The sequence below is a fragment of the Pseudarthrobacter sp. RHLT3-21 genome, assembly GCF_059383495.1.
Genome location: NZ_JBWZCI010000016.1, coordinates 1 through 97,712, shown reverse-complemented (window position 1 = coordinate 97,712; position 97,712 = coordinate 1). Strand labels below are relative to the sequence as shown.

Here is a 97,712-nt window from a genome sequence, read left to right as displayed (position 1 = left end):
CGCTCGGTTACCGACGGCCTAACGAAGTCCACTATGGTTATCAACAGCCAGCACTGGCAGCGTAGAAGAATTCACCAATTCCGCTGTCCGAAATCCTCGCGGCAGCTCAAACCTGTTTTTGCTCGAATCGGCCGCGGCAGTGCTGGCTGCGCTTTGGGTGCTGTTCCGCGGCAGCAGAGCCTCCTTTGCCCTGGCCCTGATGGTGGCCCTGAGCGCATTTGTGGCCGTGGTGTTGTACCGGTACGTGGATATTCCGGCCTTCGGACCCCTCCCTGCCATGTATGAGCCGGTGTGGTTTTTTGAGAAGTCCCTCAGCGCCGTGGCTGAAGGAGCCGGAGCGCTACTGGCCGCTGCGGGCCTGGTGCGGATCGCCCCCAAGCGCCGCTGACGGGTGGCAGGATCTCAGAGCGCGTATCGTCCGATGCGAAGGCCGTTGTTGCAGCAGGCGCCGCCGCATCCATTCTTCGCCGCGCACCCCGCTTCTAAACCCTGGCGGACCGGAAGACTCTGCTGCGGGCCGTCCTCATGGGCCTTTGTTGCCCGGCGGACCCTCTCCTGGTCGTCGTGGGTTGCGCTGCCCTCATTCTCGACGCCGTCGACGGTCCGGTCGCCCGGCGTGCCGCCCCAGTTGACCCTTATGCGGCGGGGGAGGCGGAATCTACCGGAACGGGACGAAGCACTTTCAGGGCCCCTGCCCAGGCGATGACCTGGTCGAACACTGCCAGCAATCTTTTCTCTGCCGCCTCCGAGGGCTTGAACGTACGGTAATTCTCAAACTCCGTTGCCAGGTTCAAGGCCACTTGCGCCCGTACATCGGCCAGTTGCAGCTCACCTGCCACCGCACGTAGATGCTCCACAGCCCGGGTGCCACCGGCATTGCCATAACTGACGAAGGCGGCTGACTTGTTGTTCCACTCAAGGTAGAGATAGTCGAGGGCGTTCTTCAAGGCCGCCGGAATGGAATGGTTGTACTCGCCCGTGACAAAGATGTAACCGTCAAAGCGGCCCACAGCCTGGGACCAGGACTTTGTGTGCGCGTGGTTGTATTGGCCCCGCGACGGCGGTCTGGGCTCATCCAGCAGGGGGAGGTCGAAGTCAGCGACGTCCAGGAAACCGAAGCTCGCATCGGTACGTTCCAGGGCTCGCGCGTACACCCAGTCCGCCACCGCCTTCCCCAGCCGTGAGGGCCTAGTGCTCCCCAGCACAATTGCAATCCGGATCATGGCAGAAACCCTTTCGTCAACGAAACTGCCCCTATCCAGACAACGCTCCAGGTGCCGGGAAGCTTCCGATGAGGACGTTTGCACCGGTGATCATTGCGGCGACGTCGCTGGCGAGGTAGGCGAGAAGCGATGCCACTTCCTCGGACTTCATGCGATCAGGGCATCGGTGCGGGTGGGAGGTTCTTGGCGGCGGGCCCTTGGATGACGGTGCCCTCGGTGGTGAATCGGGAGCCGTGGCAGGGGCAGTCCCAGGTGGCGTCGGCTGTGTTGAAGCCGACGGTGCAGCCCAGGTGTGTGCAGGTGGCGGAGACGGCGTGTACCTGCCCGTGTGCGTCTTTGTAGACGGCCGTGTTTTCGCCGTTGACCGTGATGACTTTCCCCTCTCCCGGCGACACCTCCGTTTGGCCGGGCTGGCCGCGGAGTTTGCTGGCCAGGACAGCTGCTACGGTCTTGATGTTCTCCTTCACGAACCGCCTCGCGCTGGCTGCCGGGGTAATCCGGTTGCTGTTGAACACCGAGGCCCAGGGGTTCTCCCGGCCGTTGATGGTGTCCGTGAGGATGAGTGCGGCCGCGGTTCCGTTGGACAGGCCCCATTTGCGCAGACCGGTGATCACGTACACGTGTTTGGCGGTGGGGGACATCAGTCCGGCGTAGGGCAGCCCGTCGAGCGGGATGCCGTCCTGGGTTGACCAGCGGTCGGCGACCTTGTCTACGCCGAGGCGATCGTGGGCGAAGGCTGCGAGTCTGCGGTACCGCGCGGCAGTGTCGCCGGACTCTGATATGCGGTGGCCCTCGCCGCCGGTCAGCATATAGCTTGTGCCGTTGACGCTGGCGGCCAGAATGGACCGCATCGGTTCGTCGACGCTGATGAACGTTGCGTCCGGCGGTGGAGTTTCCACGCGTCCGGCGACAATGTAGGAGCGGTGCGGATGACACCGCAGGTAGAACAGGCCCTGGCCGCCGAACGGCACATTCGAGGCGACGATGATGTCGCGGGCCCGGACGGTGCCCTGGCCAGTATCGACGACGGCCGGGGCGCCGTCGTGGATTCGCTGCGCCCGGGTCTGCTCGAAGACGAAGCTGCCCTCACCATCAACCACGCGGGCCAGACCCTGAAGGTATTTCACGGCATGGATTTGCGCCTGCCCATCGAATCGGACCGCACCCTTGACCGGGAAGGGCAGCGGCACCTCGGTGGTGAAGGTGGCGGGCAGGCCGAGCCGGGCCGCAAGCTGGGCTTCCCCGCGCACGAGGTCGAGCGCGTCATCGGACTCGGCGTAGGTGTAGTTGGCGACGCGGCGGAAGTCGCAGTCGATGGCTTCCTCCGCCACCAGTAGAGCGACGTGTTCGACCGCGGCCTGGTTGGCCTCCCCGTAGGTGCGCGCGATGTCGTTGCCGTGTCGGCGTGCCAGTTCCGTATAGGCAAGGCGGTGAAGGGAGGTGACTTTGCCGGTGGTGTGGCCGGTGACGCCGGTTCCGACGCGGGCGGTCTCGATGACCGCGACGGTCCGGCCGGTGCGTTTGAGCGCCAACGCGGCGGTCAGCCCGGCGATGCCCGCCCCGATGACCGCGACGTCCACCTCCAGATCCCCGCGCTGGACCGGATAATCGGTGGTTCCGGCGGTGGCGACCCAGAGGGAGCGTGGTTCACCTTCCGGCCGTCCACTGTTCGATGCGTCATTCACTGCGTCACCTCAGGATCACCCGGTACTGCTCGGCTGTGTTAAGGCTGCGTCAGCGGCCGCCGACGCCGAGGGACTGACGCCCGCCGTCGTCGGTTTCCACGAACCATGGCGTTATGTGCCGCTGCCCTTCATCTTCTCCATGGCATCCCTTCCGAGCCAGAGGCCCAAACCGACCATGCCGACGCCCAGAACCCGGTGCAACCAGTTGTCAGCCGTGTTGAACGGGACGAAGTTGGCGGCCGCGTTCATGTCGATGACCAGGCCGTAAATCCACAGGAGCAGGTAGACGATGCCGCCGCCGAGCAGGAACCAGCGGGCCATCGGGTTTGTCCGGGCCATTGCAATGCCAGCCACGCCGAACAGCAAATGCACGATGTTGTGCAGCACCGACACTTGGAAGACGCCAAGGAGCATGGCCCCGGACTCATGTCCGGTGAAGGTCATGGCGCCGTAATTGGTGGTGATTCCCGGGATGAACCCGAGGACTCCAACCAGCAGGAAAACCGCACCAATACCCCCTTTCACGCTGTTTGCCGGCTCTTCAGGTGGAGAGCCGGCCTCGCGGCAAGGAGTCGCAGGAATCCTGCCGACGCCCACATCGTACTCCTGAAAACCGCGTGTGGGCAGGGGAAACAGTGCCTTGGGCGCCTCGGCCAGGCGTGACCGGCCGCGGCCATCTTTTCCAGAAGTCACCGTCGCTGACATGCTTGTGTTGTGACCTTAGCCTCGACGCAGCCACCCCGCACCGCACTCAGCTGGAAGCTGCTGCCTGCGGCGCTGCTCTCGCTGTCCGGAGTGCTGCTATTCGGCGTCGAGAATGACGCCGTGGGCTACAGTGTGCTCGCGTTGAGCCTGGTCACGGCCGCGCTGATCGACCGTGAATTCGTGCGGCACCTCGCGCTGATTGCGGCGGGAATGGTGATCATCAGCGCGGTACCGCTGAACGCGGATTTGAGCATCTCGCACATGACCCTGATGGGTGGTGCCCTCGCGTTGGCCGTGCTGGTGCCGTGGCTGGTGTCGCGGTTCGTCTACCGCGAGAAGATCATCAAATTTCCGGTCAACACGGGCCGCAAATGGCCTCTGTCAGCGAAGCTGTACCTGCTTGCCGTTGTAGCACTCGGCTACTGCATTCTGCCCGTCTACCTGATCCGCACGGGGGTGTATCAGAACTGGCCGGACGCCTCCGACCCCACCATCTTCTGGCGGCTGTTTCTCGGCGTGAACGCAGTTGGAATTTGGGACGAGCTGTTCTTCATCTGTACCACCTTCACGCTCCTGCGGCGGCACTTCCCGGACTGGCTCGCCAACATCTTGCAGGCAGTGGTCTTCTCGTCATTCCTGTGGGAGATCGGCTACATGGCCTGGGGTCCGCTCCTGACGTTCCCGTTCGCGCTACTGCAGGGCTACACCTTCAAACTGACAAAGTCGTTCACCTACGTCGTGACAGTGCACCTAGTCTTCGACTTCGTGCTGTTCCTCGCGCTGGTGCACGCGCACAACCGCGACTGGCTGCCGATCTTCTTGTACTGAGGCCGCTCAGACAGCGGTCCCGCGGAATTGCGAGAAGGCCTGGGTATTCTCGCCGTCCTCGAAAATGCGTGAGGCAGACCCGACGATCAGGCTGTCGGGTTCATTTACGAGGTCGGTGTCCTTGTCCTCGTAATCGAACATGTGCAGGACGTGGCGCATGGCTTCCACCCTGGCCCGCTTCTTGACCACTGTCCATGGCGCCCAGTCCGTGTCCGTGGCCAGGAACATGGATTCCTTGGCTGCGGTGTAGGAGTCCCACTTGTCCAGGGGGAGCGAGGTCCATGGGGGAGAGCTTCCATTGCCGGACGGGGTCCACCTGGCGGATCGCGACCCGGGTCAGCTGTTCGGTACGGGAGACGGAGAACCAGAACTTCACGACGTCGATGCCATCGTTGGTGAGGACCTGTTCGAAGGCAGGGGCTTGGCTGAGGAAGCTGTGGTATTGATCCTCCGTGCAGAATCCCATGACGCGTTCGACGCCGGAACGGTTGTACCAAGAGCGGTCGTACATGGTGATTTCGCCCGCGGCCGGCAGATGGGCGACGTAGCGCTGGAAGTACCATTGTGACTGCTCACGCTCGCTGGGCTTTTCCAGTGCCACCACGTGGGCTCCGCGAGGATTGAGGTGCTCGGTGAAGCGCTTGATGGCCCCGCCTTTGCCGGCTGCGTCCCGTCCCTCGAAGACCATCACCAGGCGGCGGCCTGTGGCTTTGATCCATTTTTGGAGTTTGAGCAGCTCGATCTGCAGCAGCCGCTTCTCCAGTTCGTACTGATCCCGGGTCATTCTCTCGGCATAGGGATAGCCCTCGCGCCAGGTGTCAACCGGGGTGCCGTCAGGCGAGATGAGGACGGGATCGTCGTCATCAGTATCGAGCACAGTAAAGCCATGGCGGGAAAGGTCGAGTACGTTCACGACGTCGAGGCTACGTCCCAGCGATGAATGGACGGTTAACAACCCGCTGGGAGCGCTTGGAGGCGGACGATTTCCAGCCCTGCGATCTCCAGCCACCCCTACAGGCGCAACGTCACGGCATCCCGGCCAAGTGCGCGCAAGCGTCCCACAAGCGCTTCCGGGCTTCGGGGTCCGATCCCATACCTGGCGTCGGGAGCTCCTTGCGTTTGGCCCACAGCTTTCCGGAGACTCCCGCTGTTTCGCGTGACGTGGCGAGCCAGAGCGGTGTATCTGCTGCTTTGTCGGCCGGTGCGCCGAACGTGTTTGTGATCCAGCGGAAAGGCCCTCCGACGTCCTGCAGCAGCGAAGTGTTCTTGACCAATCCCGGATGGACGGCATTGGCCACAACGTCCGAGCCGCGCAGGCGCTCAGCGAACTCCTGCGTGAGCAGAACACGGGCGAGCATTGTGGGCGGCGTCGAACGAAGGTAGCTGTACTTGCCCGTCGCAGTCTGGAGGTCGTCGAAGTTCAGCTTGGCATTGCCATACCGGGACGCGATGTTGACAATGCGGGAAACTCGCGGCGAAGTGTCAGGGCGATCCGCAGTTCCGGCGTCGCCGCCTGTATCGGCGGGGTGCGTGAGCGCGTCCAGCAGCAGGTTGGTCAGCAGGAAGTAGGCCATGACGTTGGTGGCGAAGGTCAGTTCGAGTCCGTCGACAGTCACGTGGCGCTCCTTTCGGAACACGCCGGCTGCGTTGACCAGCACGTCGAGCCGTTCGTGGCGGGACAGGAAGTCAGCAGCCGCCGTATGGATCGAGGACTGGTCTGAGAGGTCACAGACCAGTGTCTCAAGTTTGGCGCCCGGAACGAGCCGTCGGATGCCCTTCATCGCCTTGTTGGCACGGGCTGTTGAGCGCCCCACCACGACCACTACGGCACCCTCGCGCGCAAGGCCGGTAGCCACAGCGCCTCCCAAGCCGCCGGCCGCGCCCGTCACCAGTGCCACGGTCCCATCCATGGAAGCCATCGCCTCGCCTCCTGACGCCTTGCCTATTGTCGTGCCGATGAGGTTGCCATAGAGCCGGGGGATTCCAGCGCTATTCCTCACCTCGTCAACAGCACACCACATGTGAATCGGATTGACCATACTCGTGGATAAGTTCAGCGGGAGGTAACGCTCGCCCAGCTCCGGGCTGTTTATGAGGCTGTCTGGGGCACCCGCCTCGACCCCAGGAACTTTCACCGAAAGGCCACGGGAACCCCTGGTTTTCTGGAGGGCGCCGGGCTCATGCGACCGCTTGACTGACGCCCCTTAGTGACGGGGAAGAGTGGGATCCCGCAGTAGCCTGGGCTTCACCAGCCGGCCGATGGTACCGATCGCGGCGTTCCGGGTTCCTGAGCCGGCATCCATCATGGCGAATTGGCCCATCAGGCGTGAGGCCAACACCAGCCGTTGAGTTCGCGCCCTGCGTTCCTTGTCGAACGCGGCAAGACCGGCGTCGACAGAGGAAGCCTGCGCCACGCACCGCCCCAGCGTGGCCCCATCAACGATAGCCTCGCAGGCGCCACGTCCAAGGAAGGGCGCCATTGCGTGGGCGGCGTCGCCCACCAACGCTGTCCTTCCGGTGGTGTACGACGGCAACTTCGGCGCCTCGAAGAGTCCATGATGCAGGATGGCGTTTTCTTCGATTGTGTCAATCAACTCCCGCACGCCGCGGTGCCAGGTCCCGAAATGGTTCATCACGTGCGGCAGGTGTGGTCCATCAAACGTCTGATCGGCGCGGATGCATGCGTACCAGTTGGTCGCTTGAGGACCTGCCGGTGTGATGCCGAACAGTGCACCGGGAGCCCAGGTCTCGCCGTATTCGGTTACGGCGCCCTTGACCGTGCCCCGCCATGCGATACCTCCAAGCGAACGGGCGCGGAACCGATCACCGAAGATCCGCTGCCGGGTGCGGCTGAACGTGCCGTCTGCACCGACAACCAGCCCTGCATCGTCTAGCTGTCCGGCGTCGACGACCTGCGTGTTGAAGCTGACGTCGATGTCCCGGGCAAGCGCGGCGAGCAACGCGGGCCGGGAGACCAGGTTCAGATCGGCGCCGCCGGGGGCTGTGAGCAACGTCCGCCCGGCCGGCGTCCAGAGTCGGGTTCCTGCGTCGGCAGCAATATGGGCCCAGCCATCTGTGCGGCGTGAGGCGTCAACGCCAATGTCGTCGAGGGCTTTCATCGCCGCCGGCCACATACCCAGCATGGTGCCCGACGTCGGCAGGGCCGCGGCCTGCTCCACAACTGTCACTGACCAGCCGTGACGCTTCAGGGCACGTGCCGTGCTCAGGCCGCCGATTCCCGCCCCGATGATGACCGCTGAATGTCCCACGCCTTAAGGCTACAGACTCCACCGATGCGGTCCTTCCTCGCGTGCGGGGTTTGGGTAGGCTGGGGCGACCGTTTGGCAGTGTGCGGTCAGCATCCGTGACTTGGCGGCCGAGATTGTCGCCGGTGCCGACGAGCCCCACCCGGTCCGCATCCACTTCGATCACTGACAATTGCATCGGCCGTTCTCCCCGCCAGGAGGCGTACGGCAGCCGAACCGTGGTGCAGTGCCGCCGCCGTCGCGTCAATATCCGTACCCAGGGCATCCCACCCGGCTCACGCCGTGTGCGCTAGAATTATGTACATGACAACACTCCCGGTGGCAGAAGCTCGGTCAAATTTCTCGCGCCTTGTGGAGCGGGCGTCCACGACGCACGAGCGGTTCGAGATTACCCGGAATGGACTGCGGGCGGCTGTGCTCCTGGGTGCCGATGACTACGATGCAATGTTGGAGACTGTGGCCATTCTCTCTGACGCCAGGCTTGTCAAAGAGATCGGCCAAGGACTCCATGATCTCGAGCGTGGTGACACCTTCAACGCAGAGCAGGTAAAGGCTGCCATGCGGCCTGCAGCCGGAACGGAATGAGCACCGGTTATGACGTCCGGTTCTCGAAATCTGCACGGCGCGCACTGACGCATGGCCTGCCGGAAAAAGTGGCGGCGGCAGCGTTCGAGTTCATAACGGGTGCGCTCCGCGAGAATCCTCGTCGGCTGGGGAAGCAGCTGCAGGAGCCCCTGTATCCGCTCTATTCAGCCAGGCGCGGCGAATACAGGGTCATCTACCGGATCATTGACGACGTCCTTCTGATCGAGGTGATATCAATTGCTCACCGTCGTGACGCCTACAGATGAGAAGCGCCCTGGCGTGGAATGACAAAACCGGTACTCAACTATCAGGTACGCTGTGCCCATGTCATCAGAGACGCTGGCCAGCCACCTCACCGCCCCCACCGAAACTTTCGCCGTGGATCCGGCCCGTGTGCGGATCCTTGTCGCCCACGCCCGGCATTCTGCGGACGCCCATCTCGAGCTGATTCACACGCCCCTTACAGGTGGTCCGCTCGCCTCGCTGCCGCTGTCCACCGAGGCTGATGTCAGCGAGGCCTACACCCGGGCGGGAGCCGCCCAGGTCGAATGGGCCCGCACGTCGTTCAAGGATCGCCAGCGGATAATGGAGCGCTTCCACGACCTCGTCCTAGCCCGCCAGGACGAGGTCCTTGACTTCATCCAGCTCGAGTCGGGCAAGTCCCGGGGCCACGCCTTCGAGGAGGTTGCCGACGTCGCCGTCACGGCACGCCACTATGGCCGCGCCGCCTCCGGCTACCTCAAAACCCGCCGCCGCTCCGGCGCCTACCCGGTGTTGTCCCAGGCGCGGGAGCTGCGCCATCCCAGGGTGTGGTGGGCATCGTCTCGCCGTGGAACTACCCCTTCAGCCTCGCCGTCACGGGCGCGATCGCCGCCCTGATGGCGGGCAACGCCGTCGTCCTGCGGCCCGACCGTCAGGCGAGTTTATCGGCCCTGCTCGTGTCGAGATGCTGCGTGATGCCGGGCTTCCTGAGGGGGTCCTCGAGGTGGTCCTTGGTGACCGCGGCATCGGCCAGGCCGTCCTGGACCGGGCCGACTACGCCTGCTTCACCGGTTCGACGCCGGTGGGCCGCAAGGTTGCGGAATCCCTTGCCGGCCGGCTGATTGGCTACTCCCTCGAGCTCGGCGGGAAGAACGGCGTCTACATCGCCGACGACGCCGACCTCGACAAGGCCGTGACCGGAACCATCCGCACATGTTTCGCATCGGCAGGCCAGCTGTGCATGTCGGCAGAGCGGGTCATCGTGCACGAGACGGTGGCGGATGCCTTCACCGCAAAGCTCGTCGCCGCGGTGGAGGCCATGAAGGTCGGCACGGCGCTCGAATACGGCAATGACATGGGCTCCTCGCTTCTGCTTCCCAGCTTGAGATAGTCACGGCACACGTTGAGGATGCGAGGAGGCGCGGCGCAACCGTACTCACCGGCGGCCGGCACCGCCCGGACCTCGGTCCATATGTCTACGAGCCCACCCTGCTGGCCGGCGTCACCACGTCGATGCTCTGCCGCAATGCGGAGACGTTCGGCCCCGTCGTGGCGATCTACCGCGTAGCGGACGACGCCGAGGCCATCCGGCTCATCAACGACACCGAGTTCGGCCTGCACGGCAACGTATTCACCGGCAGTGTCCGCCGCGGCCGGGAGCTGGCCGCCAGGGTCCGAACGGGCACCGTAAGCATCAATGACTCATACACCGTCGCGTGGGGCAGCATCGGCTCGCCCATGGGCGGCATGAAGGCCTCCGGCGTGGGCCGTCGGCACGGCGCCGAAGGCATCTTGCGCTTCACCGAGAGCCAGACTGTGACGGCCCAGCACCTGCTGCCGTTCGGTCCCGCGTTCGGAATGTCCGACGGCGACCACTCCAGGCTGCTGACCTCCCTCCTGCGCGCGCTCAAGACAACGGGAAAGAAGTGAACGCCCACAACGACGGCCCGGCCGTTGACCACGATGTCGTTGTCATCGGCTCCGGTTTCGGCGGCTCGGTCGCAGCGCTGCGGCTCGCCGAGAAGGGCTACGACGTCCACGTGGTTGAGGCGGGGCGCAGGTTCGAGGACGGAGACTTTGCCAAGACTTCATGGAACCTCCGCGAGTACCTCTGGGCCCCGAAGTTTGGCTGTTTCGGCGTCCAGCGCGTCCACAAGCTCCCGGACGCACTGATTCTGGCGGGTGCCGGCGTCGGCGGTGGCTCCCTCAACTATGCGAACACGCTCTACATCCCGCCGCCACCGTTCTTCCAGGACAAGCAGTGGGGCCACATCACCGACTGGCAGGACGAGCTTGCGCCGCATTACCGGATGGGCCAGTCGATGCTGGGGGTGGTGACTAACCCGTGCGAGGGCCCGGTTGAGCAGCTGATGCGTGCCGCCGCGGACGAACTCGGCGTCGGCCACACGTTCAAGAAGGCGCCCACCGGCGTGTTTTTCGGCATGCCTGGTGTCCGCGTCCCGGACCCCTACTTCGGCGGCGCCGGGCCTGAGCGCACCGGCTGCACGGAGTGCGGCAACTGCATGGTTGGCTGCCGCGTGGGCGCGAAGAACACCCTGACGAAGAACTACCTGGGCCTGGCCGAAAAGAGGCGCCTGAATGCGCCCTGCTCTTCTTAGATTGGGGAGCTTTCACGCAGGCAGCGGTCCTCTGGGTCGATGACGCCCATGATGCGTTTGCCGATGCTCCCCAGCTGGCGCGACTGTGCCTTCGTGAGGGGATCGAACACGAGTGCCCGCACGGCTTCCACATGCCCGGGGGCTGACTCCACGATCTTCTCCAACCCCTCGTCTGTGAGCGTGGCCAGGGTGATGCGTCCGTCGGATGGATCCGTGCAGCGGCTCACCCAGCCCCGCTTCTCAAGCCTGCCCACCACCTGGGACAGGCGGGGGAGACCTGACTCGGTAAAGCCCGCCAGGTCACTCATCCGGCGGGTTCGTTCCGGAGCTTCGGACAGGCCGGCCAGGACCATGTACTCAAAGTGGGTTATGCCGGCGTCCTGCTGCAGCTGGGAGTCCAGGGCGGCGGGCAGCTTCATCATCACGCCCACGAGGGTGAGCCACACCTCACGTTCATCGGGGCTCAGCCAGCGCGGCTCCACGGGATTTTCCATAGGGCAAGTCTAGGGCATTTACTTCATGAATGAAGTTTTATGTCCGGCAAATCACTTGCGTCGTGAATTAATGTTCAGTACTGTTTACTTCAACATTCAAGTACTTCCAGACTTCCTGAGGAGCCCAGATGACCGCCATGTCCGAGACCGTCGCACGGCCATTCGAACAACCGGCCGCCGTCCGCAGCCAGGTCACCGTCCCGCTGCGCTTCCCGGATGGCTTCGCGGCCACCGCCGAGATCATGACGTTCCATGGACTGGCCGACGGTAAGGAGCACCTGCTGCTCGCGCTCGGCGAATGGGAGCAGGCCCTCCTGGACCAGGGCCCGGAACGCATAGCGCCGCTGGTCCGGCTGCACAGTGAATGCCTCACGGGCGACGTGTTCGGCAGCGAGCGCTGCGACTGCGGACCCCAGCTGCGCGAGGCCGTCGAGGAGATCGCCGCCGTCGGGGGTTTCCTGCTGTACCTCCGGCAGGAGGGGCGAGGCATCGGCCTGTACTCAAAGCTTGACGCGTACGCCCTGCAGGACACCGGCCTGGATACCTACGAAGCCAACGTGGCCCTTGGCCGGGGCGAGGACGAGCGGGACTACGGCGCCGCCGCCCAGATGCTTGGCGCGCTTGGCGCCGGCCCGATCCGCCTCCTCACCAACAACCCGGACAAAGTGGGGCAGCTGACCGCCCTCGGCGTTGACGTCTCGGAGCAGGTCCCCACCGGTGTGCACCTCTCGGGGGCAAATCGCCGCTACCTGGCGGCGAAGCGAAGCCACACCGCGCACACCATCGAGCTGCCGGCAGAGACCCTGCCAGGGGAGATCCTTCCGGCCGAGATCATTCCTTCCCATGACGAGCTGCTGGCCCGGGTGGATGCCCTCGTTCCCCGGCTGCGGGAGCGCGCGGCGGAAACCGAGGAGATCCGCCGCATCCCGGAAGCCACCATGGCTGAACTGAAGGCAGCAGGCGTGTTCCAGATGCTCGCGCCGAAGGCTGTGGGCGGTTTCGGCATGGGGCTGGAAACGTACGTGGAGGTGGTTCGCCGCCTTGCCCAGGGATGCGTCTCCACGGCCTGGAGCGTCGGGCACCTGGCGGAACATGTGTGGATGCTGGCCCGCTGGCCGCAGCAAGCCCAGGATGAAGTCTTCGCCAACGGGCCGGCCCCCTTGGCTGCCGCCACGGGCGCCCCTCCCGGTAAAGCAGAGGATGTTCCCGGCGGTTTCGCCATCTCGGGCCGCTGGAGCTTCGCCTCCGGCATCATGCACTCCGAATGGGCGCTCCTGGCCGTGCAGCACGGCGAGGTCCGCCTGCAATGCCTGGTCCCGGTGTCCGATCTTGAACTCCTGGACGTCTGGCACACGGCCGGCCTGCGGGGGACCGGAAGCAATGATCTCCGCGCGGAAAACCTGTTTGTTCCGGCGCACCGCGCCCTGGAGTGGAACCTCCTGGCGGCCGCGGACAATCCCGGCAGCCTCATCCACGCGGATCCGAACATTCACATTCCCATGGCCACGTTCCTGAACATGGTTGCTCCCGCCTCCGCTCTGGGGGCCGCTGAGCACGCCCTGGAGGTGTTCGGGGACCTGATGATGGTGCGCAAGGTCAAGCAGACAACGCAGGCGCGGCAGGCGGATTCGCCGCTCGCACAGGCCCGGTTCTCGCAGGCCTACGGGCAGGTGGCCACTGCGCGGCTGCACTGGCAGGAAGCTGTCCGGGTGGTTTCCGCGGCCTACGATCGCCGGCCTGTCGCTTTCACCGATGACGAGCGGGCTCGGTACCGGCTTTCGCTGGGTCTCAGCGGCGCGGCGTCGGCGGAGGCTGTCCGCCTCATCCTGACGGGCTCCGGCGGGAGTGTGCATCGGCTGACGCACCCGCTGCAGCGGATCCAGCGCGATGTCAATGTCCTGCTCAACCACCCATCGCTGACCATGGATCCGATTCTGGAGCAGGCAGGCCGCGGACTTCTGGACCTCGGGTTTTCCATCCCGGCGGAGCAGTTCTAGACGGCGCGGATACGACTTACTGGATATCGGCCAGCCAGAGGTCCGGGCCAAACACTTCGTACTGGATGTCTTTGGGCGAAACCCCTTTGGCGATCAGGTCACTCCTCACTGCCTGCAGGAATGGCAGCGGGCCGCAGAGGTAGTACTCGGCGTCCATGGGCAGGTTCACCGCGTTGACGTCCATGAACCCTGAGAACGTCGAGCCGGCTGGACCCTGGTCCTCGGCCGGATTCAGGAACCAGCTGTGGAGGGATCCCTCGGCCAGCCGGCTGATGTCCTCACTGACCTGCTGGCGGAGCGGAAACGAGTCCGGACTGTCATCGGCATGCAGGAGCATCACTTGGCGCTGCGAGCCGGACTTCACCAGGTGCGAAAGCATCCCGGCCATGGGTGTGATGCCGATGCCGGCGCTGGCCAGTACCACCGGCCGGTCGGTGTACTCCAGCACCACGTCGCCGAAAGGTACAGAGAGCACCACTTCGTCACCAACGCTGACGTCCTGGTGCAGCAGGTTGGACATCTCGCCGTCAGGCGTGGCGAGCCCGTGGACCCTTTTGACAGCGAAATGCCGGTGCTGCCCGTCATCGGCCCGGGTCAGGCTGTACTGCCGCGGCTGGTGTACGCCGTCCTTCATGGGCATCTTGAGAGTCACGTACTGCCCGGGCAGGGACGGCTTCACGTCCCGGTCGTCGGTCCGTTCCACAACGAACGTGACCACATCGGCTGTCTCCTGGATGCGCTGGGCCACCCGCCAGGTCCGCCAGATGGTGTCAGGTGAGAGGTGCACCGCGCCATAGAGCCCGCGTTCCTTGTTAATCAGCATGTTTCCCATCAGCCAGTACACCTCGTCCCAGGCCGCCGCGACCTCCGGCGTGACAGCATCACCCAGCACGTCCACGATGGCCCACATCAGGTGCTCATGCACGATCTGGTACTGGTCCGGACTCAGGCCCAGTGAGGCGTGTTTGTGGGCTACCCGCGACAACAGATGATCGGGCAGCTGATCCGGCTTTTCCACCAGGTAGGTGGCGAAAGCGGCGATTGATCCGGCCAGTGCCTGTTGCTGGCGGCCGTCCGCCTGGTTCCCCCGGTTGAACAGGCCATCGAGCAGGTCCGGCCTCGCGTCGAACATGTGTTTGTAGAACCGTTTGGCAATCTCTTCAATATGTTCACCGACCACAGGCAGTGTTGCCTTGATGATGGGGAGGGAGGTGTCAGAGAGCATGGTGCGTCCTTCCGTGATGACCGGCTGAACCCAGCGGTCAGTCGCCTTGGCCGTGCCAATGTAGCAGTCCGGGCCGGCTGGGAGAAGGGCTACCGGCAGGCAACCCAGGCAGTACCGTCACCTGACCGCCGGGCAGACGGGGGAGCTGGCGGCCAGCGCCATGCCGATGACCCCTTGCAGGACGGCCGGCTTCGGAGAAGGATATGTGCCCTCACTCGAGGAGGCCAACCATGCTCCAGCTTGGAAAGTTTGAACGGTACCTGATCGAGGAATTCTTCGACGACTACCGCGCCGGCGCAATGACGCACCGCACCTTCACCCGCAGGGTCGCATTCATCATGGGAAGCATGACGGCGGCATCTACCGCGATGCTGCTCGTCGGATGCACACCCGAGGAAGTCCCGCGCAGCACCGACCCCATGCCCACGCCCACCCCATCATCGTCGACGGCGGGCACCGGCACCGCTTCTGCCGGTGCTGTTCCGGGGGCCAAGAGCCCGCTCTCTGTCCCGGAAGGCGCCGCGGGGCTTACGACGGCGACCGTCCGGTTCTCTGCCGACGGAACCGATATCAACGGTTACCTCGCCCGGCCTGAATCCGGCGCAGCCGGCCCGGCGGTGCTGGTCTGCCACGAGAACCGAGGCCTGACCCCTCACATCCAGGACGTTGCCCGCCGCTTTGCCAAGGCCGGGTACGCGGCGTTGGCCCTTGACCTGCTGAGCAGGGAAGGCGGCACCGCCAGCCTTGACTCCGACGCCGTGTCAGGCGCACTGACCAGCGCCGGCGCCCAACGCCATGTTGCTGACTTCGCCGCCGCCTTTGACTATCTTCAGGCCCAGGACTTCGTGGACTCCGGACGCATCGCCATGAACGGGTACTGTTTCGGCGGCGGCATCACCTGGCAGGCGGCAACCGAGCTGGCCGGGCTGAAGGCCACCGCCGCGTTCTATGGGCCGGCGCCGGACCTGAACAAGGTGCCGGCCATCAAGGCAGCGGCGTTCGGGATCTATGCCGAACTCGACCAGCGGATCACCGGCGCGATGCCGGGCCTCCGCGACGCCTTGGACGCCACCACCGTGACGCATCAGCTCACCGTCTACCCCGGCGTCGACCATGCCTTCCACAACGACACCGGCGAGCGCTATAGCGAAACCCAGGCCACGGCTGCCTGGAACGACACCCTCGCCTGGTTCGGACAACACGTCTGAGGCTGCACAGCTGATCAGCCGCGGCATGGCGGTCCTGCCGCGGGTAGTCTTGAAGGATGAGCACCGCAATCCCACTAACGCTCACCTTCGACGGGCAATTCGCCCGGGAACTTGAGGAGCTGGCGGTTCCGTGGCAGGCGGAGGAAGCGCCTGACCCGCAGCTGCTGGTCCTGAACGAGCCGTTGGCAAGCGAGCTGGGCTTGGACCCGTCCTCGCTGCGGACGCCTGACGGAACACGGCTGCTCATCGGCAACCGGGTCCCCGAAGGTGCCACACCCGTGGCCCAGGCCTATGCCGGCCACCAGTTCGGCGGCTACTCACCCCTGCTCGGCGATGGTCGGGCCCTCCTGCTGGGTGAGGTCACGGACAGCCATGGGCGGCTTCGGGACATCCACCTTAAGGGCTCCGGCCGGACACCGTTCGCCCGCGCGGGTGACGGTCTCGCCGTCGTCGGTCCCATGCTGCGCGAGTACGTCGTCAGTGAAGCCATGCACGCCATGGGCATCCCCACCACGAGGTCCCTCGCCGTGGTGGCCACGGGCCGGCCCGTCCGCCGCGAAACCATACTGCCCGGGGCGGTGCTTACCCGGGTGGCGAGCAGCCACCTGCGAGTTGGCAGCTTCCAGTTCGCCCGCGTCAATGGCGACACGGACCTCCTGCGCCGCCTGGCCGATCATGCCATCAGCCGCCATTACCCGGACGCCGCGCTCGCCGACAAGCCCTATCTCGCGTTCCTCGATGCGGTCATAGCCGCCCAGGCGTCCCTGGTGGCGCAATGGATGCTGGTGGGCTTCGTCCACGGCGTGATGAACACCGACAACATGACCATCTCCGGCGAGACCATCGACTACGGTCCGTGTGCGTTTATGGACGCCTTTAACCCCGGCGCGGTCTACAGCTCCATCGACGCGGACGGACGCTACGCCTACGCCAACCAGCCGGTCATTGCCGAGTGGAACCTCACCCGGCTTGCCGAAGCACTCCTGCCCCTGCTCCATGAAGACCAGGATCAGGCTGTGGCGCTCGCCGTGGAGTCCCTCGGCGCCTTCCGTACGCTGTACAGCGCGGCCTGGTCAGCCGGCATGAAATCCAAGCTTGGGCTGCGCGCGGACACGCACGACGACGTCGCGTCGCCTCTGGTGAACGGTGTGCTGGCCCTGCTCCAGGAAGGTCAGGTGGATTACACGTCCTTCTTCCGGAGCCTTGGTTCGGCGGCCCGCGGCACCCCGGAAACTGCCCGGGCCATGTTCGCGGACCCGGGAGCCTTCGACGCCTGGGCCGCACCGTGGCTGGCCCTGGTGCCGGATGCGGACCTGATGGACCGGACCAACCCCGTCTACATCCCTAGGAACCACCTGGTGGAGGAGGCCCTTGACGCTGCTATTGCAGGCGACCTGGACCCCTTCAACGTCCTGGTGGACGTCCTTGCGGATCCGTACACGCCGCGGCCCGGCCTGGAACGCTACGCAGGCCCCGCCCCTGAAGCCTTCGGGAGCTACCGGACCTTCTGCGGGACCTAAGCGAACACAAGGGGTGGACGACGGCGGCACGCGGCTGGGTGCCGCCCGCCGCCGTCGTGCACGCCCGGATCACGCTACGCGGACGAAGGACGCTCCGGCGAGCCAGCTGATGGAGTGGACTTCGGTTTTGTAACCGTCCACCCCGCCACTGACAACCTGGCCGTTGCCGGCGTAGACGCCCACATGGCCGGCCGTGATGACCAGGTCACCGGCGGCAGGCGTGCCCACCGCCGTGCCGTACTGGTAGAACTGGCCCGGCGCCAGGTCTCCCACGCTCTTACCGACCGAGCGCAGCGCTTTCTCCACCATGGCAGTGCAGTCCTGCTGGAGGCCGAGCTGAGAATTGGCGGAAGCCAGGATGGCCGCGCCGACTGAGCCGGCGGGCGCCTGGGCCGCCGGTGCGGACGTTGACGCCAGCTGGATGCCGGTGTTGGTGGGGGCGGCCGGGGCCGCCGCGGCCTTCGCCACCGGGGCCGGTGCGGTGTAGCCGGCGCCGGGGATCCGGATCTGGTCGCCGGGGTAGATGATGCTGCTCAGCGAGAGTCCATTGGCGGCAAGGACGTCGTTGAGCGGGACGCCATTGGTGGCGGAAATCTGGCCCAGTGTTTCACCCGAAACGACGGTGTGGACGTTGGCCGCGGCGGGGGCCGCCGCAGCGGTGGCCTGAGCAGTAGCGGCCGGAGCCGCTGCACTGGTTTGGCCCTGGACCTGGGCAGTCCCGGAATTATCAGGGCCATGGACACCGGCCTGAGCCGGGACGCCGACGCTGAAAAGGATGCCGGACGCTGCAACAGCCACAAGGGCCGGGCGGCCGAACGTCAGGGCGCGCGCTTTGGCCGTGGAAGACAGGCCGACAAGCACGGTTGAGCGGTTAGAAACCGCACGATGGCGTGCGGAAGTGAAATTCTTGGACACGGTTGATCGCCTCTCCCATGCCTGCGGGGTGAGCTGTCGGGTTCGGGTCGGAGACACCCGGCCGGTAACGCCACCGCACGGGACGGAGCGACACCGACTTAACCCCAAGGCTTTGAAAAAGCCGTGGAAACGTGGTTCCCCCGTCCCTGCCAGTTGGAAAGTGACTGGATCCCGGTCAGCGGCAGGGCTCGGCATGCTGGCGGGAATGTCCCGGCTTGAGCCAGGCCACCGCTCGACCATAACTTCTGCTCGGCGGCAATGTCACATTCCGGTAACGGAATGTACGCGTGAAATTCACCTGTGGTTCTGCCCGGATTCCCTGCTCCTCGCTAACGATGTTGCAGGTCAGCCCCCGTAATCCGTATATGCCCGGTAAGCTCACCAACTATGTCCCGGATTGTTCAAAAAATGCGGCTGCCCGCCCTCGCAGGCGTGCTGGCGGTCGCCCTGGTGGGGTCGGCTGCGCCGCTTCCCTCACATGCCGCCGACGACGCGCCGCCGGGCGGCTATCCCTCGTGGCAGGACGTGCAGAACGCCAAGCAAAGCGAGGCCGGAAAAGCGGCAGAGGTCACCAGGATCAACGGGTTGCTGGGCGGGCTCCAGACCGAAGCGGAGGCGCTGGGCAATGCGGCCGTAACGTCCGCCGCGGAGTACGCCTTGGCCGAAGCGGCGCTTCAGGCCGCCACCTCCACCGTGGACGCCCTGACCGCCCAGACCGCACGCGCCGCGGCCGACCTGGGAAAGTACAAGAAAGAAATCGGTGCCCTGGCGGCCCAGTCGTACAAGACCGGTGGCACCAACATGGGCTTCTTCGTTGCCCTCGACGCCGTGCAGAACAACAGCATCCAAGGCCTGAATATCGTCCAGATCGTCAGCGACAAGACTGCTGCCCTGGTAAACAAATCCGCAGCCGCCGAACGCATTTCCCGCGCCCTCGCTGATCAGGAACAGGCCGCCAGGGCCGAGCGCGAGCGCCTGTCCGGCGAAGCCAGAACCAAGCTCGACGCCGCCCAGTCCGCCCAGCAGGCCATGTCCCGGCAGATCGCGGAGCAGCAGGAACACGGCCAGGAACTGACAGCGCAGTTGGCCTCCCTCAAGGGCACCACCGCTGCGGTGGAGGGGGAATTCCGGCAGGGCCAGGCGGCGTTGGCCGCGTACGAAACGGCGCAGGCCGCCAAGCGGGCCGCGGCGCAGGAACAGGCACGCCAACAGGCGGAGGCGGCAGCCAAGGCAGCTGCCCTCGCCGCTGCGCAGAAGCCGGCTCCGGCCCCACCGGCTGTACCGGGAGTGCCCGCCCCCGCTCCTGTCCCGAGCCCGACGCCGGCCCCGCCGCCCGTCGTCGTCGTGCCTTCCGTGCCGGGCGGCGCCGTGAACGATCCCGTCGGCGCAAAAAACTACGCGGCCGGGCAGCTGGCTGCCTACGGCTGGGGCCAGGACCAGTTCCAGTGCCTGGCATCACTGTGGACCAAGGAGTCCAACTGGCTGACCACCGCCACCAACCCCTACTCGGGCGCATACGGGATCGCCCAGGCGCTGCCGGCCAGTAAGTATGGGACGGCCGGCGGCGACTGGCTCACCAGTTACCGGACCCAGGTCAATTGGGGACTGTCGTACATCGCGGACCGCTACGGGTCACCATGCGGCGCGTGGAGCCATTCCGTGGCCAATAACTGGTACTGACCTGTAGGGACCGCAGCCGGGTTACGTTCCGGAGGCTTTGGCGAATTCCGCGGCGCTGAAGAATTCAATGCCGACGAAGGCTTCATCCCCGTCCACCCAGGCGTCATGCCCTGGTGGAATGGTGTAGGAATCGCCGGCGCTGATGTTGATCCGGTTGCCATCGGTGGTCTCGACGTTGAGGGCACCGGAAACGCAGTATCCGACGTGGTTGTTCTGGCAGGACTCGGTTTGGACCACCGGCTTGATGCAGTCCGACCAGCGCCAGCCGGGACTGAACGTCAACCGGCCAACCGTGTAGTCGCCCAGGTTGACGACGTCCACTTCCGTTTTCTCCGGCCGGCGCTTCTCATCCGGTGTGTTGTGGGACTTGACTGCCAGCTCGGTGACGATGTTTGTAGGCATGGCACGCAGACTTTCTCTGTGGAGTTTGTGTCTATCAGCTGTCTGTCCTTGGCGGCCAGACGGCATCTGAGGCGCTTACGATTGCCAGCATCCTCCCGCCGGCGGCGCTTGTCGAGACCTAAACCACTAGGCTTTTCCCATGCCCGATTTTGAACGGTTCCGGGTCCTGCTGGAGGAAGAGCGCACCCGGAAACTCGCGCTCCTCCCCGCCCTCCGCGCCGACATCTCATCAGCCAACGCCGCCCGCCAGGATTCCAACGTGGACGACGAACACGACCCCGAGGGCGCCACCATTGCGTTTGAGCTGTCGCAGGCATCGGCGCTCCTGCAGCAGAGCAGCTCGGGCCTTGACCAGGCGGACGCGGCCCTGGCTCGGATTGCGGCTGGTACCTACGGCATATGCGCCGTGTGCGGGGACTCCATTGCGGAGGGACGGCTCGAAGCCCGGCCGTCGACGCCGTTTTGCATCCTCCACGCCGCTGCCGGCCGGCAGGGACGGTAGCGGGCGCCATGAACCAAAGCACCGTGAACGAGAGGGTGCAGGAGGCTGCCGGCTTCATCGACGCCACCCTGCAGAACGAGGGCACCTGGTACCGGGCGGAAGATGTGGAGTCCCGGGTGGGCGGGGCACTGGGGTCCTACGGATCGTCCGTCGGAGCCGTACGCGGCACTGTCCGCGACGCCGGGAGGAAGTTCCAGGAGCTTGACCACGATGAGGTGACCCATTTGGCATCGCTCCTCTGGGGCCGGCCGGGTCCCGGCAGGCGGCCGATCTATGAGCGCCGGCTCGCCGCCGTTGTGCTGCTGCAGTCCCGGGTGGCGCTCCTCCGCCATTCTGACCTGACCAGGCTGGAGGGCTTCATCAGATCCGCGCATACGGCCGAGTTGGTGGACCCCCTGATTGGCGACGTTGTGGTGCCGCTGCTCCGGGGGCTGGGTGGCAGCGACCGCCAGCGCGCCGTCGTCGTCATCACCCGCTGGCACCAGGACCCCGACGACGCGCTCCGCCATGCTGCTCAGCTCCTCGCTCAGGGAACCGACCTGCAGCGCATTTCCGGGAACCGCGACCAGGGAAGAGTTTGACCCCTGTTCCAGGGGCGCTGTCAGCCGTACTCTGGGGCTGGAGGTGATTGCCATGGAGGCAATGCAGGGCGACAGGATCATCGTCCGGGGAAGGACCGTCGGATCCTCAGACCGGCACGGGATAATCGTCGAGGTACGTGGTCAGGAAGGCCATCCGCCCTACCTGGTCCGCTTCGACGACGGACACGAAACCGTCATGTACCCCGGCGGTGATTTCGCCGTCGAACGCGGTCACGGGGCCCAAACAGGCTAACGCGCGGCCGACGCCTGCGCGTCAGGGCCACCGGGCACCTGTCAGACTGAAGGAATGGATCACTCCTTGGCTGCCACGTCCCCTGATGCGAACCTCACGTTTCCGCCGGTCCGGACCGGTCCGCGGGACCCCGGTGACGCGTGGGTGGATGGCGGCCGCGGCAAGTTCTGGGGCAGGTTCGGTGCCGCCGGCGTCCTGGCCTATGACCCCGGCAAGGGCGTTCTCCTGCAGCACCGCGCCCTGTGGAGCCACAACGGTGGTACCTGGGGACTGCCCGGCGGAGCATTGCACCAGGGCGAGGACGCCGTCACCGGGGCCCTGCGCGAGGCGCACGAAGAAGCCGCTGTGCCGGCCGCGGATGTGAGCGTCCTCTTCACGTCTGTGCTGGACTTTGGCTACTGGTCCTACACCACCGTTATTGTGCTGGTGACCGCGCCTTTTGAGCCCGTGATCAGCGATCCGGAGAGTCTCGAACTCCAGTGGGTTCCATTGGACGACGTGGACCTGAAGGAGCTCCATCCCGGTTTTGCGGCATCGTGGCCTGACCTGCGGACGCGCATGCTGGAACTTTCTGCCCAGCGGAGTCAATAGACCCCGGAGGTCATTTCGTGCGATTGCGGCCACGCGGCGCCTGCTGAATTTTGCCGACAGACCGTCAGTATATTAGGTTAGTCTTACCTAAGTGCGGTGCGCCATGATGGTGTTCCGAACCCCTGCTGCGCGTGAGGAAGAATATGACCGCCCCGCTCTCCGTGTTGCTCAAACAGTCCACCAGCGCGGCCCACGAAGAGGCCGAGTCGTCCCCGTTTATGGGCGACCTGCTCGAGGGCAGGCTGGATGTGACCTCCGTTGCGTCCCTCACTGCCCAGCTGTACACGGTGTACGGTGCCATGGAGTCGGTGGCGCGGTCCGAGTACGGTGCTGATCCGCTGCTGGCAGGGTTCCTGGACCCCGCCCTGGAACGGACGGCGGCCCTCGAGGCGGACATGGCGTTCCACTATGGCACCGGCTGGCGGGAGCAATTGGCGGACGGCCGCATTGTCACCGTCCCCGCCACGACGGCTTACGCCACGCTGATCCACGAACACCACAGTGCCGAGTTTATGCTCGCCAACCACTACGTCCGCCTCCTCGGGGACCTGTCCGGCGGACAGATCATCCACCGCCTGGTCCAGCGGCACTACGGCATCCCCGACGACGGCCTGAACTTCTACCTTTTCCCCGGCATCGGGAAGATGAAGCAGTACAAGGACGGCTACCGGCTCCGTCTGGACGCCCTGGCGCTGCGCACGGACCGGACCGAGGCGTTGCTCGCCCACGCAGCGCACGCCTTCCGGCTCAACGGCGACATCTTCGCGGACCTGCAGTCCGCCGTCGGGGCCCGTCCGCAGCCTGCGGCCTGACCCATGGACCAGTTCCTGGATCTGCCCTTCGGCGTGGCTGCGGCCAGCCTGTTCGCCATTGTTATGCTGCGCGTCAACGCGACGTACTGGATCGGCCGGGGAGCCGCAGCAGGTGTGGAGCACACACGGTTCGCGTCCTCGTGGAACGGCCGGCGCGCCGGCCAGGCGAAAGAGCTGGTCCGCCGCTGGGGGCCGTTCGCCGTGACGCTGTCGTTCCTGACCATCGGCCTGCAGACGGCCGTCAACCTCGCCGCCGGTGCTGCGAAGATGCCGTTGCGGCGCTACCTTCCTGCCGCCGTCGCCGGTTCCATCCTGTGGGCACTGATCTACGCCACCATCGGGCTCGCCGCCGTCGAAGCATGGCTGGCGTTGGCGGCCGGCTCCCCGTGGGGGATTGTTGTGCTGGCCGCCGCGGCGGCCGGGCTTATCGCGTGGCTGCTGGTACGACGGCGGCTCAGGTCGCGGGGGAGCGCTGCCGAGCAGGCGGCGGCAGGCAATGCGGATAGGGTGGGCTGAGCCCCACAAAGACAAGCGAAAGGGTCAATGTTGACTGCTGCACTCCCGGAACTGGCCGATGGCGATTTCTACTACCAGGCGCAGGGCGGTGGCCGATTCCGCTCCACCATCCACGCCCAGGGGGCCTGGAACGAGCACGAACAGCACATGGCGCCGGCCTCCGGCCTGATGGCGGACAGCCTGGAGCGCCACGAACCCCGCGATGACATGCGCATGGCCCGGCTGAGCTACGAGATCCTGGGCCTGATCCCCGGTGGCGGCTTCCACATCGAAACCACCACCCTCCGCCCCGGCCGGACCATCGAGCTCCTGCAGGCAGAACTGGTTGCCAACGGCCGCGTGGCCATCCGTGCCACCGCGTGGCGGATGATCACCAGCGACACGTCCGCGGTTGCCGCCGTCGAGGACACCGCCATTCCTGCGCCCGATGACTGCAAACCGCTCGACGGTCCTGCCATCTGGCCAGGCGGCTACATCCGGTCCCTGGAGATGCGCGTGGCCGAGGGCCATAGGCCCGGCGCGGGCATCGTCTGGCTCCGCACCCAGCACCCCCTGACCGATAAAGCCGACGGCGGCGACCTGGCCCGCCTGATGGGGCTCATTGACACAGCCAACGGGATCGCGGCCAGGGTCCCGCCGGGCAAAGACAGCTATGCCTTCCCCAACCTGGACCTGCAGATCCACATGTACCGCAGGCCCGAGGGCGAATGGCTGGGCCTGGACAACGCCGTCTCCTTCGGAACCGACGGGATTGGCCTCACCTCCACCGTCCTGCACGATCTGCTGGGCCCCTTCGGCCGCGCCGAACAGATCCTGACGCTGCGCCGTACCTGACGGCCTCTGGCCCGTGACTACCCGACTTCCGTGACTGCCCCGCCTCTGTGACTATTTGGCGCCGGTGACATTTTTGTAGCTGTGCACCGCATTGTCCAGGGTGGGGAAGAAATGGTCGGCAGTGAACCGTGCGCTCGCCCCGAAGCGGATCAGGCGGTCCTTGACCGGTCCCTTCATTTCCGCGAAGACCAGGCTGATGCCGTCCTGCGCCAGTTCATCGTCGAGCTGGACGAGCTCATCCAGCGCTGTTGTATCCAGGCCAGTGATCGGCTCCGCCGCCACAATGACCCACTGCACCGGCCAGGGCGCGGCGTCCACCAGACTGTGGATGTGATCGGCGAAAACTTCCCCGTTGGCAAAAAACAGAGGTGCATCGAAGCGCGCGATCACCAGGCCCTCCACCCGCCGGCCTTCAGGATGCCGGTCCAGGTCATGGAAGCCCGGAACGTCCGCGAGGCTCGCCAACTCGGTGCGGTACGGATCCCAGGCGCGCTGGACGAAGGCCAGAAGGGAGAGTCCAATGGCCACGGCAATTCCCGGCAGGACCCCTACAAAGGCGACGCCGAGGAACGTGACCACCAGGAGGAGGGCCTCCATCCGGCTCATCCTGACCAGGCGCACCAGCGTCCCCACATCAACCAGCGAAGACGCCGCCACGATCACCACGGCGGCGAGCGTGGCGGTGGGAAGGAAAGCCGTCACCCCCGGTGCGAGGACCATAAAAAGGACCACAAGCAAGGCGGCCACCAGGCCGCTGAGCTGCGTCTTCGCCCCGGCGTCGAGCACAATCGGGGTGCGGGAGGAACTTGCGGACACCGGAAAGCCGCCCAGGACTCCGGTTGCCACATTCGCGATGCCCAGCGCCCCCATTTCCTCGTTGCCGTTGACCCTCGCTCCGCGGCTTGCTGCGAGGCTCTTGGACAGGGTGGAGGTGTCCGCAAATGCGATCAGCGCGATGCCTGCGGCGGGGCCCACGAGCGCCAGGACATCGTCCACGCCAATGCCGCCCAGCGCGGGGGCCGGGAGTCCCTGCGGCAGGGCGCCGACCATGGGCAGCTGTCCGGCCAGGCCCAGTACGGCCACTGCGGCGATGGAGCCGGCCACCGCGAACAGGACGCTGGGCACGTTCCACGGAAGAAAACGGCCCGCCACAATGACGGCAAGGCTCCCGCCACCCACAGCCAGGGCAATGGGATTGATGCCGCCGTTGGAGACAGCCCCGACCAGGGAGGTGAGGCGTTCCAATAGGCCATCGGCCGGGACGTCGATCCCCAGCAGCCGCGGAAGCTGGCTGACCGTGACGGCAAGTGCGATGCCGTTGAGGTATCCAACGCGAATGGGCCGGGACAGCAATCCCGTCACAAACCCCAGCTTGAGGATCCGGCCGGTGCTCAGGAAGACGCCGATCAGGATGGCCAGCACTCCGGCCATGGCCACCGCCTGGTCCGGATCCCGCCCGGCCAGCGGAAGAATGGCGGCCGCGATCATGGGTGCCAGCGCCGAGTCCGGTCCCACAATGACAACCCGGGATGGCCCGAACAAGGCATAGAAGATCATCGGCACTACGGAGGCGTACAGCCCGTTCACTGCAGGAAGCCCGCTGGCCTCGGCGTACGCCATCCCTGCCGGTACCAGGGCTGCGCTCAGGGCTGCCCCGGCCACCAGGTCCGGCTTTAGCCAGGACCGTTCATAACCCCGCGCAACACCAACGCCCGGTAGTGCCTTGCTGATCCAGTCGTGCCGCACTCGGGCCTCCAGATTGGTGAAGTCAGGACGCCGGGGGCTCTTGGAACGGCGTCGATTCCTGGCCGTATTCGGCGGTCACCAGGATAGGCAGGTGGTCGGAGGCGCCGCGGGGGAGGGTTTCCACGTTTTCGATGTTCAGGCCCAGGGACGTGGCAAAGTCGAAGTGGCCCTTGAATACTTTGTAGCGCGTGTAGGTCCGGCGGTCACTGAGGGAGAGCTCGTAGCCGGTGTTCTTCATGTGTTCGTTGAGGTTCTTCGTGAAGAACGGGTAGTTGAAGTCTCCCACCATCAGGGTCATAAGGCCGGTGCCCATGCCCAGCAGTTGCGCATGGGCTGCGTGGATCTGATTGCGCCGCAGCGAGTTGGTTGCTGTCAGCGGAGCGGCGTGGAATGAGGCAATGACGAGTTCGTGATCGGTCTCGTTGTCCCGCACGCGCGTGCCGATGAGGCGCTCATGGGCGGGCGACAGGACCATGTCGTGCAGGGACTTCTTGAGCGCAAATGTTTTGGTGCCGTGGGCCGTGAATCGGTCCGGCCGGTAGTAGATGGCCAGCCCCAGCCGGTTGCCCTTGGTGGAGTCGGCGAGCTGCAGCGGTCCCAGCGTGTCCGGCAGGTCGGACGTGTCACACTCCTGGAGGCACAAGGCATCGACGCCGAAGTTCTGGGCAAGATCAACCAGTTCCCCGCTGGCCTGGTGCTTGCGGAGGTTGTAGCTAATGACGCGTATCAGTGGATTACCTCTTCTGAGGAGTAGCGGGTGGACCCAGTTCCTGAGTTTAGCCACCCGATGGGGGCGGTGCAGTAATAATCCGCTGGATGTCAGGTGGAGTGGAACACCAGCCACCCGGCGAGGGTGGACAGCCCCGTGAGGGCGGCACCCCACAGGATATCCACGACGATAAGCTGCAGCGGCCACGTCTTGAGCGTGGCGGCATTCGTGAGGTCGTACGTCGCGTAGGCAAAGGCGCCCAAGGCGGCCCCATAGCCGACGGCGGTCAGCCAGCTGCCGCCGTCGAGCGCCGGCCGCAGCGCAAAGAAAACAATCCCCGCTATGTACATGACATAGAAAGCCACGGCGTAACCTAAGTGTGGCTTGTCGGCGAGCAGGTCACCGATGTGGCTGCGGTAGAACGGGTTCATGAGCTTGAGCCAGACGGCGTCGATGACCGCGAACGCAGCCGCGACGACAAGGAATTGCAATATGACCATAAGGGAGCTTAGCAACATGCAGGACGCCGAAGCCGGACTCCGGACGCTCACCGTGGTGCGGCAGGATCATACCCTCGGCGCCGCACGTGACCTGGAATTCGGCCTCGAACTGCTGACCCAGGCGAAGACCGGCAGGATCGGCCCCACGCTCCGGCTGTACCGTCCCGCACCCACTGTCGCCTTCGGTCAGCGGGATACCCGGCTGCCCGGCTTCGACGCGGCCGCCCAGGCGTGCCGGGAGCGCGGATTTGAACCCCTGGTGCGGAAGGCCGGCGGCAGGGCCGCCGCCTACCACGAGGGCACGCTGGTGGTGGACCATGTGATGCCGCACGCGGACGCCATCGCCGGCTCCAAGGACCGGTTCGGTTTCTTTGGTGAGCTGCTGGCACAGTCCTTGCGGAACGTCGGTGTGCAGGCCGCCGTTGGCGAAATTCCGGGGGAATACTGCCCGGGGGAGTTCAGTGTTCACGGTACGCACCCGGTAGACCCGGCGTGCCGGATCAAACTCGTCGGAACAGCGCAGCGCGTGGTGAGCGGCGGGTGGCTGTTCAGTTCCGTGATCGTGGTGGAAAATTCCGCCCCCATCCGCAGCGTCCTGACGGACTGCTACGCGGCCCTCGGCCTGGACTGGGACCCGGCCACCGCCGGCGCGGCCAACGACCTCGTGCCGGGCCTCACGGTCCAGGATGTCCAGGACGCCGTTGTAGCCGCGTACGCGGGCCACGCCTCCCTCCGGCACGCCGACTTCAGCAGCTATGCAGGTTTGGACGCCCGGGAGGCGTAGCCCGCGCTTGCGGCGCCGGGCTGGCCGGGGCCCTTAGTGGCCCCGGGCGATCCACTCGTCCAGGTGCGGGGCTTCGGCTCCGATGGTGGTGCTGTCGCCGTGGCCGGTCCGGACCACCGTTTCGGCCGGCAGGGGCAGCAGCCACGTCCGGATCGACTCGATGATGGTGGGGAAGTCGCTGTAGGACCTGCCCGTGGCGCCGGGTCCGCCCTGGAACAGCGTGTCGCCGCTGAAAAGCGAGCCCTCGCCGTCGGGTCCGTCAGCCAGGTGGAAGGACACGGAGCCGGGCGAGTGCCCGGGGGTGTGCAGCGCCGCCAGGCTGGCCCCCGCCACCTCAATGACGTCGCCGTGCTTGATGGCGACGTCGGGTTCCACGTCCGGGTAGACGCTGCGCCACAGCATCCAGTCGTCCTGGTGAAGGTGGATCGGGGCCTGGACGAGGTCCCAGAAGTCAGCTACCGAACGGATGTGGTCGTCGTGGCCGTGGGTCAGCAGGATCGCCTTGAGCTTCCGGCCACCGACGGCGGCGGCAACGGCCTTGGCGTCGTGCGCGGGATCGATCACCACGCACTCCTCCTCGTCACCCACGATCCAGACATTGTTGTCCACATCCCAGGTGCCGCCGTCGAGCGAGAACGTCCCGGACGTGACGAGGCGCTCGATCCGGACGCTCACAGTTCCACCACCGAACGCAGCACCGAACCGGAGTGCATCTTCTCGAACGCTTCCTCCACCTGGTCGATGGTGATCCGCTCGGTCACGAAGGCATCCAGGTCCAGCTTGCCCTGCTTGTAGAGGCTGATCAGCATGGGGAAGTCCCGGGACGGCAGGCAGTCACCGTACCAGGAGGACTTCAGCGACCCGCCGCGGCCAAAAACGTCCAGGAGGGGGAGCTCCAGTGTCATCTCCGGCGTCGGGACGCCCACCAGCACCACGGTGCCGGCGAGATCGCGCGCGTAGAACGCCTGCTTGTACGTTTCGGGACGGCCGACGGCGTCAATCACCACGTCTGCGCCGAAGCCACCGGTGAGTTCCCGGATTTTCTCCACCGGGTCGGAAGCCGATGAGTCCACGGTATGGGTGGCGCCGAGTCCCTTGGCACGGTCCAGCTTTTTCGCGTCGATGTCGACGGCGATGATGGTGGTGGCGCCGGCGAGCGCCGCGCCGGCGATGGCAGCCACGCCCACACCGCCGCAGCCGATGACGGCGACGGTGTCACCACGCTTGACGCCGCCGGTGTTGATCGCGGCGCCCAGCCCGGCCATCACGCCGCAGCCGAGCAGGCCGATTGCGGCAGCATCGGCGTCGGGATCCACCTTGGTGCACTGGCCGGCAGCGACGAGGGTCTTTTCGATGAAGGCGCCGATGCCCAGGGCGGCGGACAGTTCGGTGCCGTCCTCGAGTGTCATCTTCTGGGTGGCGTTGTGGGTGTTGAAGCAGTACTGGGCCTGGCCGCGGTTGCACGCACGGCAGTTGCCGCAGACGGCCCGCCAGTTGAGCACCACGCGGTCGCCCGGGGCGACGTCCGTGACGTCGGGGCCTACGGCGCTGACCACTCCGGTGGCCTCGTGGCCCAGGAGGAACGGGAAGTCATCGCTGATGCCGCCCAGTTTGTAGTGCAGGTCTGTGTGGCAGACGCCGCTGGTGAGGATGTCCACCAGGGCCTCGCCCGGACCGGGATCCGGGACCAGAATGGTCTCCAGAGTGACCGGGGCGCCCTTGGAACGGGCTACGACACCTTTGACTTTATGGACCACGAAAGGCTCCCTCAATGCAGATAGACAGAACGGGACCAACACGGATGTTGGTCCCGTTCTGTCTACCACATGAGCTGACGTGGTCAGGCTGCGAGGCGGCTCTTTACCTCGGCAGCGGAAGGATTGGTGGCGGCGGTGCCGTCCGGGAAGAGCACGGTGGGGACTGTGCGGTTGCCGCCGTTGAGCTTCTCCACTAGGTCGGCTGTGCCCTCCACCTCTTCGATGTTGATTTCCGTGTAGCCGATGCCCTGCGCGTCCAGCTGCTTCTTCAGCCGGTTGCAGTAGCCGCACCAGGTGGTGGAAAACATGGTGATGGTGCCGTTCTCGGGGGTAAAGTCCACGGAGCTCTCCTGAAATCGTTGAGGGGGTTCGTTCCTGACAACGGTAACCCGGGGCGGGCTATTCCCCTGAGCTGGCCCGGCGGATGCCGTGCCGGATGACAGTACATAACGCTGATGGCATGCTGGAGCCATGTGTGGACGCTATGTGATGGCACGGGCCGTGGGCGATTTGCTGGCCGAGTTTGATGCCCAGCTGGAGGAGGAAATGCACCTTCCGCCGTCCTGGAACGTGGCGCCAACCGACGATGTGCCGATCGTTCTGGAACGGCTGATCGACGACCGCCCTGTGCGGCAGCTGCATGTGGCCCGCTGGGGCCTGGTGCCGTCCTGGGCGAAGGATCCAGGTATCGGCCCCAAGATGATCAACGCGCGGAGCGAGACCGTTCTGGAGAAGCCGGCCTTCCGCAAGGCCGTGAAGTCACGGCGCTGCGCTGTCCCAGCGGACGGGTACTACGAATGGAAGCAGGGCACCGGCAAAGCCAAACAGCCTTACTACGTCCATCCGGGCAAGGGCAGCGGGCTGGTGTTCGCTGGCCTGTATGAGTGGTGGAAGGATCCTTCCAAAGCCGAGGGTGATCCCGGACGGTGGATGCTCTCCACGTCCATCCTGACGGCAGACACCCCGCCGCCGGGTGCTGAGTCCACAATTTTCGGCAAGCTCACCGCCCTGCACGACCGCGTGCCGCTGCCCATGGACCGGGCCACGATGGAGTCCTGGATCGACCCGCAGATCGACGACGCTGCCTTCCTGGTGGACTTGGTCCGCGCCCATGTGAAGGACGTGGCCGGCGACTGGCACGTGGATTCGGTAGGCCGGGAGGTGGGAAACGTGCGCAACAATTCCCCGGAGCTCATCCGTCCGGTGGAGGCGCTGTTCTGAGGCGTTCCGTTCGCTGACCTGGGTGACGGCAGAGGTGCCTGACCCCTAGACGGTGACTTTGCCGCCGTCGTCCACTGCCCAAGTGGGGTTATAGGCAATCTCCCAGCGGAAGCCGTCCGGATCGGCGAAATAGCCGCTGTACCCGCCCCAGGGCTGGGTGACGGGCACTGCGATGATGGTGGCCCCGGCCGATGCCGCCTCCGCCATGACCCGGTCCACCGCTTCGGTGCTGGGCAGATTGTGGCTGAGCGTGATGCAGGGGACCGGGCCGGGAGCACCTACCCCCGCCTCGGCGTGCATCTGCGCGGCATCCCACAGGGAAAGGACGAGGCCGTGGTTGACCTGGATGAACACCACATCGCCGGGAAACTCGCGGTGGACAGGCCAGCCGAGGCCCTCCGCGTAGAACCGGCGGGAGGCGTCAACACTGCGAACGCCTAGTGAAATGAAGTCGACTCTGGGCTGCATGCTTCGATACTGTCAGAAGATGGCAACAATTCAAGGAAACGATCGGGATGCTTTGGCCGACAAGGAACAGCTCGCTGCCGTTCGGATTGCGGTCGACGAAGTTGATGAGCAGATTGTCACGCTCATTGCGCGGCGTGAACGCCTGATCCGGATCGCCGGAACCCTGAAGGGGGACGACGCTGAAGTCCGTGCACCCGGCCGGGTGGAACGGGTGATTGAGCATGTCCGGTCCGCCGCGGAAAAGAAGGACATTGATCCGGACATCGTGGAATCAACCTACCGGGCCATGATCTCGGGGTTCATCGAACTCGAAATGAAGGTCCACAAGAAAAGCAGCTGACGCCGCCCCAGGTGCTGTCCGGACACGGTTCCGGCAGCACCTGCCCCGGTGTTTGCTATTTGCGTGCTCCCTAGAGCGCTTCGTCGACGGCGACGCCCGACTGGAATTCCCGGCCGTCAGCCTCGCTGAAAGCCGACATAATGTGTCCCTTGCCCAGGCCATGGACGGCCGCGACAGGGAAATTGCCCGTGATGGTGTTGCCCGAGTGTGTCACGCCGGCAAGATCATAGTTTTCCTCGGCGCTCTGGTCATGGCTGAACGAGTAGAAGGCAATGGCCTCCCCGTTCATGAACTCAATGCCCAACCGTCTTTGTGATGAGTAATCAGGGCTCGCCGCCACCAGTCCCACTACGTACGCACCTGCCCCCGGTATGTTGCCGTCGATGGCGAAGGTTGCCACGAGCTTTTCGTCCCGGGCCTTGATACTTACATGCTTGAGGAGTGCGTCATGGGTGCTCATGCCACAATCCTGCCCTCCTGCTCCCCGTCCGTCCACCCCTGTCTAGGTTTTGTCGGAGCGCCGTCGTAGACTGGATTTATTCGAACATGTATTCGAATACCTTGCTTTTTGCGTCAGCATTTTGCATCAGATCCGTTCAGTTCCGGGAGGCGCCCATGGGTATGTTCAGCGAGTCCGTGGACGTCGTCTGCACCCCTGCGGGCCAGCCGCTGAAACTCCAGTGGGCCGGGCGGCACTACACGGTGTGCGCCGAGCCTATCCGGTGGTACGAACGCCGGCAGTGGTGGGCCGAGGAACGCCGTGCACCCCTCGGCAGCGGGCCGGGGCTGGTGGACCACGAAATCTGGCGCGTCCAAGTGCGGGCGGACCCGCGGAGTGCCGGCCCTCGGGATGCAGCAGAGCCGCTCACCCTGGACCTGAGCAGGCATATCGGCAGCGGCCGCTGGAGGCTCCTGCGGATCCACGACGCACTCCGGCCCCAAACAGCATGAGCTTCTCCCACCTTCACGTTTCCACGGCCTTCAGCGCACACTATGGCGTGGCCTGGCCGGACGAACTGGCCCAGGTTGCCGCCGCGGACGGCGCAACCGCGCTCGCCTGCACGGACCGGGACGGCCTCTACGGCACCATCAAACACCTCAAAGCCTGCATGGCTGCCGGCATCGACCCCATCGTGGGTGTGGACCTTGCGGTCTTCGACGACGACGGCGACCACCGCACCCAGCTCGCCGGCAGGGTGGTGGTCCTCGCCCGTGGCCACAACCACGGGGCGGGCTACCGTGCCCTGTGCCGGCTGGTGTCCGACGCCCATGCCCGCACCTCAGGCAAAGCCGGGGGAGCGGTGCCGGTGGCGGTCACCCGCGCCGAACTCGCCTCCCGCACGCTCGACCCCAAAACCCTGAAACCGGTCCTGACAGTACTGATCGGCCCGGATTCCGACGTCGGACGGGCCATGAGTGGCCGGCGCTACCTCCGTCCGCGCACCCTTTTCAAAGGCTGGCTGGACGCTATGCCCCCAAAAACCCTGGTGGCAGAAGTCGTTTCCCAGCTCACTGCCCCCGGGGCGCCCCTGAGCACCGCCCATGCGGTACGTATGCTCAAACTCGCGGAAGAACACCATGTACCGGCCGTGCTCACCAATGCGGTCCGCTACTGCGCTGAGGACGGTGCCGCCACGGCGGACGTGCTCGACTCCGCCCGGACGCTGAAGTCCCTCCCTGAGCTCGCGGCCGAACCGCTGCTCCAGCCCAACGGGCAGGCCTGGCTCAAATCATCAGCGCAGATGCTTCAGCTCGGCAAGGAAATCATCCGCGCCGCAGGGTATGGCGCAGCGGACCTCAAACAGCTGATGGCACAGACCGAGGCGCTCGCCGACTTCTGCCGGATTGACCCGGTGACTGACATGGGCTGGAAGCAGCCGGTAGTCCCCGAGGCATCGGTCATTGGCATCAGCCAGGACCCGCACGATGAACTGGTGCAGCGCTGTGAGGCCGGGATCAGCAGGCGGTTCCCCGGAATCTCAGGCTCAGCCCACAAGGACATGCGCTCGCGGCTGGAGCACGAACTGGGGATCATCAGGAACCTCGGGTTTTCCTCCTACTTCCTCACGGTCGCGGAGGTCTCCCGGATGATCCAGGACATGGGGGTCAGGGCAGCGGCCCGCGGTTCCGGGGCCTCCAGCCTGGTCAACTACCTGATCGATGTCAGCCAGGTGGACCCCCTGCAACACGACCTGATCTTCGAACGCTTCCTGTCCCGGGACCGGGCCACGTTGCCGGACATCGACATCGACGTCGAAAGCGCCGAACGGCACAACGTATACCGGCGGATCTTTGACCGCTTCGGTTCCGAGCGCGTCACGCTGATGAGCATGCAGAACGGGTACCGCGCCCGCGGTGCCGTCCGCGACGCCGGGATGGCCCTGGGTATGGACGATGACGACGTCGGCGAGATCGCCAAGCAGCTGTGGCGCTTTTCGGCCCGGAAATTCCGTGAGGCACTGGTTGAAAAACCTGAGCTGCGGGAGTTCGCCGGACGGGTGGAACAGCGGGACTTCGCCGAAAACCAGCAGCTTGACCTGCTGGTGGACCTCACCGAACGGCTGGACCGGCTGCCCCGCCATATTTCCATGCATCCCTGCGGGGTGATCCTGGGCGACGCCACGCTGCTGGACCGGACCCCTGTGCAGCCCAGCGGACTGGGGCTGCCCATGAGCCAGTTCGATAAACACGACATGGATCCCATGGGCATGCTCAAGCTCGATGTCCTGGGGGTCAGGATGCAGAGCGCCATGGCGTTTGCCGTCCGGGAAGTCATCCGGATCCATCCTTCCAAAGCGGAAGTGGTGGCGGCCGGGGCCCACCCTGCAGGTCCTGACGGGACCGGGCCGGACTACATCGCCGAGAACGGCCACATCGACCTCAACGCCGTGCCGCTGGATGATGAACCAACCTACGAACTGATCCGCAGCACCCACACCCTAGGCTGTTTCCAGATCGAATCGCCCGGACAGCGTGAGCTGATCGGCAAGCTGGCGCCGCGTGAGTTCAATGACCTCATCATCGACATTTCGCTGTTCCGGCCGGGCCCGATGAAATCTGACATGGTGCGGCCTTTCCTGGAGCACAGGCACGGCTTCGCGCCGGAGGTCTACCCGCACCCCGACCTGAAACCCGTGCTGCAGGAAACGCATGGGGTCACTGTCTTCCATGAACAGATCCTGAAAACCTTCAACGTGATGACCGGCTGCGGCCTGGCGCGCGCAGATGAGTTCCGCCGCGCGCTCGGCAACGAGGTCCACGAGCTGAAAGTGGAAGAGTTCTTCCGCAAGGAGGCCCGGATCAAGGGGTACTCCCCGGAAGTGGTGGACAAGGTCTGGGGAACCCTGAAAGCCTTTGGCAGCTTCGGCTTCTGCAAGGCGCACGGTGCGGCATTTGCCGTTCCCACCTACCAGTCCGCCTGGCTCAAGACGCACCACCCCGAGGCTTTCCTCGCCGGGCTGTGGGAACACGATCCCGGCATGTACCCCAAACGGCTGCTGGTGGCCGAAGCCCGCAGGCTGGGCATCCCCATCCTGCCGCTGGACATCAACCGCAGCCAGGCCGAGTACCGGGTGGAACGGGTCGCGGACGGGCCGGATGCCGGCAAGCTGGGGATCAGGCTGAGCCTTAACGGCATCTATGGCCTGTCCGGGACCGAGCTCAAACGGATTGTCGCCGGCCAGCCCTACGACTCCCTGGCTGACCTGCGGGCACGGTCCAGGCTGAGCAAGCCAAGCATCAAAAGGCTCGCCCAGCTGGGTGCCTTTGATTCCCTGCACCGGGAGTCGGGCGGCGCCGCCAACCGTGCAGACCTCGTCCAGCACCTGCAAAAACTCCAGGCCGCGGGCGGTACCCGGAAGGGCATCGACATTATGGAAGGGCAGCTGTCCCTGCCGCTGGGGGATGTGGAACTGCGGAACGTCAAACCAGGGCTTCCCGCGCCCACCCTGGTGGAAAACGTCCGGGCAGAACTGGACCTGATGGCCATAGATGTCAGCGGGCACCTGATGGACAGCCACCGGCCCATGCTGGACCGGCTGGGGGTCACCACTGCAGACAAACTGTTGAGCCTGCGCAACAACACCGAGGTGCTGGTGGCCGGGGTGCGCATCGCCACCCAGACCCCGCCCATGCGTGGCGGCCGGCGGGTGGTGTTCATCAGCATCGATGACGGCACCGGCTGCGTCGACTCCGTGTTTTTCCATGAAGCCCAGGAGCAGGCGGGGCTGTTGCTGTTCGGCACCAGGCTGCTGCTGATCCGGGGCACCACGCGGCGGACAGGTCCCCGGGGAATCAGCCTGAGCGCCAGCATGGCCTGGGACCTGAGCCGGGTGGAATCCCTGCCGTTCGCGGCGGACCGCGTGGAGAGCACCGATGTGCCGCATCCCCTGGACGGGATCAGCCGAAGCCTTGCGATTACCGGAATGGGCGGCTGAGGGGCCGCGGGTCCCGTTGGTCGGCCTCCCGGGAAACCGATAGCATTGACGATGGCTGGCTGTGGTCCCCGTATGCCGCAAGCTATGAAGCCTAAAACTTTGAATAGGAGACACCCGTGTCAGATGCCCAGCAGATCACCCTCATCGTCGATGGCGAAGAGACCAAGGTGACTACCGGGACAACCGGTGCGGAACTCTTCTTTGAGCGCCGCGATGTTGTTGTTGCCCGCGTCAACGGCGAGCTGAAGGACCTGGACCAGGAGCTGCCCGAGGGCGCCGAGATCGAGGGCGTCACCATCGATTCCCCGGACGGCCTGGACGTCCTCCGCCACTCCACCGCCCACGTGATGGCCCAGGCAGTGCAGCAGCTGCGCCCGGACGCCAAGCTGGGCATCGGCCCGTACATCACCGACGGCTTCTACTTCGACTTCGACGTCGCCGAACCGTTCACCCCCGAGGACCTCAAGACCCTCGAGAAGATGATGCTCAAGATCGTCAACCAGAACCAGAAGTTCGTCCGCCGGGTGGTCAGCGAGGATGAAGCCCGCGAGGCCATGAAGAACGAGCCCTACAAGCTCGAACTCCTGGGCAAGAAGAACAACGCCGCCGAAGCCGGCGAGGGCGTCAACGTCGAGGTCGGCGCCGGCGCCATCACCATCTACGACAATGTCGAGCGCAAAGAGGGCACCACCGTCTGGTGCGACCTCTGCCGCGGCCCGCACCTGCCCAACACCAAGCTCATCTCCAACGCCTTCGCCCTGACCCGGTCCTCCTCCGCGTACTGGCTGGGCAACCAGAAGAACCAGCAGCTGCAGCGCATCTACGGCACCGCCTGGCCCACCAAGGACGCGCTCAAGGCCTACCAGGAGCGCATCGCCGAGGCTGAGCGGCGCGACCACCGCAAGCTCGGCGTCGAACTTGACCTGTTCTCCTTCCCGGACGAGCTGGGCTCCGGCCTGCCGGTGTTCCACCCCAAGGGCGGCATTATCCGCAAGGAGATGGAGGACTACTCCCGCCAGCGCCACGTCGACGCCGGCTACGACTTCGTCTACACCCCGCACATCACCAAGGGCCACCTGTACGAAGTCTCCGGCCACCTGGACTGGTACAAGGACGGCATGTTCCCGCCCATGCACGTGGACCCGGAACTCAATGAGGACGGCACCGTGCGCAAGCCCGGCCAGGACTACTACCTGAAGCCGATGAACTGCCCCATGCACAACCTGATCTTCCGTGCCCGCGGACGCTCTTACCGCGAACTGCCCCTGCGGCTCTTCGAATTCGGCGCCGTGTACCGGTACGAAAAGTCCGGCGTGGTCCACGGCCTGACCCGGGTCCGTGGCATGACACAGGACGACGCACACATCTACTGCACCCGCGAGCAGATGAAGGACGAACTCACCAAGACCCTGAAGTTCGTGCTCGACCTGCTGAAGGACTACGGCCTGAACGACTTCTACCTGGAGCTGTCCACCAAGGACCCGGAGAAGTACGTCGGCGAGGACGCCGCCTGGGAAGAAGCCACCCGGACCCTGGCCGAGGTGGCTGAGGAATCCGGCCTGGAACTGGTCGCGGATCCGGGCGGCGCGGCCTTCTACGGTCCGAAGATCTCCGTCCAGGCCAAGGACGCACTGGGCCGCACCTGGCAGATGTCCACCATCCAGCTGGACTTCAACCTCCCGGAACGCTTCGAACTGGAATTCCAGGCAGCCGACGGCACCCGCCAGCGTCCCGTGATGATCCACCGTGCGCTCTTCGGTTCCATCGAGCGGTTCATGGGCGTGCTCACCGAGCACTACGCCGGCGCGTTCCCCGCATGGCTTTCCCCTGTCCAGGTGGTGGGCATCCCGGTGGCCGAAACGTTCAACGAATACATGTTCGACGTCGTTGACCAGCTCAAGGCGGCGGGCATCCGTGCCGAGGTGGATACGTCGTCGGACAGGTTCCCGAAGAAGATCCGCACCGCCAGCAAGGACAAGATCCCGTTTGTCCTGATCGCCGGCGGCGACGACGCCGAGGCCGGCGCGGTGTCTTTCCGCTTCCGTGACGGGAGCCAGGACAACGGCGTGCCGGTGGCCGAGGCCGTCAAACGGATCACAGAAGCCGTCCGTAACCGGACCAGCTAGCGGAAACGGATAAGAACACGGTGCAGGAGAACACAGGCGCAGGCTATCCAGGGGATGCCGGCGTGACCGATGACTTTGATCTCGCGGGCGTGCCGGATGCTTTCCAGCGCCTGTGGACTCCGCACCGGATGGCCTACATCAAGGGCGGCCAGCACCAGTTCAAGGGCGAGTTCGACTGCCCCTTCTGCGTGGGTCCGGGCCGGACTGACGAAGAGGCCCTCATCGTCTACCGGGGGAAGACCTGTTACGTGGTCCTGAACCTGTTTCCCTACAATCCGGGCCACCTCCTGGTCTGCCCCTACCGGCACGTCCCGGACTACACGGACCTCACGGTGGAAGAGACCGCTGAATTTGCGGAAATCACCCAGACAGCCATGAGGGTCCTGCGGAAGGTGGCGAACCCGGGCGGGTTCAACCTCGGCATGAACCAGGGAGTGGTGGGCGGGGCAGGAATCGCCGCGCACCTGCACCAGCACATCGTTCCGCGCTGGGGCGGGGACGGAAACTTCTTCCCCATCATCGCCCAGACCAAGGCCATCACGCAGACCCTGGACGAAGTGCGCCAGCAGGTCGCAGAGGCCTGGCCCGGGGAGACGGATGCTGAATAGGCATGCGCGCGGATTTTTCACCGCGCTGTTCACTCCGCTTGCCCGTTGGCTCCTGAAAATCGGCGTTTCCCCGGACGCCGTGACGGTCACCGGAACCGCCGGCGTGGTGGTCGGTGCGTTGGTCTTCTACCCCCTCGGGCAGCTCTGGTGGGGGACCCTGTTCATTACCGCGTTCATCTTCTCGGACGTGCTTGACGGCATTATGGCCCGGCTGCGGGACACCGGCGGCCGCTGGGGAAACTTCCTGGACTCCACGCTGGACAGGATCGCCGACGGCGCACTGTTCGCGGGCGTGGCCATCTGGTTCTTCACCGGGGGTGCCGACTACGCCATCGCCGTCGCAGCCATGCTCTGCCTGGTTCTGGGCATGGTGGTCTCGTATGCGCGGTCCAAGGCCGAATCCCTCGGATTCACGGCGAATGTGGGCATCGCCGAGCGCGCCGAGAGACTGGTGTCGGTCCTGGTGGTCACCGGATTCACCGGTCTGGGGCTGCCCCCGGTGGTCCTTCTCGTGACGCTCGGACTCCTGGCCCTGGCCAGCCTCATCACCATCATCCAGCGCGTAGCCACCGTCCACCGCCAGGCCTTTGCGGAGTCCGCGGCTTCGGATTAAGGCTGATTAAGCCCGCCGCCTGCCGTGGGACTAGTATTGTGACTGCCCGGTCAATGGATCCGGCAACCCGGTGCGTGTACTTTCGGCTTCTTGCCGCCCTCACGCCCGGCGAAGATCATCTATCTACCCATAGGGGTTTTTGTGTCTACACCTGATGTAAGCAGCGAAGCCGGTTCGTCCGCGAACAGCGTCACGGGCAGCAACCGCGTCAAGCGCGGCATGGCTGAGATGCTCAAGGGCGGCGTCATCATGGACGTCGTCAACGTTGAACAGGCCCGCATCGCCGAAGACGCCGGTGCCGTTGCAGTCATGGCGCTGGAACGCGTTCCGGCCGATATCCGTGCCCAGGGCGGCGTGTCCCGCATGTCCGATCCGGACATGATCGACAAGATCATCGAAGCCGTCTCCGTCCCGGTCATGGCCAAGGCCCGGATCGGCCACTTCGTGGAGGCCCAGGTCCTGCAGTCCTTGGGCGTGGACTATATTGACGAGTCCGAAGTCCTGACCCCGGCCGACTACGTCCACCACATCGACAAGTGGAACTTCAAGGTTCCCTTCGTCTGTGGCGCCACCAACCTCGGTGAGGCGCTGCGCCGCATCAACGAAGGCGCGGCCATGATCCGCTCCAAGGGTGAGGCCGGCACCGGCGACGTCTCCAACGCCACCGGTCACATGCGCCAGATCCGCGCCGAGATCGCCAAGCTTGCCGCCCTGCCCGAGGACGAGCTCTACGTCGCGGCCAAGGAACTGCACGCCCCGTACGAACTGGTCAAGGAAGTTGCCGCCGCCGGCAAGCTCCCAGTGGTGCTGTTCACCGCCGGTGGCATCGCCACCCCGGCCGACGCTGCGATGATGATGCAGCTCGGCGCCGACGGCGTGTTCGTCGGTTCCGGCATCTTCAAGTCCGGCAACCCGGCCCAGCGTGCCGCTGCCGTGGTCAAGGCCACCACGTTCTTCGATGACCCCGACGTCATCGCCAAGGCCTCCCGCGGCCTCGGCGAAGCCATGGTGGGCATCAACGTGGAGGAGATCCCGCAGCCACACCGCCTCTCCGAGCGCGGCTGGTAGCGTTCGGTCGCTTCTCCATAAACTCGGCGCCAAGGCGCCTCGTTCACGGAGCCTCTGCGCCCTCTCTTATTAAGCCGTAAGAGTCGGGCGCGCTTGTCGCCAGGCCTTAACCACGACGCCGGCCGGTCACCTTCCCAGGTGACCGGCCGGCGTCGTTCTGCCTTCCGCAGCCTATTCGAGGCCCCGACGTTTCAGCAGGGGCTCCAGCCGGGCGTCGCGGCCGCGGATCGCGCGGAAGGATTCCAGCGGGTCCCTGCTGTTGCCGCGGGAGAGCAGCTCGTGGCGGAAGCGTTCGCCGTTGGCGCGCGTTATGCCGCCGTTCTCGGTGAACCAGTCCACGGTTTCGGCGTCCAGCACCTCACTCCAGATGTATGAGTAATAGCCGGCCGCATAGCCGTCTCCCGCGAAGATGTGCTGGAAATAGCCGGTCCGGTAACGCGGTGGGATCAGGGCATGAGCCACGCCCGCGGCCGCGAGGGACTTCGCCTCAAACGCCAGGACGTCGTCGGGGATTCCGGTTTCGTCCAGGACATGCCAGGCCAGATCCAGCAGCGCAGCGCCGAGGTATTCCGTTGTCCCGAAGCCTTCGCCCCAGAGCCGTGAGTCGTTCAGCTTGTCCACAACCTGTTGCGGAAGCGGTTCGCCGGTGGCGTGGTGCCGGGCATAATTTGCAAGCACCTCCGGCCACAGGATCCACATCTCGTTGACCTGCGACGGGTATTCCACAAAGTCGCGGGGGACAGCAGTCCCGGCGAACCGCGGATACGTCACGTTCGACAACAGGCCGTGGAGTGCGTGTCCGAACTCGTGGAAAGTGGTGCGCAGCTCGTCCAGCGTCAGGAGCGTGGGCTCGCCTGCCGGCGGCTTGGAGATATTGAGGTTGTTGATCACCACTGGCCGGGTGCCGAGCAGGACGGACTGTTCCACCAGCGAGTTCATCCAGGCGCCGCCCCGCTTGGATTCGCGGGTGTAGTAGTCGCCCAGGAACAACCCCAGCCCGCTCCCGTCCTGGTCCCGGACTTCCCAGACACGGACGTCCGGGTGGTAACCTGCGAGGTCCTTCCGTTCGTGGAAGGTGATGCCGTAGAGGGATGTGGCGGCGAAGAAGACGCCGTCCCGGAGAACGCGGTCCAGCTCGAAATAGGGGCGGAGGGCCTGCTCGTCCACGGCGTACTTTTCGCGCCGCACCTTGGCTGAGTAATACGCCCAGTCCCAGGCCTCCAGGGGATGGCCTGCCACTTCAGCAAGGGCCGCAGCCTCGGCGTCGGCATTGCGTACCGCGGCGGGCGCCAGCCTGTTCAGCATGGATTGGACCGCATCGAAGTCGCGGGCCGTCTGACGGTCCACCACGAGTTCGGCATAGTTGGCGAAACCCAGAAGGGCTGCCTTTTCGGCGCGCAGGCCGGCTGTTGACCTGGCCAGTTCCAGGACGTCCAAGCCGCCGCCGTCACTGCCCCGGCCGATGGACGCCTCAAACAGCCGACGGCGGACGTCCCGGTTTTCGAGGGAGGCCAGGGCGGGCTGGTTGCTGGGCTGGATCAGCGTCAGCAGGAATTTTCCGTCGTGGCCAACGGCGCGGGCCGTCTCAGCGGCGCTGGCGACATCGTCGGCCGGCAAGCCGGCCAGCTCGCCTGCTGTGTCCAGCAGCAGCGCCGCCGATTTCATGGCCTCCTTGACCCGCTGGCCAAAGTCCGTGCCCAGTTTGGACAGCTCGGCGTTGATTTCCTTCAGCCTTTGCTGGCCCGGCTTGTCGAGCTGGATCCCGGACTGGCGGAACTGCTTCACGTACTCCTCCACGAGCCGGACGGACTCAGGGTCAAGCCCGGAAGTGTCAATCGCCGCGAACCGGTCGAACAGTGCGCGATTGAGGTAGATCTCGTCCTGATGCGCCGAAACGCGGGGTGAGAGTTCGGTCTCCAGGTCACGGATTTCGTCCGTTGCGTCGGCTGAGACAAGGGTGAAGAAGGGGTCCGTCGCCCGCTGGAGCAGTTGGCCGGCCTTCTCCATGGCCAGGGCCGTATTCTCGAAGTTCGCCGGCACGGGGTTGTCCACGATCGCCTGGATTTCCACCAGATGTTCCGCCAGGCCAGCGCCGACGGCCTCGGCGTAATCGGATGCTCTGATCCGGGCAAAAGGCGGCAGCCCATAGGGCAGGGTGCTGGCGCTGAGGAGGGGATTCGTCATCACGCTAACCTTTCATACTGCCGTATGCTTCTCAACGCGCGGCTTTGCGGAATTTGCGCGGCGGCCAGACCTACAATGGCGCCTATGGGGAAAATGTTGGGCGCTGCTGCTGTTCGTTCCGCTGCTGCCATGTCCGCCGGCATCCTGGCCGCGGCGCTGCTGGCGGGATGCGGCCTGATCGCCGAACAGACCGTTCCTTCCGCCGGTGCGCCCGCGAGTACCGGCGCCGGGACAGGGCAGCCAAGCCCGACGGCGACCCCCACGCCGACGCCCACTCCCACCCCCGGCGCGGGGCCGGCCTGTCCCACGCTGCGCTGCACGTCCGTCGTGGTTACCGGCGACATGCTGGTCCATACCCAGCTCTGGCAGCAGGCCCGCGACGACGCCGCCGCGGCAGGCAAACCCGGGCTGGACTTCGCCCCGCTCCTCGAAGGCCAGCGCAGGTACATCCAAGCCAGCGACCTCGCCATCTGCCACCAGGAAACCCCCGTGGCCGGGCCCGACGGCCCGTTCTCCGCGTACCCGTCGTTCAACGTCCCGCCGCAGATCATCACAGCCTCTAAAGCAGTGGGATACCAGGCCTGCACCACCGCGAGCAACCACACGATCGACCGGAGCACGGACGGAGTGCTGCGCACCCTGGATGCCCTGGATGCCGCGGGGCTGAAGCACACCGGTTCCTACCGGACGGAAACCGAGTCCCAGGGCATCCTGATCCTGCAGACCAAGGCAGCCAAGATCGCCATCATCCAGGGAACCTACGGCCTCAACGGCCAATACCCTGAATACGACTGGCAGGTGGACATGCTCGACGCGCCCACCATGATCGCCAAGGCGGTCAAGGCACGGGCCCTCGGCGCCGACATCGTGCTCGGTGCCATGCATGCCGGCGATGAGTACGCGAGCCAGGCGAACACCCAACAGCAGGACGTGGCCCACGCCCTGGTGGACAGCGGCCAGTTCACCATGATCTACGGCCACCACACCCACTCGGTGCTGCCCATCGAAAACTACAAGGGCACCTGGATCGTCTACGGGCTCGGCAACGGGGTCACGGAACTGTCGCCCTGGTATGTGGTGAACAACGAAGGCCTGCTCGTGCGGGCACAATTCAGCCAGGACACGGCCGGCAAGTGGACGGCGACGGACCTCGCCTGGGCTCCGTCGGTGATTGTCCGCGACCCGTACCGCTGGTGTTCGGTGGCAGTCGACGCGCCGCAGGGCGTCTGTGCAACACCGGAGGCCGACGCCGCCACCAGGTTGAGGACCGCCACGGTAGTGGACTCGATGGGCGCGGCTGCTGCCGGCGCGCACGAACTGCTGATCACCAAGGACCCCTGAGGCACCGGGACAGGGAAACCGTGAGCGCGACGCGACCCAGCGCGGCGCCACTCAGCGCGGTCGGCGCGCCGCATGCTCCCGGGCCAGCGCCGCGTAGCGGTCGTCCGGGGCGCCGGCCGTGAACGTGCCGTATTTTCGTTCAGCGGCGGTCCTGATAAGGAAATCTGCGATGGCAGGGTTCTTGGGCAGCAGCGAACCGTGGAGGTAGCTGGCCACCACATTTTTGTAGCGTGCGCCCTCGTGGCCGTCGCTGCTGTTGTTGCCGGTGCCCTTGGCCACGGTGCCGAGCGGCCGGACGCCGGTACCCAGGGTGGTCTGCCCGCTGTGGTTCTCGTATCCCAGGACCTCGCCGAATTCCGTGGTGGCCACCTTGACGTTGCCGATCAGGCGTTCCGCGGTTCCGTGGGTCTCCACGTCCAGGACGCCGATGCCCGGAATGACCGAACCCAAACGGGTCTTGAAGAAGCGCCCGAACAGTTGGTAGAGCCCGCAGATGACAAGCATCGGCGCACCGTCCTCGGCCAGTTTCGTGAGGACGCCGGCCCGCGACTGAAGGTCGTCCTGGATGACCAGCTGTCCGCTGTCCTGCCCGCCGCCGCCCACGATGAGATCCACATCGGCCGGAAACTCGTCGCCGACGTTGTATTCCAGCAGCTCCGGGGTATAGCCGTGCCAGCCGATCCGCTGCCTGATCACCAGGGCGTTGCCCCAGTCGCCGTAGATGTTCATGTCCCGCGGGTAGAGCTGCAGGACCCGGAGGGTGCCCTTGGATTCCTGCGGGCCGCCGGTTGATTCAGCGGTCATGAGACCACCTCCACTGTGGTGATTTTGGACAGCTCGCGGCGGATGGCCAGCATGGCTGTGTAGGTGCAGAAGATCCGCTTCGGCTTTCCCTTGGCCTCGCGGATGAAAGCGGCCAGTGCGGGCGCGATCTCAGGCTGGACCCCGCCGATCCGGACGTCGTCATACTGCAGCCGCAGCGCCATGTCGTAGGCCCGGGACCCGGTCAGCTGGTCCACGCCGCCGTCGCGGAGCGAATCGAATTCCACGTCCCACAGCCAGGACATGTCCCGGCCGTCGGCGTAGTTGTCGTTGATGGCGATCATGGTGGCGTAGCCGCCTGCGGGGAAGGACTTCAGTCCCAGCCGGAAACCGCTGGGGTTCTTGACCAGCACGAGGTCCAGCGGCTGGCCGTCCACCGTGAGGCTTTCGCCGCGGCCGAACGCCGGCTCCACCTGGGACAGTGCGGTGAGCAGGGTGGCGTGGTCGGCTGTGGCGGCACCGCCGCCACAGATGCTGCGGGCCAGGGTCAGTGCCGCGGCCGCATTAAAGATGTTGTAGACGCCGCGGAGCTTCATCGCGGTGGTGACCGTAACGCCGTCGTACTCAAAATCGGCAGTGTCCGGCCCCACTTTGCGGAGTACGACGTCGGCGGGCGGCTTGTGGGGGAGCGTCGCGGGGGTGGGACTGCCGGGCGCTGCCCGCATGTCGTCGTCGTTGGGGAAGGTGCTGAGGAGGGAGTCGTCCAGGCCGAAGTACTGGACGTCCTGGCCGGTTAGGGTGTCCGCGATGCGGGCAACACGGGGATCTTCCCGGTTGAGGACCACGGTTCCGGTGGTCTTGTCAGCGATGTGCTGCAGCAGCTGGGCTGTCTTGTCGATCTCGCCGAACCGGTCGAGCTGGTCGCGCAGGACGTTGAGCAGGAGGCTGTACCGGGGCGGGACGCGGTTCACAAAATGCACGGCGTGGGCTTCGTCGAGCTCCAGGACGGCGACGTCGGCCGTGAGCCTGCCGCGCCAGTCCACTTCGCCCAGCAGGGCGGCGGCCACACCGCGGGTGAAATTGCTGCCGGTGCGGTTGGTGAAGACCTTCAGGCCCTGGCTCTCCAGGAGTTCCACCACCATCTTTGTGGTGGTGGTCTTGCCGTTGGTTCCGCTCACCACAGCAACGCCGTGGGGGAGCATGGCGAGCGTCCGCTGCATAAAGCCGGGATCGATTTTCTCGACCACCAGCCCGGGCAAGGCGGACCCGCCGCCCCTGAGCCGGGAGACCCGGCGGACCAGCTTGCCGAGCGGAACACTGATGTAAAGCATGCTCTGTAATATATCCCAGCAACGGCATAGAACCCCGACCGGGAAGGCTCTCCGACGCAGTCCTGGGCTGCGCGCACATTATGCTGATTGGATGATAAACCCCCTTTCGGCTGCTTCTGCACGCGTGGGCTTGGGCCTGCGGATCGGCGTCCTGGCACTCCAGGGCGACTTCCGCGAACACCTCCGGGCCGTGGAAGCCGCCGGTGCCGCCGGCGTCGGAATCCGCAGGCCTTCGGAACTGGACGGCCTGGACGGCCTCATCATTCCCGGCGGCGAATCAACAGCCATCGACAAGCTGGCCCGCGCCTTTGAGCTGGCCGGACCGTTGAAGGACCGGATCCGCGACGGACTGCCGGTCTACGGTTCCTGCGCCGGCATGATCCTCCTCGCCGACGAGATCGCCGACCCGGCCACGGACCTGGCCGGCAACCCGCAGCAGACGTTCGGCGGCCTTGACATCACGGTGCGGCGCAACGCCTTCGGCCGCCAGCGCGAGTCGTTCGAAACGGACCTGGACTTCAAGGCCCTGGACTTCAGCGCCACGGAATCCGGTGTTGCCCCAGTACATGCAGTGTTCATCCGCGGACCCTGGGTGGAACGCGTCGGGTCCGGCGTGGAGATCCTGGCGCAGGTGGAGCCCGCCGACCCGGAGCACGCCTCCCATGCGGCCAGCCTGCCGGGGACAGCTAGAATTGTTGCAGTGCGTTCCGGCCACCTGCTGGCCACCTCCTTCCACCCGGAAGTGACTGGGGAGAAACGCGTACATGAACTTTTTATCCGCATGATCAGAGGAGACGCGTAAGCATGTCAGGACACTCCAAATGGGCAACGACCAAGCACAAGAAGGCCATCCTCGATAGCCGCCGCGCAAAATCGTTCGCCAAGCTGATCAAGAACATCGAAGTCGCTGCACGTATGGGTGGACCGGACCTCGCCGGCAACCCGGGCCTGGAACTCGCCGTCACGAAGGCCAAAAAGACGTCGGTGCCCGCCGACAACATCGACCGTGCCATCAAGCGTGGCGCCGGCCTCACCGGTGAAGTGGTGGACTACACCGAGATCATGTACGAATGCCGCGGCCCGCAGGGTTCGGCACTGCTGATCGAGTGCCTGACGGACAATAAGAACCGCGCAGCCTCCGAGGTCCGCTTGGCCATTTCCCGCAACGGCGGCACCATCGCCGATCCGGGTTCGGTGAGCTACCTCTTCAGCCGCAAGGGCGTCGTCTCGATGCCGAAGAACGGCCTGAGCGAGGACGACGTCCTGATGGCCGTCCTCGACGCCGGAGCCGAGGAAGTCAAGGACAACGGCGACAGCTTCGAGATACACTCCGAGCCGACCGACCTCCAGGCCATCCGGGATGCCCTCAAGGAAGCCGGAATGGAGTACGAGACCGATGAAGCCGAGTTTGTGCCGTCCATGCAGGTGCCGCTGGACCTCGATGCCGCCAAGAAGTTCATGAAGCTCGTGGACGCCCTGGAAGAGCTCGACGACGTCCAGAACGTCTACAGCAATGCCGACCTCAGCGACGAAGTCCAGGCCGCCCTGGAAGCTGAGTGACCTTCCGCTTTGTGGCTTAGGGCGGATGTCTCAGAGTGACCCTGCGCGTATTGGGCGTTGACCCGGGCCTCACCCGCTGCGGCATCGGCGTTGTCGACGTCGAACGGAACCGGCGGGCCACGATGGTTGCGGTTGGGGTGGTGGGTACTTCGCCCGAGGAGACCCTGGACCAGCGACTGCTGGTGATTGCCTTGGCCATCGACGAGTGGCTGGACCGCTACGAGCCGCACGTTCTCGCCGTCGAACGCGTTTTTTCCCAGCTCAACGTCAGCACGGTGATGGGGGTGGCGCAGGCCTCCGGAGTGGTGATTGCCGCCGCGGCCCGGCGCGGGATCCCGGTGGCACTGCACACGCCGTCGGAAGTGAAAGCAGCAGTGACCGGCAGCGGCACCTCCAACAAGGAAGCCGTGACCAAACTCGTCACAAAGATCCTCAGGCTGGATGCACCGCCGCGGCCGGCGGACGCCGCAGATGCCCTGGCCCTGGCCATCACCCACGCCTGGCGGGCGGGCAGCGGCGCCTCTGTAGCCACCACCGGCCCCGGCAGCCTGTCGCTGACACCGGCCCAGCGCGCCTGGGCCGATGCCGAGGCGAAAGCGCGCCGCGCACGCTGAATGTCCGCGGCGCTTGCTAGGGTATTCGTAGATATGTTCGGATAGCCGGTCCTACCCCCATGAGCCCGGCAGTACACCAGGAGCCCGGCTTTGATCAGTTTCCTTCGCGGAACGGTAGCGCACGTTGGCCTTTCCACTGCCGTAATCGACCTCAACGGGGCGGGCATGAGCGTCAACGCCACGCCGCAGACCCTCAGCCGCCTCCGCATGGGCGAGGAAGGCAAGCTCTTCACCTCGCTGATCGTGCGTGAGGATTCCCTCACCCTGTTCGGTTTTGCTACCGACGATGAACGAGAAGTCTTCGATGTCCTGCTCAGCGTCAGCGGTGTGGGTCCCCGGCTCGCGCTGGCAGTGCTCGCTGTGCACGAGCCTGAAGCGATCCGGGTTGCTGCCCACACCGGTGACAGCAAAACGTTCACGAAGGTTCCCGGCATCGGCCCCAAGGTGGCCGGCCGGATCGTGCTGGAACTTGCCGGAAAGCTGGTGCCGCATGGCACGGCAGGTGCCCCCGGTGTGTCCACCCCGGCCGAAGCAGCCTGGAAGCCCCAGGTGGTGGCGGCCATGACCAGCCTCGGCTGGTCAGAAAAGGATGCCGCTGCCAGCATCGAAAAGGCCCTGGCGGACGATCCCGAGGTTGAATTCCGCGGCAATGTGGCCGAGATCCTGCGGACCACGCTGCGCTGGCTGGGCCAGGACGGCGCGCGGGCCGGCAACCGCGTAGGCAGCCGTGGCTGAGCCGTCGGTGGTGGCGGCAGGGGAGGAACCCGAGGAACGGGCGATTGAAGCCGCCCTCCGGCCGAAGAACCTCGATGACTTCGTCGGCCAGCACCGGGTCCGCAGGCAACTCTCGCTGGTCCTCCAGGCCTCCCGGATGCGTGGGCGCAGCGCGGACCACGTGCTGTTTTCGGGCCCTCCAGGCCTGGGCAAAACCACCCTGGCCATGATCGTGGCCGCCGAGATGAACGCGCCATTGCGGATCAGTAGCGGTCCGGCCATCCAGCACGCCGGCGACCTCGCCGCGATCCTTTCCTCTCTTTCCGAAGGCGAGGTCCTCTTCCTGGACGAGATCCACCGGATGTCCAGGCCGGCAGAGGAAATGCTCTACATGGCCATGGAGGATTTCCGGGTGGACATCGTGGTGGGCAAGGGCGCCGGGGCCACCGCCATACCGTTGGAGCTCCCGCCCTTCACCCTGGTGGGTGCCACCACGCGCGCCGGTCTGCTGCCCGGCCCCCTCCGGGACAGGTTCGGCTTCACCGGGCATTTGGAGTTCTACAGCGTGGCCGAGCTCGAACTGGTGCTCAGGCGCTCCGCCGGCCTGCTGGACCTCAAAGTCAACTCTGCGGGTTTCAGCGAAATTGCCGGCCGGTCCCGCGGTACGCCGCGTATTGCCAACCGCCTGCTCCGCCGGGTCCGGGACTGGGCTCTCGTGCACGGGATTGAGCAGATCGATGCCCGCGCCGCTTCCGCTGCCCTGGACATGTATGAAGTGGACAAGCGGGGCCTGGACCGGCTGGACCGGGCAGTCCTGGAAGCACTCATTACGAAGTTCGGCGGGGGACCCGTGGGGCTTTCGACCCTGGCCATTGCGGTGGGGGAGGAGACCGAGACCGTGGAAACGGTGGCGGAACCGTTCCTGGTGCGCGAAGGCCTGCTGGGCCGGACGCCCCGGGGCCGCATCGCCATGGCTCCGGCCTGGACCCACTTGGGCTTCGCCGTGCCGGCCGGAGTTTTCGGGCAGGAACCCCTGGATCTGTTCGAACCTGACCCGGACACCGCCGAGTCCGCGGCCGAATGGGCCCCGAACGGTCAATAGCACTGTCCTCCCAGCTTTTCCCTTTAGACTGGTATGACACCCGGCACGTTCGGGTCTGTGTTCCCGCGGCGGCTCTGAGTAGCCGTTGCCTGCCAGGCACGATTTTCTGCAACGGGGAACGACGCGGACGCTGCCAAACACCCGATACGCCAGTACAGAACGGAATCTTCCCTGTGGATCCAATGAACATCGTCTTGTTCGCAATGCTCGGAATCTTTATCTTCATGATGTTCCGACGCAACAAGAAGACCAAGGAGCAGGCGGCAACGCTGCAGTCCCAGTTCGAGCCCGGTGTTGAGGTCATGACGAGCTTCGGACTCTATGGCCGGATTGTCTCCATGGACGACGCCGAGAACAAGGTAGTCCTGGAACTCTCGCCCGGAAACCTAGCCACCGTCCACCGCCAGGCCGTGACCAAGATTGTGGAACCGGCCGTCGAAGCCGAAGCTCCGGCCGTCCCGGATGACGCCTCCTCCCTGACCACTGAAGAAGCGGGCACCCCGGCAGCGTCCGCCGAAACCCCGGACGAGACCCTGAAGCGCCTCAACGACGAAGGCAAGAAGGACAACTAGTCCGCGCCACACGGCAGCCCGCGTTACAACACCTCTACGCTGGGGACAACCGCCAGTGGGACTGATAGCTCCCGCCGGTGGTTCCTCCGTAAATAAGAGAAAGATTCACAATGGCACGAACTGGCCCTAACAACTCAGGCCTGAGGGTACTGGTGTGGCTCGGCGTAGTCCTCGCCGTGCTGACCGCCGTCCTGGCCGGCGGCACCCTTGCCGGACAGGCAAACTGGGCACCCAAGCTGGCACTGGACCTCGAGGGTGGCACCCAGATGATCCTGGCGCCCAAGGTTGAGGGCGGTTCGGACATCAATGAAGAGCAGCTCAACCAGGCTGTGGCCATCATCCGCCAGCGTGTGGATGGTTCAGGTGTTGCCGAAGCGGAAATCAGCACGCAGTCCGGCCGCAATGTCGTGGTCAGCCTTCCCGGCACACCTACGAAGGAAACCCGGGACCTGATCCAGGCTTCCGCGGACATGAACTTCCGCCCGGTATTGCTGAACGGAGACGGCGCGTCCGTCCCCACGGAATCCCTCACCCCCGAAGACCAGCTTCCGAAGCCCACGGCAGAGCCCGCCAACGGCAGCGATATCAACTGGATCACCGCGGACATCTACCGCCAGTTCGAAACCATGGACTGCAACAATCCTGCGCCGGAGAGCCCTGAAGCCTCCGATCCCGCCAAACCCCTGGTTACCTGTGAACCGGCAACGGAGACCACACCGGCCATCAAATACATCCTGGGCCCGGTGGAAGTCAAGGGCGGCAACATTGTCACGTCCTCCTTCCAGCTGCAACAGGGTGCGCAGGGCGCTGTGACCAACGACTGGGCCGTCAACATCCAGTTCGACAACGAAGGAACCGCCAAGTTCAAGACGGTCACCGAACGCCTGAATCAGTTCTACGTGGCAGCAGGCGGCGAGACCGGCAACGACCCCAAGGCGCAGTTCGCGATTGTCCTCGATGACCAGGTCATCTCCGCACCGCGGTCACTTGCTGTGATCACCGACGGCCGGCCACAGATCACCGGTAACTTCACCGAAAAGACAGCGAAGGCGCTCTCGGACCAGCTCCGCTTCGGCGCGCTCCCCATCAGCTTCGAAATCCAGAGCGACCAGCAGATCTCCGCTACCTTGGGTGGCGAACAGCTGCGTATGGGCCTCCTTGCAGGCATCATCGGGTTGCTCCTTGTGGTGGTCTACTCACTCTTCCAGTACCGGGCCTTGGGCCTGGTGACCATTGCATCGCTGGTAGTGGCCGGAGCCCTCACCTATCTGGCCATTGCCCTCCTGGGCTGGACTGAAAACTACCGGCTTTCCCTGGCCGGCGTGGCCGGCCTCATCGTTGCCATCGGCCAGACCGCTGACTCGTTTATCGTCTACTTTGAACGCATCCGCGATGAACTCCGCGAGGGCCGTGGCTTGGTCTCCGCGGTGGAGAACGGCTGGAGGCGGGCCAAGCGCACAGTCCTGGCCTCCAAGGCCGTGAACCTGCTGGCCGCCCTGGTGCTTTACTTTGTGGCGGTCGGCAACGTCCGCGGGTTCGCTTTCACGCTGGGTCTGACGGCCATTGCCGACCTCATCGTGGTCTTTATGTTCACGCACCCGACGCTGCAGCTCCTGGCGCGCACCAAGTTCTTCGGGGAGGGCCACCCGCTCTCCGGCCTGGACCCCAAGCGGCTGGGTGTTGTGCCGCTCTACCGCGGCGCAGGACGCCTGCGGACGCCGGAGGCCAAGCCTTCCGTAGTCCGGGCCAAGAACACCGGCGCGGTCGCCGAGGCTGAACGACGCATGACAATCGCAGAACGCCGCCTCGCGGAAAAGCAGGAGCAGCTCACCAGCTCCTCCAAGAGCGCAGCCAAGGAGAACAAGTAATGTCCAGCAGCTTCGCCAATTTCGGCAACGAGCTCTACACCGGGAAGCGCTCCTACAACTTTGTGGGGGCCAAGAAACTGTGGTTCATCATCGCGGCGGTGGCGGTGGCGCTGTCCATCCTCATTCCGGTTGCCAAGGGCGGATTCAACCTTGGCATCGAGTTCCGCGGCGGTTCGGAGTTCACCGTCTCCAACGTCCAGAGCACCGACTCGGCCCTTGGTGAAAAGGTTGTCGAGGACGTGGTGGCCGGCAGCGTTCCGCGTGTGGCCAATGTCGCCGGTACCACCATGCGGATCCAGACGGACAAGCTCACGGATGACGAGACCCTCAGGATCAAGGAAGGCCTCACCACTGCCTACGGTGTCACTGACAACGAGGTGACATCTACCTTTATTGGACCCACCTGGGGCGCGGATGTCACCAAGCAGGCCCTGATCGGCTTGCTCGTCTTTGTGGCCCTGGCCGCTGTGCTGATGGCGCTGTACTTCCGGACCTGGAAGATGTCGCTGTCCGCGATGGCTGGGATGCTGGTGACGATGTTCATCACCGCCGGCGTGTATGCCCTCAGCGACTTCGAGGTGACGCCCTCAGCCATCATCGGGTTCCTGACGGTGCTCAGCTACTCGCTGTATGACACGGTGGTGGTCTTCGACAAGATCCGGGAGAACACCGCTGATCTCGATGCGTCCACGCGCCGCACTTTCGGTGAGGAAGTCAACCTCGCCGTCAACCAGACCCTGGTGCGTTCCATCAACACGATGATGGTGGCCATCCTCCCGGTCGGCGCCATCCTGTTTATCGGTGCCGGCCTTCTGGGGGCAGGCACCCTGCGCGACCTGTCGCTGGCACTGTTCGTCGGAATTCTGATCGGTACTGCGGCGACCATTTTTATTGCTGCCCCGATGTATGCCTGGCTGCGCCAGAACGAACCTGACCTTGTCAAGCAGGCGAAGCGCGTTGAACACCGCAGGTCCGCGAACAATGCCCGGACCGAAGAATCGGCTGCGCCCGCAGGGGCCTGACCCTTCGCATCAGAGCGGGCCTGGCGGCATCGGATTACCGACGCCGCCAGGTCCGTTTCGCATTTAGGCGCCGGTTACATAAGTGAACTGGCGGGGGAATAGACTGGGGTAATTAAACAGTCGTGAGGGGTGCTTCATTGGAAGAACGTTCGGCGTCGGTGCCAACGGCAGGTGGGGATAACAGCCCGGGCCACGGAGTTCAGACCGGGCTGACCGCTTCCGCACGCCCGGCGCCGGTTGTTCCAGTGGACAATTCAGGCGCCCGCCCTACATTTCCCGGCCGGCGCGAGCGGACGCGCTCCCGTCTGGCGCGGCTGACCGGCCGCGGCACGGCAACCTATTCGCCCATTCTTGAGCCGCTGCTGCGTACCGTCCGCGCGAACAACCCCAAAGAAGATTTCGATCTCATCCAGCGTGCCTTCGAGGTGGCTGAGCAGAGCCACCGCGGGCAGAAGCGCAAGAGCGGTGATCCGTACATCACCCACCCTGTGGCCGTGGCCACCATCCTTGCTGAGCTGGGTCTTAGCGGAACCACGCTCGCCGCAGCCCTGCTGCACGACACGGTCGAGGACACCCCGTACACCCTGGCGGACCTCAAAAGGGACTTCGGCCCTGAGGTTGCCATGCTGGTGGACGGCGTCACCAAGCTGGACAAAGTCAGCTTTGGTGAAGCCGCGCAGTCAGAGACCGTCCGCAAAATGGTTGTGGCGATGGCCAAGGACATCCGGGTCCTTATGATCAAACTCGCGGACAGGCTCCACAACGCCCGGACCTGGCGGTTTGTCTCCGCGGAGTCATCGGCCCGAAAAGCCCGCGAAACCCTTGAAATATTCGCACCCCTGGCCCACCGCCTGGGCATGAACACCATCAAGTGGGAGTTGGAGGATCTGTCCTTCGCGGCCCTCTACCCGAAGGTCTATGAGGAAATTGTCCGGATGGTGGGCGACCGCACCCCGGAACGGGAGAAAAGCCTCGGCGTCATCCGGGATCAGATCACCGATGACCTGCGTACCGCACGGATCAAGGCCACCATTACGGGCAGGCCGAAACACTATTACTCGATCTACCAGAAGATGATCGTCCGGGACAAGGATTTCGACGACATTAACGACCTCATGGGCGTCAGAGTGCTCGTTGATTCGGTCCGGGACTGTTACGCCGCGCTGGGCACCATGCATTCGCGCTGGAACCCCTTACCGGGGCGGTTCAAAGACTACATCGCCATGCCCAAGTTCAACATGTACCAGTCACTGCACACCACGGTGATCGGGCCCGGCGGCAAGCCTGTGGAGATCCAGATCAGAACCCACGAAATGCACCGCCGTGCCGAGTACGGTGTGGCCGCCCACTGGAAGTACAAGGATCAGCCCAGCCGTACGGCAGTGGGGCCGGGCAGCCCCCGCGAGGGCGACATGGGCTGGCTGAGGTCCCTGGTGGACTGGCAGCAGGAGACGTCCGATCCAGGGGAGTTCCTGGACTCGCTGCGGTTTGAGATCAACGCCCGCGAAGTCTTTGTCTTCACCCCCAAGGGCGAGGTTATGGCTCTCCCCGCCGGATCGACTCCGGTTGATTTTGCCTACTCCGTCCACACCGAAGTGGGGCATCGCACCATCGGCGCACGGGTCAACGGCAAGCTCGTGCCATTGAACAGCGAGCTGAACCACGGCGACTGGGTCGAGATCTTCACCTCCAAGGCCGAAGGCGCCGGGCCCAGCCAGGACTGGCAGCACTTCGTCAAGAGTGCCCGCGCCCGGAACAAGATCCGTCAGTGGTTCAGCAAGGAACGGCGCGAAGAAGCCATCGACCGGGGCAAGGAACTGCTGACACGGGCGATGCGCAAGCAGAATTTGCCCCTGCAGCGCCTGATGACGCACGAGGCCCTGGCGGCGGTGGCCGCAGACTTCAAGTACCTTGACATCTCGGGCCTCTACGCCGGCGTAGGCGACGGGCATACGTCAGCGCAGTCCGTCATGGAGAAACTCGTTGAAAGCCTGGGCGGCAACGAGAGCACTGACGACGACATCACCGAAGTCAGCATCCCTACGCAGGTGGCCAAAACCAAGTTCTCCGATTCCGGCGTGGTGGTGCGCGGCGTTGGCGATGTCTGGGTGAAACTCGCGCGCTGTTGCACGCCCGTACCCCCGGACCCGATTCTCGGCTTTGTCACCCGGGGCTCCGGTGTTTCGGTGCACCGTACGGACTGCACCAACATTTCGGATCTCCGGGACCAGCCCGACAGGATTGTCGAGGTGGACTGGGCACCCACCCAGTCAAGTGTTTTCCTGGTGGAGATCCAGGTTGAGGCGCTGGACCGGAAGTCCCTGCTCTCCGACGTCACACGCGTCCTGTCCGAGAACCACGTCAACATTCTGGCGGCCAGCGTGAACACCTCCACCGACAGGGTGGCCATCTCCAGGTTCGCCTTTGAGATGGGCGATCCCAAGTACCTCAGCCACGTCCTCAGCGCCGTACGGCGCATCGACGGCGTGTTTGACGTCTACCGGACCACCGGCAACAAGCGCCGGAGCTAGCTGGGCCAGCTTTTCCAGTGCGGCCCGTTTGTGCGGGACCCGAGGGCTCGCTTCGATGGCCAGGATCAGCAGGCGCAGCCGCACGTCCCGCTCCGGGCGCGCCAGCAACTCCGCCAGCGCAGGCAATGCCCGGTAGGCGTCGACGTGCAGGGCAATGTCCACGGCCGTGCGCAGTGGACTGGACACCATCAGCCCGCCCATGCTGAGAACGTCGAACGGGCCAAGCCTGACTTCATGAAGGGTGCAGCCGCGGGTATTGCGGAGGCTCGAAATCCGCCGTTTTGCATCCACAAGCAATGCCAGCCGGTCCGGTTCAGCCGCACAGCCGTAGATCCAGGCTGCCGTCATCCGCCCGGCCACCACGCGTTGCCTGACCGCTGCCGGCACTGCGTAGGCCACCGTTCTGGCCCGCACCTGGGGTGAGGCGGGAGCATCCGGCAGTGTGAAGCCGTGCTGGTGGAACTGGGCCAGGACACCGTCCGCCGCCAGGGACTGGAGTTCGGGCCACGCGAAAGGCTTCCCGGGCGAATACAGGTCCGGGTATTGGGGTGGTGATGAGGTGGCCATCCCTCCATCCTGCCGGGTCTTCCCTTAACGCGCACAGGCCCGGTTCCGGTTATGTGGATAACCGGACCGGGCCTCTGCGTCCTGCGACAGGCGCCTTAGGAAAAGGCGGGCTACAAACTACTGACTAGGAAAGCTCGCTGGCCGAGCGCTGGATCTGGTCCAACCAGGCCTGCCTCGCCTCGAGGGCTTCGCGGGCCCCCTGGATCTTGCGCTGGTTGCCGGCTTTTTCTGCCTTGGCGAGATCGTCCTGCAGGCCGGAAATGGCAGCTTCCAGCTGGGACAGGGCGCTGTTGGTGCGGGCCTTCGTCTCGGGGTTGGAGCGCTGCCAGTTTTCCTCTTCGGCGTGGCGCACAGCGTCCTCCACCTTGCGGAGGCCCGCTTCGATGCGTCCCATGTCGGCGCGGGGGACCTTGCCGGCTTCTTCCCAGCGGTCGCGGACTGACTGGAGCGCCTTCTTGGCCGCGCCCAGGTCCTTGACCGGCAGGATGGTGTTCGCTTCGACGAGGAGCGCTTCCTTCACCGTGAGGTTGGCAGCGTATTCCTGGTCGATCTCCTCGTTGGCTGCCTGCCGGTGCGTGAAGAACACATCCTGGGCGGCACGGAAACGGGCCCAGAGGGCGTCGTCGTCCTTGCGGCTGGCGCGCGGTGAGGCCTTCCATTCATCCATGAGCCGGCGGTATTCGCCAGCGGCAAAGCCCCAGTCAGTGGACGAGGACAGGGCCTCGGCTTCGGAGATGAGCTTCTCCTTGGCCGATTTTGCGGCCGAGTTGGTGCTGTCCAGCTGGGAGAAGTATGCGCGGCGGTGACGGTCGAAGACGGTGCGGGCGGCTCGGAACCGCTTCCACAATGCGTCCTCGTTGCTGCGGCCAAGCCGGATGCCGCTCTTCTGGGCTGTCTTCCAGCTTTCAAAAAGATCGTTCATCCGGGCGCTGGAGGTCTTCCACTGGATCTGTGCGGGATCCTGGCCGGAGATCTCTTCGGCTTCGGCCACGATGGCCTCGCGGGCCGCGAGCTCGGCGGAGCGAACGGCGTCGTGTTCTGCCTTCTCTGCCTTTTCGAGTTCGGCGATCTGCGCGGAAACAGTGTCCAGCCGCGCTTCGGTGGTACGGAGGTCGCCCACCATGTTGCGCTCTGCCAGCTGCTCGCGCAGATGGGTGACGGTCTTCTGCATGTCGGTGCTGGGCGCTTTGGAGCTGATGCGCTGCTCCAGGAGCAGGACCTGCGCAACAATGTCGTCATACTTCCGCGCGAAGTAGCCAAGGGCTTCGTCATTGCTGACGTCGGGGTACTGGCCCACCGGGTGCTCTTCGCCGTCGATCGTCAGGAATACGTGGCCGTCACCTTCGACACGGCCCCACTTGGCAGCTTCCGCCAGCGAGGTCGCGGAGGCGACGGGCGCCGGTGCTGCCGCAGGTGCAGCTGCTGCGGGCTTGGGCCGGGCGGCGAAGGCTGCCGGCGACGGGGCGGGTCGAGCTGCCGGAGCAGGCACCGGTGCCGGAGCCGGGGCTTCTTCAGCGGGAGCCTGAGCAGCCGTGCTTGCGTCACCGGCCGCTTCAACCGGCGCTGCCGGGACCTCGTCAGCTGCCGCAGGCTCCTCAGCCGCTTCCGCCGGGACCTCGTCACCTTCGGCCGGGGCGGCCAGGCCCTCGTGTTCCACGTCCGCTTGAGCCACGGTTTCGTCAACCGTGGCCTGTTCGGCGGTTGCCTGGACAGCGTCTGCCTGGTCAGCCACGGGGGCTGTTACCTCGGTCAGGTCTGCTGCTGTTTCGTCGGATTTCTGACTGTCTGTCACCGCTAAAAGTCTTTCGCTTGGAGGGAAATACTCACGTACTGCACCGCGGCCGTAACGGCCTGGCTTCCTACTTCAGAGAAACCGAGTCTATCGTGACTGTTTGCACAGGTGCGCCGTCTGATGCGCTGGAGCCGGCGGTGATTCCCGCGGCGGCAATGGCGGTCACTGCTTCCATGCCGGAGGTCACCTTGCCCACCACCGTATAGCCCCCGGCGGAGTCGGCGGGAATCACCGTGTCTTTGTAGACCACAAAGAACTGCTTGCCGTTACCGTAGGCGTTGTCGCCGGACCGGGCTATGGCAATCGTGCCCGCAGGATAGGTGTTATCTGGCGGGGTGTTTTCGAGGGGTCCCCAGGTGTACCCGGGGTCGGCAGCAGCGGAGGCGCCGCCGCACTGCAGGAGGCCGAAGGTTTCGCCCGTGGTCAGCCGGTGGCACGCGCTGCCGTTGTAGAAGCCCTCGTCCGTCAGTGCTTTGAAGACCGCCGCGGCCTGGGGTGCCTTGGTGCCGTCGATTTCGACGCCGAGCACGTTCCCGTTCAGTGCCAGTTCACCAGTAAACACCTTGCCGGCGGCAGTGTCCGCGGCCGGGATGTTGGCGCCGTTCGTGGCGGGCGCAGAAGGCGTGGGGGAGTCGGTTGGGCTGGTCAGGCCGGCCTCCGCGGCGGCGAATTCGTCTTCCGTGGGGTTGCCCGCAAAGGCAGTCAGTTGGAGTACGACGGCGAGCAAGACGGCGGCGGTTCCGGCGACGGCGGCAATGACGTTGTCGCGCTTGCGCCGTTTCTCCTGGTCCCCCCGCAGCTCGCGCTTTGCCTCCATCTGCTGGATGCGCCGTTTGGCTTCGCGGGCGCTGCGTGAACTGGCCGCCAATGGTCCTCCTGTGTGTCGGGCCGCGTCCGGTCGTTACTGAATCCGGAGGCGGTTGTCTGCCGGCAGCCTTCTGCGCTGCCGGCCGCCGTATTAGAGATGCCGGCGGATGACGCATAAACTGACTGCCGCACATAGTTTATGCATGAGTTGCCGGACTGCCGCCGTTCCCCGCCCGTTTCGGGTGGAATACCGGGCAAAGTCCCAGGCACCCTTCATCAAGAGGAGAACATCCACCATGGCACGCACCGCCTCCCTGTCCGGATTCCCTGAGTGGCTTCCCGAGGAGCGGCTGGTGGAGCTGCACGTGCTGGACACCCTTCGCAAGGTTTTTGAGCTGCACGGCTTCGCATCCATCGAGACCCGTGCCGTGGAAACCGTGAGCCAGCTGCTGCGCAAGGGTGAGATTGATAAGGAGGTCTACGGCCTCAGCCGCCTTCAGGACGACGACGGCGACACCTCCGACGCGGGTAAGGCCGGCAAAGCTGACCGCAACGCCCTCGCGCTCCACTTCGACCTCACGGTGCCTTTTGCGCGTTACGTCGTCGAGAACGCCGGGTACCTCGCGTTCCCGTTCCGGCGGTACCAGATCCAGAAAGTCTGGCGCGGGGAACGCCCGCAGGAAGGCCGGGCGCGCGAATTTACCCAGGCAGACATCGACGTGGTGGGCGACGGGGAGCTGCCGTTCCGCTATGACGTGGAGATAGCCCTGGTCATTGCCGAAGCCCTGAGCGCACTGCCGATTCCGGACTTCCGCCTGCGGATCAACAACCGCAAGCTTGCCGAGGGCTTCTACCGCGGCATTGGCCTGGACGACACCGCCGGCGTGCTCCGCAGCATCGACAAGCTGGAAAAAATCGGCGCAGCCAAGGTCGCAGAACTGCTCAAGACCGAACTGGGCGCCTCCGATGACCAAGCGCAGGCAGCGCTGAAGCTGGCAGGAATCCGCACCGAGGACACCTCGTTTGTGGCCCAGGTCCGCGCGCTCGGCGTGACGAATGACCTCCTTGAGGAGGGCCTGAATGAGCTGGAACAGGTGATCGAAGCCGCCGTGCAGCGCGCGCCGGGCAAGGTCATTGCCGATCTCAGCATCGCCCGCGGCCTGGACTACTACACCGGCACGGTGGTGGAGACGGTCCTGGTGGGCCACGAACAGCTCGGTTCTATCTGCTCCGGCGGCCGCTACGATGCCTTGGCGAGTAAAGGCAACCGCAAGTTCCCCGGCGTCGGCCTCTCCATCGGTGTGACCCGGCTGGTGTCGCGCATCCTGAGCCAGGACCTGGCCAAGGCCTCACGGTCGGTCCCCACTGCCGTGCTCGTGGCGCTCAGCACTGACGACAGCTGGGGTGCAGCACAGGACGTCGCTGCCCAGCTCCGCAGCCGGGGCATCGCCACCGAAGTGGCCGCCAAAGCCGAGAAGTTCGGCAAGCAGATCAAATTCGCGGACCGCCGCGGCATCCCGTTCGTCTGGTTCACCGACGACGACGGCAAGCACCAGGTCAAGGACATCCGGTCCGGCGAGCAGGCCGACGCCGATCCCGCTACCTGGGCGCCGCCGTCGGAAGACCTTAAGGTCCAGGTCACAACAGTCCAGGCGCCAGCTGCAGCAGCCCAGCCGGCCTGACGCGCGGCTATGGGGCCCAGCGGAAGCCTGAACGGGGTACTTTGACCCGGACTCGCCGCACTCTAGGTCTGTTTCCCTAGTTTTGGTGCCCCAAAGTGCCCCACGACGGCGTAACTTACGGCTGACGCGGCGCTAGCGGCGCAGCCGAAGCACCACGAACCTGCCGGCCGCGCCGACGGCCAGGACGGCGGCCATCCCCAACACCGAGGCGGGCGGCAGTGTGAAAGCCAGCAGCAGGCAACTGATGAAGCCGGCCACATTGAGCCACCTCGGGCCGTGGGACGGGTGCTCCTCAAGGGTGTACGCCGCGGCGTTCGTCACCGCGTAGTAGATGAGCACACCGAAGCTGGAGAACCCCACCACCGTCATCACGTCAGTGGTCAGGATCAGGAAAATCACGACGGCGGCCACCGCCAGTTCTGCCACGAACGGCACCGTATGCTTGCCGCCCACCCGGGCCAAGGGCGCCGGCAGGTCGCGTTCCCGCGCCATAGCCAAAGTTGTTCGGCCCACTCCGGTGATGAGCGCCAGCAACGCGCCCAGGCACGCGGCTGCCGCGCCGGCCTGCACCAGTGGCGCACCGGCGGCAAGCTGCGAATTGAGCACAGCGTCCAGCAACGGGGCCGTGGTGGTGGCCAGCCGGCCTTCGGTCAGGTGGTTTCGGAGCAGCAGCGCCAATACCAGGTAGATGACGAAGGCGCCGGCGAGGGCAGCCAGGATCGCGCGCGGAATAGTCTTGGCCGGGTCCTTGACTTCCTCGCCGAGGGTGGCGATGCGCGCGTAGCCTGCGAAGGCGAAGAACATCAGGCCGGCGGCCGGCAGCACCCCTTCGATTCCGCCGGAACCACCAGGAAGGGACGTCCCGCCGGACGGATGCGGGCCCGCGACAGCGGCAACGGCAGCAAACACCAGGGTGGCCAGGACAACACACAGCAGGATCCTGGTCAGGAGCGCTGTGCGGGTAATGCCAAACAGGTTCACAGCGGTCAGCGCAACCACCGCAGCAATGGCAACCGGCACTGCGTAGCCCGGCGACACGTAGTGGCCGAACGTCAGGGCCATGGCGGCACACGAGGCCGTCTTGCCGCTGACAAATCCCCAGCCAGCCAGAAAACCGGGCCATTCTCCCAACCGCTTCCGGCCGTACACATACGTTCCGCCGCTGGCCGGATACCGTGCGGCCAACTCTGCGGAGGCCACTGCGTTGCAGTAGGCCACAGCACCCGCGATCAGGACAGAGAGGACCAGGAAATTTCCGGACAGGCCCGCCGCGGGGGCAAAGACGACAAAGACGCCGGCTCCGAGCATGGAGCCCAGGCCGATGGACGTGGCGTCAAACACGCCCAGCCTGCGTTGAAGCTGCTGGTGTTCGGGCATGGGGGAGGCGGGCCTTTCCAGCGGGTAAACTCAGACGGGATTGTTCCCGGAACGATCCTATGCAGTTTTTATCTTTTGTTTTCCTGCTGTCGTCTTCAGAAAGGCGTGCTGTGCTGCGCACACATGACCTCGGATCCCTTCGCTCCGAGCACATTGGACAAACCGTAACCCTGGCTGGCTGGGTTGGCCGCCGTCGTGATCACGGTGGTGTTGCATTCGTGGATCTGCGCGATGCGTCCGGCGTGGCCCAGGTTGTGGTCCGTGAGGAAGAGGTCTTCCACGGTCTGCGCAACGAGTACGTCCTGCAGATCACCGGCATCGTCTCCCAGCGCCCCGAGGGCAACGAGAACCCCGCCCTGGCCACCGGCTCCATCGAGGTCATGGCTGACAAGGTGGTTATCCTCAACACCTCCGATCCGCTGCCGTTCCAGATCGATGAGCATGTGGAGGTCGGTGAGGAAGCCCGCCTGAAGCACCGCTACCTTGACCTGCGCCGCCCCGGCCCCGCACGCAACCTCCGGCTGCGCTCCGAAGCCAACCGGATTGCCCGCGAACTGCTCCACCAGGACGGTTTTGTCGAAATCGAGACGCCCACGCTGACGCGTTCGACGCCGGAAGGCGCCCGCGACTTTGTGGTCCCCGCCCGCCTGGCGCCGGGTTCCTGGTATGCGCTGCCGCAGTCCCCGCAGCTTTTCAAGCAGCTCCTGCAGGTGGGTGGCTTCGAGAAGTACTACCAGATCGCGCGCTGCTACCGCGACGAGGACTTCCGCGCCGACCGCCAGCCCGAATTCACCCAGCTGGACATCGAAGCAAGCTTCGTGGACCAGGACGACATCATTGCCCTGGGCGAAAACATCGTCAAGGCGCTGTGGAAGCTGATCGACGTCGAGATCCCCACGCCCATCCAGCGCATCACCTACGCAGACGCCATGGCGCGCTATGGCTCGGACAAGCCCGACCTCCGCTTCGGTGTGGAGCTGACTGAGCTCACCGAATTCTTCAAGGACACCGACTTCGGCGTCTTCAAGGCTCCGTATGTCGGTGCCGTGGTGATGCCCGGCGGCGCTTCCCAGCCGCGACGCACCCTGGACGGTTGGCAGGAATTCGCCAAGCAGCGCGGCCACAAGGGCCTGGCATACGTCCTCTTCAAGGAAGACGGCGAACTGGCAGGCCCGGTTGCCAAGAACCTGACGGAAACCGAGCGTGCAGGCCTCGCCGGCGCCGTGGGTGCCAAGCCGGGCGACTGCATCTTCTTCGCGGCCGGTGATAGGTCAGCGGCCCGTGCCCTCCTGGGTGCTGCCCGCGTGGAGATCGGCCACCGCACCGGCCTGATCGATCCCAGCGCCTGGGCCTTCTGCTGGGTGGTTGACGCCCCCATGTTCGAACCGGCTGCCGCAGCGGTGGCGTCCGGCGATGTGGCTGTTGGCGCCGGCAAGTGGACCGCCGTCCACCACGCCTTCACCTCGCCCAAGCCCGAGTTCATGGACAGCTTCGACAAGGACCCGGAATCAGCCCTGTCCTATGCCTACGACATCGTGTGCAACGGCAACGAAATCGGCGGCGGCTCCATCCGTATCCACGAGCGTGACGTCCAGGAACGGGTGTTCGAACTGATGGGCCTGGACCGGGAAGACGCCCAGACGAAGTTCGGCTTCCTGCTGGAAGGCTTCAAGTTCGGCGCGCCTCCGCACGGCGGCATCGCCTTCGGCTGGGACCGCGTGGTTGCACTGCTGGCGGGCGTTGAGTCCATTCGCGACGTCATTGCCTTCCCGAAGACCGGCAACGGTTACGACCCCCTGACGCAGGCTCCCGCGCCGATCACAGCGCAGCAGCGCAAGGAAGCCGGCGTGGACTTCAAGCCCCAAACGAAACCGGAAGAGCCCAAAAAGGCCGAGTAATCTAAGTACCGCAGTCGAAAGGCTCCCCGGGAAACCAGGGGGCCTTTCGCGTCGGAAGGGTGTTTCGGCGCCTTTTCGAACATGCCCTGAAATGTCTTGCGAACGAACGATTTCGCGACATCTTCCGGCATCAGTTCGTCGCAACATGACCGGGCTCTGTCGCTGACGGGTCCTGCGACAATTCGCACCGCAAGAACCGGTGTCGTCTTTTGGGGGCGGATCGGTGGTGACAGCGGGTTGCGGCGATGCCAGGTCCGGCAGGTGCCGGGCGACGACGGAAATGCGCTGGAACGGGGTGACCGGCGCAGGGACAACGTGCATGTCCGTCCGGAACTCAAGCCGGATCAGTCCAGCCCGTCAAGAGGGGAGGTCGGCAGGTGCCTGGGCGATGGCTTCAGATCCCGCAGGCAATACAGCCGCGCCGCGCCGAAAAATCCCCCGGTTTCCGGGGCCAGCGGCCGTGCCGCGACACCCCCACCGCGGCCCCGCGGAGGGGAAAACGGCCAACATCCTCGGTTTTGCACGTTTGTGCAGAACGCTTGAATATATTCCCGCCTTGTTCGAAGAATGAAAAGGAAGGCGCCCCAGGGCGCGAAGAACAAGCTGCAAGGAAGCAACTTTGAGCAAGCATGAATCCACCGGTGACCACATTCCGGCCTCTTCCCGCACGGCGGTTGAGAGTCTGCGTGAACGCCCCCGGGCGAAGGTGCTGATCATCGGCGGGGGCATCAACGGGGTCGGCACTTTCCGGGACCTGGCGCTGCAGGGCGTGGATGTGGCCCTGGTGGAACGGGGGGACTTCTGCCAGGGTGCGAGCGGCGCCTCATCTCATATGATCCACGGCGGGATCCGCTACCTTGAAAACGGCGAATTCCGCCTCGTCAAGGAATCGGTCACCGAACGCAACCGGCTCCTCAGACTCGCCCCGCACTATGTTAAGCCGCTGAAAACCACCATTCCGATCTTCAGCACCTTTTCCGGCGTGCTGGCCGCCCCGCTTCGGTTCTTGACCCACAAACAGCACGGCACACCCAAGGAGCGGGGGGCCTTCCTGATCAAAATCGGACTGAGCCTGTATGACTCGTTCTCCCGGGACGGCGGCACCGTCCCGCGGCACGAGTTCAAGGGACGCGCCAAGGCGCTGGCGGAACTTCCCCGTCTCAATCCGGGCGTGAAATACACGGCCACCTATTTCGACGCGTCCGTGCACAACCCTGAGCGGCTCACCCTGGATGTCCTCCAGGATGGACAGAAGGCCGCCGGCTCCGGCAATGGCACAGCCCGCGCCGCGAATTACGTCAGCGTCACCGGCATCGGTGAGGACGGCGTCCAGCTCCGTGACGAACTCGCGGGGGAGACGTTCTCCTTCACGGCCGATGTGATCGTGAACACAACCGGGGCCTGGGTCGACCTGACCAATGAGGCGCTGGGCTCGCCTTCCCTGTTTATGGGAGGGACCAAGGGATCCCATATCGTGCTGGATCACCCCGCACTGTCCGATGCCTGCCAGGGCAGCGAAATCTTCTTCGAACACACGGACGGCAGGATCGTCCTGATTTACCCCATGGGAGACCGTGTCCTGGTCGGCACCACGGACATCCGCGCCGACATGGACGAGGACGCCGTCTGCACCGACGAGGAGATCACATACTTCTTCGACCTGATCAAACACGTCTTTCCTGACATCACGATCACCCGGGAGAGCATCGTGTACAGCTTCGCCGGGGTGCGCCCGCTCCCGCGTGATGAAGCCGAGCACCCCGGGTTCGTCTCCCGCGATTACCGCATTGAACGCCGCGACCGTGAAATCGCCGGCACCAACGTTCCGGTCCTGAGTCTTGTCGGGGGCAAATGGACGACCTTCCGGGCCCTGTCCGAGCATGTGACCAACGATGTCCTGGCGATCCTTGGTCACAAACGGAACATCTCCACCGCCAAGCTTCCCATCGGCGGCGGAGCGGACTTCCCGCCCACCGAGACCGATGTGCAGGCCTGGATCACACAGCACGTGTCCGATGATCTGGACGCCGCACGCGTCGAAGGACTGCTGACCCGCTACGGCACCCGTGCAACCGACGTCCTCACGTACCTCAACGCCGGCGAGGACCGCGTCCTGAGCTCGACCCGCGAGCTGAGCCTGCGCGAAATCGAGTTCATGGTCCGGCACGAGCAGATCGGACATCTGATCGATGTCCTCATCCGGCGCACGTCCCTGGCCTTCCGGGGCCTGGTCACCGCCGAACTCCTCACCGAGCTGGCCCAGGCCCTCGCAGGACCGCTCGGCTGGGATACGGCCCGGATGGCCCAGGAAATCACGCACGCACAAGACGTGCTGCAGCGTTTCCATGGGGTCCCGGTACAAAGCCAGATTTCCTGACTCACAGCAAGGCCACGCATTAAAAGCCGGACCGCTGCTTTGGCGCGGGTCCGGACCAGTACAGGGGACCGGAGGGGCGGAACGACGCCTATCGCAGGGCCCGCCCCCGACCGCCGGTCATCGCCCGAGACCGGCCACAAACAGAACAATAAGAGGAGTCAAAGATGTCTCTTGGAATTATCTTCCTGTCCGAAATATTCGGCACCGCGATGCTGACGCTGCTCGGCTGCGGTGTCGTCGCCAACGTTGCCCTGAAGGGAACGAAGGGAAACAACGGCGGGTTTCTCATGGTCACCTGGGGCTGGGGCATCGCCGTCTTCGCCGGTGTGTTCATCGCAGCAAAATCCGGCGCCCACCTCAACCCGGCCGTCACGCTGGGCCTGATCCTCAACGGCAAGAAGGAATTCGTCCCCGGCATCCCGGTCGATTTCCTGTCGACCATCACCTATTTCGGCGGCGAACTGACCGGCGCCTTCCTGGGCGCCGTGGTCTGCTGGCTGGCGCACAAGCAGCACTTCGACGCGGAGCCCCTGGCAGCCAGCAAACTGGCGGTGTTCTCCACCGGCCCGGCCATCCGCTCCGCCCCGTGGAACCTGATCACCGAAATCATTGGCACCTTCGTCCTGGTCTTCGTCATCCTGACCTTCGGCGGCACGCCCTCCGGACTCGGACCGCTGGCGGTGGCCCTGCTGGTGGTCGGCATCGGTGTTTCCCTCGGCGGCCCCACCGGCTACGCCATCAACCCGGCCCGTGACCTCGGACCACGCATCGCACACGCACTGCTCCCGATCAAGGGCAAGGGCAAAAGCGACTGGTCCTACTCGTGGATTCCCGTCGTCGGTCCCCTGGCCGGCGGAGGACTGGCCGGCCTCGTTGCCGCCGCCGCGCCCATTGTATTCACCGCCGCACCGTAACCGTCGCGCACCCGAACACCGTCATTCACTAAGACAAGGAAGTCATGATGAAGCAGTACGTAATCGCAATCGACCAGGGCACGACCAGCAGCCGTGCCATCATCTTTGACCACAACGGCAATATCATCTCCAGCGGCCAAAAAGAACACGAACAAATCTTTCCCCAGGCCGGCTGGGTCGAACACGACCCCGTCGAAATCTGGGACAACATCCGCGAGGTCATCGGCTCAGCGCTGTCCAAGGCAAACCTGACCAGCCACGACATCGCCACCGTGGGCATCACCAACCAGCGCGAGACCGCCGTCGTCTGGGACAAGACGACGGGGCGTCCGGTGTACAACGCCATCGTGTGGCAGGATACACGCACCCAGGACATCGTCGATCAGCTGGCCAGATACGGCGGTGTGGACCGTTTCAAGAAGCAGGTCGGGCTGCCGCTGGCCACCTACTTCTCCGGCACCAAGATCAAATGGATCCTGGACAACGTCCAGGGTGCGCGGGCCAAGGCCGAAGCAGGGGACCTGCTCTTCGGCACCACCGACTCCTGGGTGATCTGGAACCTGACCGGCGGCAGCACCGACGGCGGCATTCACATTACCGACGTCACCAACGCGTCCCGGACCCTGTTCATGGACCTGGAAACACTGCAATGGGACAACAGCATCCTTGAGGCGTTTGACGTGCCCAGGTCCATGATGCCAGAAATCAGGTCCTCTTCCGAGGTCTACGGCACCGTCCACCACTCCCAGCTGCTGCGCGGAGTTCCCATCGCCGGCATCCTTGGGGACCAGCAGGCAGCCACCTTCGGCCAGGCCGCGTTCGGCAAGGGCGAGGCCAAAAACACCTACGGCACCGGCTGCTTCCTCATCTTCAACACCGGCGAAGAGATCGTTCATTCGAGCAACGGCCTGTTGACCACGCTCGGCTACAAGCTCGGCGATGCGAAGCCGCACTACGCGCTGGAAGGATCCATCGCCGTCACCGGATCGCTGATCCAGTGGCTGCGGGACAACCTGGGCCTGATCGACTCCGCCCCGGAGGTTGAGTCCCTGGCCGCGTCGGTGCCGGACAACGGCGGCGCCTACTTCGTACCGGCATTCTCCGGCCTCTTCGCACCCTACTGGCGTCCGGATGCCAGGGGCGCCCTGGTCGGGCTGACCCGTTTTGTCACCAAGGCCCACATTGCCCGGGCGGCACTGGAAGCCACCGCGTTCCAGACCCGCGAGGTGCTGGAGGCCGTCAACGCGGACAGCGGGGTGTCACTGACCGAGCTGAAGGTCGACGGCGGCATGGTCGCCAACGAGGCCCTCATGCAGTTCCAGGCCGACATCCTCGGAGTCGCCGTGGTACGGCCCAGAATCGTCGAAACGACGGCGCTCGGCGCCGCCTACGCGGCTGGCCTGGCCATCGGCTTCTGGAAAGATCTCGGAGAGCTCACCGCCAACTGGGGCGAGGACAAGCGCTGGACACCGAAAATGGACGACGCCGAGCGTTTCCGCCAGCTCCGGCTCTGGAAAAAGGCCGTGACCAAGTCCATGGACTGGGTAGACGAGGATGTGAAGTAGGGCCCATCGCCCCCGCCACACAGCGGCGGCGGCCGGGAGCCTATTCCGTGCAGGTGGCGCCTGCGGGCCGCCACCTGCGCGCCCCCGCGCCCGGAGCCGGCCCGATGGCCGGGCGCTCAAGTGTTGCCAAGGCTTCCGGCAACGGCCCCGCCCCCACCGGAAAACAGATCCGCCGCACGCTGACCGCCACGCATCCCCCACTACCCGTTCAAGAATGAAGTCGCTATGTCTGACGCTTCCAGATCAACCCGCTATTCAACCCTGTCCCCGGCGCTGGCTGTGGGTGACGACGAACCCGACCGGAACCTGGCGCTGGAACTCGTCCGCGTGACCGAAGCGGCCGCCATTGCCGGTGGCCACTGGGTCGGATTCGGCGACAAAAACAAGGCCGACGGCGCTGCCGTGGACGCCATGCGTTCCCTGCTGTCCACCGTCCATTTCAACGGCGTCGTCGTCATCGGTGAAGGCGAAAAGGACGAAGCCCCCATGCTGTACAACGGTGAGCACATCGGTGACGGCACCGGCCCCGAATGTGACGTCGCCGTGGACCCCATCGACGGAACCCGACTGGCTGCCCTCGGCATCAACAACGCCCTCGCCGTCCTCGCCGTGGCCGAGCGCGGCACCATGTTCGATCCCTCCGCCGTCTTCTACATGGAGAAGCTGGTCACCGGGCCGGAAGCCGCGGACGTCGTGGACCTGCGGCTTCCGGTCAAGCAGAACCTGCACCTCATCGCCAAGGCCAAGGGCGTCAAGGTCAACCAGTTGAACGTTATGATCCTGGACCGCGACCGCCACCGCGGGCTGGTGGAGGAAATCCGCGAGGCCGGTGCCCGAACCAAGTTCATCATGGACGGCGACGTCGCCGGCGCGATCGCGGCCGCGCGCTCCGGTACCGGGGTCGACGCGCTCATGGGAATCGGCGGAACGCCGGAAGGCATCGTAACAGCCTGCGCCATCAAGACGCTCGGCGGCGTGATCCAGGGCCGGCTGTGGCCCACCAGCGATGACGAGAAGCAGAAGGCCATCGACGCCGGCCATGACCTGGACCGGGTCCTTTCCACCGACGACCTCGTCACCGGCGACAACTGCTACTTCGCGGCCACCGGCATCACCGACGGCGACCTCCTCCGCGGTGTCCGCTACGCCAAGGACAAGGTGCTGACCCAGTCGATCGTGATGCGATCCAAATCAGGCACCGTCCGCTTCGTCGACGGCGAACACCAGGCCCACAAGTGGGAATCCTATTCCCGCCAGAGCTAACCGCTGAACCTCACCCGGCGATGCATTCCAACCGGACTGCGTCGCCTGGTGAGTTCCGTGCCTTATTGCGGAGTTTTCGCGGAGCTGGCGGGCGGGCTGGCAGCGACCGTAGACAAAATGATTGGCTTGTGACTCGCCGGCATCGATATCGACGACGCCGATCAACGGCTGGTGGCCCAGCTGCAGCTCAGGCTACAAAACCGGGTGTAACACGATGACTGGTGCCGTGAAGTCCGACGCAGATGTTACCTGCAATTCATCTCGGTCCACGCCAAGTCATTCCACTGCAGGATCGCTCGCCGTCAGCCTCGTCACGTGAGAATCCTGGCGCAACCGGGAGAGGTCCCAGGACCTGCTACCAACGGCGGCCGGAACGCAACGTCAAACTGCACATCATCGCCCGGGCCATGTCTATGGAGCTGCCCTCTGACCGCGCGATCCGTGCGGCGCATGAGCTGATAGAAGCAGGCGGCGTGCACGGAAGGCTCGTACTCGACTTCAGTGGCTGAACTGCGGCTAACCTCCCAAGCGGCCTAGCGCTACTTTCCCGCGCATTGGTCCCCGACCCGCGTGTTCAGTTCGTCCGCTGTGCGGACGAACGCCAAATAACTGTCTTGGTCCGCCGCCCCTTCGGCCGCCGGATCGGGCATGCTTCCCGTACGCGGTCACAAAGGCTGATCACATGGTCGAATCGCTGCTCGACGAACTCCCCGGATGCTTGGAGCGAGCGCCACCAATGTCAATGCCACGCTCACGCATCACGCGTACGGCGTTGGGGTGAAGGTCTTTGGGGTGACTACCGGCGCTGGCGGCTTCGATCCGAGAGCCGCCCAGGCACTACAAGGTCGCCTCGGCCATCTGGGACCGAGCGTTGTTGCCCGTACACAGGAACAACACGCGGACGGGCGACAGAGCCGGCGGTCGTTCGCGGTGTGCCGGCACTGGCGAGCTCGATGAGGTTTTCCGGGGATTTCGGATGGTCCTATGCGGTGGTTGCGGCTGTGAGTTCCGCCCCGCAGGTTTGGCACCTGGCGCCGGAGACGGAGCGGGTCCCGCAGGTTGTGCAGATAATGCGCATCGTAATGCGCATCGATTTTCCGCTCGGCGACTGCGTGTGCCTCTGCGCCCACACGGTGACACGCGGTGACGTGGCGGATAGCGGTGCGAAAACCTGCCGCTTACATGGGAAAGTCACGGGAACCCGGCTCTCCTTATCCTGCGTCTCGGCGAACCCCCCATGAAGGCCTGCGGCGACGTAGCATCAAGGTAGGCGGCAGCCNTTTACGGACCGTGCCCGTCGCGTGGTTGTGCTTGCCCAAGAAGAGGCACGCATGCTGAACCACAATTACATTGGTACCGAACACATCCTCTTGGGTCTGATCCATGAAGGTGAGGGCGTTGCCGCCAAAGCTCTTGAGTCCTTGAGCATTTCGCTCGACGGCGTGCGCGAGCAGGTGCAGGAGATCATCGGCCAGGGCCAGCAGGCCCCGTCCGGCCACATCCCCTTCACGCCGCGCGCCAAGAAGGTGCTGGAGCTCGCACTCCGCGAGGCCCTGCAGCTGGGTCACAACTACATCGGCACGGAGCACATCCTGCTGGGCCTCATCCGTGAGGGTGAGGGCGTTGCCGCCCAGGTGCTGGTCAAGCTGGGCGCAGACCTCAACCGGGTCCGCCAGCAGGTCATGCAGCTCCTCTCCGGCTACCAGGGCAAGGAAACCACCGGCGCAGGCGTCGGCCCGGGCCAGCCCGAAGGCGCTCCCGCCGGCTCCGTCGTCCTGGACCAGTTCGGCCGCAACCTCACCCAGGCTGCGCGCGAGAACAAACTGGACCCGGTGATCGGACGCGAATCCGAAATGGAACGCGTGATGCAGGTCCTTTCGCGGCGCACCAAGAACAACCCTGTCCTGATCGGTGAGCCCGGCGTCGGCAAGACCGCCGTCGTCGAGGGTCTCGCCCAGGCGATTGTCCGCGGCGATGTCCCGGAGACTCTCAAGGACAAGCAGCTCTATACCCTGGACCTGGGCTCCGTGGTGGCAGGGTCCCGGTACCGTGGTGACTTCGAAGAGCGGCTGAAGAAGGTCCTGAAGGAGATCCGCACCCGCGGGGACATCATCCTGTTCATCGACGAAATCCACACCCTGGTCGGTGCGGGTGCCGCCGAGGGTGCGATCGATGCGGCTTCGATCCTGAAACCGTTGCTGGCCCGGGGCGAGCTGCAGACCATCGGTGCCACCACGCTGGATGACTACCGCAAGTACATCGAGAAGGATGCTGCCCTGGAGCGCCGCTTCCAGCCGATCCAGGTCAAGGAACCCTCCGTGGCTCACACCATCGAGATTCTCAAGGGTTTGCGTGACCGCTACGAGGCGCACCACCGGGTTTCCATCACCGACGGCGCGCTGGTCGCCGCGGCGAACCTTTCGGAGCGTTACATCTCGGACCGCTTCCTGCCGGACAAGGCAATCGACCTGATCGATGAGGCCGGCGCCCGGCTGCGTATCCGGCGCATGAGCGCTCCGCCGGAGCTGAAGGCGATGGATGAGCGCATCGCTGCGCTGAAAATGGAGAAGGAGTCTGCGTTGGATGCGGAGGACTACGAGGGTGCCGCAGCGCTGCGCGACCAGGAGCAGAAGCTCGTCGCGCAGCGTAGAGAGAAGGAACGCGGATGGAAGTCCGGCGGCATGGACGACATCTCCGAGGTGGATGAGGATCTCATCGCCGAGGTGCTGGCCAACTCCACGGGCATTCCGGTCTTCAAGCTGACCGAGGAAGAGTCCTCGCGACTGCTGAAGATGGAAGACGAACTGCACAAGCGCGTGGTGGGCCAGAATGAGGCCATCAGGTCATTGTCGCGGGCTATCCGCCGCACCCGGGCGGGCCTGAAGGACCCGAAGCGTCCCGGCGGCTCGTTCATCTTCGCCGGCCCCACCGGTGTGGGTAAGACGGAGCTGGCCAAGGCCCTGGCCGAGTTCCTGTTCGGCGAGGAAGACACACTGATCACCCTGGACATGTCCGAGTACTCGGAGAGGCACGCCGTGTCGCGTCTCTTCGGTGCGCCTCCGGGGTATGTCGGTTACGACGAGGGCGGGCAGCTGACCGAAAAGGTCCGGCGCCGTCCGTTCTCCGTGGTCCTGTTCGACGAAGTGGAAAAAGCCCATGCGGACCTCTTCAACTCACTCCTGCAGATCCTCGAAGACGGCCGCCTGACCGATAGCCATGGCCGGGTGGTGGACTTCAAGAACACCGTGATCATCATGACCACCAACCTGGGCACGCGGGACATCTCCAAGAGCGTTGCCACCGGCTTCCAGTCGGGCACGGACACGCAGACCGGCTACAACCGGATGCGCGCCCGGGTCACGGAGGAGCTCAAGCAGCACTTCCGCCCCGAGTTCCTCAACCGTGTAGACGACGTCATCGTCTTCCCCCAGCTGACCCAGGACGAGATCATCCAGATCGTGAACCTGATGATCGGCCGTCTGGAGCAGCGCCTGGCGGACAAGAACATGGGCATCGAGCTCACCACCGCGGCCAAGGTTCTCCTGGCAACGCGCGGTTACGACCCGGCCATGGGTGCCCGGCCGCTGCGCCGCACCATCCAGCGCGAGATCGAGGACCAGCTCTCCGAGAAGATCCTCTTCGGCGAGATTCACCCGGGCGACATCGTTGTGGTGGATGTGGACGGCGACGGCGACGACGCGCAGTTCACCTTCACAGGAAACACGAAACCCCGGATTCCGGACGCACTGCCGGCCGCGAGCTAACCCGGGTTAGCGTGGTATTTTTTCCGTTTTCTGAAGCGCCCCCTTAAGGGGGCGATGGGCAGTTGTGATGCCCGGCGACTTCCACGCACCAACCACATCAAACCCGGCAAATACAGGCCATTACGAGGCCCGAACGGACGTTAGCGTCGGATATTTCACTAAATCACAAGCCGCCCTCAAGCGGTCGTCACTCCGATGATGCTTGAAGCTTCAATAAAAATGGCATAGTACGGCTGCATGACGCAAACATTTGGCCTGCCTCCGGTTCTCTTTCTCAGTCACGGTGCGCCGCCGCTTGCCGACGACGCTCCCTGGACCCAACAGTTACACGAGTGGTCCGGCACCTTCAGCAAGCCCAAGGACATCTCGATGGTGTCCGCGCACTGGGAAAACGCACCCGTGACCCTGAGTGCCACTCAGCGGGATCCAGGCCTTGTTTATGACTTTGGCGGCTTCGCGCAAAAGTACTACGACGTCAAATACGACGCCCCGCAGGCGCCGGGGCTCGCCACCGAGGTGGAGCGGCTGGTGGCTGTCCACGGCCACCTCGTCGAGCGCGATGAGAGCCGTGGGCTGGACCACGGAGCATATGTGCCGCTCAAGGAGCTGTTCCCCGAAGCCGATGTTCCAGTGGTCCAGATGTCCATGCCCACCCTCGATCCGCAGGGCCTGTTTGACCTCGGCATGTCGCTGGCACCGCTGCGCGAACGCGGCACCCTCATCGTCGGTTCCGGGTTCACCACGCACAATCTCCGCTGGTTCAACCCGGCCGGTGGTCCGGACAGCCCTCCGCCGGCAGCCTCGAGCGAGTTTGACCACTGGGCGGAAGAAGCCATGGCGCGCGGCGATGTCGATGCCATCCTGGACTTCCTGAACAAGGCGCCGGCGGCCCGGCAAGCGCACCCGCGCAGCGAGCACTGGGCGCCGCTGTACGTTGCGCTCGGCGCAGCCTATGGCTCCGGTGACCTGCACGCGAAGACTGCAATCGAAGGTTTCTGGTACGGGTTGTCGAAGCGCTCCTGGACGCTGACCTAGAAATTACGTCGGGGTCAATCCGGAGGCCCCGGGATTCCACTTGTCCGGCAGTGCGTCGGCTACCTGGATCCGGACGGCGCAGACATCCGCGGCGGCCTTCCTCATCACCGAGCCATTGGGATCAGGCACGTCCAGGAAGTCCAGCCGGGGGACTGAGGCATAGAGCCTCAGGGCCGGGTGGTCCATGACCAGCCCGGCCAGGGTCCGGTCTCCGCCGGGAGCAAGGTACTCGACGGAGTGGCCGCCGAAGATCGCTGCTGCGTGGCCTGCCACCTTCTCCACCAGTTCATCTGCCTGGTTGGCCCGACGGCGCGCGAACCGCTGCTGGGACTGGCCTCCCGCAGCAGTCCGGGACTGCACGTAGCGGGATCCGGTCTTGGACGCCGTCAAGGTGCCTTCCTTGGCCACGGCCACCGCATAGCCGCCGCGCCGCACGAGCACCAGGCCCGCGGTCCGGGGCTGGGCTGCAACAGACGCCAGGCGTTCCAGGGGATCGGCACCACGTCCGGGCCGCCCGTCGGGTGGCCACGGCGCCTGGAGCAGCGCGATGGTGCCGTCGGCTGCGACAAGCCGCACGCCGTCGTCGTCATCGCTGAGCCGGAAGCCGCCGTGCGCGGCCCCGAAGCGGTCCGCCCATCCGGCCAGGCGTTCGCCGGACACAAACGCGGTCCTGACGGACCCCGGACGGCCGGCGCCGGGGGTGCTGCGTGCGCTCATGGCGGGATCCCTTAGGTGGCGGGCGGAAAATGGAGGGCGGAAGTGGGGCGGTGAACTAATGAGTAGCCTATCTATGTGGATGATCTCTTCGCCCAAGGGCATGGCAATGACGACGACGACAGTGACGAACCGTCGTCGGCTGGCCCCGCCGGGACCGGCCGTACCGCCGCGCCGCGCAGCCCCTTGGCCGTCCGGATGCGGCCGCGCACCTTGGATGATGTGGTGGGACAGCAGCACCTGCTGGGGCAGGGATCGCCGTTGCGGCAGTTGGCGGCCGGCACCGACGCCCTGGGTCCAGCAGGCCCCAGCTCGCTGATCCTCTGGGGACCGCCCGGGACCGGAAAAACCACGCTCGCCCATGTGATCGCGAAGGGCAAGGGGCGGAAGTTCGTGGAGTTGTCCGCCATCACCGCGGGCGTCAAGGACGTTCGGCGGGTCATGGACGAAGCCCTCACGGCGCGGGATCTGTACAAAACCACCACGGTGCTTTTCCTCGACGAGATCCACCGCTTCAATAAGGCACAGCAGGATGCCCTGCTGCCCGGCGTGGAGAACCGCTGGGTGGTACTCGTGGCGGCAACCACGGAAAACCCGTCCTTTTCGGTGGTCTCGCCACTGCTGTCCCGTTCCCTCCTGCTCACCCTGAAACCGCTGACGGAGGCGGACATTGAAGGGCTCCTGCAGCGCGCCGTGTCGGACGATCGCGGCCTGAACGGGAAAGTGGAGCTCAGTGCCGAGGCCCTGGCCCACCTCGTCAGGCTCGCCGGCGGCGACGCGCGGCGCGCACTGACGGCCCTCGAGGCCGCATCGGGTGTGGCCTTCGGCGATGCAGACGACGCCGATGCCGACTCGCTGGTCACCGTCGAGCTGAAACACACCGAGCGCGCCCTGGATGTGGCCGCCGTGCGCTACGACCGGGCCGGCGACCAGCACTACGACGTAGTCAGTGCCTTCATAAAATCGGTCCGCGGCTCTGATGTGGACGCAGCACTGCACTACCTCGCCAGGATGCTGGAAGCTGGGGAGGACCCGAAGTTCATTGCCCGGCGGATTGTGATTTCTGCAGCGGAGGACGTGGGAATGGCGGACCCTACAGCGCTGCAGACGGCGGTTGCCGCCGCGCAGGCGGTACAGCTGATCGGTATGCCCGAGGGGCGGATCGTCCTGGCCGAGGCCGTGGTGCATCTGGCCACCGCACCGAAATCCAATGCCGCGTACATGGGAATCAACAAGGCCGTCGCGGATGTCCGTGCCGGCCTGGGCAACGGGATACCGGCGCACCTGCGCGATGCGCACTACCCGGGGTCCAAGCAGCTGGGCCACGGGCTCGGCTACAAGTACGCCCACGATGCCCCCCATTCCGTGGCCAGCCAGCAGTACCCGCCGGATGACCTCGTGGGTCGGGACTACTACGAGCCCACCGCTAACGGCGCGGAACGGGACATCGCCGTGCGCCTCGAACGGCTGCGGAAGATCATCCGCGGCAACTGACCGGCGTCGGCGGTGGAGTGACCCCGGCAGCTATGCCATCGGAGTGACGCGGGGGAGCGGCGGCCGGAGTGTGGGATTGCAGGCGAATCCTGCTAAGATTGTTCGTTGTCTGGCAAGGCGCGGACGCAATCTCCCCATCCTTCAGTATTTTCTGCTGTTTCGTTGGGGTAGCCCTGTGCCCAGTAGCAAAAGGCAGCGGTTGGCCGATGCTCTCCATCGTGGAGGCCAGTAACACTGACACACCGCAGATATTGGAAGGACACAAGTGGCTAACAACACTCGTGCTCGCCGTACAGCACGCCTCTCGCGTGCACTCGGCATTGCTCTGACCCCCAAGGCCGCCAAGTACATGGAGCGCCGCCCGTACGGCCCCGGTGAGCATGGCCGTGCCCGCAAGAAGCAGGACTCCGACTACGCCGTACGTCTGCGCGAAAAGCAGCGTCTGCGCGCCCAGTACGGCATCCGCGAAGCCCAGATGACCCGCGCCTTCGAAGAAGCCCGCCGCACCAAGGGCCTGACTGGTGAAAACCTGATCGAACTGCTCGAAATGCGTCTTGACGCCCTCGTGCTGCGTGCCGGCTTCGCCCGCACCATCGCCCAGGCCCGCCAGCTCGTTGTGCACCGCCACATCATGGTTGACGGCATCCGCGTTGACCGGCCGTCCTTCCGCGTCAGCGAAGGCCAGCTTGTCCACGTCCACACCCGCAGCGAAACCATGGTTCCGCTCCAGGTTGCAGCAGCCGGCGCACACCGCGACGTCCTGCCCCAGGTTCCGGCCTACCTGGACGTCAAGCTTGACGCCCTGCAGGCCCGCCTGGTCCGTCGCCCGAAGCGCTCCGAGGTTCCCGTAACCTGCGAAGAGCAGCTCGTCGTCGAATTCTACGCACGCTAAATCCCAGCAGCGTATCCAAAGAAGCCCGTGGCAAGCGCCACGGGCTTCTTTGTATGTAAGGTACTTGGGGGACATCTGCGGAACGCATCAAGGCAGCGTGCGCGCAGGTAACGGATCCACGTCAGTTTCAAGGAGATGAACGTCTATGTCTGGTGGCGATATTGCCGGCCTGATCGCAGCCGGGGTGTTCGCGCTGCTGGTGCTGCTGCTCGCCGTGCCCATCCTGAAGCTCGGCAGTGTGCTGGAGGAGATCCGGACCTCCATCCGCTCCCTCAGCGACGGCGCCACGCCCCTGATGGACGAAGTCACCGCGACTGTGTCCACCACCAACCAGCAGTTGAAGAAGGTGGATGGCATCGCCTCCAACGTTTCAGATGCGTCGGCAAACCTCTCAGCGCTGTCATCACTCGTTGCAGCGACCGTCGGTTCACCGCTGATCAAGGTGGCAGCCTTCAGCTACGGCGTGCGCTCCGCCCTCGCCAACCGCAAGAAGCCGGCCCCCGGCCGCCGCAGCCGCTAAGCCACCGGAGAACTGAAATGAAACGATTTGTCTGGATGGGAATCGGCGTGGCCATCGGAGTCATCGCGTTCCGCAAGATCAGCGAAGCGCAGTCTAATATGCAGGCGAACCTGGGGCCGGAAGGCCTGAACCGCGCCGTGGGCCGGTTGGCTGACGGCGTGTACGACTTCGCCGATGCCGTGCGTGCCGGAATGCATGAGCGGGAGACGGACCTCCGGGCCGCCCTCGGGATCGACTCCCCGGCCGTCCCATCGCGGGATCCAGCCCGCCGCTGAACGCGCGGGAAAAACGCGCGAGAATTAAACCAGCAGCCGCTTGCCGGCACTGCCGTCTGAATCAATAAGTCATGCGTGGCACAACGCGTGAACCGAGAAGGGTATGTAATCAGCTCATGAAGTCGCAGGAGATCACAAAGCGCTGGGTGGACTTTTTTGTCAGCAAAGGACACACCGCGGTTCCCTCCGCCTCGCTGGTCTCCAGCGACCCCTCCCTCCTGTTCACCGTGGCCGGCATGGTCCCGTTTATCCCCTACCTGACTGCCCGTGAAGAAGCCCCTTTCGACCGGGCCACCAGCGTTCAGAAGTGCATCCGCACCGGTGACATCGAAGAGGTGGGCAAAACCGCCCGCCACGGTACCTTCTTCCAGATGTGCGGCAACTTCTCCTTCGGCGATTACTTCAAGGAAGACGCCATCAAGTACGCCTGGGAGCTGCTCACCAAGAGCGTGGACGACGGCGGCTACGGCCTTCCGCCGGAACTGCTGTGGGTGACGGTTTACGAAGAGGACGACGAAGCCAAGGAGCTGTGGCTGACGCACACCGGCGTTCCGTCCGAGCGCATCCAGCGTATGGGCAAGGCCGACAACTACTGGCACACCGGCCAGCCGGGCCCCGCAGGCCCGTGCTCGGAGATCTACTACGACCGGGGCCCTGCCTACGGCGTCGAGGGCGGTCCCATCGCCGACGAAAACCGGTACGTTGAAATCTGGAATCTGGTATTCATGCAGTACCAGATCGACAACGTCCGGTCCAAGGACGACTTCGACGTCGTCGGCGAGCTGCCCAAAAAGAACATCGATACCGGCCTCGGCATGGAGCGCCTCGCGATGATCCTGCAGGGCGTCGAGAACATGTACGAGACCGACCAGGTCCGGCCTGTGATCGACAGGGCTGCCGAGCTGTCGGGCCGGGAGTACACGTCGGCCGAAACACCTGAGGATCCGCACCACACGGACGACGTCCGCATGCGGGTTGTGGGTGACCACATCCGTTCGGCTCTTATGCTGATCGCCGACGGCGTGACGCCGTCCAACGAGGGCCGCGGCTACGTCCTGCGCCGGCTGATCCGCCGCGCCGTGCGTTCCATGCGCCTGCTCGGCGTCGAAAAGGCCTGCCTGCCGGACCTGCTCCCCGCCTCACGCGATGCCATGAAGGGTGTCTACCCCATCGTGGCGACGGACTTTGACCGCATCAGCAGGATCGCCTATGCCGAAGAGCGGGCCTTCCTGCGCACCATCGCGTCAGGTACCGCCCGGCTTGAAGACGCCGTAATTGATTCCAAGGCCGCAGGCACGCCGCTGTCCGGCGCCGACGCCTTCGCCCTTCACGACACTTACGGTTTCCCGATCGACCTCACCCTGGAAATGGCTGAGGAAGCCGGACTCAAGGTCGATGAACCGGAATTCCGCCGCTTGATGCTCGAACAGCGCCAGCGCGCGCAGGCCGACGCCAAGGGCAAGAAGGGTGGCCACGCCGATCTAAGTGCGTTCCAGGAACTTCTGGCCCAGGGCGAGACTGTCTTCACCGGATACACCGAGCTGGATGGTGAGTCCCGGGTCCGGGGCATCCTCAACCGCGGACAGAATGTGGGGCACGCCGCCACCGGCGACGAAATTGAACTCGTCCTGGCGGAGACGCCGTTCTACGCTGAAGCCGGCGGGCAGTCGGCTGACACGGGCCTCATCACCGGTGACGGATTCGTCGTCGAAGTCCTGGACGTCCAGCGCCCCATCAAGGGACTGAGCGTCCACAAGGCAATCGTCCGCGAAGGCGAGATCGGTTCCGACTCACTGGTCCGCGCAGCCGTGGACCGCGAGCGGCGCCACGCCGCCGAGCAGGCCCACACCGGCACGCACATCGTCCACGCCGCCCTGCACCAGATCCTTGGCCTCGAAGCCACCCAGCGCGGTTCCTACAACAAGGCCGGCTACCTGCGCTTCGACTTCGCCTGGGGCGAAGGCCTCAGCACCGCCACGCGTTCGGAAATCGAGGAAGTTTCCAACCTCGCCATCCGCAACAACTTCCGCGTGGACACCAAGGTCATGGGCCTGGCAGAGGCCAAGGCGCTGGGTGCCATGGCGCTCTTCGGCGAAAACTACGGCAGCGAAGTCCGAGTTGTGGAGATCGACGGCGCGTGGTCCCGGGAACTCTGCGGCGGCACGCACGTAGCAAACACGTCCCTGATCGGCAGCCTGTCGCTGCTCGGTGAGCAGTCAGTCGGCTCAGGCAACCGCCGTGTTGAGGCGTTTGTGGGCATGGATGCCTTCCGCCACCTGGCCGCCGAACGCGCCCTCGTGACCGAACTGACTGAGATGCTCAAAGTGCCTTCCGGCCAGCTCGCCGACAGGATCGCCAGCACGCTGAACAAGCTCAAGGCAACGGAGAAGGAACTCGACCGGCTGCGCAAGGAACAGATGGCCGCAGCGGCCGGAAACCTTGTAGGCACCGCCCGGGACACAGCCGGCATCCAGGTCATCGCCCACGACGCCGGCCAGATCGGCGGGGCCGACGACATCCGCAACCTTGCCCTTGACTTGCGCAACCGCCTCGGTTCGGGCGCGTCCACCGTGGCGGTTGCCGGCGTCAGCAATGACCGGCCCATGATCCTCGTGGCCACCAACGAGGCAGCCCGGGAAGCCGGCGTGAAAGCCGGCGCCCTGGTCCGGCTCGCGGCGGGAATCCTCGGCGGTGGCGGCGGCGGCAAGGACGACGTCGCCCAGGGTGGCGGCACGGACGCCGCCAAGGTCGCACCGGCGCTGGCCGCCGTTGTGGACGCCATCTCCCGGCGCTAGGGAACCCGTGACAGAATCCGCTGGCGTCGCCGTCTACCCCCAGGGCATCAAACTGGGGGTAGACGTCGGCACCGTCCGCGTGGGCGTCGCCATCTGCGACCGGGACGAAATCCTGGCCACTCCGTACAAGACCCTGGACCGCAACGCCAAGAAGAATTCCGACGTGCGTGTCATCGCGTCGCTCGCTGGGGAACTTGGCGCCGTCCAGGTTTTTGTGGGGCTTCCCCGCACCATGAAGGGCGAGGAGCACGCCTCTGCCAGGATGGCAACCGACTACGCCGAACTGCTGGCTGCGGAGCTCGCTGCCCGCGGAATGGATGTTCCGGTCAATCTGGTAGACGAACGCCTGAGCAGTGTTACGGCGCACCGTAACCTGCACGAAGCTGGCATGAGCAGCCGGAACCACCGTAAAGTGGTGGATCAGGTCGCGGCGGCAGGCATCCTCCAGCACGCCATCGACATGCAAAAAGCCAGGGGAACGGACGTTGGCAGCCGCGTGACTGCGCCGCCGCGTACTCGGCCATCCGGAGCAGGTTCGGCAGTCCAGCCCGACCATGCGGCCCCGGAAGGCACGACTCGATCTCAGAACACGGAAGGCTACAGTGAGCCCGTCCAATAACGACGACGCCTCAGGCGCCACGAGCAACGATGGCGCCAGGCCGCTGACCCGCAAAGAGCTCCGCGCCCGGGAGAAGCACACGGGAAGCAGCGATGTGGTTCCCGAACAGGCCTATGAGACTGGGCAGGATGCGCCTGTTCCTGCTCCTGCACCGGCCACGGAACCTGAACCCGAAGCTGTCCCCGCTCCGGCGCCTGCGCCCGTTCCGGAGCAGGAACCGGTTCGCGCCCACGAACCGGTTCAGGCGCCTGAACCCGTTCCGGAGCCGGAGCCGCAGCCGGTTATTCCCACAGCGCCGGACACCCCGCCTTCCATCCAGGACGCTGGTCCGGCCGCAGCCCAACATCCGGATGACGCCCTGGTCCAGGAATACCTCCCCGATGACGAGCACTTTTATGAAGCGCACGACGCCGGCCACCACCATCCGGACGAAGCCTTCCACGACGCCGGGCACCACTATCCGGACGAAGCACACCACGATGCAGGCCACCATGATGATCACCACCCCGATGATGAACACGTCGATGATGACCACCGCGACGCCGGCCTGTTCGCCGGTGCAGCCGCGGTTTCGGTAGTGGCGAAGCCGTCAAAAAAGGTACGGCGCCGGCGGCGCCTCCTCGCCCTGTTCCTGACTCTCGTGGTCTTCGTGGCTGCCATTGCCGTGGGTGCGCAGTTCATCAAACCACTGCTTGGAAACGACAAAGCGGCCGACTACCCCGGTCCCGGCACGGGCGAAGTCGTGGTTTCAGTCCAGCCCGGTGAAGGTACGCGTTCCGTGGCCACCAAACTCGAGAGCGGCAAAGTCGTGGCCAACGCTGACACTTTCCTGCAGGCATTTGCGTCTTCCGGCGGAACGTTGTCGCCGGGGGATTACACATTCAAGATGGAGATGAAGAACTCCGACGCCGTCAGCCTCCTGCTCGGCACCGATAAGAGCAAGGTCATCTACTTCGCCTTGAGTGCCGGTCTCAGGGTCGGCGAGTCGCTGCAGGCCATCTCCGAGGGCTCCGGTGTGTCGCTGCAGCAACTGAAGGCATTCAGCGACGCCCCCGCACAGTTTGGCCTTCCGGCCAACGCCAAAAACCTTGAGGGCTACCTCGCTCCGGGGGAGTACCGCTTCCCGCTCGGCACGCCGGCCAAGGACATCCTCCAGTCGCTGGTCAAGGGAACCACCGACGAACTTGTGGCACAGGGCATCACCGATCCGGCGAAGCAGTATGAAGCTGTGATCGTGGCGAGCATTGTGCAGGCCGAAGGCGGCCAGGCTGAGTACGGCGACGTTGCCGGAGCCATCTACAACCGCCTCAAGCCGAATGACCAGACCTCCGGTTACCTGCAGGTCGATTCGGCCGTGACGTACGGACTGGGCACCAAGAGCTTCAACTTCACCGATGAAGAGCGCCAGGACAAGTCCAACCTGTACAACACCTACGCCAACCCTGGCCTGCCGCCGGGCCCCATCGGCTCTCCGGGCAAGACCGCCATTGATGCGGCCGCGAAGCCCAAAACCAACAACTACCTGTACTGGGTAACCATCAACCTGGACACGAAGGAGACAAAGTTCTCCAAGACGCTCGACGAGCACAACGTCTACGTCGACCAGTACAACACCTGGTGCCAGGCCAACGTGGGCCGCTGCACATGAGACTCCGGGCTGCGGTCCTGGGCCATCCGATCAGCCACTCCAAGTCCCCGGCCCTGCACCTGGCGGCCTACGGCAAACTCGGGGTGGATATTGGCTACACGGCCCTGGACCTGACCGAGCAGGCGCTGCCCGCCTTTATGGAACAGGTCAGGACGCAGCAGGGCTGGCGTGGACTCTCAGTCACCATGCCCCTGAAATCTGGCATGGTTGCCCAAGTGGACGAAGTCCGCGGCGTGGCACGGACATTGGGTGTGGTCAACACAGTGGCTTTCGAGGAAGACCTCGGTTCCGTCAGGCGCATCGGCTACAACACCGACGTCGCCGGCATCGTCAACGCTGTCCTGAACGCCGGAGTGGCGGCCAGCCCGGCCGCCGTCGTCCTGGGCGGAGGCGGAACAGCTGCTGCCGCTGTGGCCGCGCTGAAGGATCTGGGCACGCAGCACGCCCAGGTGTTCGTCCGGGATACGTCCCGGGCTGACGAAGCGCACGCCGCCGCGGCCGGAGTTGGCCTTTCCATCGTCGTCCGGCCGCTGACCGAAGCCGCCGTTCCGACGGCAAGTGCCGACGTCGTGATTTCCACGCTCCCGCCGCGCGCAGCGGACGGCCTGGCAGCGGAGATCGCTGCGTTGGGAACCGGAACGCCCGGTGTCCTCCTGGACGTGGCCTACGTTCCCTGGCCCAGCCGGATTGCGTCGGTATGGCAGTCTGGCGGCGGCGCCGTGGTGCCCGGACTCGAAATGTTGATGTACCAGGCGGTGGAGCAGGTACGCCTGTTCACCCGTCGCGGTGACGACGTTAATGCAGCCGTCATAGATGTGATGTGTGACGCAGTCGGCCTTCCCCGACGGGCGTTCTGACCGCCATACGTGGCAGGATGGAAATTATGTTGCGTTGGTTGACTGCCGGTGAATCCCATGGTCCGGCCCTGATGGGAATTATTGAAGGCGTCCCCGCCGGTGTTGAACTCACCAGCGGGCAGATCGCCGAATCATTGGCTCGCCGCCGCCTTGGCTATGGCCGGGGCGCACGTATGAAGTTCGAGCAGGACGTAGTCACCATTCTCGGCGGCGTCCGCCACGGCCTGACCCAGGGCGGTCCGGTGGCCGTCCAGGTCGCCAACTCCGAATGGCCAAAGTGGGCGCAGATCATGGCTGCCGATCCGGTGGATCCGGAAATCCTGGCCGACCAGGCCCGCAATGCGCCCCTGACCCGGCCCCGTCCGGGACACGCAGATTTCACTGGGATGCAGAAGTACGGGTTCTCCGAAGCCCGGCCCGTCCTGGAACGCGCCAGCGCGCGGGAGACCGCCACCCGGGTTGCGATGGGCACGGTGGCGTCCCAGTTCCTCAAAGCACTCGGCATCGAACTGGTCAGCCACACAGTCTCCATTGCCAGCGTGACGGTGCCCGAGGGCCGTCCGCTGCCCGTTCCCGCCAACGTGATCGCGCTCGACGCCGATCCCTTGCGCTGCTTTGACCGCGAGACGTCCGACGCCATGGTGGCCGAGGTTGACGCCGCACACAAAGAAGGCGAAACCCTGGGCGGTGTGGTGGAAGTTCTCGCGTACGGCCTGCCGCCCGGACTGGGTAGTTACGTCCACTGGGACCGCAGGCTTGACTCCCGGCTCGCCGCCGCCCTGATGGGCATCCAGGCCATCAAGGGCGTCGAAGTCGGCGACGGATTCCGCACCGCCGCACGCCGTGGTTCGGCCGCCCACGACGAAATTGTCAAGGACGCCGACGGCAAGATCATCCGTACCAGCAACCGGGCCGGCGGCATTGAAGGCGGCATGAGCATCGGCGACGTGCTGCGTGTGCGTGCAGCCATGAAGCCCATCGCCACGGTGCCCCGCGCCCTGCGCACGGTCGATGTCAGCACGGGGGAGCCTGCGAAGGCCCACCACCAGCGCTCGGACGTCTGTGCCGTGCCGGCCGCCGGTGTTGTGGCCGAGGCGATGGTGGCGCTGGTCCTGGCGGAAGCCGTCACCGAAAAGTTCGGCGGTGACTCCGTGGCGGAGACCGCCCGCAACATCAAGGGTTACCTGGACAACATTCCGGCATCCCTGGACTCGATCGGCCACTAGTGCCCGGGAGCCGTAAGGCCGGTGTGCCTGGCAACCGGCCCATTGTCCTCATCGGACCCATGGCGGTGGGAAAGTCCGCGATCGGCCACGAGCTGGCCAAGCTGCTGGACGTGCCGTTCGTCGATACGGACAATCTGATCGTGGACGCCCATGGCAGTATCGCTTCCATCTTTGCCGGCCGCGGCGAGCACGCGTTCCGGGAGATTGAGGCCCGGACCGTGGCTAGCGCGGTGGAGCAGGCAGAAGGTTTGGCAAGCGTGATTTCCCTGGGTGGCGGTGCAGTGCTGGATTCCGGCACGCAGCAGCTCCTGGGCCGCTGCACTGTGGTGTACCTCGAATGCGATGAGGAAACCGTGGCCGTCCGCATTGCCCGGAACCCGGGCCGGCCGCTGCTCGCCGGCGACGCCATGGCCCGATGGTCCGCACTCTTTGTTACCAGGAAACCCGTTTACGAACGACTGGCCGACCTCGTGGTGGATGTCCGCCATGGCTCGGTCAGCGAGCTGGGACACCGGCTCGAAGTTGCGCTGCGTGACTACGCGGCCGCCAAACAGGAAGTTGAAAATTGAGCGTTGATTCAACAGTCATCAAGGTCACCGGCGAATCCGCCGGGCAGAATTACGACGTCGTAGTTGGCCGCGGTCTGCTGGGGAACCTTCCGGCGTTGCTGGGGGAGCGGGTCCGGCGAGTGCTGGTCATCCATCCCCGTGCGCTGCGGCTCACGGGTGACACCGTCCGCGACGAGCTCGCTGCAGCTGGGTTCACCTCGCTGACCGCGGAAATCCCGGACGCCGAGGAAGGCAAGCACATCCAGGTCGCCGCTTTCTGTTGGCAGGTCCTGGGCCAAAACGACTTCACACGCTCCGACGCCATCGTGGCAGTGGGCGGCGGGGCCGTCACCGACCTCGCCGGTTTTGTGGCGGCCACCTGGCTCCGCGGCGTCAAGGTTATCCACATGCCCACCAGCCTGCTGGGCATGGTGGATGCTTCCGTGGGTGGAAAGACCGGCATCAACACGGCTGAGGGCAAGAACCTGGTGGGCTCCTTCCACCCGCCCGCGGGAGTGCTGGTGGACCTGGACACCCTGAACACGCTGCCCAGGAACGAAATCATTTCCGGCATGGCTGAAGTCATCAAGTGCGGCTTCATCTCAGATCCGGCCATCCTTGACCTGATCGAAAAGGACCCGGCTGCGGCCACCGACCCCGGATCGGAGGCCCTGCGCGAACTCATTGAACGCGCCATCGCCGTCAAGGCCAAAGTGGTTTCAGAAGACCTCAAGGAATCCGGGCTGCGCGAAATCCTGAACTACGGCCACACCTTGGCCCACGCCATTGAACTGGTGGAACGGTACTCCTGGCGCCACGGCGCGGCGGTATCGGTGGGCATGATGTTCGCCGCTGAACTTGCCCGCAGCGTTGGCCGGCTCAGCGACGCCGACGCCGACCGCCACCGCAGCATCCTGGAAACCCTGGGCCTCCCCGTCACGTACCGGCGGGACCGCTGGCAGGGGCTGTTGGACGGCATGCGGCGCGACAAGAAGTCACGCGGGGACCTCCTGCGCTTTGTGGTTCTGGACGGCATCGCCAAACCGGGCATCCTGGATGTCCCGGACACGTCCCTGCTCTTCGCCGCCTACCAGGAAATCGCCTCCTGATGCAGGGCGACGTGGCAGGTACCAGCGACTGGCCCGAGGCCGGCTTCCCCGGAATCCGGATCAACCCGGAGTCCCTGCTGCCGGAGATCGTCAACGAGGATGCCTGCCGCGAGGCCCTGGCGGCATCGACGGACCCGTCAGACCAGATCTTCGTCCTGATCGTGGAGGGACATGCAGCGGAAGCGGCCGAACTGCTCGCGGAGGCCCGCTTCAAAGACCCTGAGTCATTCCGTCTCCGCACGTTCGAGGCCGAGGTGCTGCGCGTCTCTCACCGCACGGACCGTGCCCTTGAGCTGTTCCGGCAGCTGCTCGCGGAGTTCCACGGAACTGACCGTGAAGCCCTGGTCCTGCAACACCTGGGCAAGACCCAGTACGCCGCCGGACACACGTCCGCTGCGGTGGAAGCCTTTGCCCGTGCACTGGATCTTCGTGTTGCGCAATCGGCTGATGCCGCACAGATTTACTCGTCCACCGTGGCGCTTCAGCGGGCCCGCGACGTCCTGGATCTTGCCTGCTGAGAGGCCTGTCGCGTTCCGGGGTGGGTGGCCGGTAAAGTCCGGACACAAGGCGCACTGGTTTTACCGGTAGAATGGTTCTTGGATTTTTGATAAACACGCGCTGGCAGGCCGTTCGGCATGCCTGGCCGGCATAGAACGTCTGACAACTGACCAGACAGATAGAAACCAGAGGATACCAGTGGCAACCACTAACGACATCAAGAACGGAACGGTCCTTAAGCTCGAGGGCCAGCTCTGGAACATCATTGAATTCCAGCACGTCAAGCCCGGCAAAGGTGGCGCGTTTGTGCGGACCAAGATGCGGAACGTTATGTCCGGCAAAGTTGTAGACAAGACGTTCAATGCCGGCCTTAAGATCGAGACCGCCACGGTTGACCGCCGCGACTACCAGTACCTGTACCAGGACGGCGCCGACTTCGTGTTTATGGACACCTCGGACTTCGACCAGCTCACCGTCTCCGGTGCCACTGTTGGCGACGCCACCAACTTTATGCTGGAGAACCAGATGGTGAACATCGCCATCCACGAAGGCAACCCGCTGTACATCGAACTTCCGCCCAGCGTTGTCCTGGAGATCACCTACACCGAGCCTGGCCTGCAGGGCGACCGCTCCTCCGCCGGCACCAAGCCGGCAACCCTGGAAACCGGCTATGAGATCCAGGTTCCGTTGTTCGTCGAGAACAACACCAAGGTCAAGGTCGATACTCGCGACGGCAGCTACCTCGGCCGGGTCAGCGAGTAGTGAGCGCACGCGGTAAGGCCCGTAACAGGGCACTGGATGTCCTCTTCGAAGCTGAGCAGCGCTCGGTTTCCGCTTTTGATGTACTCAGGTCCCGGCGCGAACTGACGGACCAGATCGTGAACCCGTACACCCTGGAAATCGTGGAGGGCGTCGTCTCACAGCAGACCGCCATCGACGAATTCCTCGAGACCTATTCCCAGGGCTGGACCCTGGAACGGATGCCTTCGGTGGACCGCATCATCCTGCGGATCGGCACGTGGGAACTGCTCTACAACGACGACGTTCCGGACGGTGTCGCGGTCAGTGAGGCAGTGGCACTGTCGAAGACGCTCTCAACGGATGAATCGCCGTCGTTCATTAACGGCCTCCTCGGCCGCCTGCAGCAGCTGAAGCCCTCCCTCTTGGCCTGAGCTGTTTCGGTACGGGCCAACAGTCCGTGCACAGCGTCACGAAGAGCCCCGACCAGGTCCGCCTGGCCGGGGCTTTTGGCGTTCCGGAAACGGTCGCCGACCAGTGCTTCCTATAGGATCTGACTATGCAAAACGCGTCCAAAGGCCCCCGCGCCGGCAGCAGGCCAGATGTCCAGAACGGCCCCGGCAGGACTGGCCGCGCGGTCAGCCGCGAGGTGCTGGCGGACCACGTTTATGCGGAGCTCCTGGCCTCCCTTATGGATGGCCGGCTGTCACCCGGCGCGGTGGTCAGCATTGACGGGACGGCCCGCGAGCTGGACGTTTCGCCCACCCCCGTCCGCGAGGCCCTGGCCCGGCTTGAGCACACAGGTATGGTCCGGAGGGTGGCGCTGAAAGGCTACCGCGTGGCTCCCGTATTTACGCAGGAGGATTTTGCGGAACTGATGGAGGCGCGGCTGGCAATCGAGCCTGTCAACGCCCGGCTGGCCTGTGAGCGCATCAACCAGCATGGCCTCGCCGAGCTCGAGCAGGCCGTCGAGGACTTGAAATCCGCACCGCGGGGACCTTCGTTTGCCGAGTTCAAAGACTATCTCGAAGCTGACGAGCGGTTTCACCAGCTGATTGCGCGGCAGACCGGAAATCAGTTTATGGAGGCCGCATACGCAGCCCTCGGGGGACAGGTCCAACGGTTCCGCCTCTTCGGCGGCGTGGGCATTACGGATGCCGAGCACGCCATCGCGGAACACCAGGGAGTTCTGGATGCCGTTACCACCGGCGATCCGGACAAAGCAGCGGCAGCTATGGCGGACCATATCCGCAAGGTCCGTTCCCGGGCCATTGCCGACGCCCGGAAAGCTAGGCCCAGTCCCATCTGAGTAGCAGTAAGAGTCGTTATGAGCCCTCAAAACGGCACTTACTGCTACTCAGTTTGGAAGGAACCCTCCGAGGATGTGATCTTGACAACCCCTTTTTGATAGTAGATCCTATAGGAAAGAGGATTATAAAGGAGTGAAGCATCGTGGCTTACACAGCTGAGAATTGGCCCATCACCGCAGCGCTGCTGCAGTTTCCGGGGACCGACGCCCAGGGCACGCAGATCAACGACGCCGATGCGTCCAGTTGGGCGGAAGTCCTGACCGAGGTCAAGGAAGCCGGCTTTACCAACGCTGACCTGACAGACAGCTGGGTCCGTCCCGGCGATCTGAGCAAGGAGCGGCTCGCTGAGTTCAAGCAGACTGCAGAGAATGTGGGCATCGGGATCCCGGTCATTTCCGCGATCCGCCGCAGCGTGATCCACGAGACGGACTGGGCAGACAACCTCGCCTACAGCCACCGGACCATCGACGCGGCGGCCGAGCTTGGCTGCGAAGTTGTCTCCGTCGGACTGCACCAGGCCATTACCCCGGAGCAGCAGAAGCAGCTGTGGTTCTGGACCGTTGAGGGATACAAGGACCCAGTGGGGGACCAGGAAAGCTGGGCCAACGCTGTCACCCGCCTGCGGGAACTGGGCCGTCACGCCGCAGAGGTGGGCATCCTGCTGTCCCTCGAAATGTACGAGGATACGTACCTCGGCACGGCGGACTCCTCGGTACAGCTGGTGCAGGACATCGGCCTGGCCAATGTTGGGCTCAACCCGGACCTCGGCAACCTGATCCGCTTGCACCGGCCCGTCGAGGACTGGCGCGAAATGGTCGCCAAGACCATGCCGTACTCCAACTACTGGCACATGAAGAACTACATCCGGGACGAGGACGTGGCGCGTGACAGCTACATCACCATGCCCGCCCCGATGGAGAGCGGCCTCATCAATTACCGCGAAGCCTTCAAGGTGGCACTCGCCTCCGGCTACCAGGGCATCATCTGTGCCGAGCACTACGGCGGTGACGGCCTGAGCGTCACGGCGCGCAACCAGGAATACCTCCGCCGGCATGTCCTGCCAAAGCAGGACGGCTACGCCATGGGCCGGAGCCAGGTGTCCCAGGGGCGGCAACAGCCCGCCGCGGAACTCGCAGGAGTTTAGGGAAGAGCCATGACCCAGATCTTCGACAATCCCGCTGATTTTGCGGATGAGGCGCTGGACGGCTTTGTCGCAGCCAACCGCGGTTACGTCGCCCGCGTGAACGGCGGTGTAGTCCGCTCGACTGAGGTACCCGCCGGTCAGGTTGCACTGGTCGTCGGCGGCGGATCCGGACACTACCCGGCTTTCGCCGGCCTGGTGGGGCCGGGGCTGGCAACCGCCTCCGCCTGCGGAAACATGTTCGCTTCACCGGCTGCCGGGCAGATTTACCGCGTGGCCAAAGCTTCAAACGCCGGCGGGGGAGTGCTGCTGAGCTACGGCAACTACGCGGGCGACGTCCTTCATTTCGGCCAGGCTCAACTGCGCCTGAACGCCGAGGGCATCGAAACCCGTACGGTGGTGGTCACCGACGACATCGCCAGTGCGCCATTGGACCAGATCGGAAAGCGCCGCGGCATCGCCGGCGACCTCACGGTGTTCAAGATTGCCGGTGCCGCGGCTGAAGCGGGCCTGAGCCTGGACGACGTGGAACGGCTCGCCATCAAGGCCAATCACCGCACGCGTTCCCTGGGCGTGGCCTTCGACGGCTGCACCCTCCCGGGCGCAGAGGCGCCTCTGTTCCGCGTCCCCGCAGGCCAAATGTCCCTGGGCCTGGGCATCCACGGGGAACCGGGCATATCGGAACATCCCATGCCGACGGCCTCTGAACTCGCCGAACTGTTGGTCTCGCGGCTCCTCGCGGACACCCCGGACCACCGCGGAAACCGAGTGGTGGCCATCGTCAACGGCCTGGGTACCGTCAAGTACGACGAACTCTTCCTCCTGTTCGGCAAGATTGAAAAGCTGTTCACTGCGGCCGGCCTGACCGTGGTTGAACCGGAATGCGGCGAGCTGGTCACGAGCCTGGACATGTCCGGGCTTTCCCTCACGCTGCTCTGGCTGGATGACGAACTCGAACAGTACTGGGCCGCCCCTGCAGACTCACCGGCCTATCGCAAGGGCAACCTTGCAAAGCGTGCCCGCCGCGAGGCGGCACGGCCGGAAGACCGTGAGGCAGCCGAGGCGGAAACACCGTCGCTGGCCTCCGCCGACCTGGGCCGGAAGTCAGCCGCCGCCCTCGCGCAGGTTCGGGACGTCGTCGTCGAACATGAAGAAGAACTCGGCAACCTGGACGCCATCGCGGGCGACGGCGACCACGGCATCGGCATGCGCCGGGGTGTGGAAGCAGCAGTCGACGCTGCCGCGCAGGCCGCAACGGCCGGCGCTTCGGTGGGGCGGGTGCTTGAAGCCGCCGGCGAGGCCTGGAGCGAACGGGCCGGCGGAACTTCAGGCGCACTGTGGGGATCTGCGGTCATCGCGTCAGGACTGGCTATGGGCAACCGGGAAACCTACGGCGACGAGGACGCGGTTGCCGCCGTGACCGCGTTTGTGGGCGCCATTACGGAGCTTGGCAAGGCCGAGCCGGGCGACAAGACCATGGTGGACGCGCTCCTGCCGTTCAGGGATGCCTTTCTCCGGGAGTTCGACGGCGGCACCTCCCTGGCAGGGTCTCTCACCGCGGCCGCCGTCGCTGCCCGGGCGGCGGCCGCGAAGACAGCGGAACTGCGCCCGCTCAAGGGCCGCGCCCGTCCGTTGGCCGAAAAGAGCCTGGGGCACCCCGACCCCGGCGCGGTCTCCTTTGGACTGATCGCCGAACGGATTGCCGCATACGTCCACGCCGGGCCTGCTGAGCCAGGCTTCACGCAATCAGAGCTGACCCATTCTGAACTGGCCTACGCAGCCGGAAAAGGAGCAACGACATGAATACCCACGCAGGTTGGCGCATCGTCATCGGCAACGATGAAGCCGGCGTCGAATACAAGGAAGCCCTGAAAGCGCTACTCACGGCCGACAGCCGCGTCGCTTCGGTCCTGGACATCGGCGTCGGGGCCAACGATGCCACGGCTTACCCGCACGTCGCGGTCAAGGCCGCCCGTAAGGTGGCGGACGGGGAAGCGGACCGCGCACTCCTCATCTGCGGAACGGGACTGGGCGTGGCCATCGCGGCCAACAAGGTCCCCGGAATCCGGGCGGTGACGGCCCACGACAGCTATTCCGTGGAGCGCTCTGTCCTCAGCAACAACGCCCAGGTCCTCACTCTTGGCCAGCGGGTCATCGGCCTGGAGCTCGCCAAGAAGCTCGTGGCCGAGTGGCTTGAGTACCGTTTTGATGAATGCTCCGCGTCCGCCGGCAAGGTTGACGCCATCTGCTCCTATGAGCCCGAATACACGAAGGCAATCTGATCATGACCACAACACCTAACAGCGCACGCAAGATCGCCGTCGTCGGTTCCGGCTATATGGGCGGCGGCATTGCCCAGGTCCTGGCGCTGGGCGGAGCCCGCGTTGCCCTGGCCGATGTCTCCGCCGAGGTGGCGCAGAACAACTATGAGCGGCTGCTGGCCGAATCGGACCAGTTCGTCGCCGACGGTCTGTTCCCCGAGGGTTCAACCGCCATCCTCAAGCAGAATCTGTGGGCCGCCAAGGACATCGAGGAAGCCGTGGCGGATGCCGACTTCATCGAAGAAGCCGTTCCCGAAGTCATCGCCATCAAGCACCAGACGCTGGCCCGGATCAGCGCCAGCGCCCGGCCGGACGCCATCATCGGATCGAACACGTCAACCATCTCCATCGCGGAGCTGTCCGAGCCGGTCGCCAACCCGGAGCGGTTCCTGGGCGTGCACTTCTCGAACCCGTCCCCGTTTATCCCGGGCGTGGAGATCATCCCGCATGCAGGCACTTCGGCCGCCACCATCGGTGCCGTCCGGGATCTGGTCCATGCCGCCAACAAGCAGACCGCGGTGGTCAAGGACGTCACCGGATTCGTCCTGAACCGCCTGCAGTATGCCCTCTTCCACGAGGCTGCGCAGCTTGTGGAGCAGGGAATCGCGACCGCCGAGGACGTGGACACCCTGGTCCGCACCACCTTCGGCTTCCGCCTGCCGTTCTTCGGTCCGTTTGCCATCGCAGACATGGCCGGCCTGGACGTCTACAACTTCTGCTACAAGTCCCTGCAGACCGAATTCCCGGAACGCTTCGCCACGCCCAAGATCCTGAGTGACCTGGTGGAGGCAGGCAAACTCGGCACCAAGTCCGGCGCGGGCTTCCTCAACGTCCCGGCCGAACGCACGCCGGAACTCATCGCCTACCGCAACAGGGCCTACGTGGCCATGCAGAAGCTCATCGACGAGCTCGGCCCGGCCCCCATCAACTAAGGAGCATTTCCATGAGCACTTTCCCCACTGAACGCACCGCAATCATCACCGGCGCCGTCTCCGAACGCGGTATCGGCCGCGCCACGGCCGGCTACCTTGCCGCCCAGGGCTGGAACATCGGCATCATCGACCTGGATGACGCCCAATCCCAGGCCACCGCCAAGGAAATCGCCGCCCGGTACGGCGTGAAAGCTTACGGCGTCGGCGCCAACATCGGCGACGAAGCCTCCGTCCGCGCAGCCATCGACTCGATCGAAGCAGAGCTGCCACAGGTCGTCGCACTGGCGAACGTGGCCGGCGTCAGCTCACCCGTTCCGTACCTTGAACTGGACGCCGCTGAATGGGACCGCGTCATGAGCATCAACCTCAACGGTGTCCATTACGCCACCCGCCGCGTCGCCGAATCCATGGCGAAGAACCGGATCGGACGCATCGTGAACATTTCTTCCGTCTCCGCGCAGCGCGGCGGCGGCACCTTCTCCAAGACGCCGTACTCGGCGGCCAAGGCCGGGGTCATCGGCCTGACCCGCGCCACCGCCCGCGAACTGGGGGAGTACGACATCACGGTCAACGCCATTTCCCCCGGCCCCATCGACACGGACATCATGGGCGGCACCCTCAGCCAGGAACGCAAAGACGAACTCACCAAGGACCTCGTGGTCAACCGCGTCGGTTCCACCCGCGACATCGCAGCAGCCATCGCCTTCCTCATCAGCGAGGACGCCGGATACATCTCCGGCCAGACGCTGAACGTGGATGGCGGACTCTACATGCACTAGGAAGGACCACCATGGGCTCCTGGACCAAGGAACGCAGAATTTACCTGGCCGTGGGCGTGTTCGCCTGCCTGGTCGGCGCAATACTCATCGCATTCTCGCTCTAATCGCTCCACCTTCCACTGATTTGCTCACCTACTTACTCAACGAGGAGTTTGAATGACTGTCACCACTGGAACAAACGCCACCAAGGAGCTACTGGATTCGCCGGTCCTCAAATCGGCGATCTCCAAAGCATCCTTCCGGCTGATGCCGATGCTCGTCATCCTGTATGTCGTGGCATTCCTGGACCGCACCAACGTGGGCTTCGCCGAGGCAGCACTGGAAGTGGACAGGGGCATCACCGCCGGCGCGTATGCCCTCGGCGCCGGTATCTTCTTCATCGGCTACGCATTGTTCGAGATCCCTTCCAACCTGCTGCTGACCAAGTTCGGTGCCAAGATGTGGCTGGCCCGCATCGCCATTACGTGGGGCATCGTCTCCGCCTGCTTCGCTTTCGTCCAGGGCGAGACGTCCTTCATCATCCTGCGCTTCCTGCTTGGCGTCACCGAGGCCGGCCTGTTCCCGGGCGTCATCATGTTCCTGGCCGCCTGGTTCCCCAACAAGGTCCGCGTCAAGATGTTCGCCATTTTCTACCTTGCCCAGCCGTTCTCCCAGATGATGGGCGCCCCGCTGTCCGGGTGGCTCATCAACATCGGCGACCAGGTTCCCGGCGTTGCCGGCTGGCAGGTTATGTTCTTCATTGAAGGCATGCTGGCGGTAGTCGCCGGTATTGCCGCCTACTTCTTCCTCATCAACTCCCCGCAGGACGCGAAATTCCTGGACAAGGACGAGAAGAAGGCGCTTCTGGACGTTATGGCCCTCGAAGACGGGGTCAAGGAAAAGGACGGCCCCCGCGGTGTCCTCGCCGCCATGAAGAACCGCAAGGTCTGGTACTTCACCGCCATCTACTTCTGCCTCCAGATTGCCGTGTACGGCGTGACGTTCTACCTGCCGCAGCAGGTGGCGCAGCTCACCGGGCAGAAGGTGGGTATCGAAGTGGGCATGCTGGCCGCCATCCCATGGTTCTTCGGCATCTTCGCGTGCTACTTCATCGGCAAAGCGGCCAACACCATCGTCCGCCGCCGTGTTTGGGGCACAGGTCTCTTTATCTCCACCGGCCTGTGCATCTTCGGCTCCGCCTGGGCGGGCTCCAACCACCTCCCGGTGCTGGGCATCATCTTCATCACCCTCGCGGTGTGCAGCTTCCTCTCGATCGGTCCCATCGCCTGGTCCTACCCGACGGCGTTCCTCACCGGAACGGCGGCCGCTGCGGGCATCGGCCTGATCAACTCGCTGGGTAACCTGGGCGGCTTCGTGGCCCCCATCCTTCGGACCACGGTCAACCAGGTCACCGCGTCGGACACCGGCACCATGGGCGTGTACGCCCTGGGCGTGCTTCCGTTCGTGGCGGCCATCATGATGTACGCCACCAAGAGGTTCCGCAACAAGGCGGACGATCTGCTCGACAACAAGTGACCGGACACCATGACTGAACGCAGCGGCGCTGACCACAGCGGCATCCCGGAGATCCGCTATGTCGGCGTCAGCACCAAAATGTATATGGGGTACCGGGACTGCCTGGACTGGCTTGCCCGCATACAGCACGAAGTGGACTCCCGTCCGGCCCTTGTGGCCGGGCGGGTAGTCCCGTTTGTGATTCCTTCGTTCCCGGTTCTTCCGGCCGCCGGCAGCGTCCTCGCAGGATCACCGCTTCTGCTTGGCGCCCAGAACTGCGGCTGGGCGGACGGCCCGTGGACGGGTGAGGTGTCGCCGTCGCTCCTGGCGGAGCTGGGGGTAGCCCTCGTGGAGATCGGCCA

At 65.0% G+C, this 97,712-nt stretch carries 88 protein-coding genes, 6 pseudogenes and 1 riboswitch; of the genes and pseudogenes, 68 read left to right on the top strand and 26 right to left on the bottom strand.

Annotation, left to right across the window (positions count from 1 at the left end; genetic code table 11):
* The first annotated feature begins 118 nt into the window (after positions 1–118).
* Complete coding sequence (locus tag AC50YA_RS16215; RefSeq protein ID WP_494983261.1) at positions 119–388, top strand: hypothetical protein; 270 nt, start codon at positions 119–121, stop codon at positions 386–388.
* Between the two features lie 247 nt (positions 389–635).
* Here AC50YA_RS16215 and AC50YA_RS16210 read toward each other — a convergent pair whose 3' ends face one another.
* From AC50YA_RS16210 to AC50YA_RS16200, 3 genes are all read right to left on the bottom strand, one after another.
* On the bottom strand, positions 636–1,223 hold the full coding sequence (locus AC50YA_RS16210) for an NADPH-dependent FMN reductase (protein ID WP_494983260.1): 588 nt from the start codon (positions 1,221–1,223) through the stop codon (positions 636–638).
* Between the two features lie 155 nt (positions 1,224–1,378).
* Positions 1,379–2,908 (bottom strand): FAD-dependent oxidoreductase, encoded by a 1,530-nt coding sequence (locus tag AC50YA_RS16205; protein WP_494983259.1) that lies wholly within the window; start codon positions 2,906–2,908, stop codon positions 1,379–1,381.
* Between the two features lie 111 nt (positions 2,909–3,019).
* Positions 3,020–3,433 carry a DUF4383 domain-containing protein gene (locus AC50YA_RS16200; RefSeq protein WP_494983264.1) on the bottom strand — a complete coding sequence of 138 codons (414 nt, stop codon included), beginning with the start codon at positions 3,431–3,433 and terminating at the stop codon, positions 3,020–3,022.
* Positions 3,434–3,622: 189 nt separating this feature from the next.
* Here AC50YA_RS16200 and AC50YA_RS16195 point away from each other — a divergent pair, with 189 nt between their 5' ends.
* Positions 3,623–4,441 carry a CPBP family intramembrane glutamic endopeptidase gene (locus AC50YA_RS16195; RefSeq protein WP_494983258.1) on the top strand — a complete coding sequence of 273 codons (819 nt, stop codon included), beginning with the start codon at positions 3,623–3,625 and terminating at the stop codon, positions 4,439–4,441.
* Positions 4,442–4,447: 6 nt separating this feature from the next.
* On the opposite strand, the pseudogene ppk2 reads toward AC50YA_RS16195, so the two are convergent.
* Positions 4,448–5,318: pseudogene (ppk2, locus tag AC50YA_RS16190) on the bottom strand (polyphosphate kinase 2).
* Between the two features lie 148 nt (positions 5,319–5,466).
* Positions 5,467–6,360: an SDR family NAD(P)-dependent oxidoreductase gene (locus AC50YA_RS16185; RefSeq protein ID WP_494983257.1), complete on the bottom strand. Its 894-nt coding sequence runs from the start codon at positions 6,358–6,360 to the stop codon at positions 5,467–5,469.
* Between the two features lie 141 nt (positions 6,361–6,501).
* Between AC50YA_RS16185 and AC50YA_RS16180 the strand changes: the two are divergent.
* A pseudogene (locus AC50YA_RS16180) lies at positions 6,502–6,624 on the top strand (NrtR DNA-binding winged helix domain-containing protein); the annotation flags it as partial.
* 21 nt (positions 6,625–6,645) lie between these two features.
* On the opposite strand, the gene AC50YA_RS16175 reads toward AC50YA_RS16180, so the two are convergent.
* Positions 6,646–7,710 carry an FAD-dependent oxidoreductase gene (locus tag AC50YA_RS16175; RefSeq protein WP_494983256.1) on the bottom strand — a complete coding sequence of 355 codons (1,065 nt, stop codon included), beginning with the start codon at positions 7,708–7,710 and terminating at the stop codon, positions 6,646–6,648.
* Positions 7,711–8,010: 300 nt separating this feature from the next.
* Here AC50YA_RS16175 and AC50YA_RS16170 point away from each other — a divergent pair, with 300 nt between their 5' ends.
* The 5 genes and pseudogenes from AC50YA_RS16170 to AC50YA_RS16150 all read left to right on the top strand — a co-directional run.
* Positions 8,011–8,292: a type II toxin-antitoxin system Phd/YefM family antitoxin gene (locus AC50YA_RS16170; protein WP_494983255.1), complete on the top strand. Its 282-nt coding sequence runs from the start codon at positions 8,011–8,013 to the stop codon at positions 8,290–8,292.
* On the top strand, positions 8,289–8,558 hold the full coding sequence (locus tag AC50YA_RS16165; protein ID WP_494983254.1) for a type II toxin-antitoxin system RelE family toxin: 270 nt from the start codon (positions 8,289–8,291) through the stop codon (positions 8,556–8,558). The genes AC50YA_RS16170 and AC50YA_RS16165 overlap by 4 nt, the downstream gene beginning before the upstream one ends.
* Positions 8,559–8,616: 58 nt before the next feature.
* Positions 8,617–9,171, top strand: coding sequence for an aldehyde dehydrogenase family protein (locus AC50YA_RS16160; RefSeq protein WP_494983253.1), 555 nt, complete (start codon positions 8,617–8,619; stop codon positions 9,169–9,171).
* Positions 9,102–10,203: pseudogene (locus tag AC50YA_RS16155) on the top strand (succinic semialdehyde dehydrogenase). Before AC50YA_RS16160 ends, AC50YA_RS16155 begins: the two are co-directional and overlap by 70 nt.
* A pseudogene (locus AC50YA_RS16150) lies at positions 10,200–10,862 on the top strand (FAD-dependent oxidoreductase); the annotation flags it as partial. The pseudogenes AC50YA_RS16155 and AC50YA_RS16150, both read left to right, overlap by 4 nt.
* Positions 10,863–10,888: 26 nt before the next feature.
* Here AC50YA_RS16150 and AC50YA_RS16145 read toward each other — a convergent pair.
* Positions 10,889–11,386, bottom strand: coding sequence for a MarR family winged helix-turn-helix transcriptional regulator (locus AC50YA_RS16145; protein ID WP_494983252.1), 498 nt, complete (start codon positions 11,384–11,386; stop codon positions 10,889–10,891).
* 128 nt (positions 11,387–11,514) lie between these two features.
* On the opposite strand from AC50YA_RS16145, the gene ribA reads away from it, so the two are divergent.
* Complete coding sequence (ribA, locus tag AC50YA_RS16140; RefSeq protein WP_494983251.1) at positions 11,515–13,383, top strand: GTP cyclohydrolase II RibA; 1,869 nt, start codon at positions 11,515–11,517, stop codon at positions 13,381–13,383.
* Between the two features lie 16 nt (positions 13,384–13,399).
* Here ribA and AC50YA_RS16135 read toward each other — a convergent pair whose 3' ends face one another.
* On the bottom strand, positions 13,400–14,608 hold the full coding sequence (locus AC50YA_RS16135; RefSeq protein WP_494983250.1) for a globin domain-containing protein: 1,209 nt from the start codon (positions 14,606–14,608) through the stop codon (positions 13,400–13,402).
* Between the two features lie 230 nt (positions 14,609–14,838).
* Between AC50YA_RS16135 and AC50YA_RS16130 the strand changes: the two genes are divergently transcribed.
* Together AC50YA_RS16130 and AC50YA_RS16125 are read left to right on the top strand one after the other, a co-directional pair.
* Positions 14,839–15,816 carry a dienelactone hydrolase family protein gene (locus tag AC50YA_RS16130; RefSeq protein ID WP_494983249.1) on the top strand — a complete coding sequence of 326 codons (978 nt, stop codon included), beginning with the start codon at positions 14,839–14,841 and terminating at the stop codon, positions 15,814–15,816.
* Positions 15,817–15,872: 56 nt separating this feature from the next.
* Entirely contained in the window at positions 15,873–17,336 is a 1,464-nt protein-coding gene (locus AC50YA_RS16125; RefSeq protein ID WP_494983248.1) for a protein adenylyltransferase SelO, read from the top strand.
* 69 nt (positions 17,337–17,405) lie between these two features.
* Here the strand turns inward: AC50YA_RS16125 and AC50YA_RS16120 are convergent, their stop codons facing one another.
* Complete coding sequence (locus AC50YA_RS16120) at positions 17,406–18,197, bottom strand: LysM peptidoglycan-binding domain-containing protein (protein ID WP_494983247.1); 792 nt, start codon at positions 18,195–18,197, stop codon at positions 17,406–17,408.
* 57 nt (positions 18,198–18,254) lie between these two features.
* Positions 18,255–18,427: riboswitch (cyclic di-AMP (ydaO/yuaA leader) on the bottom strand.
* A gap of 211 nt (positions 18,428–18,638) precedes the next feature.
* Between AC50YA_RS16120 and AC50YA_RS16115 the strand changes: the two genes are divergently transcribed.
* Positions 18,639–19,931, top strand: coding sequence for an aggregation-promoting factor C-terminal-like domain-containing protein (locus AC50YA_RS16115; RefSeq protein ID WP_494983246.1), 1,293 nt, complete (start codon positions 18,639–18,641; stop codon positions 19,929–19,931).
* A gap of 21 nt (positions 19,932–19,952) precedes the next feature.
* Here AC50YA_RS16115 and AC50YA_RS16110 read toward each other — a convergent pair whose 3' ends face one another.
* A complete protein-coding gene (locus tag AC50YA_RS16110) occupies positions 19,953–20,333 on the bottom strand; it encodes a cupin domain-containing protein (protein ID WP_494983245.1) in 381 nt (126 codons plus the stop codon).
* A gap of 139 nt (positions 20,334–20,472) precedes the next feature.
* Here AC50YA_RS16110 and AC50YA_RS16105 point away from each other — a divergent pair, with 139 nt between their 5' ends.
* The 7 genes from AC50YA_RS16105 (at position 20,473) to AC50YA_RS16075 (ending at position 24,422) form a co-directional block, all read left to right on the top strand.
* Positions 20,473–20,835, top strand: coding sequence for a TraR/DksA family transcriptional regulator (locus tag AC50YA_RS16105; protein ID WP_494983244.1), 363 nt, complete (start codon positions 20,473–20,475; stop codon positions 20,833–20,835).
* Between the two features lie 8 nt (positions 20,836–20,843).
* The gene (locus tag AC50YA_RS16100; RefSeq protein ID WP_494983243.1) at positions 20,844–21,416 is read left to right on the top strand and encodes a DNA alkylation repair protein; all 573 of its coding nucleotides are present in this window, start codon (positions 20,844–20,846) and stop codon (positions 21,414–21,416) included.
* A 52-nt stretch (positions 21,417–21,468) separates the two neighbouring features.
* Complete coding sequence (locus AC50YA_RS16095) at positions 21,469–21,669, top strand: DUF1918 domain-containing protein (RefSeq protein WP_494983242.1); 201 nt, start codon at positions 21,469–21,471, stop codon at positions 21,667–21,669.
* Positions 21,670–21,723: 54 nt separating this feature from the next.
* Positions 21,724–22,260, top strand: coding sequence for an NUDIX domain-containing protein (locus AC50YA_RS16090; protein ID WP_494983241.1), 537 nt, complete (start codon positions 21,724–21,726; stop codon positions 22,258–22,260).
* Between the two features lie 143 nt (positions 22,261–22,403).
* Positions 22,404–23,072 (top strand): biliverdin-producing heme oxygenase, encoded by a 669-nt coding sequence (locus AC50YA_RS16085; RefSeq protein WP_494983240.1) that lies wholly within the window; start codon positions 22,404–22,406, stop codon positions 23,070–23,072.
* A gap of 3 nt (positions 23,073–23,075) precedes the next feature.
* A complete protein-coding gene (locus AC50YA_RS16080) occupies positions 23,076–23,588 on the top strand; it encodes a DedA family protein (protein ID WP_494983239.1) in 513 nt (170 codons plus the stop codon).
* A 30-nt stretch (positions 23,589–23,618) separates the two neighbouring features.
* Entirely contained in the window at positions 23,619–24,422 is an 804-nt protein-coding gene (locus tag AC50YA_RS16075) for a thioesterase family protein (protein WP_494983238.1), read from the top strand.
* A 51-nt stretch (positions 24,423–24,473) separates the two neighbouring features.
* On the opposite strand, the gene AC50YA_RS16070 is transcribed toward AC50YA_RS16075, so the two are convergent.
* The 3 genes from AC50YA_RS16070 to AC50YA_RS16060 form a co-directional block, all read right to left on the bottom strand.
* Entirely contained in the window at positions 24,474–26,168 is a 1,695-nt protein-coding gene (locus tag AC50YA_RS16070) for a SulP family inorganic anion transporter (RefSeq protein WP_494983237.1), read from the bottom strand.
* A 22-nt stretch (positions 26,169–26,190) separates the two neighbouring features.
* Entirely contained in the window at positions 26,191–26,895 is a 705-nt protein-coding gene (locus AC50YA_RS16065; RefSeq protein WP_494983263.1) for an endonuclease/exonuclease/phosphatase family protein, read from the bottom strand.
* Positions 26,896–26,987: 92 nt separating this feature from the next.
* Positions 26,988–27,377, bottom strand: coding sequence for a DUF2177 family protein (locus AC50YA_RS16060; protein WP_494983236.1), 390 nt, complete (start codon positions 27,375–27,377; stop codon positions 26,988–26,990).
* Between the two features lie 16 nt (positions 27,378–27,393).
* Here AC50YA_RS16060 and AC50YA_RS16055 point away from each other — a divergent pair, with 16 nt between their 5' ends.
* Positions 27,394–28,161, top strand: coding sequence for a lipoate--protein ligase family protein (locus AC50YA_RS16055; protein ID WP_494983262.1), 768 nt, complete (start codon positions 27,394–27,396; stop codon positions 28,159–28,161).
* A 33-nt stretch (positions 28,162–28,194) separates the two neighbouring features.
* On the opposite strand, the gene AC50YA_RS16050 is transcribed toward AC50YA_RS16055, so the two are convergent.
* The 3 genes from AC50YA_RS16050 to AC50YA_RS16040 form a co-directional block, all read right to left on the bottom strand.
* Positions 28,195–28,836: an MBL fold metallo-hydrolase gene (locus tag AC50YA_RS16050; RefSeq protein WP_494983235.1), complete on the bottom strand. Its 642-nt coding sequence runs from the start codon at positions 28,834–28,836 to the stop codon at positions 28,195–28,197.
* Positions 28,833–29,918: an S-(hydroxymethyl)mycothiol dehydrogenase gene (locus tag AC50YA_RS16045; protein ID WP_494983234.1), complete on the bottom strand. Its 1,086-nt coding sequence runs from the start codon at positions 29,916–29,918 to the stop codon at positions 28,833–28,835. Before AC50YA_RS16045 ends, AC50YA_RS16050 begins: the two co-directional genes overlap by 4 nt.
* Before the next feature lie 83 nt (positions 29,919–30,001).
* Complete coding sequence (locus tag AC50YA_RS16040; protein ID WP_056340387.1) at positions 30,002–30,259, bottom strand: mycoredoxin; 258 nt, start codon at positions 30,257–30,259, stop codon at positions 30,002–30,004.
* Positions 30,260–30,389: 130 nt separating this feature from the next.
* Between AC50YA_RS16040 and AC50YA_RS16035 the strand changes: the two genes are divergently transcribed.
* Positions 30,390–31,139 carry an SOS response-associated peptidase gene (locus AC50YA_RS16035; RefSeq protein ID WP_494983233.1) on the top strand — a complete coding sequence of 250 codons (750 nt, stop codon included), beginning with the start codon at positions 30,390–30,392 and terminating at the stop codon, positions 31,137–31,139.
* 45 nt (positions 31,140–31,184) lie between these two features.
* Here AC50YA_RS16035 and AC50YA_RS16030 read toward each other — a convergent pair whose 3' ends face one another.
* The gene (locus tag AC50YA_RS16030) at positions 31,185–31,607 is read right to left on the bottom strand and encodes a VOC family protein (RefSeq protein WP_494983232.1); all 423 of its coding nucleotides are present in this window, start codon (positions 31,605–31,607) and stop codon (positions 31,185–31,187) included.
* 19 nt (positions 31,608–31,626) lie between these two features.
* Here AC50YA_RS16030 and AC50YA_RS16025 point away from each other — a divergent pair, with 19 nt between their 5' ends.
* A complete protein-coding gene (locus tag AC50YA_RS16025) occupies positions 31,627–31,947 on the top strand; it encodes a chorismate mutase (RefSeq protein WP_463941458.1) in 321 nt (106 codons plus the stop codon).
* A 70-nt stretch (positions 31,948–32,017) separates the two neighbouring features.
* Here the strand turns inward: AC50YA_RS16025 and AC50YA_RS16020 are convergent, their stop codons facing one another.
* A complete protein-coding gene (locus AC50YA_RS16020; RefSeq protein ID WP_494983231.1) occupies positions 32,018–32,407 on the bottom strand; it encodes a hypothetical protein in 390 nt (129 codons plus the stop codon).
* Between the two features lie 155 nt (positions 32,408–32,562).
* On the opposite strand from AC50YA_RS16020, the gene AC50YA_RS16015 reads away from it, so the two are divergent.
* From AC50YA_RS16015 to pdxS, 6 genes are all read left to right on the top strand, one after another.
* Complete coding sequence (locus tag AC50YA_RS16015; protein ID WP_494983230.1) at positions 32,563–32,898, top strand: DUF6504 family protein; 336 nt, start codon at positions 32,563–32,565, stop codon at positions 32,896–32,898.
* Positions 32,895–36,383, top strand: a complete 3,489-nt coding sequence (locus AC50YA_RS16010) for a DNA polymerase III subunit alpha (protein ID WP_494983229.1) — start codon at positions 32,895–32,897, stop codon at positions 36,381–36,383. Before AC50YA_RS16015 ends, AC50YA_RS16010 begins: the two co-directional genes overlap by 4 nt.
* Positions 36,384–36,499: 116 nt before the next feature.
* Positions 36,500–38,509: a threonine--tRNA ligase gene (thrS, locus tag AC50YA_RS16005; RefSeq protein ID WP_494983228.1), complete on the top strand. Its 2,010-nt coding sequence runs from the start codon at positions 36,500–36,502 to the stop codon at positions 38,507–38,509.
* A 20-nt stretch (positions 38,510–38,529) separates the two neighbouring features.
* Complete coding sequence (locus AC50YA_RS16000) at positions 38,530–39,117, top strand: HIT family protein (protein WP_494983227.1); 588 nt, start codon at positions 38,530–38,532, stop codon at positions 39,115–39,117.
* A complete protein-coding gene (pgsA, locus tag AC50YA_RS15995; RefSeq protein WP_494983226.1) occupies positions 39,107–39,730 on the top strand; it encodes a phosphatidylinositol phosphate synthase in 624 nt (207 codons plus the stop codon). The genes AC50YA_RS16000 and pgsA overlap by 11 nt, the downstream gene beginning before the upstream one ends.
* 141 nt (positions 39,731–39,871) lie before the next feature.
* Positions 39,872–40,798, top strand: coding sequence for a pyridoxal 5'-phosphate synthase lyase subunit PdxS (gene pdxS / locus AC50YA_RS15990; protein ID WP_494983225.1), 927 nt, complete (start codon positions 39,872–39,874; stop codon positions 40,796–40,798).
* Between the two features lie 171 nt (positions 40,799–40,969).
* On the opposite strand, the gene AC50YA_RS15985 is transcribed toward pdxS, so the two are convergent.
* The gene (locus AC50YA_RS15985; RefSeq protein ID WP_494983224.1) at positions 40,970–42,982 is read right to left on the bottom strand and encodes a M3 family metallopeptidase; all 2,013 of its coding nucleotides are present in this window, start codon (positions 42,980–42,982) and stop codon (positions 40,970–40,972) included.
* Between the two features lie 84 nt (positions 42,983–43,066).
* Here AC50YA_RS15985 and AC50YA_RS15980 point away from each other — a divergent pair, with 84 nt between their 5' ends.
* Positions 43,067–44,323, top strand: coding sequence for a CapA family protein (locus AC50YA_RS15980; RefSeq protein ID WP_494983223.1), 1,257 nt, complete (start codon positions 43,067–43,069; stop codon positions 44,321–44,323).
* Positions 44,324–44,374: 51 nt separating this feature from the next.
* On the opposite strand, the gene AC50YA_RS15975 is transcribed toward AC50YA_RS15980, so the two are convergent.
* A complete protein-coding gene (locus AC50YA_RS15975) occupies positions 44,375–45,127 on the bottom strand; it encodes a type 1 glutamine amidotransferase (RefSeq protein ID WP_494983222.1) in 753 nt (250 codons plus the stop codon).
* Complete coding sequence (locus AC50YA_RS15970) at positions 45,124–46,416, bottom strand: MurT ligase domain-containing protein (protein ID WP_494983221.1); 1,293 nt, start codon at positions 46,414–46,416, stop codon at positions 45,124–45,126. The genes AC50YA_RS15975 and AC50YA_RS15970 overlap by 4 nt, the downstream gene beginning before the upstream one ends.
* 91 nt (positions 46,417–46,507) lie before the next feature.
* Here AC50YA_RS15970 and pdxT point away from each other — a divergent pair, with 91 nt between their 5' ends.
* The 9 genes from pdxT to AC50YA_RS15925 all read left to right on the top strand — a co-directional run bounded on the left by pdxT (position 46,508) and on the right by AC50YA_RS15925 (position 56,399).
* Positions 46,508–47,218 carry a pyridoxal 5'-phosphate synthase glutaminase subunit PdxT gene (gene pdxT, locus AC50YA_RS15965; protein WP_494983220.1) on the top strand — a complete coding sequence of 237 codons (711 nt, stop codon included), beginning with the start codon at positions 46,508–46,510 and terminating at the stop codon, positions 47,216–47,218.
* A gap of 2 nt (positions 47,219–47,220) precedes the next feature.
* A complete protein-coding gene (locus AC50YA_RS15960) occupies positions 47,221–47,976 on the top strand; it encodes a YebC/PmpR family DNA-binding transcriptional regulator (RefSeq protein ID WP_160671298.1) in 756 nt (251 codons plus the stop codon).
* A 35-nt stretch (positions 47,977–48,011) separates the two neighbouring features.
* Positions 48,012–48,590, top strand: a complete 579-nt coding sequence (gene ruvC / locus AC50YA_RS15955; protein WP_494983219.1) for a crossover junction endodeoxyribonuclease RuvC — start codon at positions 48,012–48,014, stop codon at positions 48,588–48,590.
* Between the two features lie 90 nt (positions 48,591–48,680).
* A complete protein-coding gene (gene ruvA, locus AC50YA_RS15950; RefSeq protein WP_494983218.1) occupies positions 48,681–49,325 on the top strand; it encodes a Holliday junction branch migration protein RuvA in 645 nt (214 codons plus the stop codon).
* Positions 49,318–50,406, top strand: a complete 1,089-nt coding sequence (gene ruvB, locus AC50YA_RS15945; protein ID WP_494983217.1) for a Holliday junction branch migration DNA helicase RuvB — start codon at positions 49,318–49,320, stop codon at positions 50,404–50,406. The genes ruvA and ruvB overlap by 8 nt, the downstream gene beginning before the upstream one ends.
* Positions 50,407–50,588: 182 nt before the next feature.
* Positions 50,589–50,978 carry a preprotein translocase subunit YajC gene (gene yajC, locus AC50YA_RS15940; protein WP_494983216.1) on the top strand — a complete coding sequence of 130 codons (390 nt, stop codon included), beginning with the start codon at positions 50,589–50,591 and terminating at the stop codon, positions 50,976–50,978.
* Positions 50,979–51,088: 110 nt separating this feature from the next.
* Entirely contained in the window at positions 51,089–52,846 is a 1,758-nt protein-coding gene (gene secD, locus AC50YA_RS15935; RefSeq protein WP_494983215.1) for a protein translocase subunit SecD, read from the top strand.
* Positions 52,846–53,868: a protein translocase subunit SecF gene (secF, locus tag AC50YA_RS15930; protein WP_494983214.1), complete on the top strand. Its 1,023-nt coding sequence runs from the start codon at positions 52,846–52,848 to the stop codon at positions 53,866–53,868. Before secD ends, secF begins: the two co-directional genes overlap by 1 nt.
* A 137-nt stretch (positions 53,869–54,005) precedes the next feature.
* Positions 54,006–56,399: a RelA/SpoT family protein gene (locus tag AC50YA_RS15925; RefSeq protein ID WP_494983213.1), complete on the top strand. Its 2,394-nt coding sequence runs from the start codon at positions 54,006–54,008 to the stop codon at positions 56,397–56,399.
* 51 nt (positions 56,400–56,450) lie between these two features.
* On the opposite strand, the pseudogene AC50YA_RS15920 reads toward AC50YA_RS15925, so the two are convergent.
* The 3 genes and pseudogenes from AC50YA_RS15920 to AC50YA_RS15910 form a co-directional block, all read right to left on the bottom strand.
* A pseudogene (locus AC50YA_RS15920) lies at positions 56,451–56,747 on the bottom strand (type IV toxin-antitoxin system AbiEi family antitoxin); the annotation flags it as partial.
* Between the two features lie 343 nt (positions 56,748–57,090).
* Entirely contained in the window at positions 57,091–58,758 is a 1,668-nt protein-coding gene (locus AC50YA_RS15915) for a DUF349 domain-containing protein (protein ID WP_494983212.1), read from the bottom strand.
* Positions 58,759–58,825: 67 nt separating this feature from the next.
* Positions 58,826–59,626, bottom strand: coding sequence for a peptidylprolyl isomerase (locus AC50YA_RS15910; protein ID WP_494983211.1), 801 nt, complete (start codon positions 59,624–59,626; stop codon positions 58,826–58,828).
* A 235-nt stretch (positions 59,627–59,861) separates the two neighbouring features.
* Here AC50YA_RS15910 and hisS point away from each other — a divergent pair, with 235 nt between their 5' ends.
* Positions 59,862–61,247 (top strand): histidine--tRNA ligase, encoded by a 1,386-nt coding sequence (gene hisS, locus AC50YA_RS15905; RefSeq protein ID WP_494983210.1) that lies wholly within the window; start codon positions 59,862–59,864, stop codon positions 61,245–61,247.
* A gap of 132 nt (positions 61,248–61,379) precedes the next feature.
* On the opposite strand, the gene AC50YA_RS15900 is transcribed toward hisS, so the two are convergent.
* A complete protein-coding gene (locus AC50YA_RS15900; protein ID WP_494983209.1) occupies positions 61,380–62,624 on the bottom strand; it encodes an APC family permease in 1,245 nt (414 codons plus the stop codon).
* 110 nt (positions 62,625–62,734) lie between these two features.
* Between AC50YA_RS15900 and aspS the strand changes: the two genes are divergently transcribed.
* The 7 genes and pseudogenes from aspS to AC50YA_RS15865 all read left to right on the top strand — a co-directional run bounded on the left by aspS (position 62,735) and on the right by AC50YA_RS15865 (position 75,440).
* A complete protein-coding gene (gene aspS, locus AC50YA_RS15895; RefSeq protein ID WP_494983208.1) occupies positions 62,735–64,522 on the top strand; it encodes an aspartate--tRNA ligase in 1,788 nt (595 codons plus the stop codon).
* Between the two features lie 619 nt (positions 64,523–65,141).
* Positions 65,142–66,899, top strand: a complete 1,758-nt coding sequence (locus tag AC50YA_RS15890) for a glycerol-3-phosphate dehydrogenase/oxidase (RefSeq protein WP_494983207.1) — start codon at positions 65,142–65,144, stop codon at positions 66,897–66,899.
* Positions 66,900–67,063: 164 nt separating this feature from the next.
* A complete protein-coding gene (locus AC50YA_RS15885; protein ID WP_494983206.1) occupies positions 67,064–67,813 on the top strand; it encodes an MIP/aquaporin family protein in 750 nt (249 codons plus the stop codon).
* 47 nt (positions 67,814–67,860) lie between these two features.
* Complete coding sequence (gene glpK / locus AC50YA_RS15880; RefSeq protein WP_494983205.1) at positions 67,861–69,378, top strand: glycerol kinase GlpK; 1,518 nt, start codon at positions 67,861–67,863, stop codon at positions 69,376–69,378.
* A 225-nt stretch (positions 69,379–69,603) separates the two neighbouring features.
* Complete coding sequence (gene glpX, locus AC50YA_RS15875; RefSeq protein ID WP_494983204.1) at positions 69,604–70,641, top strand: class II fructose-bisphosphatase; 1,038 nt, start codon at positions 69,604–69,606, stop codon at positions 70,639–70,641.
* 1,274 nt (positions 70,642–71,915) lie between these two features.
* Positions 71,916–74,405 (top strand): annotated as a pseudogene (locus tag AC50YA_RS15870) (ATP-dependent Clp protease ATP-binding subunit); the annotation flags it as partial.
* 237 nt (positions 74,406–74,642) lie between these two features.
* Entirely contained in the window at positions 74,643–75,440 is a 798-nt protein-coding gene (locus tag AC50YA_RS15865; protein WP_494983203.1) for a dioxygenase family protein, read from the top strand.
* Between the two features lie 3 nt (positions 75,441–75,443).
* On the opposite strand, the gene AC50YA_RS15860 is transcribed toward AC50YA_RS15865, so the two are convergent.
* The gene (locus AC50YA_RS15860) at positions 75,444–76,157 is read right to left on the bottom strand and encodes an acVLRF1 family peptidyl-tRNA hydrolase (protein ID WP_494983202.1); all 714 of its coding nucleotides are present in this window, start codon (positions 76,155–76,157) and stop codon (positions 75,444–75,446) included.
* Between the two features lie 75 nt (positions 76,158–76,232).
* Between AC50YA_RS15860 and AC50YA_RS15855 the strand changes: the two genes are divergently transcribed.
* The 22 genes from AC50YA_RS15855 to AC50YA_RS15750 form a co-directional block, all read left to right on the top strand.
* Positions 76,233–77,648 carry a replication-associated recombination protein A gene (locus tag AC50YA_RS15855; protein ID WP_459310074.1) on the top strand — a complete coding sequence of 472 codons (1,416 nt, stop codon included), beginning with the start codon at positions 76,233–76,235 and terminating at the stop codon, positions 77,646–77,648.
* Between the two features lie 265 nt (positions 77,649–77,913).
* Positions 77,914–78,540 (top strand): 30S ribosomal protein S4, encoded by a 627-nt coding sequence (gene rpsD / locus AC50YA_RS15850; protein ID WP_058932352.1) that lies wholly within the window; start codon positions 77,914–77,916, stop codon positions 78,538–78,540.
* A 145-nt stretch (positions 78,541–78,685) separates the two neighbouring features.
* Entirely contained in the window at positions 78,686–79,060 is a 375-nt protein-coding gene (locus tag AC50YA_RS15845; RefSeq protein WP_111907697.1) for a DUF948 domain-containing protein, read from the top strand.
* 17 nt (positions 79,061–79,077) lie between these two features.
* Positions 79,078–79,335, top strand: coding sequence for a hypothetical protein (locus AC50YA_RS15840; protein WP_459310073.1), 258 nt, complete (start codon positions 79,078–79,080; stop codon positions 79,333–79,335).
* Between the two features lie 116 nt (positions 79,336–79,451).
* Positions 79,452–82,130: an alanine--tRNA ligase gene (gene alaS, locus AC50YA_RS15835; RefSeq protein ID WP_459310072.1), complete on the top strand. Its 2,679-nt coding sequence runs from the start codon at positions 79,452–79,454 to the stop codon at positions 82,128–82,130.
* A 7-nt stretch (positions 82,131–82,137) separates the two neighbouring features.
* Entirely contained in the window at positions 82,138–82,749 is a 612-nt protein-coding gene (gene ruvX, locus AC50YA_RS15830) for a Holliday junction resolvase RuvX (protein WP_494983201.1), read from the top strand.
* The gene (mltG, locus tag AC50YA_RS15825; protein WP_494983200.1) at positions 82,733–84,397 is read left to right on the top strand and encodes an endolytic transglycosylase MltG; all 1,665 of its coding nucleotides are present in this window, start codon (positions 82,733–82,735) and stop codon (positions 84,395–84,397) included. Before ruvX ends, mltG begins: the two co-directional genes overlap by 17 nt.
* Positions 84,394–85,254, top strand: a complete 861-nt coding sequence (locus tag AC50YA_RS15820; protein ID WP_494983199.1) for a shikimate dehydrogenase family protein — start codon at positions 84,394–84,396, stop codon at positions 85,252–85,254. Before mltG ends, AC50YA_RS15820 begins: the two co-directional genes overlap by 4 nt.
* 26 nt (positions 85,255–85,280) lie before the next feature.
* Positions 85,281–86,480 (top strand): chorismate synthase, encoded by a 1,200-nt coding sequence (gene aroC, locus AC50YA_RS15815; RefSeq protein ID WP_494983198.1) that lies wholly within the window; start codon positions 85,281–85,283, stop codon positions 86,478–86,480.
* A 23-nt stretch (positions 86,481–86,503) separates the two neighbouring features.
* Positions 86,504–87,049 (top strand): shikimate kinase, encoded by a 546-nt coding sequence (locus AC50YA_RS15810; protein WP_494983197.1) that lies wholly within the window; start codon positions 86,504–86,506, stop codon positions 87,047–87,049.
* Entirely contained in the window at positions 87,046–88,137 is a 1,092-nt protein-coding gene (aroB, locus tag AC50YA_RS15805) for a 3-dehydroquinate synthase (RefSeq protein WP_494983196.1), read from the top strand. The genes AC50YA_RS15810 and aroB overlap by 4 nt, the downstream gene beginning before the upstream one ends.
* Positions 88,137–88,655: a tetratricopeptide repeat protein gene (locus tag AC50YA_RS15800; protein ID WP_494983195.1), complete on the top strand. Its 519-nt coding sequence runs from the start codon at positions 88,137–88,139 to the stop codon at positions 88,653–88,655. Before aroB ends, AC50YA_RS15800 begins: the two co-directional genes overlap by 1 nt.
* A 178-nt stretch (positions 88,656–88,833) precedes the next feature.
* The gene (efp, locus tag AC50YA_RS15795; protein ID WP_056340266.1) at positions 88,834–89,397 is read left to right on the top strand and encodes an elongation factor P; all 564 of its coding nucleotides are present in this window, start codon (positions 88,834–88,836) and stop codon (positions 89,395–89,397) included.
* Positions 89,397–89,807, top strand: coding sequence for a transcription antitermination factor NusB (gene nusB / locus AC50YA_RS15790; protein WP_056340263.1), 411 nt, complete (start codon positions 89,397–89,399; stop codon positions 89,805–89,807). The genes efp and nusB overlap by 1 nt, the downstream gene beginning before the upstream one ends.
* Positions 89,808–89,932: 125 nt before the next feature.
* Complete coding sequence (locus tag AC50YA_RS15785) at positions 89,933–90,682, top strand: GntR family transcriptional regulator (protein WP_494983194.1); 750 nt, start codon at positions 89,933–89,935, stop codon at positions 90,680–90,682.
* A 143-nt stretch (positions 90,683–90,825) separates the two neighbouring features.
* The gene (locus AC50YA_RS15780) at positions 90,826–91,827 is read left to right on the top strand and encodes a sugar phosphate isomerase/epimerase family protein (RefSeq protein ID WP_459310062.1); all 1,002 of its coding nucleotides are present in this window, start codon (positions 90,826–90,828) and stop codon (positions 91,825–91,827) included.
* Positions 91,828–91,836: 9 nt separating this feature from the next.
* Positions 91,837–93,627 carry a dihydroxyacetone kinase family protein gene (locus tag AC50YA_RS15775; RefSeq protein WP_494983193.1) on the top strand — a complete coding sequence of 597 codons (1,791 nt, stop codon included), beginning with the start codon at positions 91,837–91,839 and terminating at the stop codon, positions 93,625–93,627.
* A complete protein-coding gene (locus tag AC50YA_RS15770) occupies positions 93,624–94,106 on the top strand; it encodes a ribose-5-phosphate isomerase (RefSeq protein WP_494983192.1) in 483 nt (160 codons plus the stop codon). Before AC50YA_RS15775 ends, AC50YA_RS15770 begins: the two co-directional genes overlap by 4 nt.
* A 2-nt stretch (positions 94,107–94,108) precedes the next feature.
* Positions 94,109–95,077: a 3-hydroxyacyl-CoA dehydrogenase family protein gene (locus AC50YA_RS15765; RefSeq protein WP_494983191.1), complete on the top strand. Its 969-nt coding sequence runs from the start codon at positions 94,109–94,111 to the stop codon at positions 95,075–95,077.
* 11 nt (positions 95,078–95,088) lie between these two features.
* Complete coding sequence (locus tag AC50YA_RS15760) at positions 95,089–95,856, top strand: SDR family NAD(P)-dependent oxidoreductase (protein WP_494983190.1); 768 nt, start codon at positions 95,089–95,091, stop codon at positions 95,854–95,856.
* A gap of 156 nt (positions 95,857–96,012) precedes the next feature.
* Positions 96,013–97,371 carry an MFS transporter gene (locus AC50YA_RS15755; protein WP_494983189.1) on the top strand — a complete coding sequence of 453 codons (1,359 nt, stop codon included), beginning with the start codon at positions 96,013–96,015 and terminating at the stop codon, positions 97,369–97,371.
* Between the two features lie 9 nt (positions 97,372–97,380).
* The coding region (locus tag AC50YA_RS15750; RefSeq protein WP_494983188.1) for a triose-phosphate isomerase at positions 97,381–97,712 on the top strand (332 nt) is incomplete at its 3' end.

Coding starts and splice junctions, on each gene's coding strand:
- AC50YA_RS16105 (WP_494983244.1), top strand. CDS start 20,473: ATGCCCGATTTTGAACGGTTCCGGGTCCTGCTGGAGGAAGAGCGCACC.
- aroC (WP_494983198.1), top strand. CDS start 85,281: ATGTTGCGTTGGTTGACTGCCGGTGAATCCCATGGTCCGGCCCTGATG.
- AC50YA_RS15820 (WP_494983199.1), top strand. CDS start 84,394: ATGAGACTCCGGGCTGCGGTCCTGGGCCATCCGATCAGCCACTCCAAG.
- AC50YA_RS16035 (WP_494983233.1), top strand. CDS start 30,390: ATGTGTGGACGCTATGTGATGGCACGGGCCGTGGGCGATTTGCTGGCC.
- AC50YA_RS15755 (WP_494983189.1), top strand. CDS start 96,013: ATGACTGTCACCACTGGAACAAACGCCACCAAGGAGCTACTGGATTCG.
- AC50YA_RS16080 (WP_494983239.1), top strand. CDS start 23,076: ATGGACCAGTTCCTGGATCTGCCCTTCGGCGTGGCTGCGGCCAGCCTG.
- glpK (WP_494983205.1), top strand. CDS start 67,861: ATGAAGCAGTACGTAATCGCAATCGACCAGGGCACGACCAGCAGCCGT.
- AC50YA_RS15775 (WP_494983193.1), top strand. CDS start 91,837: ATGACCCAGATCTTCGACAATCCCGCTGATTTTGCGGATGAGGCGCTG.
- AC50YA_RS16145 (WP_494983252.1), bottom strand. CDS start 11,386: ATGGAAAATCCCGTGGAGCCGCGCTGGCTGAGCCCCGATGAACGTGAG.
- AC50YA_RS15960 (WP_160671298.1), top strand. CDS start 47,221: ATGTCAGGACACTCCAAATGGGCAACGACCAAGCACAAGAAGGCCATC.
- pgsA (WP_494983226.1), top strand. CDS start 39,107: ATGCTGAATAGGCATGCGCGCGGATTTTTCACCGCGCTGTTCACTCCG.
- AC50YA_RS16025 (WP_463941458.1), top strand. CDS start 31,627: ATGGCAACAATTCAAGGAAACGATCGGGATGCTTTGGCCGACAAGGAA.
- AC50YA_RS15800 (WP_494983195.1), top strand. CDS start 88,137: ATGCAGGGCGACGTGGCAGGTACCAGCGACTGGCCCGAGGCCGGCTTC.
- AC50YA_RS16170 (WP_494983255.1), top strand. CDS start 8,011: ATGACAACACTCCCGGTGGCAGAAGCTCGGTCAAATTTCTCGCGCCTT.
- AC50YA_RS16055 (WP_494983262.1), top strand. CDS start 27,394: ATGCAGGACGCCGAAGCCGGACTCCGGACGCTCACCGTGGTGCGGCAG.
- secF (WP_494983214.1), top strand. CDS start 52,846: ATGTCCAGCAGCTTCGCCAATTTCGGCAACGAGCTCTACACCGGGAAG.
- AC50YA_RS16030 (WP_494983232.1), bottom strand. CDS start 31,607: ATGCAGCCCAGAGTCGACTTCATTTCACTAGGCGTTCGCAGTGTTGAC.
- AC50YA_RS16020 (WP_494983231.1), bottom strand. CDS start 32,407: ATGAGCACCCATGACGCACTCCTCAAGCATGTAAGTATCAAGGCCCGG.
- AC50YA_RS16095 (WP_494983242.1), top strand. CDS start 21,469: ATGGAGGCAATGCAGGGCGACAGGATCATCGTCCGGGGAAGGACCGTC.
- AC50YA_RS16010 (WP_494983229.1), top strand. CDS start 32,895: ATGAGCTTCTCCCACCTTCACGTTTCCACGGCCTTCAGCGCACACTAT.
- AC50YA_RS16110 (WP_494983245.1), bottom strand. CDS start 20,333: ATGCCTACAAACATCGTCACCGAGCTGGCAGTCAAGTCCCACAACACA.
- AC50YA_RS15845 (WP_111907697.1), top strand. CDS start 78,686: ATGTCTGGTGGCGATATTGCCGGCCTGATCGCAGCCGGGGTGTTCGCG.
- AC50YA_RS16085 (WP_494983240.1), top strand. CDS start 22,404: ATGACCGCCCCGCTCTCCGTGTTGCTCAAACAGTCCACCAGCGCGGCC.
- AC50YA_RS15980 (WP_494983223.1), top strand. CDS start 43,067: ATGGGGAAAATGTTGGGCGCTGCTGCTGTTCGTTCCGCTGCTGCCATG.
- hisS (WP_494983210.1), top strand. CDS start 59,862: ATGGCACGCACCGCCTCCCTGTCCGGATTCCCTGAGTGGCTTCCCGAG.
- AC50YA_RS15970 (WP_494983221.1), bottom strand. CDS start 46,416: ATGCTTTACATCAGTGTTCCGCTCGGCAAGCTGGTCCGCCGGGTCTCC.
- ribA (WP_494983251.1), top strand. CDS start 11,515: ATGACCGCCATGTCCGAGACCGTCGCACGGCCATTCGAACAACCGGCC.
- AC50YA_RS16160 (WP_494983253.1), top strand. CDS start 8,617: ATGTCATCAGAGACGCTGGCCAGCCACCTCACCGCCCCCACCGAAACT.
- AC50YA_RS15840 (WP_459310073.1), top strand. CDS start 79,078: ATGAAACGATTTGTCTGGATGGGAATCGGCGTGGCCATCGGAGTCATC.
- alaS (WP_459310072.1), top strand. CDS start 79,452: ATGAAGTCGCAGGAGATCACAAAGCGCTGGGTGGACTTTTTTGTCAGC.
- secD (WP_494983215.1), top strand. CDS start 51,089: ATGGCACGAACTGGCCCTAACAACTCAGGCCTGAGGGTACTGGTGTGG.
- AC50YA_RS15760 (WP_494983190.1), top strand. CDS start 95,089: ATGAGCACTTTCCCCACTGAACGCACCGCAATCATCACCGGCGCCGTC.
- AC50YA_RS15765 (WP_494983191.1), top strand. CDS start 94,109: ATGACCACAACACCTAACAGCGCACGCAAGATCGCCGTCGTCGGTTCC.
- AC50YA_RS16090 (WP_494983241.1), top strand. CDS start 21,724: ATGGATCACTCCTTGGCTGCCACGTCCCCTGATGCGAACCTCACGTTT.
- AC50YA_RS16135 (WP_494983250.1), bottom strand. CDS start 14,608: ATGCTCTCTGACACCTCCCTCCCCATCATCAAGGCAACACTGCCTGTG.
- pdxT (WP_494983220.1), top strand. CDS start 46,508: ATGATAAACCCCCTTTCGGCTGCTTCTGCACGCGTGGGCTTGGGCCTG.
- yajC (WP_494983216.1), top strand. CDS start 50,589: ATGAACATCGTCTTGTTCGCAATGCTCGGAATCTTTATCTTCATGATG.
- AC50YA_RS16125 (WP_494983248.1), top strand. CDS start 15,873: ATGAGCACCGCAATCCCACTAACGCTCACCTTCGACGGGCAATTCGCC.
- AC50YA_RS16165 (WP_494983254.1), top strand. CDS start 8,289: ATGAGCACCGGTTATGACGTCCGGTTCTCGAAATCTGCACGGCGCGCA.
- AC50YA_RS16185 (WP_494983257.1), bottom strand. CDS start 6,360: ATGGCTTCCATGGATGGGACCGTGGCACTGGTGACGGGCGCGGCCGGC.
- AC50YA_RS16210 (WP_494983260.1), bottom strand. CDS start 1,223: ATGATCCGGATTGCAATTGTGCTGGGGAGCACTAGGCCCTCACGGCTG.
- AC50YA_RS16130 (WP_494983249.1), top strand. CDS start 14,839: ATGCTCCAGCTTGGAAAGTTTGAACGGTACCTGATCGAGGAATTCTTC.
- AC50YA_RS16060 (WP_494983236.1), bottom strand. CDS start 27,377: ATGGTCATATTGCAATTCCTTGTCGTCGCGGCTGCGTTCGCGGTCATC.
- AC50YA_RS15975 (WP_494983222.1), bottom strand. CDS start 45,127: ATGACCGCTGAATCAACCGGCGGCCCGCAGGAATCCAAGGGCACCCTC.
- AC50YA_RS15860 (WP_494983202.1), bottom strand. CDS start 76,157: ATGAGCGCACGCAGCACCCCCGGCGCCGGCCGTCCGGGGTCCGTCAGG.
- AC50YA_RS15885 (WP_494983206.1), top strand. CDS start 67,064: ATGTCTCTTGGAATTATCTTCCTGTCCGAAATATTCGGCACCGCGATG.
- AC50YA_RS15985 (WP_494983224.1), bottom strand. CDS start 42,982: ATGACGAATCCCCTCCTCAGCGCCAGCACCCTGCCCTATGGGCTGCCG.
- AC50YA_RS15865 (WP_494983203.1), top strand. CDS start 74,643: ATGACGCAAACATTTGGCCTGCCTCCGGTTCTCTTTCTCAGTCACGGT.
- AC50YA_RS15770 (WP_494983192.1), top strand. CDS start 93,624: ATGAATACCCACGCAGGTTGGCGCATCGTCATCGGCAACGATGAAGCC.
- AC50YA_RS16015 (WP_494983230.1), top strand. CDS start 32,563: ATGGGTATGTTCAGCGAGTCCGTGGACGTCGTCTGCACCCCTGCGGGC.
- AC50YA_RS15900 (WP_494983209.1), bottom strand. CDS start 62,624: ATGCCCGAACACCAGCAGCTTCAACGCAGGCTGGGCGTGTTTGACGCC.
- glpX (WP_494983204.1), top strand. CDS start 69,604: ATGTCTGACGCTTCCAGATCAACCCGCTATTCAACCCTGTCCCCGGCG.
- AC50YA_RS15785 (WP_494983194.1), top strand. CDS start 89,933: ATGCAAAACGCGTCCAAAGGCCCCCGCGCCGGCAGCAGGCCAGATGTC.
- AC50YA_RS16115 (WP_494983246.1), top strand. CDS start 18,639: ATGTCCCGGATTGTTCAAAAAATGCGGCTGCCCGCCCTCGCAGGCGTG.
- AC50YA_RS16100 (WP_494983243.1), top strand. CDS start 20,844: ATGAACCAAAGCACCGTGAACGAGAGGGTGCAGGAGGCTGCCGGCTTC.